Raw genomic sequence first — 112826 nt, 5'->3', positions numbered from 1 at the left:
GCCGACTTGAACGTGAGCATCATCGGCCGTTCGAAAGGCAAGCGCGACGTGATCGGCCATGACTATGTGGTGGAAAAGCTCGAGGTCGGCGGTCGCACGTTCAGCTACCGCCAGCCTGAAGGCGCGTTCACCCAGCCCAACGGCACGGTGAACCAGAAGATGCTCAACTGGGCGTACGAAGCCCTGGGCGATCGCCCGGATGATTTGCTCGAGTTGTATTGCGGCAACGGCAATTTCACCCTGCCCCTGGCAACCCGCGTGCGCAAAGTGCTGGCCACCGAAATCAGCAAGACCTCGGTGAATGCCGCGCTGAGCAACCTTGATGAAAACGCGGTGGATAACGTCACGCTGGTGCGCCTGTCTGCCGAGGAACTCACCGAGGCGCTCAACGAAGTGCGCCCGTTCCGTCGCCTGCACGGCATCGACCTGAAGAGCTACGAATTCGGCAGCGTGTTCGTCGACCCGCCCCGTGCCGGCATGGACCCGGACACCTGCGAACTGACCCGGCGTTTCGACAACATCCTGTACATCTCCTGCAACCCGGAGACCCTGGCGGCGAACATCGCGCAACTGCATGACACCCACCGCATCACCAAGTGCGCCCTGTTTGACCAGTTCCCGTGGACGCACCATATGGAATCCGGGGTGCTGCTGACCCGCCGATAAGGTGGCAGGACAGCGTAGATCGCCTGTGGGGGGTTGGTTTGCCTATGGGGGGGTGTCAGTTGATAGATGTGTTGACTGAGCCACCGCCTTCGCTGCCTCGCTCTGGCTCGAGAGCTCCCACATCCGAGCAACAGGTTCGAGCTGCATGCAATCGCACAGCGCACACATATCCCCTGTGGGAGCTGGCTTGCCTGCGAAGGCGGGGTGTCAGTCGGTATATGTGTTGACTGACACAACGCCTTCGCGAGCAAGCCCGCTCCCACAGGGGGCTTGCATTTCAAGGCAAAGGTGGGGGCTGGCTTGCCTGCGAAGGCGCAGGGTCAGTTGGTATATGGGTTGGCTGAACCACCGCCATCGCTGCCTCGCTCTGGCTCGAGAGCTCCCACATCCGAGCAGCAGGTTCGAGCTGTATGCAATCGCACAGCGCACACATATCCCCTGTGGGAGCTGGCTTGCCTGCGATGGCGGGGTGTCAGTTGGTATATGGGTTGGCTGAGCCACCGCCATCGCTGCCTCGCTCTGGCTCGAGAGCTCCCACATCCGAGCAGCAGGTTCGAGCCGCATGCAATCGCACAGCGCACACCTATCCCCTGTGGGAGCTGGCTTGCCTGCGAAGGCGGGGTGTCAGTCGGTATATGGGTTGACTGACACAACGCTTTCGCGAGCAAGCTCGCTCCCACAGGGGGCATGCATTTCAAGGCAAAGGTGGGGGCTGGTTTGCCTGCGATGACGCAGGTTCAGTTGGTACATGGGTTGGCTGAACCACCGCCATCGCTGCCTCGCTCTGGCTCGAGAGTTCCCACATCCGAGCAGCAGGTTCGAGCTGCATGCAATCGCACAGCGCACACCTATCCCCTGTGGGAGCTGGCTTGCCTGCGAAGGCGGAGGGTCAGTCGGTATATGTGTTGACTGACACAACGCCTTCGCGAGCAAGCCCGCTCCCACAGGGGCTTGCATTTCAAGGCAAAGGTGGGGGCTGGCTTGATTGCGATGACTCAGGGTCAGTTGGTATATGGGTTGGCTGAGCCACCGCCATCGCTGCCTCGCTCTGGCTCGAGAGTTCCCACATCCGAGCAGCAGGTTCGAGCTGCATGCAATCGCACAGCGCACACATATCCCCTGTGGGAGCTGGCTTGCCTGCGAAGGCGCAGGGTCAGTCGGTATATGTGTTGACTGACACAACGCCTTCGCGAGCAAGCCCGCTCCCACAGGGGGCATGCATTTCAAGGCAAAGGTGGCGGCTGGAAATACCCTGCCAACGCCTGCAAGTCCTGCTCGTTGAGCAATCCTGCGTAATACTTCAATTGAATCCGTGCCAGCAGATACGCATGCCGCGCGTTCGCCAGGTCGCGGCGGGCGGTGTAAAGCTGTTGTTCGGCGTCGAGCACGTCGAGGTTGACGCGCTCGCCGCCGCTGACGCTTTTTTGGGTCGCGGTGACCAAGGCGGTGGCGGAGCTGACGGCCATTTCGTAGGCACGCACTTTCGCCGCGCCGCTGGTGTTGAGGTTGAATTGCTTGCGCAGCTCCACCAGGGTCGCCGAGGTTTGCGCATCCAGTTCGTATTGGGCCTGGGACAGTTGGTGCGCCGCCTGGCGGGTGGACGCCGACACGCCGCCACCGGCGAACAGCGGCAGGCTGACCTGAATGCCGACACTGTTGGTGTCGTACTTCTGGTTGTAGCTGCTTTCGGAGTCGGAGCTGGTCTGGCGGCTGCTGGCGTAGAGGCTGACCTTGGGCATGTGGCCGGCGCGTTTACGCTCTACTTCATATTCGGCAACGTCCAACGCGTGGTGCTGGGACTTCAGCTCCGGGTTGTTGGCCATCGCCAGTTCGCGCCAGGTGTCGAACCGGGTGGGTTCCAGCGGCGGAATCGCGAACTGGCGAGCCAGCGGTGCCAGTTCTTCGATCTGCAACGGTTGGCCGACGATGGCTTCCAGCTCGCGCAGGGCACTGTCCTGGGTGTCCAGCGCCTCGATTTCCTCGGCCTGGGCCAGGCTCAGGCGGGCCTGGGTTTCCAGCACGTCGGTGCGCGTGCCTTCCCCGCCCTTGAGCAGGCGATCATTGAGTTGCAGGCGTTCGGCAAACGCGCGTTTCTGTGCGCGGCTCAGCTCGATACGCTCCTGGGCCAGCAACGCCTGGCTGTAGGCACTGAGTACGCGCACCGCGAGTTCCTGGCTCTTGCCGCGAAACCGTTCATCGGCCATCAGCGCCTGGGCAGTGCCCTGGCGAAAGCGCGCATAGGCTTCGTAATCCAGCAGCGGTTGCTGCAAGGTCAGGGTCGACGCATAGCTGCGGTAATCGCGGTCGCTGGTGACATTGCCCACGGCGGTGCTCTGGGTCACTTCGGATTCATTGCGCGAATTGTTATAGCTCCAGGACAGGTTCGGCAGCAGCCCGGCGCGGCTGATCGCACGATTCTCCTCGCCGGCCTCGCGCTCCTGGATCGCGGCCTGGAAGGTCGGGTCATTGCGCAGGGCCAGGTCGTACGCATCCAACAAACCCAGGGCCTGCGCCGCCGGTGCGCAACTGAAACACAGGGTGAACAACAACGCCTTCATTCTTCCACCAGGGCCATGTGGGTGCGATCCAGCAACGGTTTGAACAGGTAGTTGAGCATCGAGCGCTCACCGGTCTTGACGAAGGTTTCCACCGGCATGCCGGGGCGGATCTGCACGCCGTCCAGTTGCTGCATGCCGGCCGCGCTGACCTGCGCGCGCAGCGTGTAGTAAGGCTCGTCGGTGCGCTCATCGACCTGGCGATCCGCCGACACCAGCGTGACCTCGCCGGCCACCCGTGGCGTGGTGGATTGGTTGAAGGCCGAGAACATCAATTCCACCGGCAAGCCGGGGTGCACCTTGTCGACCATCTGCACCGGCACTCGCGCCTCCACCAGCAACGGCTCGCCCTGGGGCACGATGTCCATCAATGCCTGGCCAGGCTTGATTACCCCGCCTTCGGTGAACACATCCAGGCCGACCACCACACCGCTCGCGGGCGCACGTACCAGGCTGTTGGCCAGCTCAAACTCGGCCGAGGCCAGGCGATTGCGCAGGTCATCACTGCGAGTACGGGTATCGGCCAATTGGCCGCGCAGGTCTTTCTGGAAGTCTTCGCCGAGCTGGCGGATGCGCAGGCGCAGCTCCAGGACCTGGCGCTGCAATTGGCCAATACGGCCGTAGTCCTCGGCGATGGTGCCGTCGATCTGGGCATACAGGCGCTCGCTGTCGAGCAGGCGATTGCGCGGGATGTAACCGTCGCGCGCCAACTCGCGCAGGCCCTGCAGTTGCTCGCTCAGCGCTGCACGTTGCTGGACCTTGCTGGCCTGCGAGTCGCGCGTGCCACGTAGCTGCGCCTCGATCCCGGCGATGGTTTCGCGCAGGCCTTGCTGCTCGGTCGCCAGCGCCTGGGCGCGACTGCTGAACAGCTGGCGTTGCAGGTCCAGGGTGTTGGCAGCCTCGGGATCGTCAAGCAGCTCGGGGCCAAAGGTGACCGCCGCCAACCCTTCGCTTTCCGCACTCAAGCGCGCTTCGCTGGCCAGGGACGCAAGGTACTGGCTGCGCAGGGACTGCATCTGCCCACGCAACGGGGTTTCCTTCAAACGCAGCAGCACCTGGCCGGCGTTGACCACATCACCGTCGCGCACTTCGATGCGTTCGACGATACCGCCCGCCGGATGCTGCACCGTCTTGCGATGACCCGAGACCATGACCTTGCCCGGCACCGCCACGCCCTTGTCCAACGGCGCCAATGCCGCCCAACCGAGGAAGCCGGCGAAGCCACCCAGCACCAGCCACCACCCCAGGCGCGAGTATTTTTTGTCATCCAGCGCCAGCACATTGTTCGGCTGATCACTGACCAACACCGGTTTACTGCTGCTCATGCCTGTTTTCCTTCACCGAGGCGGTAACTCATGCTCATGGTCGACACCGGCTTGGGCGCCGCAGGTTTCTGCCGCGCTTCCAGCACCCGCGCCGTCGGGCCAAAGGCTTGCAACTGGCCGTCCTTGAGGATCAGCAGCTGATCGGTCAGCGTCAGCACGTTGGGCTTGTGGGTAATCAGGATCAGCGTGCGGCGCTGCTGCTTGAGCTGGGTGATCGCCTGCAGCAGGGCCTGCTCGCCCACCTCGTCGAGATTGGCGTTGGGCTCATCCAGCACGATCAGGGCGGGCAAGCCGTACAGCGCGCGGGCCAGGGCCACTCGCTGTTTCTGGCCACCGGACAGGCCGGCACCGCCCTCCCCCAGTGGGGTGTCGTAGCCCTGGGGCAGTTGCAGGATCAAGTCATGCACGCCCGCCATTTGTGCGGCGGCGAGGACTTTGTCGGCGTCCACCGCCTCAAAACGCGCGATGTTTTGCGCGATGCTGCCAGCGAACAGCTGGATGTCCTGGGGCAGGTAACCGATGTGCGGCCCCAGTTGCTGCTTGTCCCAGTGACTCAGGTCGGCGCCGTCCAGCCGCACCTTGCCGGCCAGCGGCGCCCAGGCCCCCACCAGCACCCGCGCCAGGGTGGACTTGCCGCACCCCGACGGGCCGATCACGCCGAGCACTTCGCCTGCCGGCAGGTTGAAGCCGAGGTTGGCCAGCGCCGGGCGCCGACTGCCTGGAGCGCAGGCGCTGATCTGCTCGACACTCAGTTGCCCCTTGGGCACCGGCAAGCTCATGCGCTCGGGGCGCGCCGGGTTGGCCTCAAGCATCTGCGACAGGCGCTCGTAGGCCAGGCGCGCCGAGCCCCATTGCTTCCAGACGCCGATCAGTTGGTCGATGGGGCTCAGCACGCGGCCCATCAGGATCGACCCGGCAATCATCATCCCTGGCGTGATCTCGCCCTGCACCGCCAGCAACGCGCCGAGGCCCAGCACCAGCGACTGCAACGCCAGGCGCACGCCCTTGGACCAGGCCGTGACGGCCGCGGTCTTTTCACTGGCCAGGTTCTGCTGCGCAAGAAACGCCTGGTGCTGGCGGAACCAACGCCCGCGCAAGGTGGCGAGCATGCCCATGGCCTCGATGGTGTCGGCATTGCGCAGGTTCGCCGTGGCCTGCTGGCTGGCGCTGATCGACAGTTGGCTGGCCAGGGCCATCGGCGCCTGGCTGACGCGGTGGTTGAGCCATGCCAGCGCGATCAGCATCACCGCGCCGCCCAGGGCCAGCAGGCCGAGCCAGGGGTGGAACAGGAAAATCACCAGCAGGTACACCGGAAACCACGGCGCATCGAAAAACGCGAACAGCGCCTGGCCAGTGGCGAACTGGCGCAGGGTGGTAAGGTCATGCAGCGCCTGCCCCGCCGCCTGGGTGCCGCCCTTGAGTTGCGCTTCGAACGCGGCGTCGTACACCCGCTGGTTCAGGCGCATGTCCATCTGCGTGCCGAGGCGGATCACCACCTGGCTACGCACCCACTCCAATGCGCCCATCAGGCCGAACAGGCCGAGGATCATCAGCGTCAGCATGAGCAGGGTCATCTGATTGCCCGAGGCCAGCACCCGGTCGTACACCTGCAGCATGTACAGCGCCGGGGCCAGCATCAGCAGGTTGATCACCGCCGAGAACAGGCCGATGTTGAAGAAGCCACTTTTATAAGCCGCGAGGGCGGCCAGGGTTTCGTTGCCGGCGTGGCGCATCTGGGGATTCTCAAAGGGTTGAGCGGGCAGCGTCGTTGCGTTGACAGGCCATGCGACGCTGCGCAGAATTCGGCACCGCCGTCGCTTGAAGAGTTAGAAGGCTTGGCGACAGCGGTGTAATGCGGCGAATGGGAGAGCGATCTTCCATTCGCTTTTTTCATGGCATCAGGCTGCCAGGGCGAAGTCCTGAGGCACATCCTGAACGCCCACCAGCGCCACATCGGCAGCGGCGACCGACGCCGAGTCGACATGAGCAACACCGGCAGCCGCCAGTTGATCGAAGGTGGAGTTGACCGACAGGCTTGGGTCGATGTCCTTGAGCAGGGAGTCGATCGCCGAGGCCAGTGCCGTGCTGTCGCCGCTCATCAGGCCGTAGATGATCTGGTGCACCTGGCCGTCACGGCCCTCGGACTGCAGGCTCGACAGGCCCAGGTTGGTGAAGCTGACTTCCTGCTCGGTGAGGGTGTAGCCACCGCTGCTGGCGCCGCCCGACAGGATAGTGCCCAGGTTCAGGGAGTCGATCGAACCCCACAGGGTGTGCGACGGCGGGTTGAACAAGGTGTAGTGCAGGTCACCGTTGGCGACCACCGCCGCGTTGCTGACCGTGCTCGACACACCATATTGGGTGCCGTCGAACGGGCCAGGATTGAAACCACCGGTGTTCGAACCTTCTTTGACCGAACCTTCGCGGTGGTTCAGGTCACCAAAGTAAGCGGACCAGTCGCTCAGGTACTCGGCAACCGTGTTGGCGGCATAGGTCGTGCTGTATGAAATAGAAATGCTCATGCAAAACTCCAAGTCATGGGGTGGTATCTCCACAGCAAGCCAGTGCCTGCTGTGGTTTTGCCCGTCACTGGGCAAAATCGGTCAGAACTGGTATTCAACGGTGCCCTGCAACGTGCGCCCACGCCCGAGGGTAAAGGCCAACACGTCGCCCAGCGGCACCAGATAGGCGCGGTCGGTGACGTTTTCCATGGCCAGTCGCAGGGTCAGTTGGTCGGTGGCGCGGTAGCTGCTGTAAAGGTCGTAGACGGTGTAGGGCTTCCAGTCGGCCGGATAAACGCCGGTTTGCGACGTGGTCACGCCGACGCCGCCTTTTACGTAGTAACCGCCGCTGTAGCGGGCGCGAACGCCCACATCCAATTTGCGCTCGAAGAAGCGTGCACCCAGCGTCGCGGTGCCGCGGTCCATCGGCATGTGTTCGGAGGAGCCCAGGATTGCGCTGCAGCTCTGCCCCGCATTGGCCACGTCGTCCGGCACCATCGCGTCTACAGGCGCACGGCTACCCGGGCCTTTCTGGATCTTGGTGACACCGCCCAGCCATGCGGTCTTGCTGCAGAACTTGTTGCTGCCGAGCATGCGTGTGTAGTTGAACTGGCCATAGGCAAACCCGGCGTCGTAATCCAACTGGTATTCGAGACCGCGAAAACGCGTGGTCTCCAGGTTGTTCACATACGCCGCATTGCCGATATTGGCGATGCCATAACCGGGCGGCTGCACGCCCAGGGCCATGTAGGAGAAGTCGTCGACGCGGGTGTTGAAGTAGGACACCTTCATGCCCACGCGGTCATCGGCGAACACCAGGTCTTCCTTCAGCACGTTGAAGCCGACTTCCCAGGCGGTGGACGTCTCCGGTTTCAAGAAGGGGTTGGGGAAAATCGACTCCGAGCCCCCGCCATGGGGCCGGCCGCTGACCAGGCTTTCGGTGACTGCCGGCGGGCGCCAGCCCTTGCCGTACGTGGCGAAGAGTTGCAACCAATCCACGCCAGGCTTGATCGACAGGCCGAAGGTCGGCGAGAAATGCCCCTCTTCCCGGTCCACGTCATAGGTCATGGGCAAGCCGACCTGCCGGGTGGTGCCAATAATGAAGGTACGCGTGTTCAAGCCGGTTTCGCCGCGCAGCCGATAGCGGTCGTAACGCAAGCCGGCATTGAGGCTCAGCCAGTTGTCATAGTCGTAATCCAGGCGCGCGAACAGGCTGCCGAGTGCCCGGTCCCCCTCGGGGGTGATGCTTTCCGCTGCAGAAGCGGTCACCGCCGAGCCTGCCTCCACCATTTGGTTGGAGTCCGGGCGGACTTTGTCGTAGAAGAACTCCAGCCCATAGTTGGCCTTGAGCACGGACAGCTCGCCCAAGGCAAAGGTCGAGATGTTCTGGGCCTGCAAACCGTAGGTGTTGGTCTGGTAGGTGACCTCGTACCCCTTGCTGCTGCCACGGGTCAGGGTGCTCTGGTCATTGCGGGTATCGACGTAGTAGAGCTTGGCCTTGAAATCGATCAGCGGGTTGTCCGGCGTGTAGCTGTAGTCCAGCGCGAAGTTCTGCGCCGTGACATTGCTGCTGCCGAGCTTTTCCCATAACTGGGCTTTTTCGGCGGTCATCATGTTCACGTCGTCGTAGCCAACCTCGGTGGTCAGGTAGCTCAGTTGCAAGCGCTGGTCCACCGGCAGATTGATACCGAGCTTGAGCAGGCGCGAACGCATCACCGAGCCCGAATAAGCGACGGGGGTGTTCTTGATCCGTTCCTGACTGTTCGGCAGGAAGGAGCTGCCGGTGCGCAGATCGCCGATGCTGCCTTGGGTGCCAGGCTTGTAATCACCGAGGTGGCGCTCACTGGCGGCCACCAGCATGTCCCACACGTCGGTCCCCACGGCAAACGCCGAGCTGCCGATAAAGTGCGTGCCGTTGCTGCGCCCGCCCAGCCCCGTGGTGAGACGAATGCGCCCGCCGATTTCCTTGCCGTCCTTGAGCAGATCAGCCGCCTCCACGGTACGGAAATTGGCAACCCCGCCAATCACGCCCGCACCGCCCATGGTGGAGGTAGCGCCCTTTTCGATGACGACTTCGGACAACAACTCCGGGTCGACATACAGGGTGCCATTGCGTTGCTGGTGACCACTTTGCTGATAGTTCTGGCGCATGCCGTCGACCGACATGTTGACGCGGCCGTAGTCCTGGATCCCGCGAATATTCACCGACAGGCCAGGGTCCTGCTGACTGACCGCCGAGTAGACGCCTGGCGCCTCCTCGAGCATTTCGGCGGCATGGCGCGGCGGGTTGCGATCCAGCTGTTCACGCCCGACCACACTGACCGAGCGTGGCGAGGAGTACACCCAATCCTGGGCGTGCTGGCCGGTGATGGTGGTGGTTGCCAGCGACAATGCCGGGGTGCTCGGCTGCTCGACGCGGGTCAGGGTGACCTGGCGCTCGCCGGTAAAGCGGTAGTCCACCGGGGCGGCGCCGAGCAGGCGGCCAAGGCCTTCCTGTACCCCGAAGCTGCCCTGCAGCGCGGTGCTGTTCAAGCCTTGCAGGCGCTGGCTGTCGAACAACACCTGCAGGCCGGCCTGATCGGCGAAGGCCAATACCGCACTGCCAAGCGATTGCGCGGGAATATTGAACGTCAGCACTGCAGGCTGGGCCGCTGCCACTTGCGGCTGTGCGGCGAACACCGGCGCCGCGGCCGCGAACAGGCCCAGGTGAATGGCCAGGGCTAACCGGCTACCGGTGACACGCCCCTTGTTGAGTGCTGACATTTGTGTTTTTCCCTGCGTAAGCGTTTTTGTTTATGCGAATGCTTCTCACCTAGCAAGACGTGCGACGCGCAGGAAGTCAGTAAGATTTTCTTCAAAGTTTTTTAAATGAGGGGGATTGGTAGGCAAATACACGCGCAGGAGCCGGCTTGCCGGCGATGGCGTGGGAAAGATCTCGCGGGCGCCACCACCAGCAGGGGTGTTAATAGATCAGGCTGAGGCCTGCCAGGTCCAGGCGTTGCACTTGCAATTCCTGGGTCAGGGTACCGAGGGCGGTGTCGAGCATGTCGAGGCGGAAGACCCCGCTGACTTCGCGATCGCCCAGGTCCGCACTGGTCAACACCACGCGCCCCGGGCGGTAACGGTTGAGTTGTTCGATGACTTTGGCCAAGGGCTGGCGATCAAAGATCAACACGCCGCGACGCCAACTGGTGGCGCGCTCTACATCGAACTGATCCAGGGGCACGATGCCTTCCTGGGGGCTGTAGCGCGCGGCCTGGCCTTCCTGGAGCACACGGTCGCTGGGGCCTTTTTTCGGCGAGGCTTGCAAGGACACCGCAACGCTGTGCTGCAACACGCCCACCCAGGCCTGGCTGCTTTCCTCGCGGTCCACCACAAACCGCGTACCCAACGCGCGGGTCTGCCCGCCGGCGCTTTGCACCACGAATGGCCGGGTCTCCTTGCCGACCATCGGCGCCACATCGAAGATCGCCGAGCCCTGGAGCAGGCTGATGCGCCGTTGCACGCCGTCGTAATCCAGGCGAATGGCACTGGCGGAATCCAGCTCCACCGTGCTGCCATCGGCCAGGTGCACGGTGCGCACCTCGCCTTTCTGGGTGACATAGTCGGCCTGCAGGCGTAGCCAGGCTTCCGGCCCGCGCACCCAGCCGACACCCGCCGCCACCACGACCAGCGCGACGGCCGCCGCCCGCTGCCACGGCCTTCGCCGCGACGACCGGCGCACCGGCAGCACCGCCGCAGAGGGGCGCCGGCGGTGTACCGCCTCATCCTTATGCACCTCGCCCAACGCCGCCCAGGTCTGCTCGGCAAAGCGCAGCGCCGCTTCGTGGCGACTGTCACAGGCGATCCAATGGCGCAGCTCGGCCTGCTCCTGGTCGGTCAGGGCACCGGCGTGCAGGCGCACCGCCCACTCGGCGGCCACCTCGGTAATGCTGTGCTGTTGCGGACCCTGGCTATTCACGTGTGAATCTCGAATTTTTCGTTATATAACGCTGTGACGACTGACCTGGCGTTTTTCGGTAATTCATTCGTCGGGTGGCGCCACCTCGCCGTCCTGCAGGCGCTGCATCACGTAGGCCAAGGCCTTGGCCAGATGCTTTTGCACGGAGCTGTCGGAGATGTCCAGGTGCCGGGCAACCTGGGCGTGGGTCATGCCCTCGATGCGGTTCAGGCGGAAAATCTGCTGGGTGCGCTCCGGCAACTCCGCCAGTGCCTGCTTCAATGCCTGTCGCTGTTGCTGCGCCATTGCCTGAGCCTCCAACCCGGCCACTTCATCTTCAATCTCGGCCAGCGCCTCGTGGGGCACGGAGTCTGTCTTGCGCCGCGCTTCCTGGCGAATATGGTCGATCAGCAGATTGCTCGCCGTTCGATAGAGATAGCCCTGGGAGTTGTCGATGCGCTCGCCGGCCGGCTTTTCCGCCAGGCGCAGGAAGCTCTCCTGCACCAGGTCCGCGGCCAACTGCGGGTCCCGTACCTTGCGCGCCAGATACCCGCGCAGGGTATCGGCGTGCTTGAGAAACAGGCCTTTGAGATCCACGTCCGACAAACCGACTCCCTGGAATGTTAAGGAAACAGGCGGGCATCTTAAGCGTTGTCGAGAATGATTTTCAATTGATATCTAATCTGATCCGTCGCGCCTCAAGGTCTGATTAACGGTTCGGTAATCGAACACATCCGCTGCCATCAATTGACCAAATTAACCATCCAGTACATTTTATCCGCACAACTAACAATAAGTGTGGAGACACCCCTTATGCCGCCTATCGTGCTGGTGCTCAACGGCCCCAACCTCAACCTGCTCGGCACCCGCGAGCCGACCACCTACGGCCATGAAACCCTTGCCGATGTCGCCGCCCTGTGCGGCCGCAGCGCTGAGCAACTGGGGCTGAAAATCGAATTTCGCCAGACCAACCACGAAGGCGAGCTGCTGGACTGGATCCACGGCGCCCGCGCCCGCTGCGCCGGGATCGTGATCAACCCGGCAGCCTGGACCCACACGTCAGTGGCGATTCGCGACGCGCTGGTGGCCAGTGAAGTACCAGTAATCGAAGTGCATTTATCCAACGTGCATGCGCGCGAGGCGTTTCGGCACCACTCGTTTGTGTCGCCCATCGCCAAGGCCGTGCTTGCCGGGTTCGGCAGCCATGGCTACCACTTGGCCCTGGAGCATTTCAGCCAGTTGCTGAAGGGATCGACGCAATGAAATCGCGCATCCTCGCCGGCCTGATCGGCGCCGGCATCCAGGCTTCCCGTACGCCGGCCCTGCATGAGCAGGAAGGTGACGCCCAAGGCTTGCGTTACCTGTATCGGCTGATCGACCTGGAACCGCTGAAGCTGGACCTCAACGCCCTGCCCGACTTGCTCGATGCCGCCGAGCTGATGCATTTCACCGGCCTGAACATTACCTACCCGTGCAAGCAGGCGATCCTGCCCTTGCTCGATGAATTATCCGACGAGGCCCGCGGCATTGGAGCGGTCAATACGGTGGTGTTCAAGGACGGCAAACGCATCGGCCACAACACCGACTGCCTGGGCTTTGCCGAAGGGTTTCGGCGAAACCTGAGTGATGTTGCCCGCCAGCGCGTAGTGCAAATGGGCGCCGGCGGCGCGGGTGCGGCAGTGGCCCACGCGCTGCTGGCCGAAGGCGTGGAACAATTAAGTGTGTTCGATGTGGACACCCGCCGCGCCCGCGACCTTGTGGATAACCTCACGCAGCGCTTCGGCGCCGGTCGCGCCCAAGTCGGTCATGACCTGGAAAACGCCATGGCCGAAGCAGATGGCCTGGTCAACACCACGCCCATGGGCATGGCCAAGCTACCGGGCACACCGGTGCCCGCTGCGCTGTTGCGAGCGCAACTGTGGGTGGCAGAAATTGTGTATTTCCCCCTGGAAACCGAGCTGCTGCGCGACGCCCGCGCCTTGGGTTGCCGCACCCTGGATGGCGGCAACATGGCAGTGTTTCAAGCGGTCAAGGCGTTTGAATTGTTCAGCGGCAAGGTGCCGGATGCGCAGCGCATGCTGGCGCACTTTCAGCGCATGAATAGCTGACTGTCGAAACACGATCAACTGTAGGAGCCGGCTTGCCGGGGATAGCGGTTTGCCAGCCGATAGCTGTCTACCCGACACACCGCCATCGCGGGCAAGCCCGGCTCCCACAGTTTTGATCGCTGTTCGGGCTTGGGATTCGGGGGGCTGCACCGGCATCTGAGCGGGAGGCACACACCCGGTTCCAACCTTGAAATACACCCCAAATGTGGGAGCGGGCTTGCTCGCGAATGCGCCAGATCAGTCACCCCCTGCAGCCACTGACCCACCGCTTTCGCGAGCAAGCCCGCTCCCACAGTTTTGATCGCAGTTCGGGCTTGGGATTCGGGGGGCTGCACCGGCATCTGAGCGGGCGGTACAACTCGGTTCCAACCTTGAAATACATCCCACAGTTTTGATCGCTGTTCGGGCTTGGGATTCGGGGTGCTGCACCAGCATCTGAGCGGGAGGCACAACTCGATTCCAGCCTTGAAATACACTTCAAATGTGGGAGCGGGCTTGCTCGCGAAGGCGCCAGATCAGTCACCCCCTGCAGCCACTGACCCACCGCTTTCGCGAGCAAGCCCGCTCCCACAGTTTTGATCGCTGTTCGGGCTTGGGATTCGGGGTGCTGCACCGGCATCTGAGCGGGCGGTACACACCCGGTTCCAATCTTGAAATACACCCCAAATGTGGGAGCGGGCTTGCTCGCGAATGCGCTAGACCAGCCACCCTCTTCAGCGACTGACCCACCGCTTTCGCGAGCAAGCCCGCTCCCACAGTTTTGATCGCTGTTCGGGCTTGGGATTCGGGGTGCTGCATCGGCATTTGAGCAGGCGGCACAACTCGGCTTTAACCTTGAAATACATTCCAAATGTGGGAGCGGGCTTGCTCGCGAAGGCGCCAGATCAGCCACCCCCTGCAGCGACTGACCCACCGCTTTCGCAAGCAAGTCCCACAGGGACTGCATTCCTTCCCGAATATCGCGCGTACTCAGGCCTGCAAGTACCGCATCACCGAATCGCAAATCATCTCGCGATGCCGCTGCTTGATCGCCTCATCCGACAGTTCGATCTGAAAAATCTCACTGAATGTATGGCGGTTGGACACGCGGTAAAAGCTGAATGAGTTGATCAGCAAATGCACGTCCAGCGGGTTCAGCCCTTGGCGGAACACGCCCAACTCAGCCCCGCGCTGCAAGGTGGCGCCCAGCCCTTCGAGGATGTTGCTGTTCATCGCCTTGATCGAATCGGAGCGCTTCACGTATTCGGCGTTGTTGATGTTTTCGATGCTGACGATGCGCACGAAATCCACGTTCTGGTCGTGGTGATCAAAGGTGAACTCCACCAGCCGGCGGATTGCTTCGCGCGGTTCCAGCGCGGTGAGGTTCATCCGCGTTTCGGTGTTGCGGATATCGCCGTAGAGCTTCTCCAGCACCTCGACGTACAACTGCTCCTTGCTGCCGAAGTAGTAATAGATCATGCGTTTGGAGGTGTGGATGCGCTCGGCGATCGCATCCACGCGAGCGCCGGACAGGCCCTGCTGGACAAACTCGACGATGGCTTCCTGGAGAATGTTTTCGCGGGTCTTTTCCGGATTGTTCTTGCGACTCTTGCGCGGTGCGTCTGACACCGCGGGGAGTTCGGGACTCGAGGTCATGGTGCGCTCACGGCCATTGTTATGCAGGCAGTGATTATGGGCCGCGGCGCTCCCCGAAGGAAGCACCTGGCCCACCGTCATAAACGTGCCTGACGCACTGCACCGCTGCGCGATTTGGCCATCGCCGCCAGGCGCACCGCCACGTTGGCCGCGCCATAGCCGGCATAGCCGTTCTTGCGCTGGATGATCTCGAAGAAAAACCGTCCCTCGAACGGTTCGGTGTACACGTGAAACAACTCACCGCCCTGCGCGTCGCGGTCGTACAGCACGTTGTAGTACGCCAGTTCGCTGAGGAACTCGTCGTCAAAATCGAAACGCGCGGCGAGGTCGTCGTAATAGTTCAGCGGAATATCCAGCAGCGGCACCCCGGCCTCTTTCGCGCGGCGTACCTCGGCGAAAATGTCCGCACAGTCGAAGGCAATGTGGTGCACGCCCGAGCCGCGATAGCTCGACAGAGCGTGGGAAATCGCGGTGTTGCGGTTCTCGGAGATATTCAGCGGCAGGCGAATCGAGCTGCAGCGGCTGCGCAGTGCGCGACTTTTCACCAGGCCATACGGGTCGGGCAGCACCACTTCGTCATCGGCTTCGAAATCCAGCAGGCTCTTGTAGAACAGCACCCAACTGTCGAGGCTGTCGGCCGGCAGCGCCATGGCCATATGGTCGATGCGCAGCAAGCCACCGCTGGCGGCAGTGGCCGGTTGCAGGTTGAAGTCGGTGTCGTAGAGACCGCCCTCGCTCGGGTCCACCAGGTAAATCAGGCTGCCCTCCGGCGCTCGCACAGCGGCCAGTTCCAGCTCGTTCGGGCCCACGAGGCCGCGATAGGGCTGGCCCTTGTAGGCCACTGCCCGCTGCAGGGCCTTGGCGCTGTCCTTGACCCGAATCGCCGTGGCACACAACGACGGTCCATGGGCTTCGAAAAAGTTATGCGCGAAGGAATACGGCTCGCAGTTGAGGATCAGGTTGATATCGCCCTGGCGCAACAGGCTGACACTCTTGGACCGGTGCTGGCCGGCCTTGACGAACCCCAGGCGCTCCAGCCAGTGAGTCAGCTTGGCGCCAAGGTTTTCATCCACCGCAAACTCGAGGAACTCGATGCCGTCGTATTCGCTGGCCGCCGGGGTTTCGAAAAGGATCTCCACCGGCAACGCAGGTTGCTCCTGCGCCAGGCGCTGGCGGGTCTTCTCCTCCAGGTACAGCAGCGACCGCAAGCCGTCTGCCGCATTCGCACGAGTGGGCGCGGCGCGGAAGCCGTCGTTGAAAATCTCCAGGGACAACGGCCCGGTGTAGCCGCTTTTTATGATCGGTGCGAGAAACCCCGCCAGGTCGAATTCGCCTTGGCCGGGGAAGCAGCGGAAATGCCGGCTCCACTCCAGCACGTCCATGGCCAGGATCGGCGCGTCGGCCATCTGCACAAAGAAAATCTTGTCGCCGGGAATCTCGGCGATGCCACTCGGGTCGCCCTTCAGCGACAAGGTGTGAAAGCTGTCGAGCAATACGCCGAGGCTGGGGTGATCAATCTGGCGGACCAGGTTCCACACCTGCTGCCAGGTGTTCACGTGCTTGCCCCAGGCCAGCGCTTCATAGCCGATGCGCAAGCCACGCCGGCCAGCGTGTTCGGCCAGCAGGCTCAAGTCATCCAGCAGGATGCGTTCATCGCCGACGCAATCGGCCGAGGCGTTGCTGCACACCAGCACCAGGTCGGTGCCCAGTTCCTGCATCAAGTCGAATTTGCGCTCGGCGCGCTCCAGGTTGCGCGCCAGGCGGTCGCGGCGGCAGCCTTCAAAGTCGCGAAAGGGCTGGAACAGGGTGATGGCAATGCCCAGGTCGGCACACATTTGCCTAACTTCCCGAGGACTGCCGTCGTAATACAGCAGATCGTTTTCGAAGATTTCTACGCCATCAAACCCGGCAGCCGCGATGGCTTCGAGTTTTTCCGGCAGGGTTCCGCTCAAGGAAACGGTGGCAATAGAGCGTTGCATGGGGCGACTCCCGGCATTTGAGGCTCGTCTTATTTACGGCAAATTATTCGCCGCTAAACTGTTCACAGCAATTGAAATGTACGAACCGGTTAGTTTTCAGTGCGATTATCGAACACAATGGCTGTTGACGAATTGACGATTTTTTAACCGCTGCGCACCATCGATTCCGTATCAAGACCCAGAACACACCATAAAAATTTCAAAAAACGGGTACGACCTCATGCCTTCGCAAAACTCCGTCCTGGCCGCGCGCCCGGGCAACCCGCACGCCGGCATCGGCGACAAGATTCGCGGCGCCCTGGCCGTGGGTAAAACTCGCTGGGGCATGCTGGCCCTGGTGTTCTTCGCCACCACCCTCAACTACATTGACCGCGCCGCCCTGGGCGTGATGCAGCCAATCCTCGCCAAGGAGATGAGCTGGACGGCGATGGACTACGCCAATATCAACTTCTGGTTCCAGGTCGGCTACGCCATCGGCTTTGTGCTGCAAGGGCGCTTGATCGACCGCGTCGGCGTGAAGCGCGTGTTCTTCTGCGCGGTGCTGCTGTGGAGCCTGGCCACCGGCGCCCACGGCCTGGCGACCTCGGCCGTTGGCTTTATGGTCTGCCGCTTTATCCTCGGGCTGACCGAAGCCGCCAACTACCCGGCCTGCGTCAAGACCACCCGCCTGTGGTTCCCGGCCGGCGAGCGCGCGGTGGCCACCGGCATCTTCAACGCCGGCACCAACGTCGGCGCGATGATGACGCCGATGTTGCTGCCGTTGATCCTGCACGTGTGGGGCTGGCAGGCGGCGTTCCTGTGCATGTCGGCGCTCGGCGGGATCTGGCTGCTGTTCTGGGGCTTGAAGTACTACAACCCGGAAGACCATCCGACGGTTAAACAGTCCGAACTGGACTACGTGCAACAGGAAGTCGAACCGGAACAACCGCGCGTGCCGTTCAGCCGCATCCTGCGCATGCGCGGCACCTGGGCCTTCGCCCTCGCCTACTCGATGACCGCGCCGGTGTTCTGGTTCTACCTGTATTGGCTGCCGCCGTTCCTGAACCAGCAATACAACCTGGGCATCAACGTGACACAGATGGGCATCCCGCTGATCATCATCTATTTGACCGCCGACTTCGGCAGTGTGGGTGGGGGGATTCTCTCGTCGTTCCTGATCGGCCGTGGGATGAACTCGATCAAGGCGCGGTTGCTGTCGATGCTGCTGTTTGCCTGCTGCATCGTCGGCGTGATCATGGCGGCCGGCTCCAGCCAGCTGTGGGTCGCGGTGTTTGCCATCTCCCTGGCCATCGGCGCGCATCAGGCCTGGACCGCGAATATCTGGAGCCTGGTGATGGACTACACGCCCAAGCACATGATGAGCACGGTGTTCGGCTTTGGCGGGATGTGCGCGGCCATCGGCGGCATGTTCATGACCCAGATCGTCGGGCATATCCTCACGGTGACCAACAACAACTACACGGTGTTGTTCACCCTGATCCCGGCGATGTACTTCATTGCGCTGACCTGGATGTACTTCATGGCGCCGCGCAAGATTCCCACCGTAGACGTCTGATCACCTGCGCCGCTGCTGCCAGGCAGCGGCCAAGCCGCTCATGCAGATCACCCCGATGCCGACCACCGTGGTCACATCGGGGGTATGGCTGAACACCAGCCAGCCCAACAACCCCGCAAAGACGATCTGGCAATAGCCGAACGGCGCCAGCAAGGCCGGCGCCGCAAAGCGGAACGCCTGGGTCAGCATCAAGTGGGCGGTCATCCCGCAGGTGCCCAGCGCCAGCATCAACGCACCATGCCACAGCGTCGGAACCTGCCAGAAGAACGGCACCAGCGCACTCATCACCAGGGTATTGCACAGCCCGGCAAAGAAGTTGCTGGTGGTGGGCGTGTCGTATTGGCTGAGGATGCGCGTGAGCAATTGGTAAAAGCAGAAGAACAGCGCCGAACACAGCGGCAGCAGCACCGCCGGGGTGAACAGCTCGCCACCGGGATGGATGATGATCAGTACCCCGACAAACCCGCAGATCACCGCCAGCCACTGGCCTCGGGTCACGTGCTCGCCGAGCAGCGGCACCGAGAGTGCGGTCACCAGGATCGGCGCGAGGAAGTTCACCGCCGTGGCTTCCGCCAGCGGGATGTAATGCAGCGCCGCAGTGAAAAACAAACTCGTGCCCAACAGGCACAACGCCCGCACCACCTGCATCCCCGGCCGCTTGCTGCGCAGCACGCGCAAGCCGGATTGCGGCAGGAAAATCCCGGCCATCAACACGGTATGCACCAGGTAACGCGCCCACACCACCATCACGATCGGGTAGAACCCGGCCAGGTATTTGGACAACGCGTCGTGGCTGGAAAACAGGAACGTCGCCAGCACAATCAGCAGGATGCCTTTGAAAGGATGGTTGACGCCGGAAAGGGGGGTGCTGACAGTCATTGAATTCTCTTGCGTGGCGAGCTGAACGCGGTGGCACTCAACCCGGTAATCTAGCAGCCGGGCATGCGTCTGCCCCCAGAGCATAACCAAACACCGTGCGAACAGCGCACTAAATCACGGGATTCGAGTCCAACGCTGCACCTTAGCCCCCGCGTTGCACACTTTTTAACCAAGGCCTTGCTGCTATGAAAAAAACCCTCTTTATTCTTTCTGCCCTCGCCCTGCTGACCGCCTGCAACCAGGAGTCCAAGGAGGCACCCAAGCCTGCGCCACCGTCTGTGCAAGCCACGCTGGTGCCCGAAACCCCGCCCACCGATAAGTGGGTCGGCAAGTGGATCGGCGTCGAAGGCCTGAACCTGACCATCGCCAAGGACGACAGCGTCGGCCGTGGTCACTACATCCTCACCATGCAATACGGCCTCGACGCCGACGACTCCGGCACCTTCAAAGGTGAAGCCGCCGAAGACGGCATCGCCTTCACCCGCCCCGACGGGCCGCAACTGCTGCGCGCTGGCAACGGCGAGGCCACCGGGCTGAAATGGCTGGCGGAGAAAAAGGACTGCCTGGTGGTTGATAGCGGTGAAGGCTACTGCCGCGATTGAGCCGTCCAACCTGACACAACTTTCATCTGGCGCCCCTGCCAGCACGGGCTGAGAGCAGCGATACTACGCAGCTCTCGAACCTGTCGGACAGCCGGGCTGGCGCCATTCCCACGCACCAACAACACTGTTTCAGAGTTCATCGAGAGGATTGCCCCATGCTATGGAAAAAAGGCCGACGCAGCGACAACGTGGTGGATGCCCGCGATGACAGTGGTGGCGGCGGTGGCGGCATGCGGTTTGGTGGCGGCAAGGGCCTGAGCCTGACGGCAATTGTGCTGATCGTCGGCATCGGTTGGTTGACCGGCCAGGACCCGCTGCAGATCCTCGGCCAGTTGACCGGCCAGATGGAACAGGCGCCCTCGGTGAGCACGCAGCCACGCCAGGCACCGCCGGCCAACGACGAGCAAGCGGACTTTGTGCGCGCGGTGCTGGGTGATACCGAAGACACCTGGGCCCAGGTCTTTCAGGAAAATGGCCTGGCCTACAAGAATCCGAAACTGATTCTGTTCCGCGGTCGGGTCAATTCGGCCTGCGGTGGCGCCACTTCGGCCAGCGGCCCGTTCTATTGCCCGGCCGACCAACAGGTGTACCTGGACCTGGATTTCTTCCGGGAAATGTCGCAACGCTTCAAGGCCGCCGGTGATTTCGCCCAGGCCTACGTGATCGCCCACGAAGTCGGGCATCACGTGCAGACGCTGCTCGGCATCTCGGCCAAGATCCAGGCCGCGCGTCAGCAGGGCCGGCAGCTGCAAGGCGATGGCGGCCTGCTGGTGCGCCAGGAACTGCAAGCCGACTGTTTCGCCGGGGTCTGGGCCAACCGCGCGCAAAAGCGCCTGAACTGGCTGGAGCCTGGCGATATTGAAGAAGCACTGAATGCGGCCAACGCCATCGGCGATGACCGTTTGCAGCAACAGGGTCAAGGGCGCGTCGTGCCGGACTCGTTTACCCACGGGACCTCGGCGCAGCGGGTTCGCTGGTTCAAGACCGGCTTTGCCCAGGGCCAGATCACTCAATGCGACACTTTTACCGCCAAGAGTCTTTAGATGAATAAACGATTGGGATTGCTGCTGGGCTTGTTGATTACCTGTTCCTCATCCACCTGGGCCGCCGAGAAAGAACATGGGGTCAAGGTGGTCAGTCCCGATCGTTTTCACCTGGATGCCGGCGACCTCAGCCTGGGGTTGAGCCAGGACTGGCGCCAGCCGCTGCCCCAGGTCACCCGCGCGCTGATCATCGTGCACGGCCGCCTGCGCAATGCGCAGACCTACCTGCAAAGCGGTGAAGACGCCGCCGAGCACGCGGGCCAGGCGACCAATACGCTGGTGATTGCGCCGCAGTTTCTGAATGAGTCCGACATCAAGCGCAACCACCTGGACAACCAGGTGCTGCGCTGGAACGGCAACGACTGGATGGCCGGCGAGTCCTCCGTCGGCCCAGGCCAGGTCAGTTCCTACGGCGCCCTGGACCAGATCATCAAGCACCTGGGCAATCGCAAGCTGTTCCCGGCGCTGAAAGAGATCGTCGTCGCCGGCCATTCCGGCGGTGGTCAAGTGGTCCAGCGGTTTGCCCTGACCGGCCACGACCACCCGATGCTGCAGACCGAAGGCATCAGCCTGCGTTACGTGGTCGCCAACCCATCGTCCTACGCGTACTTCACGCCACAGCGTCCGGTGAAGTTCGACACCGCCAGCTGCCCAGGCTTCAACGACTGGAAATACGGCATGCAAAACTTGCCGGATTACGCCAAGGGCCAGAGCGCCGAGCAGCTTGAGCAGGCCTACGTGTCACGCAACATCACCTACCTGCTGGGCCAGCAGGACACCGACCCGAACCACCCGGCGCTGGATAAAAGCTGCGCCGCCGAGACCCAAGGCGCGTATCGCCTGATTCGCGGGCACAACTATTTTGACTACCTCAAGCAGCGGCACCCGCAGTTGAGCCAGAAACTGGTGGAAGTGCCGGGCGTTGGGCATAACGGCGACGGCATGTTTACCTCGCCTGAAGGCCAGAAAGTACTCTTCCAATAACCCCACATCCCTGCAGGAACCGGCTTGCCGGCGATGGTGGTGGGTCAGCCAACCCCTCTATCGCCCATGCGGCCGCCTTCGCAGCCTCGCTAAGGCTCGACAACTCCCACAGGGGATCGCGGGGCGGGCTGTGAGATCTGTGGCGAGCGATTTTCTACCTGACAACTACGGTCAAAATGTGGGAGCTGGCTTGCCTGCGAAAGCGGTGGGCCAGCCAACCCCTCTATCGCCCATGCGGCCGCCTTCGCAGCCTCGCTAAGGCTCGACAACTCCCACAGGGGATCGCGGGGCGGGCTGTGAGATCTGTGGCGAGCGATTTTCTACCTGACAACCACGGGCAAAATGTGGGAGCTGGCTTGCCGGCGATGGTGGTGGGTCAGCCAACCCCTCTATCGCCCATGCGGCCGCCTTCGCAGCCTCGCTAGGGCTCGACAACTCCCACAGGGGATCGCGGGGCTGCTTGTAAGATCTGTGGCGAGCGATTTTCTACCTGACAACCACGGTCAAAATGTGGGAGCTGGCTTGCCGGCGATGGTGGTGGGTCAGCCAACCCTTCTATCGCCCATGCGGCCGCCTTCGCAGCCTCGCTGGGGCTCGACAACTCCCACAGGGGATCGCGGGGTGGGCTGTGAGATCTGTGGCGAGCGATTTTCTACCTGACAACCACGGTCAAAATGTGGGAGCTGGCTTGCCTGCGAAAGCGGTGGGTCAGCCAACGCCTCTATCGCCCATGCGGCCGCTTTCGCAGCCTCGCTGGGGCTCGACAACTCCCACAGGGGATCGCGGGGCGGGCTGTGAGATCTGTGGCGAGCGATTTTCTACCTGACAACCACGGTCAAAATGTGGGAGCTGGCTTGTCTGCGAAAGCGGTGGGTCAGCCAACGCCTCTATCGCCCATGCGGCCGCCTTCGCAGCCTCGCTAAGGCTCGACAACTCCCACAGGGGATCGCGGGGTGGGCTGTGAGATCTGTGGCGAGCGATTTTCTACCTGACAACCACGGTCAAAATGTGGGAGCTGGCTTGCCTGCGAAAGCGGTGGGCCAGTTGAAAACAGATCGACTGACACGCCGCCATCGCCAGTTCAAGCTGGCTCCAACAGGGCTCAGGGCTGGATCATCTGGCGCAGCACTGCACAGTCTGTGGCATGCCAATCTGCCAATTCCGGCCACGGGTTCTGCGGCAAGTTGACCAACACCGTGCGCGTGCCCGCTGCGCGGCCGCAGTCGAGGTCGAAGCGGTAATCGCCGACCATCACCATCTCGCTCGGTACCACATCCCAGGCTGCGGCCAGTTTCAGCAGGCCGCCTGGATCGGGCTTGGGCGGTGCATCATCGCGGCCCAGCACGTCGTCGACGGCAAAGCAGTCGGCCAGGCCAATCGCTTGCAGGGTGATATGCGCCAGCTCCCGCGCATTGCGGGTAAGGATACCGAGGCGATAACCGCGTCCCGCCAGTTCCCGCACCAGCTCCACCGCACCCTCTGCTGCGACGGAACCCAGCGCCAGCTCGCGCTCATGCTCCAGCAACCAGGCATGCTTGGCCGCTGCCACGTCGGCAGGCAATGCAGCCAGGTGAGTGAGGATGTCGTCCTCGGGCGGAATCTCCAGGGCCACGCGAATGGCCGCAAAGTCATGCACGGCCACCGTGAGGGTGCCGTCCATGTCGAATACCCAATGCTTAACGTCCGTCAGGCTCATGCCCAATCCTTGCGATGGCGAATCAACCCTTCCTGGGTCACGGAAGCCACCAATTGCCCGGCGCGGTTGTACACGCTGCCGCGCGAGAAACCCCGGGAGTTGCCGGCCCACGGGCTGTCCATGGCATAGAGCAACCAGTCATCGGCGCGCAGGTCGGCGTGGAACCACAGCGCGTGGTCAAGACTGGCGACTTGCATGTCTTTCTGCCAAACGGTCTTGCCGTGGGGCAGCAGCGAAGTGGTCAACAGGCCGAAGTCCGAGGCGTAGGCCAGCAAGTATTTGTGCAGCGCCGGTGCGTCGGCCAGGGCACCGTCGGCGCGAAACCACACGTACTTGACCGGGTCGGACGGCTGCGGGTTGAACGGGTCTTTCTCGGTCACCGGGCGCACTTCGATCGGCTTGGGGCACAGCAGCTTGTCGCGCATGTGCTCGGGGATCAGGTGCGCACGCTGCTGGGTCAGCTCCAGCTCCGACGGCAGGTTTTCCGGACCGACCACCACGGGCATGGTGGTCTGGTGTTCGAAGCCTTGTTCGTCGTACTGGAACGAGGTGGTGCAGGTGAAGATCGGGTGGCCCTTCTGGATCGCCGTCACGCGGCGCGTGCTGAAACTGCCGCCATCACGCACGCGGTCCACCGAATACACCACTGGCAATTTCGCATCGCCGGGGCGCAGAAAGTAGCCATGCAGTGAATGCACGTGCCGCGCTTCTTCGACCGTCTGGCTGGCGGCCGACAAGGACTGGCCAAGCACCTGGCCGCCGAACAGTTGGCGAAAACCCAGGTCCTGGCTGCGGCCACGAAAGAGGTTTTCCTCGATCGGCTCCAGGGTCAGCAAGTCCACCAGATCTTCCAATACTTGGCTCATTCACACTCTCCTCAGAGCAATTCTTTTCTACTTGTAGGAGCCAGCTCCTACCCGTGCAGCGTGTCCAACCATTGGGCGCGGGTGATGCGGTACAAAACATGCGGGCGCAGCGGGTCATCGGCTGCGACCTTGGGGTGTTCGAAATCTGCCAGCGGATCGTAATGCATACCGATGGCCTGCATGACTTTTTGTGATGGCAGATTGGCCTCCGTGGTGAAGGCGACAATTTCATCCAGCTGCAAGCGGTCGAACCCACAGCGCAATGCCGTCCACGCCGCCTCGCTGGCATAGCCCAGCCCCCAGTGCTCGCGCGCCAGGCGCCAGCCGATTTCCACCGCCGGGGTGAAAGCCGCCTCGAAGCTGACATTCTGCAACCCGGTCAGGCCAATGAATTCGCCAGTGTCCTTGCGCTGCAAGGCCCACAGGCCAAAGCCGTATTCGGCGAAATGGCCACGAATCCGCCCGATCAGCGCGGCGCTTTCCAGGTGGCTCAATTTGGCCGGGAAATAGCGCATCACCTGCGAGTCGGCGCACATGCGTGCAAAGTCCGGCAGGTCGCTGTCACGCCATGGGCGCATCAGCAGGCGTGCACTTTCCAGTTCGAGTATCGGCTCCATGGGTCCCCTCCCTTGCCATGTGCGTGAGTGTACAGCGCTGTTAAGATCCTTCGCAGATTCCTGTCAGAAAATCCCATGCCTTTGCCATTGATCTACCACGATGACTACAGCCCCGAGTTCCCGGCGGACCACCGGTTCCCGATGGACAAGTTCCGTCTGTTGCGTGACCACCTGGTGGCCAGCGGCCTGACCGAGGACAGCCAACTGCTGCGCCCGCAGCTGTGTCCGGCAGATATTCTCGCCCTGGCTCATGAACCGGGTTATATCGAACGCTACATGAGTGGCGAGTTGTCCCCCGAAGACCAGCGGCGCCTCGGTCTGCCCTGGAGCGAAGCCCTGGCTCGACGCACCGTGCGCGCGGTGGGCGGCTCGATCCTCGCGGCCGAGCAGGCACTCGAACATGGCCTTGCCTGCCACTTGGCGGGCGGCACCCATCACGCCCATTACGATTACCCGGCGGGCTTCTGCATCTTCAACGACCTGGCGGTGATCAGCCATTACCTGCTGGCCAGCGGCCGGGTCAACCGCGTACTGATCTTCGACTGCGACGTGCATCAGGGCGACGGTACCGCCCGCATCCTCCACGACACCCCGGATGCCATCACCGTGTCGCTGCACTGCGAAAAGAACTTCCCGGCGCGCAAGGCCCAGAGCGATTGGGACATCCCACTGCCCATGGGCATGGGCGATGCCGAGTACCTCAAGGTGGTCGATGACGCCCTCAACTACCTGCTGCCGCTGTACCAACCCGACCTGGTGCTGTACGACGCCGGCGTCGATGTGCATAAGGACGACGCCCTCGGTTACCTCAAGCTGACAGATACCGGCGTCGCCGCCCGCGATGAAGCCGTGATGCGCCACTGCCTGGGCCGCGACATCCCGGTGATGGGCGTGATCGGCGGCGGCTACAGCAAGGACCGCCCTGCCCTGGCGCGTCGTCATGGCATCCTGCATCACAGCGCGCAACGGGTATGGACGTCATCAGGCTGTCATTGAAGTGTGAGCGTTACCCACAATGCCTGTGGAACGGCCTGTGGATAAGTTGAGCGTAAGCGTCTGAAAGCTAACCCACGCATGGCGTGTAGGAAACTGTACGTTTTCTGATCAGACACGCAGGCTTCCTTGTGGTGAGCGGGCTTGCCCCGCGTTGGGTTGCGTAGCAGCCCCTTTTGAGGGCGTCGCGTTCTGCCAGTTAGAACGGGGGTTGAGGGTTTGGGGCTGCTTCGCAGCCCAACGCGGGGCAAGCCCGCTCGCCACAGGAAGGGTGTTCACCACAGGAAGCGCGGTCACTATGGGAGGGGTGCTCGCCATGGAAAGCGTGCGCGCCGATCACAACGATCCTTCCCCCCCACAATTGCGCGCCATTGCTTACAATGGGCGCCCTTTTGTTTTCACCAGGCCTGCTGATGTCCGCTACTGCTCCCTCCCACGTTGCCATTATCGGCGGCGGCCCCGCCGGGCTGATGGCCGCCGAAGTATTGAGCCAGGCAGGCGTGCGGGTCGACCTGTATGACGGCATGCCCTCCGTGGGGCGCAAGTTCCTGCTGGCGGGCGTGGGCGGCATGAACATCACCCATTCGGAGGCGTACCCGGCGTTCCTGTCGCGTTATGCCGAGCGCGCGCCGCAGATGGCGCCGTTACTGCGCGCGTTTGGCGCCGAGGCGTTGTGCGAGTGGATTCACGGCCTGGGCATCCAGACCTTTGTCGGCACCTCCGGTCGCGTGTTTCCGACCGACATGAAAGCCGCACCGCTGCTGCGTGCGTGGCTCAAGCGCCTGCGTGACCAGGGCGTGGTTATCCACACCCGCCATCGCTGGCTCGGCTGGAATGCCGAGGGCGACTTACTTATCCACAGCCCTGACGGCGAAAAAACTATCCACAGCGATGCCGTGCTATTGGCCCTGGGCGGCGGCAGTTGGTCGCGCCTGGGCTCCGATGGTGCATGGCTCAAGTTGCTGGAAGACCGTGGCGTGCCCTACGCCACGCTGCAACCGAGCAACTGCGGCTTCGAGGTGTCGGCCTGGAGCGATTTGATGGTGAGCAAATTCGCCGGCGCGCCGCTGAAAAACGTCGCTATCGGCGTGGCGGATGACAAGCCTCGACTGGGCGAGTGCGTGATCACCGCGACGGGCATCGAGGGCAGCCTGATCTACGCACTGTCGGCGCCGATTCGTGAAGCCATCAACCGTGACGGCGCGGCCACCGTGCATATCGATCTGCTGCCGAGCAAGCCGCTGGACAAGGTCCAGGCCGCCCTGGCCAAGCCACGTGGCTCGCGGTCGATGAGCAAGCATTTACACAGTCAGTTGGGGTTGGATGGGGTCAAAGCGGCGCTGCTGCGCGAGCTGACCCCGGCCGAGCACTTTCATGATCCGGCGCAGTTGGCGGTTGATATCAAGGCGCTGCCACTGACCCTGGTGAAAACCCGGCCGATGGATGAGGCGATCAGCACCGCCGGTGGCGTGCCGTTCGAGGCGTTGGATGAGCGGCTGATGCTCAAGCAATTGCCGGGGGTGTTTTGCGCAGGAGAGATGCTCGACTGGGAAGCTCCAACCGGCGGGTATTTGCTGACGGGGTGTTTTGCCAGCGGGCGAGCAGCCGGGCGCGGGATGTTGGAGTGGCTGGTGGCGAGCGGGCTTGCCCCGCGTTAGGCTGCGAAGCAGCCCCAATAAACCCGCAGGGTTTTAACAGATAAACCGCGCTTGCAGGTTTTAGGGCCGCTTCGCGGCCCAACGCGGGTGCAAGCCCGCTCACCACAAAGGTCAGTTACTTCTTCTTACGCGGCCCGGTATTAAAAACCGGGACCTTGCGCACCGGCTTGATCGACGGCTCCGCCGGCGCCACCTCACCACTGTCCACCCACTTGCCGAGGTTGCGCTTGCCGCCACCACCGGAGGTCTTGGGCTTCTTCGGTTTTTTCGGTTTCTTTACTACCTGCCCGCTGGCATCGGTGTCCGGCACGCGGTGTTCCGGTTCGAAATCCGGCTCCATCTTGCGGGTCAAGGTCTGACGGGTCAGCATCTCGATGGCCGACAGCATGTTCACTTCATCGGCGCACACCAGCGAAATCGCCTCGCCGGTGTTACCCGCACGGCCGGTACGGCCAATGCGGTGGATGTAATCCTCGGCCACGATCGGCAGGTCGAAGTTGACCACCAGCGGCAGGTCTTCGATGTCCAGGCCACGGGCCGCCACGTCGGTGGCCACCAGGATCTGCACTTCGCTGGATTTGAAACGGTCCAGCGCGCGTTGGCGGGTCGCTTGGGGTTTATCACCATGAATGCCGTCGGCATTGATGCCCAGGCCCTGCAACTTATCCACCAGCGCATCCACGCCATTGCGGGTCTTGGCGAACACCAGCACCTGCTTCCAGCGGCCTTTGCGCATCAGGTGGACAAACAGCTCGGGCTTGCGCTTCTTGTCGACCGGCACCACCCATTGCTTCACGGTATTGGCGGCGACGTTGCGCGGGCTGACCTCGATGCTCAGCGGGTCGTTGAGCATCTGCCCGGCCAGCACGCGGATGTCATCGGAGAAGGTCGCCGAGAACAGCAGCGTCTGGCGCTTCTTCGGCAGCATGCGGTAGATGTTCGCCAGTTCTTCGGAGAAGCCCAGGTCAAGCATGCGATCGGCTTCATCCAGCACCAGGGTCTGCAGCTGGTTGAGTTTCAGCGCGTTCTGGCGGAACAGGTCGATCAGCCGGCCCGGCGTGGCGACCAGGATGTCGACGCCCTTGCGCAGCTTCATCATCTGCGGGTTGATGCTCACGCCGCCGTACACCGCGTAGGTGGTCAGCGGCAGGTGTTGGGCGTACTCGGCAACGCTGGCGTGAACCTGCTCGGCCAGTTCACGGGTCGGGCACAGGATCAGTGCGCGGGCCGAGTTGGCAGCGACTTTGGGCCCTTCCATTGTCAGCAATTGCAGGAGCGGCACGGCGAAACCGGCGGTCTTGCCGGTGCCGGTCTGGGCCGCAGCCATCAGGTCGCGACCGGCCAGCACCGCCGGAATGGCTTGCGCCTGCACCGGCGTCGGGGTCTGGTAGCCAAGCGTCTCAAGGGCGCGCAGCAAGGGTTCGATCAGGCCAAGTGTGGCGAAAGTCATGTGTTTACCGTAGGAAAAATTCAGCGCAAGGGCGTAATGCGCGGCAGTTTACCTTATTTCCGGCTTGGGCTTGCGCCACTGGGGCAGGCTGATCAACAGCACCGCGCTGATAATTACCAGCATCGCCAGGGCTTCTTCCAGGCCGATGGTCTCGCCGATGAACACGATCCCCAGCAACACCGCCACCGCCGGGTTAACGTAGGCATAGCTGGTCGCCGCCGCCGGACGCACATGCTTGAGCAGGTACATATAGGCGTTGAAGGCGATGATCGAGCCGAACACGGCCAGGTACGCCAGGGCCAGCCAGCCTTCCAGCGGCGGCATGGCTTGCAGGTGTTCACCGGTGAACGCGCTGGCGATCAACAGCGTCACGCCGGCCACCAGCATTTCCGCCGCACTGGCCATTGCCCCCGGCGGCAACGGCAGGCGCCGGCTCCACACCGAACCGAACGCCCACGACGCCGCTGCAAACAATAATAAAGCGGCGCCCATGGGGCTCGACTGCAATGTGCTGCCCATGTTGAGCATGGCGATACCGATCATCCCCAGGATCACGCCCGCCCATTCCAGGCGGGTATTACGCGCGCCCCAGAAATAACCGCACAGCAAGGTGAACAGCGGCACGGTCGCCACCGCCAGCGCCGCCACACCGGACGAGACGCCGGTGTGCTCGGCCACACTCACCGCGCCATTGCCGAAGGTCAGCAGCAAAATACCGATCTTGGCAGCGGCCTTCCATTGCTCCCAGGTCGGCGCTGGCGCCCCACGCCAACGCAAGAAGCCATACATCACCGCCCCCGCCACCAGGAAGCGAATCCCACCCAGCATCAGCGGCGGCCAGAATTCCACGCCGATGCGGATCACCAGGTAGGTGGAGCCCCAAATCACATACAACGCAAAAAAAGCGGCGATCAACGGTAAGGGAAAGCGACGTGGGCCTGGCATTGGGCAGCTCTATGGCAGAAATGAGAGAGGCTTATTCTAAAAAGGCAGGCTCCTAAACATAAGTTACAAAACCTGTTTAATCCGCCAGTACACTTTTCAAAACATGGTTATCAGGGCTATAACCCCTACTTTCGAAAGCCAAGCGCTCCTGGAGCCTTATCATGGACAAATACGACCGCATGCTCCTCAGCGCCCTGCTCGAAGACGGCCGCGCTTCCTACGCGCAACTGGCGCGCACGGTAAATCTCTCCGCCCCCGCCGTCGCCGAACGCGTGGCCAAGCTGGAGGCCAGCGGCGTGATCACCGGGTATCAGGCCAAGGTGGACTTATCCAAAGTCGGCCTGCCGATTCAGTGCGTGATGGAACTGAGACTGACCAACCACGGCAGCCAGAAGGTCTACGATGCCCTGGCCGAAATCCCCGAACTGACCGAATGCCACCGGGTCACGGGCGATCCGTGCGTGATCATGCAGGCAGCGGTGGGCTCGATGCCGGAGTTGGAGAATTTGATCAACCGGGTAGCGAAGTTCGGGTTCAGCAAGACCTCGATCATCTTGTCGAGCGCGATAGAGCGGCGGGTGCCGTTGGGGCAGTTGGAGGGCAAAAATGGTGGATAAGCCCAGCAAGGTCTTCAGCCTCAGTCACCCGATCTCCCCGCGTATTCCGCTGTGGCCGGGGGACCCGCCGGTGGCGTTTGAAGACGTCGCGTCACGGGACAAGGACGGCTATTTCCTTCGTCGGTTCAGCATGGGTGAACATAGCGCCACGCATATGAATGCGCCGAACAGTTTTTATGCTGGTGGAATGGGGATTGATGGTTATCGACCCGAAGACTTGGTGCGGCCCGCCGTAGTGATCGATGTGCACGGTAAAACCCAGAGCAATCCAGATTACGAAATCTGCCCACTGGATATTGAAGCGTGGGAACGTCAGCACGGGCTTATCGAACCTGGCTCGGTCGTGCTGATGTACACCGGCTGGCAACACCTCTGGAACGACCCGATAGCGTTTTTTGGTCAGGACGCGCAAGGCTCACACTTCCCTGGGATTGGTGAAGCGGCGATTCGGTTTTTGCTCGAACAGCGCCAGATTGCCGGGGTTGGCATTGATACCCACGGGGTTGATCCAGGGCAAAGCACCGCCTTCGCGACAAACCATGCCGTGTTGGCGGGAAACGGGATTGTGCTGGAGTGCCTGACCCACCTCGACCGGCTTCCGGCCAAGGGCGCCACGTTAGTGATAGGTGTACTAGGACTGGAAGGCGGTTCGGGATCACCAGCATCAGTGATGGCGTTTATTCCCTGACTTGCAGGTAGGCCCTACCGACGCCATCGCAGGCAAGCCAGCTCCCACACTAGACCGCATACAGTCCGGGCAACTCGGTCAACTGTGGGAGCTGGGCTTGCCCGCGATGACGTCAGTTGCTTCAACACAGCTGTGAGCGTTGAACAATCAAATCGACCACCTGCTCGATGGTGGTGATGTGATCCCAATCTTTCTGCGTCGCTTGCAAGTTGAATTGCCACTTGATCTGCATGACAAAGCAGGTCAAATCATCATCAATAATCTTGAAGTCATGGATGAAGTCCGTTTGCTCGGTGACCTGACTTCGGTCGATGAAACCGATGATATCGACGAATAGCTGAATCACCTTTTCGCTGATCTCGGCTCTAGTCGGGCTAGCTGCCATTTCTTGCCTCATAGGCGCACTTACCAATACTGATTAGATCAAAGACAGCCAACCCCGCAGCAACGAAAGGAATGCCCCGTCCAATAATGCCAAATACCCGGACGGTGCCAAACGTTGCTTTCGCCATTCTGGCCACCGTGGGTTGCCTGATCAATGTACGAGGGAAAAAGCGCATTCCGATGAGACTCGCCAGGTTCGTCGTTTTGCTAGAACCAACATGAACCCAAGTGCCCACGGCAATTTTGTTTATAGGTATGCCGGCGGCGCCAGTCAGAACCGTTGCCGCCGTCAAGCCATAGTGTTGCTGGGTACATTTCCAGAGTTCGTCAAACGTGGTGCTCGGCACCGAGGAGTCCGCATGAACGGGCTTGAGTAACTGGTAACTGGCGCCATGGGTCCAGCCTGGCGAATGAGGTAAAACCATGACTGCCGGGCAACTTGTCATCGTGTTTCCCAAATGAAACGCCATGCTTGAAGTTGAGCCGAAATCGATGCCGGTGCCTTGGAGCTCAAACTGGCTTCGCCTGATTGCTGTGTGAAGATCGCTTTCCTGCATGACGTAGTCCCTGTACGTAAATGACAGCCGGGATCTTAGGTCGCAGCGAAGGGGTATAGACGGGAGAAGGGAAAATCCAGAATGGTCCGACAGGACAGCAAGGCCAAGCCTACTGACTATTCAGAAAGCAGATAAGCGCCCCCAAAAAGAGCGGTTGCTTCAATGGCCAGCAAGACCACTCCCTTTCATTTGCGCGGCGGATGTGCTGCATTACGCGGTGGGCTCTGCGCACTCGTCGGGCAAAGCGATGGATGTGCAGCAGCGGGCGATGATGCATTTGTTGGAGATGGCGAAGGGGGTGTTGGATCGGGCGCTGGAGTGTGTGCAGCCTCGATGAACACCGCCCCTCCCACATTTGAACGGCGTTGTTCTATCAGAACCCGCGATGTTTCTTCAGATGCTCATTGATCTTCGCCGCCGGGACTTTCTGCAAGGTGCACAGCAGGTCGTGGGACAGTTCGCGCAATCCGTGGGTGCGGCGCAGTTCCTGGGCCAGGTGCGCCGTGAGGTTGGCAGCCATTTCCGCATCCGCCAGCGCCCGGTGAGCCTGGCCGGTGTGGGGCAGCTTGGCGAAGGCATTCAAGGTGCCGAGTTTGTGGTTCGGCGCCGACGGCATCAGGCGGCGCGCCAGCAGCAGGGAGCAGGCGAATTTCTGCAGGCGGGTGCGGCGGATCAGGCCCAGTTCGTAATCCCAGAATTTCTGGTCGAACGCAGCGTTGTGCGCCATCAGCGGCGTGGTGCCGACGAATTCATTCACTTCGTTCATCACCCGCTCAGCCGGCGGCGCGCTGCGCAGCATGGCGTTGCTGATGCCGGTGAGCTGTTCGATAAAGCCGGGCACGCGCACGCCAGCGTTCATCAGGCTCTGGTAACGGTCCACGATCTGGCCACGTTCGAGGATGACCACGGCGATTTCCGTGGCCCGGCAGTGGCTGCTCGGGGTGATGCCGGTGGTTTCAAAGTCGATGACCGCTATACGTTCCAAACCTGTTCCAACTCCGTCTAACTATTTATTGCGCCGTAGCGCTTATTTGAGCAGCAACGCGCCTTCGATCGGCACGTAGCGGCTGGCAGCGCGTATCAACGAGTTGGCCGTCAGCCCCGGCACGCCATACGCCACGGCTTCGACGCCGTGCTTGTGGATGATGCGGTCGAGCAGCATGTCGAAGTCACCGTCGCCGGAGGCCAGCACGATTTCGTCGACGTGGTCGGCGGCGTCCATGATGTCGATGGTGATGCCCACGTCCCAGTCGCCCTTGGCCGAGCCGTCGCTGCGCTGGATATACGGCTTGAGTTTCACCGTGAAGCCCAGGTTGCGCAGGATCTGCTGGAACTGCTGCTGCTTGCTGTCGCCTCGGTCGATGGCATACGCATAGGCCTCGACGATCTGCCCGCGCGCGCTGATATCAGCCCACAGGGCGGCGTAGTTGAAATGGCAACCATAGGCCTGGCGGACGGTGTAATAGAGGTTTTGTACATCGGCGAACACTGCAATTTTCTTCACCGCACTTCCTCATGACAGCCAGGCGCCAGCGCCCGGAAAGGGTGCCAGTATGCCAGTCGCGAGAACGTTTCCGGGAAAAATCAGACCGGGGCGACACAGCGCCCCGGTTGAGCGCAGGTCAGACGAAGGAATCGTCGTCGCCAAAGGAAGAAGAGTCGTCGGAATAGTCGCTGTCGGCAAAACTGTCCGCGTTGTTGCTGCCCCAGCTGTCGCTGTCATTGCCGGCAAAGCGCTGGTCATCGTTGCCCCAGCCGCCCTGGTCGCTGGCCGGCGCCGGTTGCTCGATGATTTCTTCCACCACCTGCGGCTGCTGGTTGTGGTGGAACAGGCTGCTGATGCCCTCGGCCAGCATTACACCACCGGCCACGCCTGCAGCGGTTTTCAGTGCGCCGCCGAGGAAGCCGCTGCCGATCGGGGCCGCAGGCGCCTGCTGCGGTTGCTGGTAGTTCTGCTGGGGCGCGCCATAGTTCTGCTGCGGCGCAGGCTGGCCAAACGCAGGCCTGCCCGGTTCACGCCAGCCACCCGACGAAGCCGGGGCGCTCTGGCTTGGCTGCGGGTCGCGGGAACCGCCGCCAAAGATGCTCGACAGGAAGCCGCCACCGCTTGCAGGGGCTGCCTGCGACGACTTGGCGCGCTCTAGCTCCTCCTGCAATTGCTGGATCTGCTGCGCCTGCTGCTTGTTCTGCGCGTCGAGGCTCTTGAGCGCGTGTTCCTGCACCAGGATCGACTGGGTCATGTAATACCCGGCGGCCGGTTGGCGAGTCATGTGCTCCTTGATCCGCGCTTCTGCTTGCGCATCGCGGGGGGCTGAGTCCGTTTCGGCTTGCTGCAACCGTGAAAACAGTCCATCGATCAGGGTTTGCTCTTCGCTGTTCATGGCGACCTCGTTAGATTGCCGGTAGAAATCGTGGTCCTGCCTGTGATCAGGCCAGGTGCACTCTAGTTATGGGGCTGTTACCAGTTGTTTCAATGGTCTTTACTCAAGGTTTACGTTTGCGTCCCTGCAACCCTGATCGGTTAAAGTGTCGCCCTTGTTTCCAGGCCTGCGATGAACCTGATGAATCCGTTAGACGTATTGCGCGACTCTTTCCGTTTTACCCGGAACAACCTGGGTGCCATCGTTCAGCTATGCCTGCCGCTGGTCATCCTGGAGGCCCTGCTGCAACAGGTGCTCGACCACACGCTGGGCCCGGATGCCTTCCCCGGCTACAGCGTGGTGGTGGGATTGCTGGTGTACCCGCTGTACACCGGCGCCTTGATCCTGTTTCTCGACGCCCGCACCCGGGGCGAATCGCCGCGCACCAAGGATGTGTGGGCGATGGCGCTGACCCTGTGGCCGCGCTTCGCCCTGCTGACGGCCATGAGCACCTTGCTGATTCTGCTTGGCCTGTCGCTGTATTTCCTGCCGGGCCTGTGGCTGATGGTGGTACTGGCGTTTGCCGAGTACCTGCTGGTACTGCGCAGCATGCCGGCGCTGGAAGCAATGAAAGAAAGCTTCCGCCTGACCCGTGGGCATTTCTGGCGGATCCTGGTGTGCCTGTTGTGCGTGATGACACCGCTGTGGCTGCTCAAGGGCGCCAGTGTGGCGGCCTATCCCGAGCCTGCGCCGTTGCTCGGCGTGCTGATCGACAGCGCGCACAGCTTCCTGCAGCTGTTTACCAGTGTGGTGCTGTTTCGTTTATTCATGCTGATCGGTGGCGATGCCGACGCGCGGTGATATGCTCCGTGCCACTCCCGAAACGCTATAAGCCGAGCCGATGACCCGTTTATTGCGCATAACCTTGCTGGGCCTGTTGATCATTGCAGGCCTGCTGACGGCCCTGATCTACAGCCTGACCTGGCGCCCCGAGCCCAAGGAAATCCTGCCCGTGAGCTGTGTTGCGCCGCGTGCGCCGACCCTGTTGCCAGGGCAGGCGCTCAAGGTCATGACCTGGAACGTGCAATACCTGGCCGGCAAGAACTACGTGTTCTGGTACGACACCACCGACGGCAGCGGCCCCGACGACCGCCCCACCGTGGAAGACATGGCCGCCAGCCTCGACGAAGTGGCGCGGGTGATCCGCGACGAACAACCCGACATCCTGCTGCTGCAGGAACTCGACGAAAACGCCAAGCCCTCCCACTACCAGGACCAACTGGCCCTGCTCCAGGAACGCTTGGTCGACCTCTACCCCTGCAGCGCCCAGACCTTCGACTGGAAAGCCGACTTCGTCCCCGACCGGCATATCTTCGGCAGCGTCGGCCGCAAGCTGGCGACCCTGAGCCGCTACCAGATCGAACACGCCGAACGCCTGCAATTGCCGGCGCCGGACGCCAACTTCATCAGCCGTCAGTTCCAGCCCAAGCCGGCCCTGCTGCTGACCTACTTGCCACTGAGTGATGGTGGCCAGCTGGCAGTGCTCAACACCCGCCTGGACGGCGACGCCCCGGGCCGCAGCGCGGTGCAGGCGCAGGTGCAAACCACGGTCAAGTTGCTGGATAAATTCGAAGGTCGCGGCACGCCCTGGTTGATCGGCGGCGATTTCAACCTGCTGCCCCTGGGGCAATTCCTGCGTCTGGACGCCGGCAAGCGCGGACGGTACTCACCGGACAGCGAGCTGCATCTGCTGTGGGACAAGTACCCGATGATCCCGAGTAACAGCGAATCGAGCGGGATTGATCGTGAGAAATGGCTGACGCACTTTCCGAATGATCCCAGCATCGAAGGCCCGGATCGCACGCTCGATTACCTGTTCTACAGCCCACGGATCAAACGGGTGCAGGCCAAGGTGCGGCAGGAGGATACCTTGCGTATTTCCAACCATCTGCCGGTGATCGCACGGTTCCTGCTGCCTGCCGCGCAATAACCAACACCTGTAGGAGCCCGGCTTGCCGGCGACGCAGACGACGCGGTGTGTCGGCTGCACCGCAGTCGCAGGCAAGCCGGCTCCCACATTTGATCCCGGTGGTCGCTACTTTCTCGGCTTGATCCTGGCGGTCGCCTCCGCCACCAGCGGGTCATCCGGCCAATAGTGCTTGGGGTAACGGCCCTTCAGATCCTTCTTCACTTCGGCGTAGGTACTGCGCCAGAAGTTCGCCAGATCCTGGGTCACCTGCACCGGCCGCCGTGCCGGGGACAGCAGGTGCAGCTTCACCACTTGGCGCCCACCGGCAATGCGCGGGGTGTCGGCCAGGCCGAACAATTCCTGCAGGCGCACCGCCAGAATCGGCGGCTGTTCGCTGTAGTCCAAACGCACTGACGAGCCCGATGGCACCTTCACATGTTGCGGCGCCAGTTCGTCGAGCCGCTGGGGCAGCGGCCACGGCAACAGGTTATGCAGGAAGCTGGAAATATCCAGCTGGGCGAAATGGCTCAGGCGCGAGACTTTGCCCAGGTAGGGCATCAACCAGTGTTCGAGGCTGGCGAGCAAGGCGGTGTCGCTGATATCCGGCCATTCGCTGGTTTTGCCGGCGTCCAGCTGGCGCAGCAGCATGACGCGGGACTGCCATTGGCGCAGTTCAGGCGTCCAGGGCAGCAACTCCAGGCCTTTGCGGCGTACCAGGTTGACCAGCGCCTGGCTGCGGGCGGACTCGTCCAGGCCGGTCAGCGGTTCACGGCTGAGCACCAGTTCGCCGACTTTGCGCTGGCGTTCGGCACGCAATACGCCTTCGCGCTCGTCCCAATCCAGCTGGTCGACAGTGCGCACTTGCTCGGCCAGCACCGTGTCGAACAGTGCCGGATCAAAATCGGCCGCCAGGTAGATACGTTCTTCACGCTGACCCTGGCGACTGCCGAGGTCGGCGATCACCAGCCAGGGCTGTTTCATCAGGCTGTCGGCCTCGGCGAACAAGGCCGCGCGGCCATTGGCCAGGCGATATTCGGCGCCACCGGGGCGACGTTGCTGGGCGACACGGTCCGGGTAGGCCAGCGCCAGCAGGGCACCGAGCCAGCGTGGGTGGTCGGGATCGGCCACCGGCTGGGTGGCCTTGCCTCTTAGATAGCCACGGTATTGCCGCGCCAGTTGCTTGGCCCGCTGCACGCCGCCTTGGGTGCCGCGCGCGCGTTCTTCACCGGACAGCAACGCCAGGCGACTGTGCAAATCCGCGCCAGCGCCGCGCAAAATATCGCGCTCCCCCAAGAGCGCGGCGACCTCACACGCGGTCGCCGCGAGGCCCAGATCCTGGCCGCGCAACAGCAGATGGGCGATACGCGGATGGGCCGGCAGCTCGGCCATTTTCTGGCCATGCGCGGTCAGCGTATCGTCATTCAACGCCCCCAGGCGCTGCAGCAAATCCTGGGCCTGGGCATAGGCGGCGGTCGGCGGCACATCGAGCCACACCAGTTGCGTGGGTGTGACACCCCAACGCGCCAGTTGCAGCGCCAGGCCGGCGAGATCGGCGGCGAGGATTTCCGCACTGCCATACGCGGCCAGGCCTTCATGCTGGTCCTCGGACCACAAGCGATAACACACCCCCGGCTCCAGGCGCCCTGCCCGGCCGGCGCGCTGGGTGGCACTGGCGCGGGAGATGCGTTGGGTATCGAGGCGGGTCATGCCGCTGCCAGGGTCGAAACGCGGCACGCGCGCCAAGCCGGCGTCGATCACCACACGTACGCCATTGATGGTCAGGCTGGTCTCGGCGATGTTGGTGGCGAGTACCACTTTGCGTTTGCCGGGCGGGGCCGGGTCGATGGCGGCGCGCTGGGCGTTGAGGTCCAGCTCGCCATGCAGCGGGCACAGCAGCACATCGCTGCGGTCGCCCAGGGCGTCGGCCAGTTGTTGATGGACCCGGCGAATCTCCGCCTGCCCCGGCAAAAACACCAGCACACTGCCGGACTCGTCGTGCAGGGCCTCGAGGAGGGTGTTCACCACACGTGGCTCGATGAATTCACCCGGCTGGTACGGCCGGCCCCAGCGCGTCTGCACCGGGAACATGCGTCCCTCGCTGCGCAGGATCGGCGCGTCGTCCAGCAGGCTGGCCAGGCGCTCGCCTTCGAGGGTCGCGGACATCAACAGGATTTTCAGCGGCTGCTCATCGCGAAACAGCTCGCGCCCGTTCAGGCTCAGGGCCAGCGCCAGGTCGGCGTCGAGGCTGCGTTCGTGGAATTCGTCGAAGATCAGCAGTCCCACGCCGTCGAGTGCCGGGTCATCCTGCAGGCGACGGGTGAGGATGCCTTCGGTGACCACTTCAATCCGTGTATTGGGGCCGACTTTGCTGTCGAGACGGATGCGATAGCCGACGGTGTCGCCAACCTTTTCGCCCAGCTCACTGGCCAGCCGTTCCGCGGCAGCACGCGCCGCCAGGCGCCTCGGTTCGAGCATCAGGATGGTCTGCCCGGCCAGCCAGGGCTCGTTCAACAAGGCCAAGGGCACACGGGTGGTTTTACCGGCGCCGGGCGGTGCTTCCAGCACGGCTTCATGGCGATTCGCCAAGGCGTCACGCAGGGCGGGTAAAACATCATCGATCGGCAACGAATTCATACTGGCTCCAAAGCAGAGCGGCGAGTATAACGGCGAACTGCCGGATGCCGGTGCTGGTCTCACAAGCACCCCGCTCTTTCGCGGTGGATGCGCTCAAAGGTGGGCGCTGGCTTATAGTTTCGTATCAACCGTGTTCAGGAGAGTCTTCATGCGTATCGCTTCCCGTGTCATTGGCGGTGTCCTCGCCGTCACCCTGCTGAGCCAGTTGACGGCCTGCGGCTCGATTTTCTACCCCGACCGCCGCGGCCAGATCGACGGCAAGATCGACCCGGCGATTGCCGTGCTCGACGCCGTGGGCCTGCTGTTCTATGTGATCCCTGGCCTGATCGCGTTCGGCGTGGACTTCGCCACCGGCGCGATCTACTTCGAACCGGGCAAGACTGCCCAGGTCGCCCCGGAAAAACTCCACGAGGCCATCGGCGCCGACGGCAAGGTCGACAACGCCAAGCTGCAAAGCATCATCCAGAAGGAAACCGGCCGCACCCTGCCGCTGGATGACCCGCGCATGATCCAGTTCAAGGGCAGCGTGCAACAGCTCGCGTCCCTGGGACTGCAACCCGCTGCCTAAGGACTGCCCATGACCACCAGCCCCGAACACGCGCGGCTCCTGCGCCTGGCCACCCGCGCCTCGGTGGGCGTGGCCTGTGCGCTGATTATCACCAAGGCCATCGCCTGGTGGCTCAGTGGCTCGGTGAGCATGCTCGCCGGGTTGACCGACTCACTGCTCGACGGCGTGACCTCGCTGCTGAACCTGCTGGCCGTGCATTACGCCCTGCGCCCGGCCGATGACGATCACCGTTATGGTCATGGCAAGGCGGAATCGCTGTCGGGCATGGCCCAGGCGCTGTTTATCGGCGGCAGTGCGGTGCTGATCGCGTTCCAGGCCTACGAGCGCCTGCAACACCCGGAACCAGTGGGCGCGCCGTGGCTGAGCATTGGTGTGATTGTGTTTTCCCTGGTGCTGACCGTGGCCTTGCTGATGCTGCAACACCGGGTGGTGCGCGAAACCGGCTCCAACGCGGTACGCGCGGATTCTCTGCATTACCGTTCGGACCTGATGCTCAACGGCAGCATCCTGGTGGCACTGGTGTTGGCGGGCATGGGCTTTCATCAGGTCGACGCCTGGTTCGGCCTGGGCATTGCCGCCTACATCTTGTGGAGTGCGATCCAGATCGCCCGGGAAAGCTTCGCGGTATTGATGGACGAGGAGCTGCCGCCGGAGGTCAGCCAGCATATGCTGGAACTGGCGCGCGGCGTGCCCGGCGTGCTGGGTGCGCATGATTTGCGCACGCGGATTTCCGGCAGCCACTGGTTCGTGCAACTGCACCTGGAACTGCCGGGGGATTTGACCCTGTCAGTCGCCCACGGCATCAGCGACCAAGCCGCCGATGCAATTCACCAAGCCTACCCCCGTGCCGAAGTACTGGTACACGCGGACCCCGCAGATCAACCCCAAGAAGCCAGCTATAAGCTGTAAGCCTCAAGCCTCAAGCCTCAAGCCTCAAGCCTCAAGCCTCAAGCGTGCGGCTTGAAGCTTGAAGCTTGAAGCTTGCAGCTTATCAATACTGCACTTGATACCCGCGACTGCTCAGGCAGTTGCCCTGTGCCTGGCGGTAGGTTTGCACCACCGCCGGGTCGGGCGCGTAGGTGACGGCCTGCGGGTCGAAGCCGCTTTGCTGCACCGCCCAGCGATAACAGTCATAACCGTCCTGCTGCACTTGGGCCGGTGACTGGCCGTTGGCGGGGTATGCCACCACGTCATACCCGTTGCCTTGCGGCGCCGGCTGCGGCCCAGGCACTGCGGTCGGCGGTTGCACCACCACGTATTCCTGGGAGGTGCTTTCGTAGGTGTAGTAGGCACCGGCCGCGAGGAAAAACAACGCGCTGCCCACCCACACTTCGCGCGCGTAGTCCGGCAGGTAGCGCACGCGAATCCCATACGGCGGCGTTACCACCACGTAGCGCGGGCCTTGCGGGCGATACCAGTAGCCGCCGGAGAAGAAGTAATCCTGGCCACGGTACGGCACGCGGTAATTGCGGTCGGGAAAACGGTCGACGGTATAACCGGGACGATATTGCGGGCCCGGGCCCCAACCATTGCCATGTCCGTCGGGACGACCCGGCCAGCGGTTGTCATTCGGGTGACCGTTGTTGAAGCCACCGCCCGGACGTGGGCCGGGACTATTGCCGGCCTGCCAGTGCTGATTGCCATCATTGCGACGTGGGATGTCTTGGTAGTTGCCCTGGCGCGGTTCCTGGGTTTGGCGCACGGTATCCGGACGCCCCTGGATCGGCAGGTTATTCGCCGGCTGCGGCGCTGGCCGAGGCTGTTCTGCCCCTTGCGGGCGACCCTGCCATTGCCCGCCACCGTGCGGCTGCTGCTCGGCGCGATCAAAATGCGGATTCTGGGGACGCGGCTGGTTGTTCTCGAAGTGCTGGTTCTGCGGACGCGGCTGCGTGTTTTCCGGCCGTGGTTGATTGTTCTGCGGGCGAGGCTGGTTGTTTTGCGGACGCGGCTGTTCGTTACCTTGCCGACCGCCTTCCGGCCCTCGTTCATGCTGACCGCCGCCTTCAGGGCGTGGGTCGTCTGCCATCACTTGCGTGCCGACGGTCACCATCAGCAAACCTACACCTGCCATACGCCAGATGCGCTTCATGCTATTCCTCACTGCGGATAAGGGCCTAGAACGTCCGGCCTCATAGATAAGACTGGAAAAGCCGCGCCCGGTTCTGAGACAGGTTATCAGTCACGAGAACAATTTTCTCAAGGCAAAAGAAAAGGGGTGACCCGTCGGCCACCCCTTGAGAACTTCGTCCTGGCTCAACGCTTTTGACGTTGGCTCACCTCACGCCGTCTTGTGGACAGTGTGCAGCCTGGAGGCCAACTCAACCCTGCTGGGGTGGCGGCCGCAGCGGGCCTGATTGGGCGAGCTGCTGTGGACTGTTGTCCAGGCGGTGATTCTGTTGATAACGATACCCGCCAACGTCCGACAGATGATTGCGAAGATTGCGTCAATAAACAGTGCTTGCGCAATTTTTAACCCTTCATGGATAATTCACCGCAATAGTTACGACAAAGGCCAACCCAATGAGCAAGCTTGACCGATACGACCTGAGTATTTTGGCGGAATTGCAGCGCGACGCGAGGATCTCCAACCAGGAGTTGGCCGAGCGTATCGGCCTGTCGCCTTCGCCCTGCTCACGCCGGGTCAAGCAATTGGAGGACGACGGCTACATCGCACGCCAGGTCGCCCTGCTCGACCGCAAGATGCTCGGCCTGAGCCTGACCGCCTATGTGCTGATCGGCATGGACCGCCACACCCCGGAGCGTTTCGAGAATTTCGAAGCGGCCATCCGCACCCTGCCCCAGGTGCTGGAATGCAGCCTGGTGACCGGGATGGACGCCGACTATCAACTGAAAGTGGTGGTGCCGGACATGGATCACTACCAGAAGCTACTGCTGGGTCACCTGACCCGCATCGAAGGCGTGACCAGCGTGCGCTCCAGCTTCGTGCTGAACCAGGTGCTCAACAGCACCGAATTGCCGCTGACTCATTTGCGTACCTGATTTCAACAACACTGAAAATCCCCTGTGGGAGCGGGCTTGCTCGCGAAAGCGCTGATTCCGTCAATACATGCGTTGACTGACACTGCGCTTTCGCGAGCAAACCGGCTCCCACATTTGGACCGTACCTCGATCCAAATCAATGTTGTGTTGAAGACGCTGCCTTATACTTGCCGCCTGCCCCGTCGGAAGAGCCCATGAACAACATCGATCCCGCCCTGTTTGAAGAATGGATGATGGCTGGCCTGGTCACCATCCTGATCATTTTCATGGGCTTTATCGTCTGGGACCTGGCAAAGAAGTCCAAGGCCGGGCGCTTTGGCTCGTTCATCCTGTTCTTCGTGCTCGGCCTGGGCGTGGCTGCATTCATCATCAAGAGCGTGGTGATCGGCCTGATCGAGTCCGGCGCCTTATAAGCGCGCCGGCACTTCTTTCCACTGGCCTTGATCCAGGCCATCGATCGACCAATCGCCAATTCGCACGCGCACCAGGCGCAAGGTCGGCAACCCGACTGCGGCGGTCATGCGCCGAACCTGACGGTTACGCCCTTCTCGAATCACCAGCTCCAGCCAGTAAGTCGGTATGTTTTTGCGAAAGCGTACCGGCGGGTTGCGCGGCCATAACGCAGGCTCATCCAGCCGCCGGGCTTCGGCGGGCAGGGTCATGCCGTCGTTGAGTTCCACGCCATTGCGCAGGCGTTGCAGGTGCTCCTCGGTCGGCTCGCCTTCGACTTGCACCCAATAGGTCTTCGCCAGCTTGTGCTTGGGATCGGCGATGCGTGCCTGCAACTGGCCGTCGTTGGTGAGCAGCAACAGGCCTTCGCTGTCACGGTCCAGGCGGCCGGCGGGGTAGATGCCGGGGATGTCGATAAAATCCTTGAGGGTCGCCCGCCCGCCTTCGTCGCTGAACTGGGTCAGCACATCGAAAGGCTTGTTGAACAGGATCAACTTCGGCTCCGCCGGTGGCGCCTTGGCGACTCGACGCGCAGCGGAATACGGGGGTTTCACGCCGGGGCGGCGCGAATCGGGACGAGCAGGACGGGACATGGCAAAAGGAACATCTAACGGTCAGGACCGACAATGCTAGTGGCCTGACCGCTAAATGACCATCCCAACCGCTTAGCGGAACGGCGGCTCGTCGAAGCTGCGCAGTTTGCGCGAGTGCAGCGAGTTGAGTTCGGTGCGCAACAGGTCGACCGCCTCGATGCCGATCTTCAAGTGCTGGCTGACCGCACGTTCATAGAACGCGTTGGCCGAACCCGGCAGCTTGATTTCGCTGTGCAGCGGTTTGTCCGACACACACAACAAGGTGCCGTACGGTACGCGCAAGCGATAACCCTGGGCGGCGATGGTGCCGCTTTCCATGTCCACGGCCACTGCGCGGGACAGGTTGATCAACGGGCGCTCCTGGGCCCAACGCAGTTCCCAGTTGCGGTCGTCGTAGGTCAGCACGGTGCCGGTGCGCAGGCGTTTTTTCAGCTCTTCGCCTTTTTCGCCGGTGACATTGGCCGCCGCTTGCTGCAAGGCCAGCTGCACTTCGGCCAGGGCCGGGATCGGGATATTCGGCGGTACCACGCGGTCGAGAATCCCGTCGCGGCGCATATAGGCGTGGGCCAATACATAGTCACCGATGGTCTGCGATTGGCGCAGGCCGCCGCAGTGACCGATCATCAGCCAGCAATGCGGGCGCAGCACGGCCAGGTGGTCGGTGATGTTCTTGGCGTTGGACGGGCCGACGCCGATATTCACCAGGGTCACGCCGTGGCCATCAGTGGCCTGCAGGTGATAGGCCGGCATCTGGTAGCGATGCCACACCACGCCGGCGGCAATCGCCGATGCTTCACCGTGGTCCATGCTCTTGTCGATCACCACGTTGCCTGGCAGCACCATGCGGATGAAACGCGGGTCGCTGCGCAGTTGTTCCAGGCCATGCAAGATGAACTGGTCGACATAGCGATGGTAGTTGGTCAGCAGGATCCACGGCTGCACATGGCGCCAGTCACTGCCGGTGTAGTGCACCAGGCGGCGCAGGGAAAAGTCCACGCGCGCCGCGTCGAACAACGCCAGGGGCAGCGGGTCGGTGTTTTCCCAGTCGTACAGGCCATCGGCGATGCCATCGGTGGCGGCCGACAGGTCGGTGCTGGGGAACACACGGGCGAGGGTCGCGGCCGTTACGCCGGAGCCGGCCAGTTCGTCGCCCTGCTCCACCACATACGGGTACGGGATGTTCTGTTGGCTGACGCCGACTTCCACCGTCACGGTAAAGTCATGCATCAGCGGCACCAGTTGTTCCAGCAGGTACTTACGGAACGCCGCCGGATGGGTGACGGTAACGCTGTAGGTACCCGGCAACTGGACTTTGGCATACGCCCGGGTGGTCTGTGGGACTTCGCCGTGGCAGTGGTAGGTCAAGCGCAGTTCCGGATAGCGAAACAGCGCACGTTGTTCGGCGTCGGGTTCGACGCGGTCTTTGAGGTATTGCTTGAGGGCTTGGTTGAGGGCGCCGGTAGCACGCTCATGCAGAGCCGCCAGCCGATCCACGGCTTCTTCAGCGGTTTGAACGACAACAAAAGCTTCGGTCACGGTAAGCATCCTGTGTTCTGACGTGCAGGCCTTTATCTTGCCTGTATCCCGGCCACACCGAAACACCGATTTGGAAACACATTACCTTGCAGGAGCCGGCTTGCCGGCGATAAGGCCCTTGAATTCAATACATGTCTCAAGGCCGCTATCGCCGGCGAGCCGGCGCCTACACGGGAGGGTGATCAGGTTTGCGGGGTTGAGCGCGCGACGATGGCCTCCACATCGACACCCCGCGGCAAGGTGCCATACACGCGGCCGGACGACTCACCCAGACGGCTGGCAATGAAGCCATCGCTGACCGCCGCATTCCCGGCCTCCAGCAGCAGCTTGGCCTGCAGCGCCACGGCAATGTCCTCGGTCAGTTGCCGCGCGCGGTACTGGATGTCCTGGGTGTCCATGAACGCCGACTTCAGTTGCTCGATATGCCGCGCCAGTTGCCTGTCGCCGTGCCCGTCGCCCAATTCGACGAACAGCGCCTCGAGCACGCCCGGCTCTTTGGACAGGGCGCGCAGCACGTCCAGGCATTGCACGTTGCCGGAACCTTCCCACGTGGAATTCACCGGCGCCTCACGGTACAGGCGCGGCAGGATGCTGTCCTCCACATAGCCGGCACCGCCCATGCACTCGGCGGCTTCGTTGATCATCGCCGGCGCACGCTTGCAGATCCAATACTTGCCCACCGCCGTCACCAGCCGGGCGAACTTGGCTTCCTGCTCATTATCCAGATGATCCAGCGCCCGGCCCATGCGCATGCTCAAGGCCAGCGAGGCTTCGCTTTCCAAGGCCAGGTCGGCCAGCACGTTTTGCATCAGCGGTTGCTCGCTGAGCACACGCCCGCCCACGGAACGATGGGCACAATGATGGCTGGCCTGGGTCAACGCCTGGCGCATCAGGGCACTGGAGCCGACCATGCAGTCGAAGCGGGTCATGGCGACCATCTCGATGATGGTCGGTACGCCACGGCCCTCTTCGCCGATCATCCAGGCCAGGGCGCCGCGAAACTCGACTTCGCTGGAGGCGTTGGAGCAATTCCCGAGTTTGTTTTTCAGGCGCTGGATATAGAACTCGTTGCGCGTGTCATCCGGGCGGTGCCGAGGCAGGAGGAAACAGGTCAGGCCCTTGTCAGTCTGCGCCAGGGTCAGGAACGCATCGCACATCGGCGCCGAGCAGAACCACTTGTGCCCCACCAGCTCGTAGGCCTGCCCCGGGCCACCGGCGCCTACCGGATAGGCGCGGGTGGTGTTGGCGCGCACGTCGGTGCCGCCTTGTTTCTCGGTCATGGCCATGCCGATGGTGGCACCGCCCTTGTGGGCAATGCCGACGTTGCGCGGGTCGTATTCGGTGCTGAGGACTTTCGGCAACCAGGTCTGCGCAAGATCCGGCTGCAGGTGCAGGGCCGGCACGCAGGCAAACGTCATGGTCAACGGACAGCCGGTGCCGGCTTCGGCCTGGCTGTGCAGGTAGGTCATGGCCGCGCGGGCGACATGCGCGCCGGACTGCGGATGGGCCCACGGCAACGACGGCAGGCCGTGTTCCACGGCGATGCGCATCAGTTCGTGGTAGGCCGGATGAAACTCCACCAGGTCGATGCGATGCCCATAACGGTCATGGCTGTTGAACACCGGTTTGTTCTGGTTCGCCAGGAACCCGGCCGCCATCATCGGCCCACCGGCCAGCTCCCCGTAGGCATCGATGCGCGTCTCGGCCCAGCCGGCGCCGAAGCGGCGCGACCACTCTTGCAGGGGCAGGTCGATGCGGTAGAGGTTGGTGCCATCCAGGGATGGCGGCTGGTTGGTGACGTCGTGGGTTTCGGCGAACGAGTGCAGGTTCATGACGGGCCTCCTGGAAAAAAGGCCACGTCGATTTGAGGCCTGAATTTCAGTTAAGCACCGACACCGGGCTTAAAAAAGTGGCATACCCGCCGAATGTCCGGCGCTTTCGCCCTCTACTCGCCCCAACAATCGACGCTCCAACACCGCCTGCAAAGCGTCGAAACGCACGGGCTTGGCCAGGCGCTCGGAGACGCCGATGCCATGGCAATGTTCGCGCTCGGACACATTCAGCGACGTACTCAAGGCAATCACCGGCAACTCAGCGCAGCCAGGCAGGGCACGAATCTGACAGCACAACGAGAAACCGCCTTCAGGTATATCCAACAATACTGCGTCGAATGTCTCGGCCTGCAGGCTCGCCAATGCGGACGGCCCGTTGTCCACGGTTTTTACCCGATAACCGAGCTTGAGCAACATGCCGCGCACAGCCAACTGGCCCACGCTGTTGTCATCCACCAGCAGCACCGCGCAATCCTGAGGGCCACGCTGCCGATCGGGTGTCCGCTTTGGCTCCGGGGCGACCAGGCTGACCTGCATCTCCAACTGGAAGCGACTGCCCTTGCCCGGCTCGGAGTGATGGGTGAGGCGCCCGCCCAGCAGTTCGATCAACTGCCGGCAAATCGCCAGGCCAATCCCCAGGCCACCGTATTCGCGGGTGGTCGAGCCATCGAGCTGGAAGAAACGCTGGTACAGCGTGGCCTCGTCGAGGAAAGCGAAGCCGATACCGGTGTCGGTGACGATAAAACTCAAGCGCACGCCACCGTCACTCTGCGGCACGCCCACCACCCGCAGGCGCACCGAGCCCTCATGGGTAAACTTGAAAGCGTTGTCCAGCAGGCAATCCAGGCACTGCAGGAGTTTGTCGGCATCGCCCATCACGCGGTCCGGCAACTCGTCCGCCACGTCGATGGAAAACGCCAGGCCTTTGCTCTGGGCGCTGGCATTGAATTGCTGGCGCAAACCGTCGAGCGCGCCGCGCAGGCTGAAGACCTTGGGCTGGGGAGTCAGGCGTCCGGCTTGCAATTCGGTCAGCGTCAGAATGCCGTTGACCATGCGCATCATGTCCCGCGCCGAACCGGCGGCGGTTTGCTGGTATTGCGCCAGGTCGTCGCCCAGCGGCACGGTTTGCATCAGTTCGAGGGAGCCGATCACGCCGTTCATCGGCGTGCGCAATTCATGGGTCAGGGTCGCAAGGAATTCATCCTTGAGCCGGTTGCTGCGCGCCAACTGCTGGTTGAGCACTTCAAGCTTCTGGCTGGCATCGAACAGGATCTGCGCCTGCTGCTCGCGCATGGAATTGATGCGGTCGGCCAACGCCAGGGACAACAGCGCCACTTCGATCGCCGAACCGATCTGGCTGGCGTACATGGTGAGAAACATGTTCGGTAGGTAGCCCAGCACCATCAGGGTATTGATCACCCCACCGAGCAGGAACGCCGACCAGGCGATGATGAAATAGCGCGCCATGCGCTGGCCGCAATACCAGGCCTTGATGGCAGCCACGAAGATGGTCACGGTAAACACCAGCGCCAGGCCGGTGGCCAGGCGCAAGGCCACCGCATAGCTGGTCAGCAGCGCCAGCGCCATGACGACCGCGCCGCACGCCGCCAGCCCCAGCAGGATGCGGTTGAGCCAGCGGCTGTGCTGCGCGGTGTGCAGGAAACTGCGGGCGAACAGGCTGCCGAACAGCGCCGCCGAGCCGATCAGGAACGGCACCGCCGCGTTCGCCCACCACGGGTTGTTCGGCCAGAAGTACTCCACCGCCACGCCATTGACCGACAACTGGTAGAGGCCGAACGAGGCGATATAAAGGATGTAATAGAGGTAGCTGGTGTCGCGCACGCTCAGGTAGATGAACAGGTTGTAGACCAGCATCCCCAGCAGCACGCCGTAGATCACCCCGAGCACAGACAGGCGCAGGGGTTGTTGTTCCAGATAAGCGGTGCCGGCCCACAGCGTCAAGGGCGCCTGGATCGAGCCTTCGCTTTGCAGGCGCAGGTAGACCGTCTGCTGTTGATCGGGCACAAAGTTGAGCTTGAACAGGTAGTTGCTCTGGCGGACTTCACGGCTGGAAAACGGCAATGCGCTGCCCGTGCGGGAGGTCAGCCGGTAGGTCCCGGTGCCGTCGTTCTGGTACAGGTCCAGGTGATTCAGGGGTGGGTAGGCCAACTCCAAAAACCAGGTGCGCGGCGCGCGCGGGTCCTTGGCGAGGTAATGCAGGTCGACCTTGAGCCAGAACACCGAACGCGAATAGCCGGCGTTGAGGGTGGCTTTGTCATGGGGCTTGAATTGGGCGGCGTAGGCGGGTGAACTGACGTCAGCGATGGTCAGCGCATCGGTGGGGTCTTCGAGCACTTGCATGACTCGGCCCAGCGGCAGGCTTCGCGTGTCCTGGTTGAACTCGATGGCGCTGGCGAGCATTGGCAGCCCGCACAACAATAAAATCAGCAAATAGCGCATAGAGCCCCAGTGTGGCGTGTCCGGTTATGTCAAAAGCCCCCCATTCCTTTTGAGAAGACGTACACCGGCGGTACATTAAGTTGTTTGGATCCACTTTAGCATAGCCGCTAAAGGCCATTGGACACCATTGAAATAATTTTTTGAAAGGCTCTAGGACGCGGGTTTCAGCGGGTTTTCTCGACTGAAAAAGCGCCAAAAAAGCGTCACAACTCCGGCAACATTCAACCCTCACCCGACAGCCACGCAAAAAGCGTTTGGTGGTAAGCTCGCGCACCATGAATATCTACAGCTCTCGCCCCGTTGTCCTCTGTCTCTCCGGCCATGATCCCAGTGGTGGCGCCGGCTTGCAGGCAGATATCGAAGCCCTGCTCGCCCAGGGCTGCCATGCGGCTCCGGCCGTCACCGCCCTGACCGTGCAGAACACCGTCAACGTCAGCGATTTCCGCGTGCTCGACCGCGAGTGGGTGCTGGCCCAGGCCAATGCCGTGCTCGGCGACTCCGAAGTGGCAGCGGTCAAGCTGGGCATGCTCGGTTCCACCGCGATGGTCGACACCGTGGTCGAACTGCTGCAGGCGCACCCGCACCTGCCGGTCGTCTGCGACCCGGTGCTGCGCGCCGGCGGCGGTGGCAGCCTGGGCAAGGATGAAGTCGGCTATGCCATGCGCGAGCGGCTGTTGCCGCTGTCGCTGATCGCCACGCCGAACCTGCCCGAAGCGCGCATCCTCGCCGAACTGCCCGAGGGCACGGCGGACGAATGCGCCGAAAAACTGCTGCCGTACATCAAGCACCTGCTGATCACCGGCGGGCATGGCGACGAGCATGAAGTGCACAACCGCCTCTACAGCCGTGACGGCACGCGCCAGACCTTCACCTGCCAGCGCTTGCCCGGCAGCTATCACGGTTCGGGCTGCACGCTCGCCAGTGCCCTGGCCGGCCGGATCGCCCAGGGCGAAGGGTTGGTCAGCGCGGTGCAATCGGCCCTCAACTACACTTGGCGCACCCTGCGTGACGCCGAACAACTCGGTCAGGGCCAGTTCGTACCGCGTCGGTTGCCGCTGGATTTCTGCTCGTAACTTTTTCTGCTCGAAGGGGCCTGCCCGATGAAACTACGTGGCCTGTATGCCATTACCGACAGCCAACTGTTGGCTGGCAAGTTCCTCGCCTACGTCGAAGCGGCGCTGGACGGTGGCGTGACCCTGCTGCAGTACCGCGACAAAAGCAGCGACGAAGCCCGGCGCCTGCGTGAGGCCGAGAAGCTGCGCGAACTGTGCTCGCGCTACAAGACCCAACTGATCATCAACGACGACGCCGAGCTGGCCGCGCGCCTGGGCGTCGGCGTGCACCTGGGCCAGACCGACGGCCCGCTGACCCCGGCCCGCGCGTTGCTGGGCTCCAAGGCGATCATCGGCGCGACCTGCCACAGCCAGATCGAGCTGGCCGAGCAGGCCGCCAAGGAAGGCGCCAGCTATGTCGCCTTCGGCCGCTTCTTCACGTCCAACACCAAGCCGGGCGCTTCTGCCGCCACCGTCCCGATGCTGGCCCAGGCCCGTGCGCGCCTGCAGCTGCCGATCTGCGTGATCGGCGGCATCACCCTGGAGAACGCCGAACCGCTGGTGGCGCATGGCGCTGACCTGCTGGCCGTGGTGCACGGCCTGTTCGGTGCGGACAGCACCCAGGAAGTGACGCGTCGCGCCCGCGCCTTTAACGATCTTCTTAAATATTCAGTTTAGAGAGCCCGATCATGTCCCGTTCCGAAACCCTGTTTGCCAATGCCCAGAAACACATCCCCGGCGGTGTGAACTCCCCGGTGCGTGCGTTCAAGAGCGTGGGCGGCACGCCGCTGTTCTTCAAGCATGCCGAAGGCGCGTACGTCACAGACGAAGATGACAAGCGCTACGTCGACTACGTCGGCTCCTGGGGCCCGATGATCCTCGGCCACAGCCACCCGGACGTACTCGACGCAGTGCGCAAGCAGCTGGAACACGGCCTCTCCTACGGCGCGCCGACCGCCATGGAAACCGAGATGGCTGACCTGGTGTGCTCAATCGTGCCGTCGATGGAGATGGTGCGGATGGTCAGCTCCGGCACCGAAGCCACCATGAGCGCGATTCGCCTGGCCCGTGGTTTCACCGGCCGCGACAGCATCATCAAGTTTGAAGGCTGCTACCACGGCCACTCCGACAGCCTGCTGGTCAAAGCCGGTTCGGGCGCGCTGACCCAGGGCGTGCCAAGCTCGGCCGGCGTGCCTGCGGCGTTCGCCAAACACACCCTGACCCTGCCGTTCAACGACATCGCGGCCGTCGAGCAGATGCTCGATGAAGTCGGGCAAGACGTGGCGTGCATCATCGTCGAGCCGGTGGCCGGCAACATGAACTGCGTACCACCGGCGCCGGGCTTTCTCGAAGGCCTGCGCGAGCAGTGCGACAAGCACGGCGTGGTGCTGATTTTCGACGAGGTGATGACGGGTTTTCGCGTTGCACTCGGCGGCGCACAGGCGCACTACGGCGTTACGCCGGACCTGAGCACCTTCGGCAAGATCATCGGCGGCGGCATGCCGGTCGGCTGCTTCGGCGGCAAGCGCGAAATCATGCAGCACATCGCGCCGCTGGGCCCGGTGTACCAGGCAGGCACCTTGTCGGGTAACCCGCTGGCAATGGCTGCCGGCCTGACCACCCTGCGCCTGATCAGCCGTCCGGGCTTCCACGCCGAGCTGACCGACTACACCACCCGCCTGCTCGACGGCCTGCAACAGCGCGCCGATGCCGCCGGCATCCCGTTTGTGACGACCCAGGCGGGCGGCATGTTTGGCCTGTACTTCAGCGGCGCCGATGACATCGTCACCTTTGATGACGTGATGGGCAGCGATGCCGATCTGTTCAAGCGCTTCTTCCACCTGATGCTCGAAGGCGGCGTGTACCTGGCACCGAGCGCCTTCGAAGCCGGCTTCACCTCGATCGCCCATGGCGACGCCGAGCTGAAACTGACCCTCGATGCCGCCGAGCGCGCCTTCGCGGCCTTGAAATAAACGACGGAAAAAATCGGGCGCCGCCCCAGCGGTGTCTGATTTGCTACTTTGTTTACAGAGATTTCCGAGTTTTTTCGAGAAACCACCTGCAATCCGGCAGATAACTTGCCCAACCAGCAGAAAAACGAGTAAAGACTTTGTAAGCAGAGGCCTGCTTATTTCATAATGCGCGCTTATTGGATCCCCCGAGGATCCGCGCGCCCCGTCAGAGGTAAGTCGATTCCCATGAAACGCACCGGCCGCACCCTGGTTCTGGGCTGCCTGTTGCTCCTTCAGCCGCTGCTGGCACATGCACAAGCAGGCGGCAACTCGTTGTTAATCCCAGCGATGGGTCGTTGCACCCTCAATACCCAGCCAGACAGCCAGGCCGAAGCCCTGAGCGCGTGCCAGAAACAGGCCGACGGTGGGGATGCGCAGGCGCAATACGAGTTGGGCGAGTACTACCACGACAGCAAGAACCCCGCCCGCGACCTCAACAAAGCCTTGAGTTACTTCGAGAAAGCCTCGTTGCAGGGCCACGCGCAGGCGCAATTCCAGCTCGGCACCATGTTCTTCAAAGGTGAAGGCGTGCCGGCCAATAACGTTCAGGCGTATATCGTGCTGAAGATGGCGGCGGTCAACGGCGCCGAAGACGCGCTGGACACTGCCGACGAAGTCGCCGAACACATGCAGCGCAATGAACTGGAAACCGCGACCCAGGTGCTGGGCCAGATTTTCCGCAACTACCTGCAGGAACTGCAGAGCGCAGATGGCAGATCGCCATTCTCGCCGCTGCCCTGAGTTCTGTAGCGCCTTTACTGCCGCCTTCGCGAGCAAGCCCGCCCCCACACTCGACTGCATTCCAAAGGTGGAACTCGGTCGGATGTGGGAGCGGGCTTGCTCGCGAAGGGGTCGGCGCGGTCTTAAGCCTTACTTCTCAGGCATCGGCACCGGAAACGGCATGACATTGCTCACGCCCCGGGCTTCGCTGATTTTCGGCGTGCCCAGGCGCTCGACTTCATCGATGCGCACAATCGAATGCATCGGCACAAAACTGCGCACCACGCCTTCGAACTGCGCCTTGAGTTTTTCCTCGCCCGGGTCGACGACCAACTGGGTGCGCTCGCCAAAGACGAACTCTTCCACTTCCAGGAAGCCCCACAGATCACTTTGATAGATCTGCTTGGCGTACATTTCGAACACCTGGCCCTGGTTAAGGAAAATCACCTTATAGATTGGAGCTTCACGTTTGGTCATGGTGGGCGAATAACACATCGGGGATATAAAAGAGGGCGCGAACTATAGCATGGCACCCGATGCACAACGCTAGGAACCAATGGGCATGCCCCCTATAATGCGCGGTTCTTTACCACCAGTTGACGATCCCCATGGCCAAGAAGCTCTATATCGAAACCCACGGTTGCCAGATGAACGAGTACGACAGCTCGCGCATGGTCGATCTGCTGGGTGAACACCAGGCCCTGGAAGTCACCGCCCGCGCCGAAGATGCCGACGTGATCCTGCTCAATACCTGCTCGATCCGCGAGCGGGCCCAGGACCGGGTGTACTCGCAGCTGGGCCGCTGGCGCGAATTGAAACTGGCCAACCCGGACATGGTGATCGCCGTCGGCGGTTGCGTGGCGAGCCAGGAAGGTGCGGCGATCCGCGACCGCGCCCCCTACGTGGACGTGGTGTTCGGCCCGCAAACCTTGCACCGCCTGCCGGAAATGATCGACGCCGCACGCTTCACCAAGCTGCCGCAGGTCGATGTCTCGTTCCCGGAAATCGAAAAATTCGACCACTTGCCCGAGCCGCGCATCGACGGGCCGAGTGCCTACGTGTCGGTGATGGAAGGCTGCAGCAAGTACTGCACCTTCTGCGTGGTGCCCTACACCCGGGGTGAAGAAGTCAGCCGGCCGTTTGACGACGTGATGTCGGAAATCATCCACCTCGCCGAAAACGGCGTGCGCGAAGTGACCTTGCTGGGCCAGAACGTCAACGGCTATCGAGGCTTGACCCACGACGGGCGCCTGGCCGACCTGGCGGAGCTGATCCGGGTGGTCGCCGCTGTCGACGGCATCGAGCGTATTCGCTACACCACCTCGCACCCGCTGGAGTTCTCCGACAGCCTGATCCAGGCTCACGCCGAAGTGCCGGAGCTGGTCAAACACCTGCATTTGCCGGTGCAATCAGGCTCGGACCGCATCCTCTCGGCGATGAAGCGCAACCACACCGCGCTGGAATACAAATCCAAACTGCGCAAGCTGCGCGCGGCGGTGCCGGGTATCTGCATCAGCTCGGACTTTATCGTCGGCTTCCCCGGCGAAACCGAAAAAGACTTCCAGCAGACCATGAAGCTGATCGAAGACGTCGGTTTCGACTTCTCCTACTCGTTCGTCTACAGCCAGCGCCCGGGCACACCGGCGGCGGACCTGCTGGACGAAACCCCGGAAGAGCTGAAAAAAGAACGCCTGAATGCCCTGCAACATCGCTTGAACCAGCAGGGTTTCGAGATCAGCCGACAGATGGTCGGCTCAACCCAGCGCATCCTGGTCACCGACTATTCGAAAAAAGACCCGGGCGAATTGCAGGGCCGTACCGAGAACAACCGAATCGTCAACTTCCGCTGCGATAATCCCACGCTGATCGGCCAGTTTGCCGATGTGCACATCGATGCGGCGCAACCGCACTCGTTGCGCGGCTCGTTGATCAACTGAGTTCAGGACACACGAAGCTCAACTGTGGGCGCTGGCTTGCCGGCGATAGCGGTGAAACAGGCGGCATCTCTTTTGGATGTGCCGCCCCTTCGCCGGCAAGCCAGCCCTCACAGGGATCGCCTTGGTTCCTGAGAGTGGACCCCGCCTACATAAGTGCTTTCGCACACCGGCGGCTGGCGTTATCCTCTATTTCACCTAAACAGCCAAAGGGCGGCTAAAAGCAACCTTGAACGCACCCATAGCAGAACCCCATCGTTTTCTCCTCGAGCCGTTTGAGGCTCGCCGTTTCGCCAATCTGTGCGGACAGTTCGACGAGCACCTGCGCCTGATCGAACAACGCCTGAGCATCGAGATCCGCAACCGCGGCAATCAGTTCGAGCTCATTGGTGAACCCCAGCACACCACGTCCGCAGAAAACCTGCTGCGCCGTCTCTACCGTGAAACCAAGGGCAGTGAGCTGTCGCCGGAAACGGTGCACCTGTACCTGCAGGAATCGGCCGTGGAAGACCTGGCCAACAACCCTGTGGCCGAAGCCAGCGTGGCCCTGCGCACCAAAAAAGGCATGATTCGCCCGCGCGGCTTGAATCAGCAGCGCTACGTCAAGGAAATCCTCGGCAACGACATCAACTTCGGCATCGGCCCGGCCGGTACCGGCAAGACCTACCTGGCGGTAGCCTGCGCCGTTGACGCCCTGGAGCGTGAACAAGTGCGCCGCATCCTGCTGGTGCGACCGGCGGTCGAGGCCGGCGAAAAGCTTGGCTTCCTGCCCGGCGACCTGGCCCAGAAGATCGACCCGTACCTGCGCCCGCTCTACGACGCGCTGTACGAGATGCTCGGCTTTGAATACGTGGCCAAGCTGATCGAACGCCAAGTGATCGAGATCGCCCCGCTCGCCTACATGCGTGGTCGTACGCTGAACAACAGCTTCATCATCCTCGACGAAAGCCAGAACACCACGGTCGAGCAGATGAAGATGTTCCTCACCCGCATCGGTTTCGGCTCCACCGCCGTGATCACCGGCGACGTCACCCAGGTCGACCTGCCCAAGGGCACCAAGTCCGGCCTGGCCCAGGTGATCGAGGTGCTCAAGGACGTGCCGGGTATCAGCTTCACGCACTTCATGCCCAAGGACGTGGTCCGCCACCCGCTGGTGCAGCGTATCGTCGAAGCCTACGAGCGCTTCGATCATCGCGATGACGCACCCGCCAAGGACAGCCGCCGCGATGCTTGAGCTTGACCTGCAACTGGCCACCGAAGCGCCCGCCCCCAGCGAAGAACAGTTCCGTCAATGGTGCGCCCTGGCCCTGCGCCAGCGCACCGCCGATTCGGAGCTGACCATCCGCCTGGTGGACGAGCCCGAAGGCCGCGAACTGAACCACACCTGGCGCCAGAAGGATTACGCGACCAACGTGCTGTCCTTCCCCGCCGACGTCCCCGACGAATTGCTGGATATCCCGCTGCTGGGCGACCTGGTGATCTGCGTCGAAGTGGTCGAGCGCGAGGCAAAGGAGCAAGGCAAGGAACTTGAAGCCCATTGGGCCCATCTAGTCATCCACGGCTGCTTGCATCTCTTGGGTTACGACCATATAGACGATGACGAAGCCGAAGAAATGGAAGCACTGGAACGAACGTTGCTTGCAGAATTGGGTCACCGCGATCCGTATGCAGACGACGAAAACTGATCAACACTCAACTGAAACATCAAAGGATTTAGAGTAATCGCTATGAGCGAAGACCGATCGAGCAACGGGCAGAAGTCATGGCTGGGTAAACTGACCCAGGCTTTTGCCCACGAGCCGAAAAACCGCCAGGAGCTGCTGGAGCTGCTGCGCGAGGCCCATCAGAACAAGTTGCTGGACAGCGAAGCGCTGGCCATCGTCGAAGGCGCCATCCAGGTGGCTGACCTGCAGGTTCGGGACATCATGGTCCCGCGCTCGCAGATGATCAGCATCAAGGCGACCCAGACCCCGCGGGAATTCCTCCCGGCCGTGATCGACTCGGCGCACTCGCGCTACCCGGTGATCGGTGAAAGCCATGACGACGTCATGGGTGTCCTGCTGGCCAAGGACCTGTTGCCGCTGATCCTCAAGGAGAACGGCGACAACTTCAACATCAAGGACCTGCTGCGTCCTGCCACCTTCGTGCCCGAATCCAAGCGCCTGAATGTGCTGTTGCGCGAGTTCCGCGCCAACCACAATCACATGGCCATTGTGATCGACGAATACGGCGGTGTAGCGGGCCTGGTGACCATCGAAGACGTGCTGGAACAAATCGTCGGCGACATCGAAGACGAGCACGACGTCGAAGAAGACAGCTACATCAAGCCGCTGCCCAGCGGTGATTTCCTGGTCAAGGCGCTGACGCCGATCGAGAACTTCAACGAGTTCTTCGACAGCGAATTCTCCGACGATGAGTTCGACACCGTCGGCGGCCTGGTGATGAGTGCGTTTGGCCACTTGCCCAAGCGTAACGAGACCACCGAGATCGGCGCCTACCGCTTCCGCATCCTGAATGCCGACAGCCGCCGGATTCACTTGATTCGCCTGACACCTATTGCCCGTTAAGGACTGACATGCGCCGTATGATCGCACCCGGCTGGCCCGGTAACCTGCTGGCCGTGGCGGCCGGTGCCATCACCACCCTGGCGCTGGCGCCGTTCGATCTGTGGCCGTTTGCGCTACTGGCAGTCGGACTGTTCTATATCGGTCTGCGGGAGCTGACACCACGCCAGGCCTTGGGCCGTGGCTGGTGTTTCGGTTTCGGCCTGTTTGGCGCCGGCACCAGCTGGATCTACTACAGCATCCACCACTTCGGCGGTGCCTCGGTGTTGCTGGCAGGCTTCCTGATGCTGCTGTTCACTGCCGCCATCGCCTGGTTCTTCGCCTTGCCCGCCTGGTTGTGGGCGCGCTGGCTGCGTCGCAATGAAGCGCCACTGGCCGATGCCCTGACGTTTGCCGCACTGTGGGTCGGCCAGGAAGCCTTTCGCGGCTGGTTCCTCACCGGCTTCCCGTGGCTGTATTCCGGGTATAGCCAACTCGACGGCCCGCTGACGGGCCTCGCCCCTGTCGGCGGGATCTGGCTGATTTCCTTTGCCCTGGCGCTGACGGCGGCCCTGTTGTGCAACCTGCCTCGCCTGCTGGCGAGCAAGCGCAATGCCTTTATCGGCGCGGGCCTGGTCTTGCTGGTCGCCCCTTGGGCTATCGGCCTGGCCCTCAAGCATCACGCCTGGACTGCGCCTTCCGGCGCACCACTGAGCGTGGCCGCCATCCAGGGCAACGTCGAACAAAGCATGAAGTGGGACCCCGAGCAGCTCAATGCGCAGCTCGCGCTGTACCGCGACATGAGCTTCAGCTCCAAGCCCGTGGACTTGCTGGTGTGGCCGGAAACCGCCGTGCCGGTACTCAAGGAGTCCGTCGAGGGCTATCTGGGGATGATGGGCAAATTCGCCGCCGACCGGCACACCGCACTGATCACTGGCGTTCCGATCCGCCAGGAAGTGCACCACCAGAAGCGCTATTTCAATGGCGTCACCGTGGTGGGTGAAGGCGACGGCACCTACCTGAAGCAGAAGCTGGTGCCCTTCGGCGAGTATGTACCGCTGCAGGACATGCTGCGCGGGCTGATCGCCTTCTTCGACCTGCCGATGTCGGACTTCGCCCGCGGCCCCGCCGACCAGGCGATGCTGCAAGCCAAGGGCTATCAGATAGCGCCGTTCGTGTGCTACGAAGTGGTATACCCGGAATTTGCCGCCGGCCTGTCGGCCCAGAGCGACTTGCTGCTGACCATCAGCAATGACACCTGGTTTGGCCGCTCCATCGGCCCACTGCAGCATCTGCAGATGGCGCAGATGCGCGCGCTGGAGGCGGGGCGCTGGATGATCCGCGCCACCAACAACGGCGTGACCGGACTGATCAACCCGTTCGGGCAGATCACCGCACAGATCCCGCAATTCGAGCGCGGCATTCTCTACGGCGAAGTGGTGCCGATGCACAACCTCACACCGTACCTGCAATGGCGCTCGTGGCCGTTGATCATCCTATGCCTGGGGCTGTTTGGCTGGGCGCTGCTGGCGAGCCGGATGGCCAAGACGGTCTGACAGGCACCACAAAACAATGTGGGAGCGGGCTTGCTCGCGAAGGCGTTAGTTCAGCCAACAGCTACGTTGACTGACACACCGCCTTCGCGAACAAGCCCGCTCCCACGTTTGCAGGGCGGCGCTAGCGGTAGAACAACCGATAACCCACCTGCCCTACCGCCTCGTTGATCAACTGTCCGCTCTGCCACACCGACTTGAATTCCGGCATCCAGCCGCCCAGCGGCCGGGCATTGTCCACGCCCAGGAAGCCTACCGGCGCCGGGACCACGGTAAAGCCAGCCTTTTCAAAGCTCCACACCGAGCGCGGCATGTGCCAGGCCTGGGTCACCACCACCACGCGCTTGATGCCTTCGGGCAGCAATATCTCGGCACTCATTTGCGCGTTTTCCCAGGTGGTACGGCTGCGTTCTTCCTTCCAGCGCACCGTTACGCCGAAGTCGTCGTGCATCGACACCGCCATCAACTCGGCCTCGCTGGGCGGCGTGCCGTAATGCAGGCCGCCGGAGGTCAGCACCGGCAACCCGGATGCCTTGGCCAGGCGCGCGGCATAGCGCTGGCGCTCCAGGCCGATACCGGTCGGCTGATCGGCGCCCCATGCCGGGTCACCGCGTTCGCGGCCCGAGCCCAGCACCACAATGGCATCGGCGCGCAGGGCCAGGGTCGACCAGTCTTCCCGCGCCAGCGGCGGTTCGGTCTCCAGCGCACGGGCGCCCCACTCCACCATCACCGGCAGGCTGATCAACCACATGCCGCCCAACCCGAGGGCAAAACAGACACCGGCCAAGCGTGGGCGGCTGCGACGAAACCACCAGGCAAGCGCCAGCAACAGCAAGAGGATGCCGGGCGGCAAGAGCAGTTGTTTAATGAAATAGCGAATAGGCATCGGGCATCTCCATAGATGCCCGAAGCCTAAGGTGTAACGGGGTTTAGCGACAATCTTTACGCTGACATGACGCGATAACGCAGCTCAGGGGGGAATGAACTACTTGTAGCGGACGGACCGGAGCTTTTCCGGGCCGCGACCGGCCGACAAGTCCTTGAGCCACACCACCTTGGCTGAGTGCGTGGGTTCCTTGGCTGGCGGGGGTGCTACCCAAGGAGGCGCACTGCGCCCGTTTCGTTCCAGATAAGCCTTGATCAGTTCCAGCTCCGCGCGGCTCAGACCGCGCAGTTCCAACTCGACAGGCCGTTCATCACGCAATCGGCCCGCTGTTCTCGCTGCATCCAATGCACGACCCAATCGGTCGATCAGTCCTTCGTAGATTTCCGGTTTCGTTGCGATTCGCTGCGATTCAACCATCCCCTCACCTCATTGAAGATATGACTCATTCCCCAATAAACAGCGTAGTCCTAGTGGCTGCACCTGCCTGGCGCCGCGACAGACGGCCCTGCCTGCGCAATCAGGGTTTCCCTCGATAGAGTGGGGTCATGTATGCTACGGCGCTTCCTGTAACTCCACTTCCCGCAGGGTTTGGGCACGGACGCGCCGCTTTTTGGTGTCGAACAACCCGGACAGTGCACCGAAGAGGATTAGGCCACCCCTATTCAGTTCAAAAGTAGCCATGCACGAACAATATCAGCCCCGTGAAATAGAAAATGCCGCCCAAACCTTCTGGGACGAGCAAAAGTCCTTTGAAGTCAGTGAACAGCCAGGCAAGGAGACTTACTACTGCCTATCGATGTTCCCTTACCCCAGCGGCAAGCTACACATGGGGCACGTGCGTAACTACACCATCGGCGACGTCATCTCGCGCTACCAGCGCATGCAAGGCAAGAACGTCCTGCAGCCCATGGGTTGGGACGCCTTCGGCATGCCGGCAGAAAACGCCGCGATGAAAAACAACGTGGCGCCCGCCAAGTGGACCTACGAAAACATCGCCTACATGAAGACCCAGCTGCGCAGCCTGGGCCTGGCGGTGGACTGGTCTCGCGAAGTGACCACCTGCAAGCCGGATTACTACCGCTGGGAACAATGGCTGTTCACGCGCCTGTTCGAAAAAGGTGTGATCTACAAGAAGAGCGGCACCGTGAACTGGGACCCGCTCGACCAGACCGTACTGGCCAACGAGCAGGTGATCGACGGTCGCGGCTGGCGCTCCGGCGCGCTGATCGAAAAGCGCGAAATCCCGATGTACTACTTCAAGATCACCGCCTACGCGGATGAACTGCTGTCGAGCCTCGACGACTTGCCGGGCTGGCCTGAACAGGTCAAGACCATGCAGCGCAACTGGATCGGCAAGTCCAAGGGCATGGAAGTGCAGTTCCCGTACAACGTCGACTCGATCGGCGAAGCGGGCGCACTCAAAGTCTTCACCACCCGTCCGGACACCCTGATGGGCGCGACCTACGTCGCCGTGGCCGCTGAGCACCCGCTGGCCACCCAGGCCGCACAGAACAACCCTGAGCTGCAGGCGTTCATCGCCGAATGCAAAGGCGGCAGCGTGGCCGAAGCCGACGTCGCCACCCAAGAGAAAAAAGGCCTGCCGACCGGGCTGTTCGTCGAGCACCCACTGACCGGTGAAAAACTGCCGGTGTGGGTCGCCAACTACGTGCTGATGCATTACGGCGATGGCGCAGTAATGGCAGTACCGGCCCACGACGAACGCGATTTCGAGTTCGCCACCAAATACAGCCTTCCGATCAAATCCGTGGTTCGCACCAGCTCGGGCGACACCAACCCGGCCCCGTGGCAAGACGCCTACGGCGAGCACGGCACACTGATCAACTCCGGTGAATTTGACGGCCTGGACTTCCAGGGCGCTTTCGACGCGATCGAAGTTGCACTGGTGAAGAAAAACCTCGGTGCCTCGCGCACCCAGTTCCGCCTGCGCGACTGGGGCATCAGCCGCCAGCGCTACTGGGGCTGCCCGATCCCGATCATCCACTGCGACAGCTGCGGTGACGTCCCCGTGCCGGAAGACCAACTGCCGGTCGTCCTGCCGGAAGACGTGGTGCCGGATGGCGCTGGCTCGCCCCTGGCGCGCATGCCCGAGTTCTACGAGTGCAGCTGCCCGAAATGCGGCCAGCCTGCCAAGCGTGAAACCGACACCATGGACACCTTCGTCGAGTCCTCGTGGTACTACGCACGCTACGCTTCGCCGCACTATGAAGGCGGCCTGGTGGAAAAATCCGCGGCCGACCACTGGCTGCCGGTAGACCAGTACATCGGCGGTATCGAACACGCCATTCTTCACCTGCTGTACGCGCGCTTCTTCCACAAGCTGATGCGCGACGAAGGCCTGGTGAGCTCCGATGAACCGTTCAAGAACCTGCTGACCCAGGGCATGGTGGTCGCCGAGACCTACTATCGCCGCGAAGCCAACGGCGCCTACACCTGGTTCAATCCGGCCGACGTCGAGCTCGAGCGCGACAGCAAAGCCAAGGTCATCAGCGCCAAGCTGATCGCCGACGGCCTGCCGGTGGAAATCGGTGGCACCGAGAAGATGGCCAAGTCGAAGAACAACGGCGTCGACCCCCAGTCGATGATCGACCAGTTCGGCGCCGACACCTGCCGCCTGTTCATGATGTTCGCCTCGCCGCCCGACATGAGCGCCGAATGGTCCGACTCCGGCGTCGAAGGTTCGCACCGTTTCCTCAAGCGCGTCTGGCGCCTGGCGCATGCCCATATCAGCCAGGGCCTGCCGGGCAAGCTGGATGTCGCAGCACTGAGCGACGAGCAGAAAGCCATTCGCCGCAGCACCCACCTGGCAATCAAGCAAGCCAGCCAGGACGTGGGCCAGAACCACAAGTTCAACACCGCCATTGCCCAGGTGATGACGCTGATGAACGTGCTGGAAAAAGCCCCACAGGCCACCGAACAGGACCGCGCGCTGGTACAGGAAGGCCTGGAAACAGTCACCCTGCTGCTCGCGCCGATCACGCCGCACATCAGCCACGACCTGTGGAGCCGCCTGGGCCACAGCGACGCGGTGATCGATGCGCGCTGGCCGGTGCAGGACGACAGCGCCCTGGTACAGGACACGCTGCAGCTGGTGATCCAGGTCAACGGCAAGCTGCGTGGCCAGATCGACATGCCAGCCACCGCTACTCGCGAGGAAGTCGAAGCAGTCGCACGCGTCAACGAGAACGTGCTGCGCTTTACCGAAGGCCTGACGATCCGCAAAGTGATCGTGGTGCCTGGCAAACTGGTCAACATCGTCGCTAGCTAATCGGATCGGGCGCAGGGCTTGAGCCCTGCGCCGAACAAAGCCTTCAGGGCCTCGATAAGGCCCACATGGTTTCAAGGGGAGCAACAAAATGATCAAACGCAACCTGCTGGTTATGGGCCTCGCCGTGCTGCTGAGCGCTTGCGGCTTCCAGCTGCGCGGTACCGGCACCAACGAACTGGCGATCAAGGAACTGGACGTCAGTGCCCGCGACGCCTACAGCGAAACCGTCACCCAGCTGCGTCAGGTCCTGGAAAACAGCGGCGTTCACGTCTACACCGGCGCGACCTACAAGCTGTTCCTGGCCAATGAAAAAGACACCCAGCGCAACCTGAGCTACGCCAGCGCCGGCCGTGCCTCTGACATCGAACTAAGCACCGTGCTCAGCTTTGAAGTCCAGGGTCGCGATCACCTGCCCTTGATGAATGACGATATCCAGGTGCAGAAAATCGTCAGCCACGACGGCAACAACCTCGTGGGCTCGGACTCCGAAATCATCCAGGTGCGCAAGGAAATGCGTCGTGAGCTGGTACAGCGCATGGTCCTGCGCCTGTCGATGATCACCCCGGAACAACTCGCGACCTTGCAACAACGCGCTGACGACAAGGCCAAGGCCGATGCCGACGCGCTGAAAGCGGCGCAAGAGTACGAAGACAACACGCCGAAACAGTCGCCTGTTGAAGTCCCAGTCGAGTAAGCCCGACGGGGCGCCCCAGGCGCCCCGTTCGCCCTGCCTATGAAACTCGCCCCCGCCCAACTCGCCAAACACCTGCAAGGTGGCCTCGCGCCTGTCTACATTGTCAGCGGTGATGACCCGCTGCTGTGCCAGGAAGCCGCCGACGCGATTCGCACCGCCGCACGCCAGCAAGGCTTCGATGAACGCCAGGTCTTCAGCGCCGACGCCAGTTTCGACTGGGGCACGTTGCTGCAAGCCGGCGCGAGCATGTCGCTGTTTGCCGAAAAGCGCCTGCTGGAACTGCGCCTGCCTTCGGGCAAGCCCGGCGACAAAGGCGCGGCCGCCCTGATGGAATACTGCTCGCGCCCCGCCGAGGACACGGTGCTGTTGATCAGCCTGCCCAAGCTTGACGGCAGCGCGCAGAAAACCAAGTGGGGCAAGGCCCTGGTGGAAGGGGCGCAAACCCAGTTCATCCAGATCTGGCCGGTGGACAGCAACCAGTTGCCGCAATGGATTCGCCAGCGCCTGTCCCAATCCGGCCTGTCGGCGACCCAGGACGCCGTGGAGCTGATCGCCGCCCGCGTGGAAGGCAACCTGCTTGCCGCCGCCCAGGAGATCGAGAAGCTCAAGCTGATGGCCGAAGACGGGCAGATTACCGTCGAGACCGTCCAGGGCGCCGTGGCCGACAGTGCGCGTTTTGACGTGTTCGGGCTGGTGGACGCGATCCTCAACGGTGAACCTGCCCACGCCCTGCGCATGCTCGAAGGCCTGCGCGGCGAAGGCGTCGAGCCACCGGTGATTCTCTGGGCGCTGGCTCGCGAACTGCGGGTACTGGCCAATATCTCCCTGCAATACAGCCAGGGCACGCCGCTGGACAAATGCTTCAGCCAGGCCCGGCCGCCGGTATGGGACAAGCGCAAACCCCTGATGAGCAAAGCCCTGCAACGGCACTCGGCGCAACGCTGGGCGCAACTGCTGCTGGAAGCGCAGCGCATCGATGCGCAGATCAAGGGCCAAGCGGCCGGTTCGCCATGGATGAGCCTGAGTCGCCTGTCGCTGTTGATGGCCGGCCAGCGGCTGACATTGCCCGCCGAATAACCCAGCGCCCTGCAGGCGCCGGCTGGCCGGCGATGAGTCCCTAGGCCAAGAACGCTATCGCCGGCAAGCAGGCTCCTACAAGTTATGGCGTACGGTCTGACATATCAGCGGGCTTTACAGCGGCGCAACTTCGGCAGATTATTTGCGCCGTTGCCCCACCCCACGAGAGTACCGACCATGAGCAAAAAGCCATCCAAGCATGGCCCCAACAAGGCCAAATCCATCATCGCCCAGCCACTGTTCCGCAGCCGTCAGGAACGCGCCGGCAAGGGCAAAGGCAGCTACCGCCGCGAAGCCTTCCAGTCTAATAGCTGGGAGGCTTCTTACTTTCTGGCTGCCTGAAGGCAAGCGCCCCTCTGGCATGATAAGGTCTGCACCTGATTTGTAATCCCTGGACCTGTGCATGCCCTCTAGTCTTTCCCGTCGTTGGCACCTTCGCCAATTGATCGCTGCCTCCAGCCTCATTCTGCTTGTCGCCTGCGCGGAAAAACCCACCGCTGCTGACGCCCAGCCCCTGCCGACGCTCCAGACCGCCCCTGTCGCAGCGCCCGCCGTCGTCGCCCCGCTGGCCGTGGACAACCTCGATATCCAACCGACCCAGACCTTTGCCGAATGGCAGGCTGGCTTCCGTGTGCAAGCCCTGCAGGCCGGCATCACTGCCGCCGTGTTCGACAATGCCTTCGCCAATGTCACCCCCGACATGGCCGTGATTCGTGCCGACCGCAGCCAGCCGGAATTTTCCCGTCCAGTGTGGGAATACCTCGACGGCGCGCTGTCGCCGGTGCGTGTGCGCAATGGCCAGGCGCTGCTGATCAAGTACGCCGACACCCTGCAAAGCATCGAACAACGCTACGGCGTCGACCGTCAGGCACTGGTATCGGTGTGGGGCATGGAGAGTAACTTCGGCCAGTTCCAGGGCAACAACTCCGTGATCCGCTCCCTGGCGACCCTCGCCTATGAAGGCCGTCGCCCGGCCTTTGCCCAGGCGCAATTGCTCGCGGCGCTGCAGATCATCCAGCACGGCGATATCCAGGCCGACCAGATGAAAGGCTCCTGGGCCGGCGCCATGGGCCAGACCCAGTTCATCCCGACGACCTACAACACCCACGCCGTGGACTTCGACGGCGACGGTCGCCGCGACATCTGGAACAGCCCGGCCGATGCCCTCGCCTCCACCGCGCATTACCTGCAAAGCTCCGGCTGGCAGAAAGGCCAGCCGTGGGGCTTTGAAGTCAAGCAATTGCCGGCGAACTTCGACTATGCACTGGCTGATGGCGGCATCCGCAAAAGCGTGGCCGACTGGCTGAAGTTGGGGATTCAGTTGCCACCTGGCGCGAGCCTGCCACCGAACGTCGACTCGTTATCTGCCGCCCTGCTGCTGCCGGCCGGCTACCGTGGGCCGGCGTTCCTGGTGCTGGATAACTTCCGCGCGATCCTCAAGTACAACAACTCGTCGTCCTATGCATTGGCGGTGGGGCTGCTGTCAGAGCGCTTCGCCGGCGGCGGCGTGATTCGTGGCGATTGGCCCAAGGATGAGCTGCCGCTGAGTCGCTCCCAGCGCATAGACCTGCAGACGGCGCTGAGCGCCAAAGGCTATGAAGCCGGCAACCCGGACGGCATCATCGGCGCCAACACGCGCAAGGCGATTCGTGCAGCGCAGCAGGCGCTGGGCTGGCCGGCGGATGGCTATCCGACGGTAAAACTGCTGGAGTCGCTGCAGAACCGGTAGGGCGTCGTAAGGCAAATACCGCTATCGCAGGCAAGCCAGCTCCCACGGGGGAATGCATTCCAAATGTGGGAGCTGGCTGGCCGGCAGATGGCTATCCGACGGTAAAACTGCTGGAGTCGCTGCAGAACCGGTAGAGCGTCGTAAGGCAACTACCGCTATCGCAGGCAAGCCAGCTCCCACGGGGGAATGCATTCCAAATGTGGAGCTGGCTATCCGACAGTGAAACTGCTGGAGTCAATGCAGACCCGATAGAGCGTCGTAAGGCAACTACCGCCATCGCAGGCAAGCCAGCTCCCACAGGGGAGTGCATTCCAAATGTGTGGCTTGCCTGCGAAGACGGCGTGACAGGCAACATCAAACTCAGCCTTTGAGCACGACATCCTGCTCCAGCACCAACCGCTTCTCCCCCGCATCCAACCGCACCAGCGCGCCCATCGGCAGCGTCAGGTTCGGGTCGCAATGCCCGCTGCGCCAGCCAGACAACACCGGAATGCCCAATGGGGCGAAGGTCTGTTTAAGCAGGCGCTCCAGCGCCACAGCGTCCACACCCGCCACATCCCCCACCAGCACACCGGCCACTTGTGCAAGCTTGCCCGCCAGGCGCAGGTGCGTCAGCAGGCGGTCGATGCGGTAGATGGGCTCGTTGACGTCCTCGATCAGCAGGATGATGCCCTGCGCGTCGATTTCAAACGGGGTGCCCATGACCGCGGCGATCATCGACAGGTTGCCACCCAGCAAGCGCCCACACGCAATGCCAGGCTCAATCGTGGTCAACGGGTACGCCACCGGGTGCGCCAACAGGCTGCCGCTGCCCAGCTGGCCGCGCAGCAGGCTGAACAAGGAAGACTCGGTGGGTTGTTGCTTGTCGCCGAGCAGGTCGGCATTGAGCATCGGCCCGTGGAAGGTCACGAAACCGGCGTAGCGGCTGATCGCCAGGTGCACCGCGGTGATGTCGCTGTAACCCACGAACGGCTTAGGATTGGCGCGCAGCAGGTCGAAATCCAGGCGATCGAGCAAGCGCGGCGTGCCATAGCCTCCGCGCAGGCAGAAGATCGCATCGATTTCAGGGTCGGCGAAGGCGGTATGGAGGTCATGCAGGCGCACGTCATCGCTGCCGGCCAGGTAGCCGTCGCGCTCATACACACCGGGAAAGATTCGCAGGTCGTAGCCACGGGCACGCATCCATTGCCCGGCTTTTTCAACGTCCAGCGCGGCAGGGCCGGCGGGGGCGATCAGGGCGATGGTGCCTTCACTGCGTAAAGCAGGTACGGCGGCCGCGAGTTGAGTGGTCATCCATGCTCTCCGTATCGGTGACGCAGAAACAACTGTAGGAGCTGGCTTGCCGGCGATGCGGACACTTCGATGCAACAGATGCACCGAGGTGAGGCTATCGCAGGCAAGCCAGCTCCCACACAAACCGGCTTCTACAATTGGATCGGGGCCGGCTTACGAAACCAGGCTGGCCTTGACCAGCTTGGCCTGTTCGTCAGCGTGGTACGAGGAACGTACCAGCGGACCCGAGGCGACGTTCTTGAAGCCCATCTTGTAGCCTTCCTCGGCGAACCAGGCGAAGGTGTCCGGGTGCACGAAGCGCTGGACCGGCAAGTGGCTGCGGGACGGCTGCAGGTACTGGCCGAGGGTCAGCATGTCGATGTCGTGTTCGCGCATGCGCTTCATGACTTCGATCACTTCGTCGTCAGTCTCGCCCAAGCCCAGCATCAGGCCGGATTTGGTCGGGATGTGCGGCATCATCTGCTTGAATTTCTGCAGCAGGGTCAGCGACCACTGGTAGTCCGAACCCGGGCGCGCGGCCTTGTACAGGCGTGGCACGGTTTCCAGGTTGTGGTTGAACACATCCGGCGGCTCGGCAGCGGTGATTTCCAGCGCTACGTCCATGCGGCCACGGTAGTCGGGCACCAGGGTTTCGAGCATCACGTTCGGCGACAGTTTGCGGATTTCGCGGATGCAGTCGGCAAAGTGCTGGGCACCGCCGTCACGCAGGTCGTCGCGGTCTACCGAGGTGATCACCACGTACTTGAGTTTCAGGTCGGCGATGGCGATGGCCAGGCTTTCCGGTTCGTTGACGTCCAGTGGCTTCGGCCGGCCGTGGCCGACGTCGCAGAACGGGCAACGACGGGTGCAGATATCACCCATGATCATGAACGTGGCGGTGCCGCCGGAGAAGCACTCACCCAGGTTCGGGCAGGAGGCTTCTTCGCACACGCTGTGCAGCTTGTGTTTGCGCAGCAGGGCCTTGATACGGTCGACTTCCGGCGAAACCGGGATGCGCACGCGAATCCAGTCAGGCTTCTTCGGCAGTTCGGTGGTCGGGATGATCTTGACCGGGATGCGTGCAACCTTCTCGGCGCCGCGCAGCTTGACGCCGGCTTCCACCTTGGCACGCGGGGCCGGGGCCGGACGCTCGGTGATGTCCAGCGTCGGGATCATGGTTTGCACTGCATCAGTAGTCATAATCAGTCGATTCCGCCCGTGAGGGTCGTCTGCTCAGCATAGTCGAGGTGTTTGACGAGCTGCGCACGCAGCCGGGCACTTACCTCGGCAAATTTAATCGGTGTGGCGTGGTCGCTCAGTTGGGTCATCGCCAGCCCGGCGTAACCGCACGGGTTGATCCGCCGAAACGGCGCCAGGTCCATGTCCACGTTCAAGGCCAGGCCATGAAAGGAACAACCGTGGCGGATGCGCAAACCGAGGGAGGCGATTTTCGCGCCGTCCACATACACACCGGGTGCATCGGGCTTGGCCGCGGCAGTCACGCCGTAACTGGCCAACAGCTCGATCAGGCAAGCCTCCATGCGGCTCACCAGGTCGCGTACGCCAAACCCAAGCTTGCGTACGTCCAGCAGCAGGTACGCCACCAGTTGACCCGGCCCATGGTAAGTCACTTGGCCACCTCGGTCGACCTGCACCACCGGAATATCACCCGGCAACAACAGATGTTCGGCCTTGCCGGCCTGGCCCTGGGTAAATACCGGCGGGTGTTCCACCAGCCAGATCTCATCGGGGGCCGAGCTGCCGCGCTCATTGGTGAAGCGCTGCATGGCGTGCCAGACGGGCTCATAGTCCATCTGGCCGAGCTCGCGAAAGCCCAGGGTATGCGACATCACAGCACCATGTGCACGAAGCCGGTGGCCCGCAGTTCACTGTTGATGTTGTAGAGCTGGTCCTGATCCGTGGCAACGATGTGCAACTGGATCGTGGTGTATTTGCCGGTGGAGCTCTGACGCTCGTCCACACGGTTGTCGTTGATCGTCGCGTGTTTTCTGACGATCTCGAGAATCTTGTCCTTGCGGCCCACGCCGGTATCGCTGATCACCTTGACGGGATAATCCGTCACTGGGAATTCGATCTTGGGCGCCTTTACTTCTACTTCTTTATCGGTCATGGCGAAACGGCCTCGTAAGCGTAAGCCGTGGCGACGGGCAAAGCCCCGTGTCGGATCAACACGGGGCTTTGCAGGTGCACACTAATCAGTTGAACAAGCTGTAGAAGAATAGACGGATGCTATCCCACACGCGGCGGAAGATACCACCTTCGTCGACGGCGTCCAGCGCGATCAGGTCGGCGCTGTGCACCACCTTGTCGTCCAGCTTCACTTCGACCTTACCGATCACGTCACCCTTGGCGATTGGCGCGACCAATTGCGGGTTCATGGTCATGCTGGCCGCGAGCTTTTTCAGCTGGCCTTTAGGCATGGTCAGGGTCAGGTCTTCAGCCAGGCCGGCCTTGACCTGCGAGGTTGCGCCTTTCCAGACCGGAGCGGTCGCCAGCTCAGCACCCTTCTGATAGAAGGTCTGGGTTTCGAAGAAGCGGAAACCGTAGGTCAGCAGTTTTTGCGTCTCGGCCGCACGGGCCTGCTCGCTGTTGGTGCCGAATACGACGGCGATCAGGCGCTGGCCATCACGTACGGCGGACGACACCATGCAGTAACCGGCTTCTTCGGTGTGGCCGGTTTTCAGACCGTCGACGGTCTTGTCGCGCCACAGCAGCAGGTTGCGGTTAGGCTGCTTGATGTTGTTCCAGAAGAATTCCTTCTGGGAGTAGATCGCGTAGTGCACCGGGTCGACGCGGATAATCGCGCGCGCCAGGATCGCCATGTCGTGAGCCGACGAGTAGTGCTCTGGGTTTGGCAGGCCGGTCGGGTTCATGAAGTGGCTGTTGGTCATGCCCAGGTCAGCCACGGTTTTGTTCATCATGTCGGCGAACGCGTCTTCGCTGCCGGCGATGTGCTCGGACAGGGCCACGCTGGCGTCGTTACCGGACTGAATGATGATGCCGTGCAGCAGGTCGCTCACGGTCACTTGCGAGCCGACCTTGATGAACATCCGCGAACCGCCGGTGCGCCAGGCGTTTTCGCTGACGGTGACCGGGTCGTTCTCGCCGATCTGGCCGCGACGGATTTCCAGGGTCGCGATGTAGGCGGTCATCAGCTTGGTCAGGCTGGCTGGGGGCAGGCGCTGGTCACCGTTGTTCTCGACCAGCACGTTGCCGCTGGCGGCATCCATGAGGACCCAGGCCTTGGCAGCCAGTTGCGGGGAAGCCGGCACCATTTCAACCGCCCAGGCGGCCGGGGTGATGATCAGCGAAAGAAGCAGGCACGTGCGTTTGGCTAAGGTGGTGATGTTCATCCGTCTCTCGAAATTGCTTATGGAAACTTGCCCTCGCGGGCAAAACTTATTCAGACAGCCCGCTACCAGACTGTCACGTGTTCGGTTGCCCGCTCACCCCTTGCCCCTGGGTTTTTATTGTTCAACGAGCCAACAACCAGGGTTCAAGCCCGCGCACGGGCCAGAACCATCAATCTTTATTATTCGGCGGTGACCACGCTGGGTTGCCCCAGGTTGGCCAGGCGCACGCTGTTCTGCACTTGCGCGACCTCGCTCGGCGAGCCGATCGGGCCCATGCGCACACGGTGCAGGGTCTGCTGGTTACGCACGATGGAGCTGATGAAGACCGGCGCGCTGACCATGCTGCTCAGCTTGGACCTTAACAGTTCTGCCGCATCCGGGTTGGCGAAAGCGCCCACCTGCAGGTACTGCCCGCCCGCCATCGAACTGCCCGGCGCGGCCTGAGGCACGGCCACGGTGTCCGGCGCGTGCTGCGCCGGCGGCGGTGTCCACTGCTCGACCTTGCCGGCCGACGCGGTAATCTGTGGTTGCGGCGTTTGCGGTTCGTTGAGCATCAACGGCGCCGGCTTGCCACGCTGGGCCCAGTACTGCGCCGGGTCGATACCTTCGACCTTGACCCGCGCGGTGCCGGTTTCGGCGTAGCCGAGTTTCTTCGCGGCGGCATAGGACAAGTCGATGATCCGGTCCGAATAGAACGGCCCGCGGTCGTTGACGCGCAGGATCACCGTGCGATTGTTGTCCAGGTTGGTCACGCGCACATAGCTGGGCAGCGGCAGGGTCTTGTGCGCTGCGCTCATGCCATACAGGTCATACACTTCGCCGTTGGCGGTGTTCTGGCCATGGAACTTGGTGCCGTACCAGGACGCCGTGCCCGATTGCACGTAGGTCTTGGATTCCTGCAGCGGGAAATAGGTCTTGCCCAGCACGGTATACGGGTTGGCCTTGTAGGCGCCGGTGTGCAGGGTTGGCGTGGCATCCGGGATCTTCGATACGTCGACATCCCACCACGGCGCGCCGTCTTTGTGCGCGCGGTTGATGTCCAGGCCAGGCTGGGAACGGATGGCGGTGCCGCCGGACTTCTGCGCCGGACCGCGACTGGTGGAACAACTGACAACCAGCAAGGACAACGCGGCGAACGCCACCAGCTTGAGCGGTTTATTGAACGGCGATGCCCGCATTACTTGTTGCCCCGTGCTTGGACCAGCATGTCTGACAGCTGATGCACGGCCATGGCGTACATCACACTGCGGTTATAACGCGTGATTGCGTAGAAATTCTTCAGGCCCATCCAGTATTCAGGGCCATTTTCGCCTTCGAGGCGGAACGCCGTCACCGGCATATCATCGCGTGGCGCATTCTGACTCGACCAGCCCAGCGCCCGCAACTCCCCGACCGTCTTGGCCGGCTCGATACCCTGGGTCAGGCCTTCATCGGCGCGATCGCCGGTCACATCGGCACGGATCACCACCGGTTCGCCGGCGACCCAGCCGTGGCGTTTGAAGTAGCTGGCCACACTGCCGATGGCGTCGTCGGGATTGCTCCAGATATTGATGTGCCCGTCGCCGTCAAAATCCACGGCATAAGCGCGGAAGCTGCTCGGCATGAACTGCGGCAGGCCCATGGCACCGGCGTAGGAACCCTTGAGGGTCAGCGGGTCGACCTGCTCTTCGCGGGCCAACAGCAGGAACTCACGCAGCTCCTTGCGGAAGAAGTCGGCGCGCGGCGGGTAGTCGAAACCCAGGGTCGACAGGGCGTCGATCACCCGGTAGCTGCCGGTGTTGCGGCCGTAGAAGGTTTCGATGCCGATAATCGCGACGATCACCTGGGCCGGCACGCCGTACTCCTGCTCGGCGCGGGCCAGGACTGCCTCGTGCTGGCGCCAGAAGTCCACGCCACGGGCCACGCGGGCGTCGGTCAGGAACATCGGGCGATATTCCTTCCACTGCTTCACGCGCTCGGCGGGACGGGAGATGGCGTCGAGAATCGCCTGCTTGCGCTGGGCTTCGCGGAACACGCCCATCAGTTGTTCACCGGCGAAACCGTAGTCGCGGGTCATCTCACCGACAAATTCGGCGACCTGGGGTGAGCCATCGTAGTCACCGGCCTGCACCTCCTGCGTTGCCCCCAGCAGCCCGATCAGGCCCATCCAGGACGCATGCCGAGTCGCCCAGCCGCGCATTACTTGCATTGACATCTTCACCTTATTCAAACCTGTGCGATCCATTTGCGATGCGTATGAATCGACATCAAAACCCCAAACGCTGACAGCAATGTCACCAGCGAAGTTCCGCCGTAGCTAATGAACGGCAACGGCACCCCAACCACCGGCAACAGGCCACTGACCATACCGATGTTGACGAAAACGTAAACAAAAAAAGTCATGGTCAGGCTGCCGGCGAGCAATTTGCCGAACAGCGTCTGCGCCTGCGCGGTGATCACCAGGCCGCGACCAATCAACAGCAAATAAATCAGCAACAGCGCGCAAATGCCCACCAGGCCGAACTCTTCGCCCATCACCGCAATAATGAAGTCGGTGTGGCTCTCGGGCAGGAAGTCCAGGTGCGACTGGGTGCCCAGTAACCAACCCTTACCAAATACACCGCCGGAACCGATGGCGGCCTTCGACTGGATAATGTTCCAGCCGGTGCCCAGCGGGTCGCTTTCCGGGTCGAGGAAAGTCAGGATCCGTTGCTTCTGGTAGTCGTGCATGAAGAAGAACCACATGGCCACGGCCACCGGCACGGCGGCGGCCAGCACGCTGAGGATCCAGCGCCAGCGCAGCCCGCCCATGAACAGCACGAACGCACCGCCCGCCAGGATCAGCAGCGAGGTGCCGAGGTCTGGCTGGCGCACGATCAGGATAAACGGCACGCCGATCAGGAACAGGCTGATGGCCACATGCTTGAGCTGCGGCGGCAAGGTGCGTTTGGACAGATACCAGGCAATGGTCGCCGGCATCAGGATCTTCATGAATTCCGACGGTTGGAAGCGAATCACCCCGGGAATGTTGATCCAGCGCGTCGCCCCCATGGCGTTGTGGCCCATCACGTCCACCACCACCAATAGCAATACGCCGGCAACGTAGCCCAAGGGCACCCACCGCGCCATGAAACGCGGTTCGAGCTGGGCAATCACCAGCATCGACAACAGGCCAAGGCCGAACGACGAGGCCTGCTTGATCAGCAGGTCCCAGTTCTTGCCGCTGGCCGAATACAGCACGAACAGGCTGCCGGCCGCCAGGGTCAGGAGCAGGATCAGCAACGGGCCATCGATGTGCATGCGCTGCAGCAACGTCGCGCGGCGACGCATCACATCCTCGCTGGAGAGGATGCGGTCAAAATTACTCTTCACTGGCCGTAACCTCGGTGCTTGAAGGGGGGCCGCCATATTCGGGCTTGAGCCTGCCGTCGTCGGCCAACAGCCAGGCATCCATCACTTGGCGCACCACGGGCGCAGCAACGCCGGAGCCGGACTCGCCGTTCTCGACCATCACCGCCACCACGATTTTCGGGTCGTCCGCCGGGGCAAAGCCGACAAACAAGGCGTGGTCACGGTGGCGCTCCTGAACCTTGGAGCGGTCATATTTCTCGCCCTGCTTGATCGCGACCACCTGGGCGGTCCCGCTCTTGCCGGCAATGCGGTACTGCGCGCCGACCGCCGCCTTGCGCGCGGTGCCACGGGCGCCGTGCATCACTTGCTGCATGCCGTGGTTGACCTTGGTCCAGTCCGACGGGTCGCGCAGCACGATGTCCGGGATCGGGTTTTCATCCAGCGGCTTTTCGCCCTCGATGGTCCTGGCCAGGTGCGGCCGATTCCAGACGCCTTTGTTCGCCACCAGCGCCGTGGCCTGGGCCAGTTGCAGCGGCGTGGCCTGCATGTAGCCCTGGCCGATCCCGAGGATCAGGGTTTCGCCCGGGAACCAGGCCTGGCGACGGGTCGCGCGCTTCCACTCGCGCGATGGCATCAGGCCAGGGGATTCCTCGAACATATCCAGGGAGACTTTCTGGCCCAGGCCGAACTTGCCCATGTAGGCAGACAAACGGTCGATGCCAAGCTTGTGGGCCAGGTCGTAAAAATAGGTGTCGTTGGAGCGCATGATCGCGGTGTCCAGGTCGACATATCCGTCACCGGTGCGGTTCCAGTTACGGTATTTGTGATCGTAGTTGGGCAGCATGTAGTAGCCCGGGTCGAACACGCGGCTGGAGGCGGTGACCACGCCCGCATCCAGGCCGGCAATCGCCACCGCTGGCTTGATCGTCGAACCCGGCGGGTACAGGCCACGCAACACGCGGTTGAACAGCGGTCGGTCGATGGAATCACGCAACTCGGCGTAGGCCTTGAAGCTGATCCCGGTAACGAACAGGTTAGGGTCGAAGCTCGGCTGGCTGACCATCGCCAGCACTTCGCCGGTATTCGGGTCCAGCGCCACGACCGCGCCACGACGCCCACCCAGGGCCATCTCCGCCGCTTCCTGCAGCTTGATGTCCAGGCTCAGCACAATGTCCTTGCCCGGCACCGGGTCGGTCCGCTTGAGCACCCGCAGCACGCGGCCGCGCGCGTTGGTCTCGACTTCCTCGTAACCCACCTGGCCGTGCAGCTCCGGCTCGTAGAAACGCTCGATGCCGGTCTTGCCGATATGGTGGGTGCCGCTGTAGTTGACCGGGTCGAGGCTTTTCAGCTCTTTCTCGTTGATCCGCCCCATGTAGCCGACCGAGTGCGCAAAGTGCGGCCCCTGCGGGTAGTGACGCACCAACTGTGCGACCACTTCCACGCCCGGCAGGCGGAACTGGTTCACCGCGATCCGCGCGATCTGCTCTTCGGTCAGCTCAAACAGGATCGGCACCGGCTCGAAAGGCCGGCGCCCCTGCTTCATGCGCTTCTCGAAAATCACCCGGTCTTCCGGAGTCAGCTGCAGCACCTCGACAATGACATCGAGGATCTGCTGCCAGTCGCCGGAACGCTCGCGGGTCATGCTCAGGCTGAAGCTGGGACGGTTATCCGCGACCACCACGCCATTGCGGTCGAAAATCAGGCCACGGGTCGGCGGAATCGGCTGCACGTGCACCCGGTTGTTTTCCGACAAGGTGGAGTGATAGTCGTACTGGATCACCTGCAGGAAATACAGGCGGGCAATCAGCACCCCCAACAGCACCACGACCATGATCGCGCCAAACACCACGCGCGCGCGTACCAGACGTGCGTCTTTCTCGTGGTCCTTGATGCGGATCGGCTGGGTCATCGGGAGGGGCGCAGATTATTTGTGGTAAGGGTGCCCGGACAGAACTGTCCAGGCGCGATACAGCTGTTCACCGATCAGGATCCTTACCAACGGGTGCGGCAGCGTCAGCGCCGACAGCGACCAGCGCTGATCCGCCCGTGCGCAGACTTCCGGCGCCAGCCCTTCCGGGCCGCCGACCATGAAGTTGACCGTGCGCGAGTCCAGGCGCCAGCGATCCAGCTCAACCGCCAGTTGCTCGGTGCTCCAGGGTTTGCCGTGCACTTCGAGGGTGACGATGCGCTCGTTGGGGCCGACCTTGGCCAGCATGGCCTCGCCTTCCTGACGGATAAAACGTGCCACGTCGGCATTCTTGCCCCGGGTATTGAGCGGTATCTCTACCAGTTCCAGCGACAGCTCAGCGGGCAGACGCTTGGCATACTCGTGCCAGCCTTCTTCCACCCACTTGGGCATGCGTGAACCGACAGCAATCAGACGCAGGCGCACAGCCGTTCCTTATTCCTGGTCTTTGTTGAGCTTGTCGAAGTGCGCGTGGCCCACTTCCGGGCTGTGGTGCTTGCCGTCAGCCGCACGGCTCTGCTCGGCGCCTTTCCACAGACGCTCCAAGTCGTAGAACTGACGGGCGTTGGAAGTCATCATGTGAACGATCACGTCGTCCATGTCCAGCAGCACCCAGTCGCTGTCGCCCTTGCCTTCTTCACCCAGCGGCTTGACGCCCTGGGCCTTGACGGCTTCGCGAACCTTGTCGAGCATCGCGCCGATCTGGCGGTTGGAGGTACCGGTGGCGATGATCATGAAGTCGGTGATGCTCTGCTTGTCGCGTACGTCCAGGACCTGGATGTCCTGGGCCTTCACGTCTTCCAGGGCCGCCACGGCGACTTTTACCAGCTCTTCGCCAGCCAGCTCAGGGCCGGTGTGCGCTTCGACCGGCAGCGGGGCGCTTTTGAACGTGCCTTTGCGCTTAACTTTGCTTACGTCTTTGTTCGTCATAAAAAACTCGTTTTGCTCGTATGTTCGGGCGCTTGCTGCACGGTTGTCCGTGCGTTCAAGCGCGCCTTTTCAGTTCGACGCACGGTAAAGCCCGTGCGCATCGATGTAGGCCAGGACCGCGTCAGGCACCAGGAAACGTACCGACTTCCCGCTGGCCAGCAGTTGACGGATCTGGGTGGCGGACACCGCAAGCGGGGTCTGCCAGACGAATGCAATATTCCCGTTCGGCCCGGTCAGGGCCAAGGGGTCACTTACCGACCGCGCGGCCAGCAGGTTGCGCAAGGCATCCGGCGGTTCGCTGTCGGCATCCGGGCGTTGCAAAACCAGGATGTGGCAATGCTGGAGGAGTTCCTCCCAGCGATGCCAAGAGGGCAGGCCGCAAAATGCGTCCCAGCCCAAAAGCAGAAACAACTGGTCATCCGCGGCCAACTCGGCGCGCATCAGCTCCAGGGTGTCGACAGTGTAGGACGGTTTATCGCGCTTGAGCTCGCGATCGTCCACCACCAGCGGCGGTATGCCTTCCACGGCAAGGCGCACCATTTCCAGGCGCTGCTGCGGCGACACCTGTGGAGTGTCGCGATGCGGCGGCCGGAAATTGGGGATCAGGCGCAGTTCGTCCAACGCCAGGGCATCCGCGACTTCCAGGGCACTGCGCAAATGGCCGATGTGCACGGGGTCGAAGGTGCCACCGAGCAGCCCGATGCGTTTAGCCATCAAGTGCGCACATGACCGTCGCCGAACACCACGTACTTCTCGCTGGTCAGGCCTTCCAGGCCAACCGGGCCGCGTGCGTGGAGCTTGTCGGTGGAGATGCCGATCTCCGCCCCCAGGCCATACTCGAAGCCGTCGGCAAAACGCGTCGAGGCGTTGATCATCACCGAAGCGGAATCCACTTCGTTGAGGAAACGCCGGGCATCGCTGAAATGCTCGGAAACAATGGCATCGGTGTGCTTGGAGCCGTAGGTGTTGATGTGTTCGATGGCCTCGTCGAGGTCGTCGACAATCTTGATCGACAGGATCGGCGCGGTGTATTCGGTGTACCAGTCCAGCTCGGTCGCCTCGATCACCTCCGCGCCGAGCAGCGCACGGGTGCGCTCGCAACCCCGCAGCTCCACGCCCTTGTCACGGTAGATGGCAGCCAGCGGCGGCAGCACGCGCTCGGCAATGCCTGCGTGCACCAGCAGGGTTTCCATGGTGTTGCACGGGGCGTAGCGGTGAGTCTTGGCGTTGTCGGCGATGCGGATCGCCTTGTCGATATCGGCGGCCACGTCGATGAACACGTGGCACACACCGTCTAGGTGCTTGATGACAGGCACCTTGGCATCGCGGCTGACGCGTTCGATCAGGCTCTTGCCACCGCGCGGCACGATGACATCGACGAACTCCGGCATGGTGATCAAGGCGCCCACGGCGGCGCGGTCGGTGGTTTCCACCACTTGCACCACTTCAGCCGGCAACTCGGCCACCGCCAGGCCCTGCTGGATGCACGCGGCAATGGCACGGTTGGAATTGATCGCTTCGGAGCCGCCACGCAGAATGGTGGCATTGCCTGACTTGAGGCACAGGCTCGCGGCGTCGATGGTCACGTTCGGGCGCGACTCATAGATGATGCCGATCACACCCAGCGGCACCCGCATCTTGCCGACCTGGATGCCGGACGGCAGGTAACGCATGTCGCGGATTTCACCGATGGGGTCAGGCAGCTTGGCCACCTGACGCAGGCCTTCGATCATGTCGTCGATACGTGCCGGGGTCAGCGCCAGGCGGTCCAGCAGCGCGGGCTCCAGGCCATTGGCGCGGCCGTTGGCCAGGTCCTGTTCGTTGGCGGCGGTCAGCTCGGAGCGCGAGGCGTCCAGAGCGTCGGCGGCCGCCAGCAGGGCGCGGTTCTTCTGCGCGGTGCTCGCACGGGCGATCAACCGCGAGGCCTGACGGGCAGCGCGACCCAGGCGGGTCATGTAGTCAAGAACGGACTCAGTCATGGTCAGGGAGTCTTGGCAAAGAGGAAAGCGGCAGATTATAGCTGTGACGCCGCCCGACTGACAGCGGTGAGGGGCGGATGGTCGAAATGAACTGTAAAAACCTGGGGTTCAGCGGTAATTAAGGTGGGAGTTGTTATTATTCCGTCACATTTAGCCGTAATAACCCTGAACGCCATGTCCGGTTTGACCCCGCAACTCCCCGCCAGCGCCCTGCCCGACAGCTTCTTCGACCGCGATGCACAATTGCTCGCGCGCGAATTGCTCGGAAAAGTCATACGCCATCGCGTCGGCGATATCTGGCTTTCGGCGCGAATTATTGAAACCGAAGCCTATTACGTGGCCGAAAAAGGCAGCCACGCCTCACTCGGCTACACAGAAAAGCGTAAGGCTTTGTTTCTGGATGGCGGCCATATCTACATGTACTACGCCCGTGGCGGCGATTCGCTGAACTTCAGCGCCCACGGCCCGGGCAATGCGGTACTGATCAAATCGGCCTATCCGTGGGTCGATGAACGCTCCGGCCCCGCCAGCCTGGCGCAGATGCTGTTGAACAATCCGAACGCCGACGGCAGCCCCCGTGCCTCGCAGAAGCTGTGCGCCGGGCAGACGCTGCTGTGCAAAGCGCTGGGCCTGAAGGTGCCGGTTTGGGACGCCAAGCGCTTCGATCAGGACTTGCTCTATGTGGAAGACGTTGGCCAGACACCCACACAGATCATCCAGACCACCCGCCTGGGCATCCCCAGTGGCCGTGACGAACACTTGATGTACCGCTTCGTGGACGCGGGCTATGCGCCGTATTGCACGCGCAACCCGCTGCGTCGGGGCCAGGTCGAAGGCCGCGATTATTTTTTGATGTGATGACACGGCCTGCAGGAGCCCGGCTTGCCGGGCGCGTGCAAGGTGTACGAACTTGGATGGAGTGGATTGTATGGGCCAATGGCTCGATAGCATTACCGGCTGGCTGACCCTCAACCCGCAATGGCTGGCGGTGGCGGTGTTTATCGTCGCGTGCGTGGAATGCCTGGCGATTGCCGGCCTGATCGTGCCTGGCACGGTGTTGCTGTTCGCCATCGCTGCCTTGGCCGGCAGTGGTGCGCTGTCGTTGAGCGAAACCCTGTTGCTGGGGTTCCTCGGTGGGTTGTTGGGCGATGCTGTGTCCTATTATCTGGGGCGTCATTTCCACCAGAACATTCGCCGCCTGCCCGGTCTGCGCCACCACCCCGAGTGGATGAGCGGCGCAGAGTCCTACTTCCACAAGTACGGCATCGCCAGCCTGTTGGTCGGACGTTTCATCGGCCCGCTGCGCCCGATGCTGCCAATGGTGGCCGGCATGTGCGACATGCCGTTTCCGCGCTTTGCCGCCGTCAGCGTTCTAGCGGCCGCCGGCTGGTCGGTGGCCTACCTGTTGCCAGGCTGGGCGACCGGCGCCGCGTTTCGCCTGCCATTGCCACCAGGGTTCTGGCCGGAAGCGGGGATTGTCGCGGCGTGCCTGGCGATACTGCTGGGGCTGAGCTTGAACAGCAGCCTGCGCGGGCATCGTAGCGCGACGCTGTGGATCGGCTGCGCCAGCCTGACGCTGTTGATCGCACTGTTTATCGGCTATCCGCACCTCAACGACTTTGACCAGGGCCTCAGTGCGCTGGTCCAGGAACATCGCAGCGCCTGGTTGGACGAGGTGATGGTGCGGATTACGCAGTTGGGTGAGTTCAAGAAGATGTTCGTCGCCAGCGCCGTGTTCACCGGCCTGCTGCTCCTGGCACGGCAATGGCGGCATGCCGTGTTTGTCGGCGCCACACTGGCCGGGGCGGCGGTGATCAATACCGGGACCAAGCTGTTTTTCGCGCGCGGTCGCCCGGAGATCCTGACCGACCCACTCACCAGCTTCAGCATGCCCAGCGGCCACGCGTCCGGCGCGTTCGCGTTTTTCCTGGCATTGGCGGTATTGGCCGGTCGCGGCCAGCCCACGCGGCTGCGCCTGACCTGGATGCTGCTGGGCTGCATCCCCGCCGCTTTTATCGCATTGTCCCGGGTGTACCTGGGCGCTCATTGGCCCACCGATATCCTGGCGGGCACGCTGCTGGCGATGACCGTGTGTGCGTTCAGCCTGACCGTCAGCCAGTACCGCAGCCCATTGCCGCCGATGTCGCAGAAAGCCTGGTGGCTGTTACTGCCGGCGATAGTGGCGGTGCTGAGTTTTATCGCCTTTACCGGCACACCGCACGCGCTGCTCAGGTATGCCTACTGACTCCGGGCCGGCCCCAACCAGTCGACGGGAGCAACGCGACGCTCAATACAGCGTTCGCGTCGCTCCAACAGCATCTCATCGGCAATCTCTGCGGCGCGCTCGGCGATGTATTCCGCACCGCGCTTGGCGTCCGACTGCAGCAATTGCCCGGCAATGCTGACAAAAAAAGCGTCCCAGACCGCCTGCTCCGATTGCGCTAGCCGAATCATGTCCATCCCCCGATCATCGTTATGTGATCGGCGACTATTTCAGGCAACGCACAGCGGGCCGCGAAGAAACGTCCGAAAGCAGCGCCGGAGTTTTCCGAAACTCAGGTGAACAGCTCGCCTTGCAGTTCATCGAGCAACATCTGGATCGCGTCCAGCCGTTGCTGCGGGTCGTCGAGCTGCAGCAGGTCGATCTTGTCGGCCTCGGTGAACGGCAACAGATACGCCAGTTGGTTGCCCAGGGCTTGCTGGCCGTCGGCGTGGGCGCCCATGTCCAGCGAGGCGACCATCGGGTGTTCGGCCAGGGCCTGCAGCAAGGCCAGGAGGTCGGCGTCCTCTTCTTCCAGCGCCTGGTCCGGTTGTTCTTCCAGCCACTGCACCTCGGCCACCAGCAACTGGTCTTTCTGCACGCCGGCGTCACGCACGCGGAAGCGACGGCCACCTTCGACGCGAATCCCAAGCAGGCCGTTGTCCTGTTGCTTGAAGTCGCGAATCAGCGCTTCGCAGCCGATCAGCGCGTAGCCGTCCGGGGCGATGCCCACTTCCTTGCCGTCGAGGATGCACACCACGCCGAAGCTTTCGCCCTTTTTCAGGCAGCGGCTGATCATGTCCAGGTAGCGCGCCTCGAACAGTTGCAGGTCGAGGGTGCAGCCAGGGAACAGCACGGTATTGAGCGGGAACAGCGCCAGACTCATAAAGGTTTCCTTAAACCCGGTTTAAACAATCACCGACACAGCCAGCGGCAGGAACACCGCCGTGGCCACGCCCATCAGACTCATGGCCAGCGCTGCAAAGGCGCCACACTCTTCGCTTTCCTGCAGGGCCACCGAGGTGCCGACGGCGTGGGCGGTCATGCCCAGCGCCATGCCGCGCGCCTCGGGGCTGCGCACCCCCAGGCGCGACAGGTAAGCAGGCCCGATCATCGCGCCGATCACCCCGGTGATCAGTACAAACACCGCCGCCAGCGCGGCCACGCCACCGATCTGCTCGGCCACCAGCATGGCGATCGGCGAGGTCACCGACTTGGGCGCCATCGTCATCAGCATCCTATGCTCGGCGCCAAACCACCACCCCAGCAACACACACAGGCCAGTGGCCAACACGCCACCTATCACCAGCGTAGTAAAAATCGGCCAGAACAATTGGCGAATCCGCCGCAGGTTCAAGTACAGCGGCACCGCCAGGGCCACGGTCGCGGGGCCGAGCAGGATGCTCATGATCTCGGTGCTCTTGCGGTACTCGGCGTAGCTCAGCCCGCAGGTGAGCAACACGCCAATCACCAGCAGCATGGAAACCAGCACCGGCTGCAGGAAAATCCAGCGGGTTTTCTCAAAGCCCGCGAGTACCAATTGATACGCGCCGAGGGTGATACCGATGCCAAACAGAGGGTGGTGAATCACGGCTGTCCACGCGCCTTGCCAGTCGAAGATCATTGATCCTTCTCCTTGCGCTTGACCATGTGCTCCATCAACAGGCCGACAAAGCCCATGGCGATCACCAGCGACACCACCAGCGCGCCGACGATTGCCCAGAAGTCGGCGGCAATGTCCCGCGCATACACCATCACCCCCACCGCCGGCGGCACCAGCAGCAACGGCAAATAGCGCAACAGGCTGCTGGCCGCCAGGCTCAGGGGCTCGCCGACTTCGCCGCGCCACACCAGGTAGCCGAGCATCAACAGCAGGCCAATGATCGGGCCCGGCAGCACCGGTAACAGCAAATGATTGATCGCCGTGCCGATCAATTGAAACAACACCAGCCATGTCAGACCGCGTAACAGCATCCGTTTTCTCCCCCCTCAAGACCCGCCCGCATTATAAGCATGCCCGCCCTATGCATCGGCATTCGCCAAAAGCATGGTGGGTTGACCGGGCTGATTGGCCATGATGATCTACATTGGTTCTCTGTAACCCATAAAAACAGCACCGATGAACCAAGGAGAGACGCAATGCCCTATGTACCCGTAGCGCAGCTCAAAGATTATGTCGGCAAGGAACTGGGACGTTCCGAATGGCTCACCATCGACCAGGCCCGTATCAACCTGTTCGCCGAGGCCACCGGCGATCACCAGTTCATCCATGTCGACCCGGTCAAGGCCGCGCAGACGCCGTTCGGCACCACCATCGCCCATGGGTTCCTGTCCTTGTCGCTGATGCCCAAGCTGATGGAAGACCTGCTGATCGTGCCCGAAGGCTTGAAGATGGCCGTCAACTATGGCCTGGACAGTGTGCGGTTTATCCAGCCGGTGAAGGTCAATTCCAAGGTGCGCCTGAACGTGACCCTCAATGACGTCACCGAGAAAAAGCCCGGTCAATGGCTGCTCAAGGCCACCGCGACCCTGGAAATCGAAGGCCAGGAAAAACCCGCTTACGTAGCCGAGTCGTTGTCGCTCTACTTCGTGTAACCACCCGCCCCCGTGTAGGAGCTGGCTTGCCAGCGAAAAACGCACAGCCGCCGCATTCCCCTTGAATGCCCGCCGGCAAGCCGGCTCCTACGGATCTGTGGAAAGGCAAAATCCTTACCACAACAGATGTAAATTTATGTATGAAACCCGCAGCTGCGGCATACTCGGCGCTCAATTATCCGGATCCCGCTATGCGCCCACTCGCTCCCCTTGCCCTTGCCCTGTTGCTCACCGCTTGCGGAGACGGCGAATCGCTGTTGCCGCCCGATGCGCGCCTGCCCGATGGCGGCCGTTACCGGGGCGATGTGGTCGATGGCTTGCTGCAAGGCAAGGGTCGCGTGGACTACCCGAACGGCAGCTGGTACGCCGGGCAGTTCGACAAAGGCCAGTGGCACGGCCAGGGCGAGTGGCATGGCAGCAACGGCGAAGTCTATAAAGGCCAGTTCCAGCAAGGCCTGTTCGACGGCCAGGGCAGCCTGACCACGGCCGGCAGCCAGTATGTCGGCGGCTTCAAGAACGGTCGGCGCAACGGCGAAGGCACCCTCAAAGAGGGGCAGATGACCTATCGCGGCGAATTCAAGGACGACCAGTATTCCGGCCTCGGCCGCCTGGAGCTGGCCGATGGCAGCCAATACCAGGGCCAGTTCGCCCATGGCAAGCCGAACGGCGAAGGCCAGCGCAACGATGACAGCGGCAACCAGTTCAACGGCCACTTCGTGGATGGCCAACTGGAAGGCAACGGCACGTTCAACAGCGCCGACGGCGACATCTATGTCGGCCAGTTCAAGCAGAACCAGCTCAACGGCAAGGGCCGCTACGAAAACGCCGACGGCGATGTCTGGATCGGCCAGTTCAAGGAAGGCGCCCTCAGCGGCAAGGGCGAGTTGATCGGCGTGGACGGCAGCCATTATGTCGGCCAGTTCGTCGACTGGCGCTTTACCGGCGAAGGCCGCTTGAACCTCACCGACGGCAGCTTCTATATCGGCGGCTTCGACAGCGACAGCTATCAAGGCAAAGGCACCCTGGTGCTGACCGATGGCACGGTGCAGGCCGGTACCTGGGTCAACGGCATGCGCGTGCGTGATGCCGACGGCAAGCTGCTGCCCGATCCACTGGAGACCGGGATCCTGGCCCAGGGCCACCTGCTCGACGCCGCCCTCGCCGCGGTGCCCGCCTCTACCTCGGCGGTGGAGCTGTACACCCTGGTACTGGCCGGCGACGGCAAACAAAGCGTGTTCCTGCGCGAAGCCGATTACGTCAGCAATATGCTCGCCACGCGCTTCGGTGCCCGCGGGCAGATTCGCCTGGTCAACCACCGCGACCATATCGCCGACCGTCCGATGGCCACGCGCGAAAGCCTGCGGCGCGCCGTCCAGACCCTCGCCGAGCGCAGCGGGCCGGAAGACCTGGTGTTCATCTACCTGACCAGCCACGGCACCCACGAACACGAGCTGGTGCTCGACCAGCCGCGCATGGAGCTGGCCGACCTGCCCGCCGATGAACTGGCGGCGGTGCTCACGCCGCTGAAGAATCGCGACAAGATCATCGTGATTTCCGCCTGCTACTCCGGCGGGTTTATCCCGGCGCTGAAAGATGAACACACGCTGATCATGACCGCCTCGCGCGCCGACCGCGTGTCCTTCGGCTGCTCCGAGGAAGCTGACTTCACCTACTTTGGCGACGCCCTCTTCGCCCAAGCCTTCAACCAGACCGATGACCTGCAGCAGGCGTTCAAGCTCGCGCAGCTGCATGTGACCGAACGCGAACAGGCGGACAACTTCGAAGCCTCTGAGCCGCAGATCTGGGCCCCCAAGGGCGTCATCGCCCACTGGCAATTATTACGCAAGCAGCAGGCACGAAAGGCGCTCGAAAGCGTCTCAATGAATAGCAAGGAAGCCAAAGGCAACTAAGCTGTAATGTGTAACAAGGGGGAAACACCATGTACCTGACACCGCAGCATATCTTGCTCGCCGGCGCCTCCGGGCTCACCGGCGAACACCTGCTCGACCGCCTGCTCAACGAGCCCACCGTGACCCGCGTGCTGGCACCGAGCCGCAAGCCGCTGGCCGAGCACCCACACCTGGAAAACCCGGTCGGCGACCCGGCGGTCTTCCTGCCGCAACTGAGCGGCCGGGTGGATATCGCATTCTGCTGCCTGGGCACCACCATCAAGCAGGCCGGCTCTGAAGAGGCCTTCCGCGCCGTGGACCTGGACATGGTCGTGGCCTTCGCCAAACGTGCGCGGGAAATGGGCGCACGGCACTTGATCGTGATCAGCGCGATCGGCGCCGACCCGAAATCCTCGATTTTCTATAATCGCGTCAAAGGCGAAATGGAACAGGCGCTGAAGGCGCAGGACTGGCCGCAACTGACCATCGTGCGGCCGTCGCTGCTGCTGGGCGAACGCCTGGAGCCGCGCCTGGCCGAGCAATTGGCCGGGCCATTGTCGCGGTTGATTCCGGGCAAGTACCACGGCATTGAAGTCTGCGAACTGGCCCGGGCCATGTGGCGCCTGGCGCTGGAAGAGCAGGATGGGGTGCGGGTGGTGGAGTCGGATGAGCTGCGCAAGCTCGGCAAATAACCTGATCTAAACCCCTGGCGCAGTTTCAAATGTGGGAGCGGGCTTGCTCGCGAAGGCGGTGGATCAGTCAGCTTATTAGTTGACTGGCATACCGAATTCGCGAGCAAGCCCGCTCCCACATTGGCTTTGTGGTGTCTTTAACATCCAGCTTAGAGACCGCCTGTGGCGTTAAACCCAACCCCAAGCACCGTCAACACCGACAGTGGCAACAACAAGGTATCGAGCAGCGCACTGGCCGGCAGGTCGACGTGCGGATAGCTCGGCGCTTCGGCACCGAAGCGGTCCTTGGCGCAGCAGCCGCCGTTGATCGCATACAAATCCAGGCGCGTGCCGGCATACACCACCGGCGCGCCGGGCTGCGCGGCGTCCAGCGTGCGTGCGGTGGCGCAGCCCGCCAATTGCAACGCCACTATCACCCACAGTGCCTTATTCATCGCTGCTCAAATGGTGCTCGCCCCAGCGCGGCAACATGTCCTGAGGGATGTTCAGCAGGTTGAGAATCCGCGCGACTACAAAGTCCACCAGGTCATCGATGGTCTGTGGCTGGTGATAAAAGCCCGGCGACGCCGGCAGGATGGTCACGCCCATGTTCGACAGCTTTAGCATGTGCTCCAGGTGAATGCTCGAATACGGCGCTTCACGCGGCACCAGGATCAATTGGCGACGCTCCTTCAGGGTCACGTCCGCCGCGCGCTCGATCAGGTTGTTGCAGGCGCCCGTGGCAATCGCCGACAAGGTCCCGGTGGAACACGGCACTACCACCATCGCCGCCGGCGCGCCGGAGCCCGAGGCCACCGGCGACATCCAGTCTTCCTTGCCGTAAACCTTGATCTGCCCCGCCGCCGCACCGGTGTACTCGGTGAGGAAGGCCTGCATCATCTGCACCTTGGCGGGCAACGCGACATCGGTCTCGGTGGCCAACACCAATTGCGCGGCCTTGGAGATCAGGAAGTGCACCTCACGGTCCTCGCGCACCAGGCAGTCCAGCAGGCGCAGGCCATAGGGCGCGCCGGATGCACCGGTCATCGCCAGGGTGACGCGTTCCGGGCCACTCATTTCAGCGCCTCGGCAAGCTTGCCATGCAGGCCGCCGAAACCGCCGTTGCTCATGACCACCACGTGGGTGCCCGGTTTGGCCTGATGCTTGACGTGTTCGATGATGCCGTCGATGGAATCACAGACGGTGGACGGCACCGTGCACAGCGCGGCAATCGCCGGCAGGTCCCAGCCGAGGTTGACGGGGGCGTACCAGACCACCTCGTCGGCATCGTTGACGCTTTCCGGCAAGCCGTCGCGGTGTGCGCCGAGCTTCATGGAGTTGGAACGCGGCTCCACAATCGCAATGATCGGAGCATCGCCGACGCGCTTGCGCAGGCCGTCCAGCGTGGTCGCAATGGCCGTTGGATGGTGGGCAAAGTCGTCGTAGATGGTAATCCCATTCACTTCGGCGACCTTCTCCATGCGGCGCTTCACGCTTTTGAAGGCGCTCAACGCGGCAATGCCCATGGACGGCACGACGCCGACATGCCGCGCAGCCGCCAGGGTCACCAGGGCGTTGGCGACGTTGTGCTGGCCCGTCATGTCCCACTCAACGATGCCCTGGGCCTCGCCTTCAAACAGCACTTCAAAGCGCGAACCGTCTTCGCTGAGCAATTTGACTTGCCACTGCCCACCCGCACCAGTGGTTTGCACCGGGGTCCAGCAGCCCATGTCGATCACACGCTGCAGCGCCGGCTCGGTGGTCGGGTGGATCACCAGGCCTTCGCTCGGAATGGTGCGCACCAAATGGTGGAACTGGCGCTCGATAGCCGGCAGGTCGGGGAAGATGTCCGCGTGATCGAACTCAAGGTTATTGAGGATCGCCGTACGCGGGCGGTAGTGGACGAACTTGGAGCGCTTGTCGAAGAAGGCACTGTCGTATTCGTCAGCCTCGATCACGAAGAACGGGGTATCCCCCAGGCGCGCCGATACCGAGAAATTCTGCGGCACACCGCCGATCAGGAAGCCCGGGCTCATGCCTGCGTGCTCCAGGACCCAGGCGAGCATGCTGCTGGTGGTGGTCTTGCCGTGGGTGCCGGCGACGGCCAACACCCAGCGCCCCTGCAGCACGTGATCAGCCAGCCACTGCGGGCCGGAGACGTAAGGCAGGCCTTTGTTCAACACGTACTCGACCGCCGGGTTACCGCGCACCATGGCGTTGCCGATCACCACCAAATCCGGTACCGGGTCGAATTGCGCCGGGTCGTAGCCTTGGGTCAGCGCAATGCCCTGGGCCTCGAGTTGCGTGCTCATGGGCGGGTAGACATTGGCGTCGGAGCCCGTCACGTGATGGCCCAGCTCTTTGGCCAATACCGCCATTGACCCCATGAACGTACCGCAGATACCCAGAATATGAATGTGCATAGTCGACCTCGTAAAACATCGAGGCAGGTTAGCGCAGGGAGGGCGAAATCGCACCTTTTATACGGCCAAAGGCCGAGCGAAGAGCACCTGGGTACTACACTCGGCCCGGGCTGTGTTCAGGCGCTGGCTTCGGCTTTATTTTGACTGTCTTTCATTGCGGCCAGGAACCGCAACTTTTCATAAGCCTCGGTCATGCACGCAAACTTCTTTTCCATCAGGTCGAGGCGATCTTTCGGTTCAGTGGGGGTGGGCAACCCGGGCTTGTAGGGTTTGAACACCAGACCGTTCTGCCGCGAGGCTTTTTTCAGGTGTTGTTCCGATACACCGAGCAACTTCTCGAGATTACCCAGGCGCCCGACATTATCAGTCGGCCAGGTGTCATCCTTGGTAAATACACTGCTTGTATCCCCGAGCGTGAACATGACCGTCGTGGCCATGCCCAGCAATTTCATTTCAACCTCATCCAACTGTGCACTGACCGGATCTGCCGATGACGGGGTCGATTGCACGGGCGCAGATCCGCCCGTGGCCTTCGGCGGGCTAGCGGCCCCCGGCAAAAACGGTGGCGGCAGCACCCCGGGCGCATAGCTTGACTTGATGGACTCCCCCGAAGCGACAGAGCCTGCATAGGCCGCGACGTTGATCGGCGCACTGACCAAGCCGGTGATCCCCGCACTGATGAACGCGTCACGGGCAACGCGGCTGGCATTGGGGCCTGTGGATATAACGCCGGCCTTGACCAGGCTATTGGCGTCGATCACTCGCTTGGCGGCCTCGGCAACAGTGATCGGCGCCTGCTTGCGCAACTGAGTCATGAGCAACTCGTCACTCACCTTGATTTTGTTGGCATGCACGATGGCCTGCCCGGCCTCCTTGAACTTGTCCACCGACAGCGGCTGGCCCGGTTTCACGGAGGGGCCGGGCTTGGGCAAAGGCTTGGGCGCGGGTGTCGGCGGCCGGGGGATAGGCGCAGGCGCAATGCTGCCAGGCGACGGCAGGGAGGGTGGCGCTGAAGGCCTTCGTCCGAACCAGGAAAAGCCCTTTATCGCCCTCTTGTTGCGCATCAAGGGCTGATCGGCAGCGTCGGCGTGTTGCTCCACGGTTCGCGCGGGCGGCTCTTCTATCGATACGGGCTGTGGAGGAATGAAAGAAACAGCAGGCGGTGCAATTTTCATTAGGGATACCCATTAAGTTTTTATTGTTTGAAAGTTCACTTGGCGTTACCCAAGTTGAGTAACCCCGTGGCACTTAACAGTTCCTGTCAGAGCAGCCCAATACAACTTGAACGGGTTATTCCAACTTAACAATAAAAGCACTTAATGACTGATAACTGCAGAACATCCTCCCTACAAGAACCGTCGAAAAACACCGAACTTATACCCCAGCCAACCGCGTGATCCGATGTTTGCGCAACTTGCGATACAGAGTATTGCGGCTTACCCCCAAGTGCTCGGCAGTTTGGGTCATGTGCCAGTGCTGACGCTCCAGCGCCGCCAGCAAGGTCTGGCGCTCGGCATCATCGAGTGGCAACTCGGTGACCTTGTGCGCAGGCGCCTGGCGCAGCAACGCGGGTAAGTCCTCCAGCCCCACACGCCCGTCATCACAAAGGGCGACCAGCGTGCGCAATACCGTGCGCATTTGCCGAACGTTGCCCGGCCAGGCGAACGCCAGCAGTGCCTGGCGTGCGGCGGGTTCGAGGCTGACCGACTGGCCCGCTGATTCCTCAGCCAGCAGGAAGTCGAGCAACTGAGGCCGGTCACTGCGCTCGCGCAACGGCGGCAACGCGACTTCCAGGCCATTGAGCCGGTAGTACAAGTCTTCGCGAAAACTGCCGTCCTGCACGCGCCCGAGCAAGTCACGGTGAGTTGCGCTGATAATCCTGACGTTCACCGCCTGAGGCTCACCGCCGAGGGGCACCACCATGCGGTCCTCCAGCACCCTTAATAGACGGGTCTGCAATGCCAGCGGCATGTCACCGATTTCATCGAGGAACAGCGTACCGCCGTCAGCCTGTTGCAGCTTGCCCTGCATACCCTCCTTGCGCGCGCCGGTGAAGCTGCCGCCGCGATAGCCGAACAGCTCGCTTTCGATCAGGCTTTCCGGGATGGCGGCACAGTTGAGGGCCACGAAAGCCTCGTCGGCGCGCTGGCTGGCCTGATGCACCGCCTTGGCGAACGCCTCTTTGCCGGAACCGGTTTCGCCGTTGATCAGCAAGGGCACGTCGCGCTCGAATACCCGCAGTGCCTTGCGAAAATCATTCTGCAGCGCCGGGTCGCCCAGGTAGATACCGGGCAGGCGCGGCCGCGCAGGTTCAGGCTTGAGCAATGGCGCGGGCTGGCTGCGCGCTTGCCCACGCAGGGCGGCGAACAGGTGCCGGCCATCCCGCGTGCGCAAGGGCCAACTGGCGGTGGCATTGGCGCTGGCGCGACCGAGCAGTTGATCCAGTGAACACTCGAAAAACGCCTCCACTGGCTGCCCCAGCAGACCACCGCGCCCCTGCCCCAGCAGGTTCAGCGCACTCTGGTTGACCGCACAGATGCGCCCTTCGCCGTCGAACGCCAGCAACCCTTCACTGAACAGGCCCACGGATTCGGCCTGCAGGTGAAAGCGCAGCAACCAGTGGTGCTCAAAGTGACGCAGGAAGTAGCAACTCTCGATCATCTTCGCCGACAGGTTGACCAGCGCCATGGTGTGGAACTGGCTCTGGCGCGAGACGGCTTCGCGGGCCGAGGACACATCCAGCACGGCCAATAGCTCACCGTGGGGATCGAACACCGGGCTCGCCGAACAGGTCAACCCGGTATGCCGGCCACGAAAATGCTCATCACGGTGAATCGTCAGGGATTGGCGCTCCACCAGGCAGGTGCCGATGCCATTGGTGCCCTCGCAGGCCTCACTCCAGTCGGCGCCCAGCCACAGCCCGGCGCGCTCGAAGATCCTGCGCTCGGACGGCGCGGTGACACAGTTGAGGATCACGCCCCGCGCATCCGTCAGCAGCACGGCATGGCCGGCACCCGAGAGCTGCTGGTGCAGGCTGTTCATCTCGCTGCCCGCGATCTGCAATACCTGTTGCAAGCGTTCGCGGCTTTCCAGCAGGCGGCCATGCTCGAGCACGGTGGGGGCAATGGTTTGCGCAGGATCGAGGTGGTAGTCCTCCAGGCACCGCAGCCAGGAGCGGGCGATGGACGGGTCGCTGGACGGATCGCGGCCATGGGCCACGGTGAGGACTTGCTGGGCATGGCGACTGAAATGATCGTTGTGCATTTCTTATTATTCTCCCTGCGTGAGAACAACCAGCATCCCCCAGGCATCCGGCCAATGCAATCCCGGGGCGACCCGTCGGTCACCGGCTGTACCGTCCATGGCACAAACTGTCACCCAGGCTGTACCGAGAGTGTCACAGCAACGCCTTGCAACAAACCCCAAGCCCTTGATTTACCTGGCCCACAAAGCACTGGCCCAACCTTTGCTCTACGCTTAATCAAGCGCTTTTGCGCGCTGTACTCCAATAAACATAAAAGCCAGGAGAATCCACCATGCGTTACGCACACCCCGGTACCGAAGGCGCGATCGTTTCGTTCAAGGCCAAGTACGGCAACTACATTGGTGGCGAATTCGTTGCGCCGGTCGATGGCAACTATTTCACCAACACCTCGCCGGTCAACGGCAAGCCCATCGCCGAATTCCCGCGCTCCACTGCCAAAGACATCGACAAGGCACTCGACGCCGCCCACGCCGCCGCCGACGCCTGGGGCAAGACCTCGGCCCAGGACCGCTCGCTGGTGCTGCTGAAAATCGCCGACCGCATCGAACAGAACCTCGAACTGCTGGCCATCACCGAAACCTGGGACAACGGCAAGGCCGTGCGTGAAACCCTCAACGCCGACATCCCGCTGGCCGCCGACCACTTCCGCTACTTCGCCGGCTGCATCCGCGCCCAGGAAGGCACCAGCGCCGAAATCAACGAACACACCGCGTCCTACCACTTCCACGAGCCACTCGGCGTGGTCGGCCAGATCATCCCGTGGAACTTCCCGCTGCTGATGGCCGCGTGGAAACTCGCCCCGGCCCTGGCCGCCGGTAACTGCGTAGTGCTCAAGCCTGCCGAGCAAACCCCGCTGGGCATCAACGTGTTGCTCGAAGTCATCGGCGACCTGCTGCCGCCGGGCGTGCTGAACGTGGTGCACGGCTTCGGCAAGGAAGCTGGCGAGGCCCTGGCCACCAGCAAGCGCATCGCCAAGATCGCCTTCACCGGCTCCACCCCCGTGGGTTCGCACATCATGCATGCGGCGGCGGAGAACATCATTCCGTCCACCGTGGAGCTGGGCGGCAAGTCACCGAACATCTTCTTTGCGGACATCATGAAAGCCGAGCCGACTTTTATCGAAAAAGCCGCTGAAGGCCTGGTGCTGGCGTTCTTCAACCAAGGCGAAGTGTGCACCTGCCCCTCGCGCGCCCTGGTGGAAGAGTCGATCTACGACGACTTCATGAAAGTGGTGATGAAAAAGATCGAGCAGATCAAGCGTGGCGATCCGCTGGACACCGACACCATGGTCGGCGCCCAGGCGTCCGAGCAGCAGTTCGACAAGATCCTTTCCTACCTGGAAATCGCCAAGGGCGAAGGCGCGCAACTGCTGACCGGCGGCAAGGTCGAGCAGCTCACCGGCGACATGGCCGGCGGGTATTACATCCAGCCGACCCTGCTCAAGGGCACCAACGAAATGCGTGTGTTCCAGGAAGAAATCTTCGGCCCGGTGGTGAGCATCACCACCTTCAAGGACGAAGCCGAAGCCCTGGCCATCGCCAACGACACCGAGTTCGGCCTGGGCGCCGGCGTATGGACCCGCGACATCAACCGCGCCTACCGCATGGGCCGTGCGATCAAGGCCGGCCGCGTGTGGACCAACTGCTATCACCTGTACCCGGCGCATGCCGCGTTCGGTGGTTACAAGAAGTCCGGTGTGGGCCGTGAGACCCACAAGATGATGCTCGACCACTATCAGCAGACCAAAAACCTGCTGGTGAGCTACGACATCAATCCGCTGGGCTTCTTCTAACCGACAACCCGCTCCCACATTTGAAATGCAATAAAAATGTGGGAGCGGGCTTGCTCGCGAATGCGGTGGGTCAGCCAAAGACTCAGTGACTGACACACCGCATTCGCGAGCAAGCCCGCTCCCACACTTGATCTTCACAAGACCTTGCTACTCATTCGGCTTACTTAAGTAAGCCGGGAAAAAACAATAAGAAAGGGATTCCATCATGCCTAGCGAACCGAATAGCGCTCCGGCGTCCGGGTCTTCCGTCGACTTCGAAAAAGTCGACTCCCAATACTTCCAACAACGCGAACTTAAAAAAGGCGCTGCCGGCTGGGTCCTGCTGGTCGGCCTTGGCGTGGCCTATGTAATCTCCGGCGATTACGCCGGCTGGAACTTCGGCCTGGCCCAGGGTGGCTGGGGCGGCATGTTTCTCGCCACATTGCTGATGGCCACCATGTACTTGTGCATGTGTTTTTCCCTGGCCGAATTGTCATCCATGATTCCTACCGCCGGCGGCGGCTACGGCTTTGCGCGCAGCGCTTTCGGCCCCTGGGGCGGGTTCCTCACCGGCACCGCTATCCTCATTGAATACGCGATTGCCCCCGCTGCCATCGCGGTGTTTATCGGCGCTTATTGCGAGTCGCTGTTCGGCATCGGCGGCTGGATGATTTACCTGGCGTTCTACATCATCTTTATCGGCATCCACATTTTTGGTGTCGGCGAAGCCTTGAAGCTGATGTTTGTGATTACCGCCATCGCCGCGATCGCCCTCGGCGTGTTCCTGGTGTCGATGGTGCCGCACTTCAATGTCGCCAACCTGCTGGACATCCCGGTCACCGAGGCCAAGGGTGCCAGCACCTTCCTGCCGTTCGGCTATGTCGGCGTGTGGGCCGCGATCCCCTATGCCATCTGGTTTTTCCTCGCGGTGGAAGGCGTGCCATTGGCCGCCGAAGAAACCAAGAACCCCAAGCGCGACCTGCCACGCGGCCTGATCGGCGCCATTGTGGTGCTGACCAGTTTTGCCTTGTTGATCCTGGTGATTGCCCCGGGCGGCGCCGGCACCTATGCGCTGGTCAAATCCGGCAACCCGCTGGTCGAGGCGCTGGCGCTGTCGTACGGCGGTTCGACCTGGATGGGCAGCTTCGTCAACCTGGTCGGCCTGGCTGGGCTGATCGCCAGCTTTTTCTCGATTATCTACGCCTATTCACGGCAGATCTTCGCCTTGTCTCGCGCCGGCTACCTGCCGCGCAAGCTGTCACAGACCAACAAGAGCAAGGCCCCCGTGCTGGCGCTGGTGATCCCCGGCATCATCGGTTTCGGCCTGTCGCTGACCGGCCAGGGCGACTTGCTGATCCTGGTGGCGGTGTTCGGCGCGACCATTTCCTACGTGCTGATGATGGCCGCGCACATCACCTTGCGCATCCGTCGCCCCAAAATGGACCGTCCGTACCGCACTCCCGGCGGCATCTTCACCTCCGGCATTGCCCTGGTGCTCGCCTGTGTGGCCGTAGTGGCGGGCTTTCTGGTGGATCCGCGGGTGGTGATTGGCGCGGCGATCATCTATGGAGTATTAATTGCTTACTTTGCTTTCTACAGCCGGCATCACTTGGTAGCAGGCACGCCCGAAGAGGAATTCGCGGCGATCCAGGCCGCAGAGGCCGCCTTGCACTGATAGCCGTAAACCTCGACGCGGGTTCGATTCTCACATCGGGCCCGCGTCATCCAGGAGACACTGTATGGCAAGCTTTTCCCACGCGGTGGGTGCACAGACCTACCGCTTCGACAGCCTCAAGGACGTGATGGCCAAGGCCAGCCCCGCACGTTCCGGGGACTTTCTCGCCGGCGTCGCCGCGCAGAACGACGGCGAACGTGTCGCGGCGCAAATGGCGCTGGCGAATATCCCGCTGAAGCACTTCCTCGAAGAGGTGCTGATCCCCTATGAAAGCGACGAAGTCACCCGGCTGATCATCGACACCCACGATAAACCGGCGTTTGCCGCGGTCAGCCACCTGACCGTCGGCGGCCTGCGCGACTGGCTGCTCAGCGACGCCGCCGATGAACAAAGCCTACGCGCCCTGGCGCCGGGGCTGACCCCGGAAATGGCCGCTGCCGTCTCCAAAATCATGCGCGTGCAGGACCTGGTGCTGGTGGCGCAGAAGATCCGCGTGGTCACCCAGTTTCGCGGCACCATGGGTCTGCGCGGACGCCTGTCGACGCGGCTGCAGCCCAACCATCCCACGGATGAACCGGCCGGCATTGCCGCGAGCATCCTCGACGGCCTGCTCTATGGCAACGGCGACGCCATGATCGGCATCAACCCGGCCACCGACAGCATCGCCTCGATCTGCGCCATGCTCGAAATGCTCGACGCGATCATCCAGCGCTACGAAATCCCGACCCAGGCTTGCGTGCTGACTCACGTCACCACTTCCATCGAAGCCATCAACCGGGGCGTACCGCTGGACCTGGTGTTCCAATCGATTGCCGGCACCGAAGCGGCCAACGCCAGTTTCGGCATCAGCCTGAGCGTGCTGCAGGAAGGTTACGACGCCGGCTTGAGCCTGAATCGCGGCACCCTCGGGCAGAACCTGATGTATTTCGAAACCGGCCAGGGCAGCGCCTTGTCGGCCAACGCGCATTTTGGCGTCGACCAGCAAACCTGCGAGACGCGAGCCTACGCCGTGGCCCGGCATTTCAAGCCATTTTTGGTGAATACGGTCGTAGGATTTATCGGCCCGGAGTACCTGTACAACGGCAAGCAGATCATCCGCGCCGGCCTCGAAGATCACTTCTGCGGCAAGCTGCTCGGCGTGCCGATGGGCTGCGACATCTGCTACACCAACCATGCCGAAGCCGACCAGGATGACATGGATACCCTGCTGACCCTGCTGGGCGTGGCCGGGATCAACTTCATCATGGGCATCCCCGGCTCCGACGACATCATGCTCAACTACCAGACCACCTCCTTCCACGACGCCCTCTATGCCCGGCAAACATTGGGTTTAAAGCCGGCGCCGGAGTTTGAACAGTGGCTGGCGAAAATGGGCATCTTCACGCAAGCCGACGGCAAGGTGCATTTCGGCAACAGCCTGCCACCGGCGTTTCGCCACGCCCTGGCGCAACTGGGATGAAGGAGCCGCCCGTGCAACTCGACCTGCCTGACAACCCCTGGCTCGAACTGCGCCGCCTGACGCCGGCGCGCATTGCCCTCGGCCGCACTGGCACGAGCATTCCCACCGGCGCACAACTGGACTTCCAGTTTGCCCACGCCCAGGCGCGGGACGCGGTGCACCTGCCCTTCGACCATGGCGGCCTCAGCAGCCAACTGGCCGAGCGCGGGCGTCACAGCCTGTTACTGCACAGCGCCGCCGTTGACCGCCATACGTACCTGCAACGCCCGGACCTGGGTCGGCGCTTGAGTGACGAGTCGGCCCAATTACTGCGCGATCATGCATCGTCCAACCCCGGCGGCGTCGACTTGGCAATCGTGGTAGCCGACGGCCTGTCGGCACTGGCGGTGCATAAACATACCCTGCCGTTTCTTACACGTATGGAGGAACAGACCCACGCCGAAGGGTGGTCACTGTCACCGGTGATTCTGGTGGAACAGGGCCGCGTGGCGGTGGCGGATGAGATCGGGCAACTGCTCGGTGCGAAGATGGTGGTGATCCTGATCGGCGAGCGGCCTGGGCTCAGTTCGCCGGACAGCCTGGGCCTGTACTTCACCTACAACCCCAAGGTCGGTCTCACCGATGCCTATCGCAACTGCATCTCCAATGTGCGCCTGGAAGGGTTGAGTTATGGCATGGCGGCCCATCGCCTGCTGTACTTGATGCGAGAAGCGTGTCGCCGGCAGCTGTCGGGGGTCAATCTGAAGGATGAGGCGCAGGTTCAGACCATTGAATCCGATGACCCTGACCTGATGAAAGGCAATTTCCTACTCAGCCCGCCCACGGACTGATACCGGCACGATTGCGCTTTTTCACGCCTTTAGGCAGCATCGAGTTACGGCCGCGTGTGTGGTCATACCCCATTTGGAAGTTGAGGCCTGGCATGCGGATCACTCAAGCGACCCTGGAACACCTGGACCTGTTGACCCCGTTGTTCGTCAAATACCGCGAGTTTTATGGGGCCCTGCCCTTCCCGGATTCCTCGCGCGCCTTCCTCGAAAAACGCCTGCGCCGCAAAGAGTCAGTGATTTACCTGGCCCTCGCCGATGATGACGACAAGAAGTTGCTTGGGTTTTGCCAGCTGTATCCAAGCTTTTCGTCACTGTCGCTCAAGCGCGTATGGATCCTGAATGACATCTACGTCGCCGAGGACGCTCGTCGCCAACTGGTGGCGGACAACTTGATGCGCACCGCGAAGAAAATGGCCAAGGAAACGCAGGCCGTGCGGTTGCGGGTGTCGACCAGCAGTGACAACGAAGTGGCGCAGAAGACCTACGAGTCGATCGGGTTTCGCGAGGACACCGAGTTCAAGAACTACACATTGCCGATCAGCGAAGATTGACCCCAAACCCCACAAATCCCCTGTAGGAGCCGGCTTGCCGGCGATGGCATCACCTCGGTCTCACTGAACACCGAGGTGTCTGCATCGCAGGCAAGCCAGCTCCCAAAAAGGCCAGCGGCGACAATCGGACATTCGATAACATTCAGACCGTAACCCAGCCTCTGTGCGACATCCCCCGCTACAAAACCAACAGGCTTTTCACCGCTCAATCCGTATAATGCGGACCTTTCAGGGTTGTAAGAAATGCGGCATACACTTGTAGCCTTACTTACCCGAGCTTCCGCACAGGCCTGCTGAGTCGGGCCATTCACACAGGTGCCATCCATGGATTTCAACCCGCTTGACCTTATCCTGCATCTCGACGTCTACCTCGACCTGCTGGTAACCAATTACGGTCCGTGGATCTACGCCATTCTGTTTCTGGTGATTTTTTGCGAAACCGGCCTGGTGGTCATGCCATTTCTGCCGGGTGATTCGTTGCTGTTTATCGCGGGTGCCGTGGCGGCAGGCGGCGGCATGGACCCGGTATTGCTGGGCGGCCTGCTGATGCTCGCAGCGATTCTCGGCGACAGCACCAATTACGTGATTGGGCGAACGGTCGGCGAACGCTTGTTCAACAACCCGAACTCGAAAATCTTCCGCCGCGACTACCTGCAGAAAACCCACGACTTCTATGATCGCCATGGCGGCAAGACCGTGACGCTGGCGCGCTTCCTGCCGATCCTGCGCACCTTCGCACCGTTCGTCGCCGGCATCGCGAAGATGCCTTACGCACGTTTCTTCGGTTTCAGCGTACTGGGCACCATCCTCTGGGTCGGCGGCCTGGTGACCCTGGGCTACTTCTTCGGCAACGTGCCGTTCATCAAGAAAAACCTGTCGCTGCTGGTGGTGTTCATCATTCTGCTGTCGCTGGTGCCGATGATCATTGGTGTATTCCGCAGCCGTTTTGGCCGCGCGTCCTCCGAAGCCAAGCCGCACTGACCGGCAATGTGGTCCCTCAGCGCCTGGCGCCGCCGGCGCCTGCTGGCCAAGCACCCGATTGCCGATGACACCTGGCAGCGGGTGCGCCACCACCTGACCTTCCTCGACGGCCTCAGCGCCGAGCAGGACCAATGGCTGCGCGAAGCCTGCGTGGTGTTCCTCGCCGAAAAACACCTGACCGCCCTGCCCGGCGTCGAACTGCACCAGGAACAACGCCTGCTGCTCGCCGCCCAGGCGCAACTGCCGCTGATGAACCTCGGCGATCTCGACTGGTATCAGGGCTTCCATGAGATCGTGCTGTACCCCGACGACTTCGTCAGCCCCCAGCGCCATCGCGACAGCAGTGGCATCGAACACGAGTGGGACGGCGAACACAGCGGCGAAGCCTGGCAACAAGGCCCGGTCATCCTCGCCTGGCCCGGCGTGCTGGCCAGCGGTCAGTGGGAAGGCTACAACCTGGTGATCCACGAGCTGGCGCACAAGCTCGACATGCTCAACGGCGATGCCAACGGCCTGCCGCCGCTGCATCACGACATGCGCGTGCAGGAATGGGCCAGCGTGATGCAGAGCGCCTTTGATGACCTCAATCGTCAACTGGACGCCAACCCGGACGTCGAGACCGAGATCGACCCCTATGCCGCCGAGAACCCGGCGGAATTCTTTGCCGTCACCAGCGAATATTTCTTCAGCGCCCCGGATTTACTGGTCAACAGTTATCCACAGGTGTACGCCCAACTCAGCCGCTTTTACCGCCAGGATCCGCTGGCCCGCCTCGTCCAACTGCAAGCCAGCGACCCACGCTATCAGCCGCAGGACGAATAACCGTACGACGTCTGGCGCATGGCATCGGCGGCGGAATATGCCTATAATCGCCGCCACTTTTAGGCCAATCCGGCCAAGTTTCTTGGCCAATTAACGGGGGCAACGCCCAATGAGCTACAGCAAGATTCCGGCTGGCAAAGACCTGCCGAACGACATCTACGTCGCCATCGAGATTCCGGCCAACCACGCGCCGATCAAATACGAAATCGACAAAGACAGCGACTGCCTGTTCGTTGACCGTTTCATGGCCACCCCGATGTTCTACCCGGCCAACTACGGTTTTATCCCTAACACCCTGGCCGACGACGGTGACCCCCTCGACGTGCTGGTGGTCACCCCCTACCCAGTGACCCCAGGTTCGGTTATCCGCGCCCGTCCAGTCGGTATCCTGAACATGACCGACGATGGCGGCGGCGATGCCAAAGTTATCGCAGTACCCCACGACAAGCTGTCCCAGCTGTATGTGGACGTGAAGGAATACACCGACCTGCCGCCGCTGTTGCTGGAGCAGATCAAACACTTCTTCGAGAACTACAAAGACCTCGAAAAAGGCAAATGGGTGAAGATCGACGGTTGGGGCAACGCAGACGCCGCCCGCGCCGAGATCCTGAAGTCGGTCGCTGCCTACAAAGGCTGATACCGACTCCTCATTGCCTAGGCAATTGAAAAAGCCCCGATTATCCGGGGCTTTTTTTGTGGGAAAAATTAAACCCTAAGTTGAACACTTTATAAACGCTGTTTAAGTTAATTAACCATCGGAAGTATCAGACTACAACTAAGTAAAAACCTACGTCCGCCAGTCAACGCATAGTTTATTTGATCTGTTTTTCCGACCAGTAAACTTGCGTTTATGAATACATCAGGTGACCGCTTAAAAGCGCTACTGCGGGAAGTTCATCTTTCCGCCTCCGACTTCGCCAAGAACCGTGGTGTCACGCCTCAACACGTGAACAACTGGTTCAAACGCGGTGTACCCATGGGCCGACTCAACGAGATCGCAGAACTGCTGTGCATCTCCAGCCGTTGGCTACGCACCGGCGAAGGCCCCAAACACCCACCGGCCAACTTCCTGCTGGAAGGCCCGGACACCAGGAAAGGACTCCCTGCCCGCGAAGAAACCGGAAAATACCTCACAGGCCCCGCCTGCCGCCCGGAAAAAATCGACGTGGAGATCGCCCTCCACACTTCATTCACCTCCACCGAATGCATCCGTATCTCACTGCAGACCCTGCAAGCCCTCAACGTCAACGCCGACCGCGCGCTGGGCGCCTACATGGTCGACAACAGCATGATCGACATCATCCAACAGGGCGCCACCCTCGCCATCGACAAAGGCCGCACCCAAATCATCGATGGCGAAATCTACGCGGTCGAACATGACGGCATGCTGCGTATCAAATACCTCTACAACCGACCCGGGGGTGGCTTGCGCATGCGCAGCCACAACGCCAGCGAACACCCGGACGAATACCTCACACACGAACAGCGGTTCGAGCAGAACTTCACCATCGTGGGCTGGGTGTTCTGGTGGTCCACCCTGAACAACCGCCGACCGGTGCCGCTGGACGAACACCTGCTGGGCTGGGAAGGCTCTAAATCGGATCCGGAGGTGGGCATTTGAAGTGAATGTGGGTATCATGCGCCGCACATTTGGCAGGGGGTGGCTTTGCGCTATCCACCTTGCCTGGCGAAGCGGAGGAGTTCCCGCGGATGCCCCTACTATTCAGCCAGACTCGATGTTGGCTGAGCGATTTGAAGGCTGGTGAGGTTTGTCAAAAACAAGCTGAGGCAGTCCCCGAGAAGCCGGCCACAAGCCGGCTTTTTAATGCCTGCACTCCCGCTGGCGCAATGCGGTTGGGATTCTCTCGGAAACGTCCTGCAAATAAAAGCGATCAGCCCTGCTGGCTCTTCAAGCTCCAGCCTCAATCCAATATCAAATGCGGCAAGAACCGACTCGAATCCTTGGTGATCAAACTGTTGTCTTCCCGCACGCCGATGCCGGCGGCTTGATCCCCAATCACCCAAGACCCAATCAGTGTATAGCTGTCCCCAAACCGTGGCAGCGGTGCGAACTCCTGAAGGATAAACGGCGCATCCGTGTAGGGGCCGTCCTCTTTCACAATCAGCCCATCAGCCGTCTGCAACTCGATGTTCGCTCCTTCCCGCGAGAAGAACGGCTTGCGCACCCAGCCCTTCGGCACAGCTTTACCTGGCTCTGTATCCAGATGGGCCGCGAGCAAATTCGGGTGGCCTTTGTTGAACTCCCACAACAGCGGCAGGATGCCTTTGTTGGAAATAATCGATTTCCAGGCCGGCTCAAAAAACTGCGTGTCGCTCTGGGCAATCGCCGAACCAAAGGGTTCGTGGAAGATGAACTCCCAGGCGTGCAGTTTGAACAGGTGGGGAATCCAGCGATCTTCGAGGTCGACGAAGCGGCCATCGCTGGTCAGGCCGATGTCTTCGATGTCGATGTGGCGTGATTCGATGCCGACTTTTTCCGCGACCAGGCGCAGATAGTCGGTGGTGCCTTTGTCTTCGACCGAGTCCTTCATCGAGGCGAAGTAGAACGGCTGGTTGACCTGCAGTTGGGCGAAGGCCTGGTGCAGTTTGGTGTCGATGCTGTTGAACTGGTCGGCGTGTTTGGGCAGCAGGCCGCGTTCAATGCATTGTTCCAGCCAGCCCCATTGGAACGCCGCGGCTTCGTAGAGGCTGGTCGGGGTGTCGTAGTTGAGCTCGAGCAACTTGGCGGGGCCGCTGCCGTTGTAGGAGAAGTCCATGCGCCCGTACAGGTGCGGGTGGCCTTCCAGCCATGAGGTGCGGATCATGTCGTAGAAGGGCGCGGGAATGCTCAGGCGTTCGAGCAGTTCTTCGCTGTGGACCACGCGGGCGACGAGGTCCATGCACATGTCATGAATCTCGGTGGTCGGGTCTTCGAGGTCGCGCTCGATTTGCTGGAGCGTGAACTGGTAGTACGCGCTCTCGTCCCAGTAGGGTTCGTCGTCGATGGTATGGAACAGAAAGCCGAGGCTGTCGGCGGTCTGTTTCCAGTCATGGCGCTCTGCGCAAGGGATCTTCTTCATGGCCCGTCTTCCTTAACTGCTCGACCCGCCGCCCCAGCCGCTGCGCGCGCTGGCCTTGCTGCCGAAGCCGCCACGGGAGGTGGCCGAGGCCACGGAGCTCGACTTGCTGGAGGAGCGCAGCGTGTTGGTGTAATTGCTGCTGCCGTAGCGGGCCTGGTTCGAGCGGCCAAACGTGGCACCCTTCGAGACGCGCTGATTGAGCGTCGAGGAGGCGTAGTCGCCGCGATCATCGCGATAGCGGTACACCGGCTCGGAGCGGTAGCTGTTGCGATTGTTGCTCAGCATGTTGCCGATCAGCAGCCCGGTCAGCAGGCTGCTGGTGGAGAAACCCGAGCCGCCACTGTTCGCCTGGGAACCGGCCACTTGGGCATTGGCTGCGTCGACCTGGGATTGCGTCACCTGCCCTTCGGCGGTCAGCTCGAAACCGCCGAGCCTGGGGATGAATTTGCCGGTGGAGTCCTGCTGGCACCAGTCGGCGACAAAATCGGCATCGCAATCGGCCTGGTTGTCGTACACCGGCGCAATGCGGCGATGCTCGGCCATGGCCGTCATGTAGGCGTCGGAGCAGACGTCCACCGGAAGTTTTTCATCGGCGCACTGCTGAACGGACTGGAAGTTGTACTTTTTCTGCAAATCGTAGGTTTTTTCCGTCGGGCCGCAGCCGGATATCGCCATGGCGACCGACGCTGCCAGCGACAGCTGGACGTACTTGCTTCGTTTCATCGGGAGCTCCGTGCGCGATCAGTTCTGGGTAGGCGTCATGCACGCGGCATTCAACATGCCGACGCTGATGGCCACGGCGGCCACATAGATGCCGGCCGCGAGTTCGCCGTTCTTGATGCGCTCGGACGTGCCTTTGAGCACCAGGCTGGTCAGCAGGAACGCCAACAACTGGACGACGGCTGCGATCACCGCCCAGACAACGAAGTCGAGGATGCTGATCGAGTAGGCAATCACGTTGCTGGCCGGAATGGCGAAACCGACGATGGCGCCGCCCAGGGCGACCGCCGCGGACACGTTACCCGCACGGATCAGCTCGAACTCCTTGTGCGGGGTCACACGGGTGTAGATGAACTGGAACAGCATGAACAGGACGGCCGCACCGAGGATGTAGGTGACAAACCCGAGCACGGCGGCTTTGTTCAGGGAAATGGAGAGAGCTTCTAGCATGGACTGCTTCCTTTTTTAGAGCGCATTCAAGTCGGTTGTGTACAGCGAAATGCCCAGCGACGTGCTCAGGCTGATGGTGCCTTCCGCGTCTTCTTCGACGGAAAACAGCAGGAACTCGCGTCGATCGGTCAGGCCTGTGTCACGGGCGTATAGCATTGAGCGGTGTTCGACGCTGTAGGAATTCTCGGGGTTTATCACTTGCTCGCTCATTGCCACCAGCTCGGTCTGGCCCTCCTCGCTGCCCCATACGCGCGTGTATTCGACGCCGTTGTGGGTGTAGGTCGGCAACCCGATCAGGCTCTGGGGCCCCGCCAGCCGGCGCAGTTCGGCTTCGCTGCTGATGGTGACGTAACTGAGGTAGTTGAACAGGATGACGGACTCGACCTGCCCGGCGATGTCGCCTGTGGTGTGCACCTGCAGCCAGTAATCTTCGTCGTTCATGTAATAGCGCGACAGCCAGGTCGACTGCCCGAGGTCGACGGTGCCGTTACTCCAGATTTCCTGGGTGCCAGGGATCACCACCGAGGTATGCCCGTCGAGCAACAACTTCAGGGTGGCGTCGAACATCACCCCTTTGCCTGGAGCCAGGCCCAGCGGACCGGTGGTCGGCAGGGCTTCGGCGGCGGGCCGGTTCGACTGTGGGTTCGCGTTCGGGGCCTCAAGCCCCATCAACTGTTTAAACCATCCCATTGGAGATTTCCTTGAGGCGGGTGGAGGCAATGTAGAAGAGTTCGCCGCCTTCAACGCGCGTGGCGCTCGGCGGGTTGATCGACGGTTGCTGGGCGCCTTGGGCGCGATAGCCGATGAGGGTGGCGTTGTGGTGTTCTTTCATCCGCGTGTACAGGTCGCCGAAGGTGGCTTCGAAGGTCGAAGGCAATTTCATCAGGTATTGGGTGGCGCCCTGCCCCACGCACAGCAGCTCATTAATGACCACCGACGAGCCCGGATCCTGGGAAGCGCGCACCAGCATCTCGATGGCCATGCTGGAGGTGCACTCCAGGCTGGGTGCGTAGGAGCTGGCCAGTGCAGCAATCTCACTTTCATTGAAGTGCGCGACCACATGCCCGACAGGGTTCAATTGATTCACCGCCAGCACGGTGGCCAGCGTCAGGTCGTCGGACGGGGTTCGCACCAGCACACGCTCGGCACCGGGCACTCCGGCACGCCGCAACAGCGCGGTGGAGGACAGGCTGTCACCACGGATGAACGCCGCTTTGCCCGGCATCGGGTTTTCGTCGAGGGTGCAGTCGCAGATGACGATCAGGTTGTCGTTCGAGGTTTCGTCTTGCAGCAGCAACTCAATGACCCGTTCACTGGACGCGCCTTCCCAGCCAATAAGCACGGTATGGCCGACCTTGCCGGTGAAATCGCCTTTGCCCTTCATGCCTTTTCTCCATGCATCGATGACACTGCTGGTGGTTTTGCCGATGGCTGCTGTCAGCAGCGCAATACCGCCGAGCATGACCCAGGTCGCCACGAACACGCGCCCCGCCGAAGTCTGCGGCGCAAGATCGCCATAGCCGACGGTCAGCGTGGTGGTGAGATAGAAGTAAACAAATGTGGCGGGCGCGGTGAGGTGTTGTTCGCCCAGATACACCAGGCCCAGGTAAGCCGTGCTCAGGTGGACGCCCAGGGCAATCACCAGGCCTGCCCAACCGAAGCGGTGAAAGAGGGACGAGGCGTACAGGCGCAACAGAAGAAAAATCGACATTTCAGTCCCTGACTCCCTGGGTACTTGATTCCTGATGACGTCATCGCCTCGACATCTGGATGCTCAAGTGCGCTCAGCCGGCATTAAACCTGCTGCGTGGTTTGGAGAGAAGTACCTTGGCTGCAATAAATCCGGCGAATGCACCAAACAGATGCCCCTCGAAGGAGATGCCCTGTCGAGGCAGGAAGCCCAGGACCAGCCCGCCATACAGCACCGCCACGACACCAGCCGTTAACAGGTTGCTCCAGCTTCGGTGAAACCAGGCGCGAGACAACAGGTAGGCCCACAACCCGAATACCCAACCGCTGGCGCCCACATGCACGCCCGCAAAACCGAACAGCCAGACCAGCGAGCCGCCCAGCAGGATGATGATCGCGCTGACGCTGACGAACCGATGGAGCCCTTCGATAATCACCAACGTACCCAGGATCAAAAAGGCAATCACGTTCGCGCTGAGGTGGGCGAAAGACCCGTGCAAAAACGGTGAGGCGAGGATGCCGAACAACCCCTGCAGTGTTCTCGGGACCAGCCCGAACGCCATGAGGCTGTAACCGGTCGCCACATTGAGCAGTTGCAGCGCGACCATGAACAGCGCCAGCCCGGCGATTGTCTTGAAACCCTTCAGGGCGTCCATCCAGACCTCAACGTAAAAAAGGGCAGAGCCTATAAAGCCAGTCCGTTAAGAAAGAGCCCTGCAGCCGTGGCGAGTGAGCTTGCTCCCCCGCCACAGCTACAGTGTTCGCCCTTCGCTTACTCGGCCGACTTCTGCTTCAGACGCTCCAGGATCGCATTGGCGCTGCCTTCGTCCGGCGTGATCCCGGCTTCGCGCAGCTTGCGCTCCAGGTCGGTACCGGTCGACGCTTCGGCCAGTTCATCCTGGGCTTGCAGTTCAGCAGCGCGTTGCTGCTGCTTGGCCTGCAGACGATTCAGCGTACCGACGGCAGTCTCCAGCTTGCCGTTGGCACCACCGCTGGCGATGGACGCGCTGACCTGGGCCTTCTGCACGCTTTCGCGAGCCTTGGCCATGTCCACCTGCTGGCGCAGGCTCTTGATCCGGCTTTCGGCCTTGGTGATGTCCTTGCGCATGCTGTCCGCGTAGCCGCCGAACTCGGTGGCCTGCTTGTGCTCTACTTCCCGCTCGTTGGTCAGGGTCGAAATCGCTTCGGCCACTTCCAGGGCGAGGTCTTCACGATTGGCCTGCAGGGCCGCAACCGCCTTGGCTTCCAGGTCCTTGATCTTGGCGTCGTACTCGCTGACGCGATCGGTCGCCAATTTGTGCTTGGCCATGATGCTGACCAACTCACGCTTGGCGTTGGCCAGCGCGGTGTCGGCATCGCGAATTTCCTGATCGAGGATGCGCAGGGTCTGTTGGTCGACGATTGATTCGCCGACTTCGCTGGCACCGCCACGCAGCGCGGTGAACAGTTTGCTCCAGATGGACTGAGTCATTGGATACTCCCGAATACTTAATTGAAGAAACGTTCGAAGGCTTCGCTGGCGCGTTGCACGTTGTCGACGAGGGTTTTCACCTCGGTCACGATATTGGTCAGGCTGGAGTCGGAGCTCAACGCGCCGAACATGTTGTAGACCACCTGCCCGTTCGGCATGGACTCGATACCGATCGAGGACAGCGGGAACATTTCCCGGCTGCGCAACACCGCGTCATTGAACTTCGCGACGTCATTGATGGACTCGACATCGACCAGCACGGTATCCACGATGATCTGCTCGCCCACCACCGCGATGTAAATCGGCAAGCCACCGAAGTCGTTCATTTCCAGCTTGATGCTGGACTCGGAGCCTTGAACGAGAGAAAGCGTAATGTCGTTGGAGACCACTTCATCCAAGGCCTGGAAGGCCGTGAAGAGGCGATCGATATTCCAGTTGGTACCTGCGCTCATGAAATTCTCCGACATGAATGAGCCAGCCAGAATCGGCTGGCGAAGCTGTTTCTCCATCTGCTTGAGCAGGCTTCGGTTTTCGGGAAGCACCCAAGTTTCGTGTTTCACGTAGCCGGCGGCCGCCAGGCCTGCGCGCATCTGCTTCATGTAAAAGCTCGATGGTTTTTTCGCAGACGGCTTCAAGCGCTCTCCCTGAAGGCTTGCTGGATCGGAATCGAGCCCGGCGGGCGGGTTCGATGGAGAGCTGCTTTTCATGGTACTGACCTCGGTGTGAAAAACTCACGCGTGAGAAAATCTACAGGCTATTTTTGCCGTACTCAATAGCTCACGCGTGAGATTTTTCTCCTTACATTTTCATGTCACTAAAAAGACCTATCCTCTTGCCCACCCGACAATTGTCTCTTCTGAGTTGACGGTATTACCTGTCCCAGCCGATTTATCCCCCGCAGCCCACCCATTAATCTGTGCCCATGTTGAACGCAACGCCCAACCAACCTAAACAAAAAAGGATTCAACCATGAGCACTGCAACCTACAACCGCTTGAACAAAGACGACGCCATCGTACTGCTGGTCGACCACCAGACCGGCCTGATCTCCCTGGTCCAGGACTTCTCGCCCAACGAGTTCAAGAACAACGTGCTGGCCCTGGCCGACCTGGCGAAGTTCTTCAACCTGCCGACGATCCTCACCACCAGCTTCGAGCAAGGCCCCAATGGCCCGCTGGTGCCGGAGTTGAAAGCGATGTTCCCGGACGCGCCGTACATCGCCCGACCTGGTCAGATCAACGCGTGGGACAACGAAGACTTCGTCAAGGCAATCAAGGCCACCGGCCGCAAGCAGATCATCATCGCCGGCGTGGTCACGGATGTGTGCGTAGCGTTCCCGACCTTGTCGGCGCTGGCGGAAGGGTTCGAGGTGTTCGTGGTGACGGATGCGTCCGGCACCTTCAACACCACGGTGCAGCAGGCCGCATGGAGCCGTATGACACAGGCCGGTGCACAGTTGATGAATTGGTTCTCGGTAGCGTGTGAGTTGCAGGGCGACTGGCGCAACGACATTGAAGGCCTGGGGAATCTGTTGTCGCAGCGTATTCCGAACTATCGCAACTTGATGAATGGGTATGCGGCGCTGACGGCTCATCAGCAGTAAGTCAGCCGAGATTCGCGACAAGCCTGCCCTGAAAAGCAGGCTTTCGTTGTTTCAGGCACGCCTTGAGTCTCACCTATACGCGCTGCGCCCTCACGACACTTGCCATCGCCCGCGATAAGCGAGAGCTGTCCACGCCAATTGCCGCGTTGCAAAGAATGCAGACGCAGCCGTTGGAATTTGAAACCCCGCTAAAAAGAAGCAGCGGGCACTGTTCGTCAATGAGCAAGGTCGCCATTGGAGGTAGCAATCGGCTGTGAGTTAGCGCTGACTTTTACGCTTCAGTAGTAAGCCCTTTCTGATTTTCCCCGCCGTTCATCCAGCCGCTTTTTACTGCGGCAGACTCCGACGCCTTGCCCTCTGCCGAGACGTCACGGATGACCAACGCTTCCCACATTGCCTCTATCGAACATGAGCTGGATGGCTTTCATCAGAGCCTGGTGACTTATCGCCAGCAGATGGGCGCCTGGTATTCGCAGGCGCTGGATTCGATGAGCCATGCGGCGGATATGCCGTCGTTGCTGGGAATGGATCGGGTGGTGCGCGTCGGTGACTCGCAGACAACCGTGAGCATGAGCGACCCGAACTTTATCGGCAGTGTTGCCGTGTGCCCGTTGGGCGGCGAGCTGAAGATAGAGAGCAAATTCGACTCGGTGTATGACGTGCCGATTGGCGACATTCCGGTCGAGGTGATCGGGCTGGATGACGGCAGTTCCACGCGGGTCATGCTGGATGAGCATGGCAAGGGCTCACACCACTGCGCCGCGGGCGGGCGCTATCAGGTGCGGGTACAGGGCGCAGTTTCCGAGGAGCAGGTGGATGCGCTCTTCGCCTCCTACTCCGGACTGATGGCGGACCTGGAGCGGTGGCTTCGCGAACAGTGGCAAGGCTTCAAGCCGCATTGGCAGCAGTCCACAGCCAGTGCGATTGGCAGCGGCGTGCTGGCGGGCAGTTGGGCCGCCATCCGGGACGTGTGGGACAGCATTCAGCTGGTGCGGGCGATGCTTGCAGACCCGTTGAAGTACGTCGAACAGCTGGGGGCTGAAGCGGCCAAGCTCGCACAAATCGCCACCGATGCTCCCAAGGTCATGGAACAGGCGATGTTGCTCGCCAGTGATGAGGCGGCGCTGTTCCTGCTGGTGCGCACGGCGATGATCTGGTTGGACGCATTGCCGCCCAGTGAGATTGCGCAAGTGGCCGCTGGGTTTGTGGTGTCGCTGCTGATTGACCTGGTGATTGGCGCGGTGCTGACCATCGCATTGCCGGCGGCGGCTGTGGCGTATTTGAGCCTGCGGCTGGCCAGGTATGGCGCACAGATTGTTAAGGCGGCTGTAGGTTTTGTTCAGAGCGTGCTGGAGATTCTGACGAAGTTCATGCAGGCGGTGGATCGCTACAAGGCGGTAGCGGTTCGCGGCGTGGTCGGCGGGGTGAAGCAAGGCACGCTGCAGATGCGCTGGCGGGCGCGGCAGAACGCGGTGCTGAAGCAAAAAGAGCGTGTGGATGATGTGCCTGCTGTATCGACGAATCCGAAGGGCGATGCGGCGGCATCTTCGGATAAGACGGTCACCAACGGCTGCCCCGTGTCGATGGTTACCGGGGAGGAATTGCTCACTCTCACCGATGGCACGTTGGATGGAGTCTTGCCGTTTGAGTGGAGCCGCTTGTACCGCACCAGCGCGGTGGAAATGGATGACGGGTTGGGGTTTGGCTGGAGTCATTCGTTGGCGCATCGGCTTGCGGTGTCGGGCAATTGCGTCGTGTGGACGGACCATGAGAATCGCATTACTTCGTTTCCGATGCCGACTGTTGCTCGCCCCGCAATCACCAATAGCCTGGCCGAAGCGGCGATCTATTTAGGCGCTTCGCCGGATGAACTGGTGTTGGCGCAGGCGTCGCGCTTCTACCACTTTCGCGACGGCATACTGACCGCGATCAGCGATGCGTATGACAACCGTCTGCGCATTGCCCGGGATCTTTTGGGGCGCATTGAGCGGCTGGATAACGGTGTCGGGCGTTCGCTGTTCCTGCGTTATGAGTTGGGTCGCATCGTGGCGGTGGACTACCAGATCCAGCGCGCCAAGGGCCATGGCCCTTTCGAGTGGATGACTGAGCACAACGTTGTTTCCTACGCCTACGACGACACTGGCCGACTGGTCTCGGCGACCAATGCCGTCGGCGAAAGCGAGGTTTATCGGTACGACGATCAGCACGTCATTCTTGAGCGGCAGTTGGCCGGTGGCGCGAGTTTTTTCTGGGCGTGGGAACGCGCTGGCAAGGCCGCCCGGTGTGTCCGCCACTGGGCGAGCTTTTCGCAGATGGATACGCGTTATGCCTGGGATGACCACGGGCAGGTCACGGTGTTTAACGCTGATGGCAGCCAGGAAGTCTACGTGCACGACCAGCGTGCGCGACTGGTGCAGCGCATTGACCCGGATGGTGCCGAGCATTTCAGATCCTACGATGACAAAGGCCGGTTGACGGTCGAGCAGGATCCGCTGGGCGCGGTGACGGCGTATCAGTACGACGAAGCCGGACGTTTGGTGGCGGTGTTTCCGGGGGACGATGAGCCGACGTCCTACGAGCATGACAATGGGTTCGTACGGGTGGTAAGGCGTGGTGAGGCTGCCTGGAAATATGAGCGTAATG

At 62.1% G+C, this 112826-nt stretch carries 106 protein-coding genes (1 of these 106 running past the window's edge); 47 read left to right on the top strand and 59 right to left on the bottom strand.

From position 1 onward, the window contains the following. Positions 1–666, top strand: partial view of a tRNA (uridine(54)-C5)-methyltransferase TrmA gene (trmA, locus tag BBG20_RS30780; RefSeq protein WP_065910173.1) — the 3' portion only. It extends 414 nt beyond the left edge of the window; the window shows 666 of its 1080 coding nt (coding positions 415–1080); its start codon lies beyond the left edge, outside the window; the stop codon is at positions 664–666. Positions 667–1889: 1223 nt separating this feature from the next. On the opposite strand, the gene BBG20_RS30775 is transcribed toward trmA, so the two are convergent. From BBG20_RS30775 to BBG20_RS30745, 7 genes are all read right to left on the bottom strand, one after another. Next, positions 1890–3224 carry a TolC family outer membrane protein gene (locus BBG20_RS30775; protein WP_065910171.1) on the bottom strand — a complete coding sequence of 445 codons (1335 nt, stop codon included), beginning with the start codon at positions 3222–3224 and terminating at the stop codon, positions 1890–1892. Next, positions 3221–4546 (bottom strand): HlyD family type I secretion periplasmic adaptor subunit, encoded by a 1326-nt coding sequence (locus tag BBG20_RS30770; protein WP_065910166.1) that lies wholly within the window; start codon positions 4544–4546, stop codon positions 3221–3223. The genes BBG20_RS30775 and BBG20_RS30770 overlap by 4 nt, the downstream gene beginning before the upstream one ends. Then, the gene (locus BBG20_RS30765; RefSeq protein WP_065910165.1) at positions 4543–6279 is read right to left on the bottom strand and encodes a type I secretion system permease/ATPase; all 1737 of its coding nucleotides are present in this window, start codon (positions 6277–6279) and stop codon (positions 4543–4545) included. Before BBG20_RS30765 ends, BBG20_RS30770 begins: the two co-directional genes overlap by 4 nt. 165 nt (positions 6280–6444) lie before the next feature. Next, positions 6445–7065, bottom strand: a complete 621-nt coding sequence (locus BBG20_RS30760) for a heme acquisition protein HasA (RefSeq protein WP_065910164.1) — start codon at positions 7063–7065, stop codon at positions 6445–6447. A gap of 81 nt (positions 7066–7146) precedes the next feature. Continuing rightward, complete coding sequence (locus BBG20_RS30755; protein ID WP_065910163.1) at positions 7147–9807, bottom strand: TonB-dependent receptor; 2661 nt, start codon at positions 9805–9807, stop codon at positions 7147–7149. Between the two features lie 199 nt (positions 9808–10006). Continuing rightward, entirely contained in the window at positions 10007–11005 is a 999-nt protein-coding gene (locus tag BBG20_RS30750; RefSeq protein WP_065910161.1) for a FecR family protein, read from the bottom strand. Between the two features lie 63 nt (positions 11006–11068). Then, entirely contained in the window at positions 11069–11590 is a 522-nt protein-coding gene (locus BBG20_RS30745; RefSeq protein ID WP_065910159.1) for an RNA polymerase sigma factor, read from the bottom strand. Positions 11591–11797: 207 nt separating this feature from the next. Between BBG20_RS30745 and aroQ the strand changes: the two genes are divergently transcribed. Both aroQ and BBG20_RS30735 read left to right on the top strand, forming a co-directional pair. Further along, positions 11798–12247, top strand: a complete 450-nt coding sequence (aroQ, locus tag BBG20_RS30740; protein ID WP_065910157.1) for a type II 3-dehydroquinate dehydratase — start codon at positions 11798–11800, stop codon at positions 12245–12247. Next, positions 12244–13092, top strand: coding sequence for a shikimate dehydrogenase (locus BBG20_RS30735; protein ID WP_065910155.1), 849 nt, complete (start codon positions 12244–12246; stop codon positions 13090–13092). Before aroQ ends, BBG20_RS30735 begins: the two co-directional genes overlap by 4 nt. Before the next feature lie 969 nt (positions 13093–14061). On the opposite strand, the gene BBG20_RS30730 is transcribed toward BBG20_RS30735, so the two are convergent. Further along, positions 14062–14727, bottom strand: a complete 666-nt coding sequence (locus BBG20_RS30730; RefSeq protein ID WP_065910346.1) for a TetR/AcrR family transcriptional regulator — start codon at positions 14725–14727, stop codon at positions 14062–14064. Between the two features lie 77 nt (positions 14728–14804). Further along, the gene (gene quiC / locus BBG20_RS30725; RefSeq protein WP_065910153.1) at positions 14805–16706 is read right to left on the bottom strand and encodes a 3-dehydroshikimate dehydratase QuiC; all 1902 of its coding nucleotides are present in this window, start codon (positions 16704–16706) and stop codon (positions 14805–14807) included. Positions 16707–16926: 220 nt separating this feature from the next. On the opposite strand from quiC, the gene BBG20_RS30720 reads away from it, so the two are divergent. Beyond that, positions 16927–18261 carry an MFS transporter gene (locus BBG20_RS30720; protein ID WP_065910151.1) on the top strand — a complete coding sequence of 445 codons (1335 nt, stop codon included), beginning with the start codon at positions 16927–16929 and terminating at the stop codon, positions 18259–18261. Here the strand turns inward: BBG20_RS30720 and BBG20_RS30715 are convergent, their stop codons facing one another. Then, positions 18262–19140, bottom strand: a complete 879-nt coding sequence (locus BBG20_RS30715; protein WP_065910150.1) for a DMT family transporter — start codon at positions 19138–19140, stop codon at positions 18262–18264. A 185-nt stretch (positions 19141–19325) separates the two neighbouring features. Between BBG20_RS30715 and BBG20_RS30710 the strand changes: the two genes are divergently transcribed. The 3 genes from BBG20_RS30710 (at position 19326) to BBG20_RS30700 (ending at position 21769) form a co-directional block, all read left to right on the top strand. Then, positions 19326–19742: a membrane lipoprotein lipid attachment site-containing protein gene (locus BBG20_RS30710; RefSeq protein ID WP_065910149.1), complete on the top strand. Its 417-nt coding sequence runs from the start codon at positions 19326–19328 to the stop codon at positions 19740–19742. Positions 19743–19897: 155 nt separating this feature from the next. Continuing rightward, entirely contained in the window at positions 19898–20785 is an 888-nt protein-coding gene (gene ypfJ, locus BBG20_RS30705; RefSeq protein ID WP_065910147.1) for a KPN_02809 family neutral zinc metallopeptidase, read from the top strand. Beyond that, complete coding sequence (locus BBG20_RS30700) at positions 20786–21769, top strand: alpha/beta hydrolase (RefSeq protein WP_065910145.1); 984 nt, start codon at positions 20786–20788, stop codon at positions 21767–21769. A 1102-nt stretch (positions 21770–22871) separates the two neighbouring features. Here BBG20_RS30700 and BBG20_RS30695 read toward each other — a convergent pair. The 3 genes from BBG20_RS30695 to BBG20_RS30685 are packed head-to-tail and all read right to left on the bottom strand — an operon-like array spanning position 22872 to position 24948. Then, a complete protein-coding gene (locus BBG20_RS30695; RefSeq protein ID WP_065910143.1) occupies positions 22872–23465 on the bottom strand; it encodes an HAD family hydrolase in 594 nt (197 codons plus the stop codon). Then, positions 23462–24331 carry an acyl-CoA thioesterase II gene (gene tesB / locus BBG20_RS30690; protein ID WP_065910141.1) on the bottom strand — a complete coding sequence of 290 codons (870 nt, stop codon included), beginning with the start codon at positions 24329–24331 and terminating at the stop codon, positions 23462–23464. The genes BBG20_RS30695 and tesB overlap by 4 nt, the downstream gene beginning before the upstream one ends. Before the next feature lie 47 nt (positions 24332–24378). Next, positions 24379–24948: a GNAT family N-acetyltransferase gene (locus tag BBG20_RS30685; RefSeq protein ID WP_065910139.1), complete on the bottom strand. Its 570-nt coding sequence runs from the start codon at positions 24946–24948 to the stop codon at positions 24379–24381. 75 nt (positions 24949–25023) lie between these two features. Here BBG20_RS30685 and BBG20_RS30680 point away from each other — a divergent pair, with 75 nt between their 5' ends. Then, complete coding sequence (locus BBG20_RS30680) at positions 25024–25944, top strand: histone deacetylase family protein (RefSeq protein WP_065910137.1); 921 nt, start codon at positions 25024–25026, stop codon at positions 25942–25944. A 410-nt stretch (positions 25945–26354) separates the two neighbouring features. Continuing rightward, positions 26355–27599, top strand: coding sequence for a TIGR03862 family flavoprotein (locus tag BBG20_RS30675; RefSeq protein WP_065910344.1), 1245 nt, complete (start codon positions 26355–26357; stop codon positions 27597–27599). A gap of 115 nt (positions 27600–27714) precedes the next feature. Here BBG20_RS30675 and BBG20_RS30670 read toward each other — a convergent pair whose 3' ends face one another. Together BBG20_RS30670 and yedA are read right to left on the bottom strand one after the other, a co-directional pair. Beyond that, positions 27715–29049, bottom strand: coding sequence for a DEAD/DEAH box helicase (locus BBG20_RS30670; RefSeq protein ID WP_065910135.1), 1335 nt, complete (start codon positions 29047–29049; stop codon positions 27715–27717). A gap of 48 nt (positions 29050–29097) precedes the next feature. Then, positions 29098–29994 (bottom strand): drug/metabolite exporter YedA, encoded by an 897-nt coding sequence (gene yedA / locus BBG20_RS30665; RefSeq protein WP_065910133.1) that lies wholly within the window; start codon positions 29992–29994, stop codon positions 29098–29100. A gap of 161 nt (positions 29995–30155) precedes the next feature. Here yedA and BBG20_RS30660 point away from each other — a divergent pair, with 161 nt between their 5' ends. Further along, positions 30156–30611 (top strand): Lrp/AsnC family transcriptional regulator, encoded by a 456-nt coding sequence (locus tag BBG20_RS30660; protein ID WP_065910132.1) that lies wholly within the window; start codon positions 30156–30158, stop codon positions 30609–30611. Continuing rightward, positions 30601–31299: a cyclase family protein gene (locus tag BBG20_RS30655; RefSeq protein WP_065910130.1), complete on the top strand. Its 699-nt coding sequence runs from the start codon at positions 30601–30603 to the stop codon at positions 31297–31299. The genes BBG20_RS30660 and BBG20_RS30655 overlap by 11 nt, the downstream gene beginning before the upstream one ends. A gap of 121 nt (positions 31300–31420) precedes the next feature. Here BBG20_RS30655 and BBG20_RS30650 read toward each other — a convergent pair whose 3' ends face one another. The 5 genes from BBG20_RS30650 to BBG20_RS30630 all read right to left on the bottom strand — a co-directional run bounded on the left by BBG20_RS30650 (position 31421) and on the right by BBG20_RS30630 (position 34621). Further along, a complete protein-coding gene (locus tag BBG20_RS30650; RefSeq protein WP_065910128.1) occupies positions 31421–31684 on the bottom strand; it encodes an acyl carrier protein in 264 nt (87 codons plus the stop codon). Then, positions 31674–32240 (bottom strand): hypothetical protein, encoded by a 567-nt coding sequence (locus BBG20_RS30645; RefSeq protein ID WP_065910126.1) that lies wholly within the window; start codon positions 32238–32240, stop codon positions 31674–31676. Before BBG20_RS30645 ends, BBG20_RS30650 begins: the two co-directional genes overlap by 11 nt. Before the next feature lie 373 nt (positions 32241–32613). Continuing rightward, complete coding sequence (locus tag BBG20_RS30640) at positions 32614–33225, bottom strand: 3'-5' exonuclease (protein ID WP_065910125.1); 612 nt, start codon at positions 33223–33225, stop codon at positions 32614–32616. A gap of 42 nt (positions 33226–33267) precedes the next feature. Continuing rightward, positions 33268–33744 (bottom strand): LabA-like NYN domain-containing protein, encoded by a 477-nt coding sequence (locus BBG20_RS30635; protein ID WP_034117765.1) that lies wholly within the window; start codon positions 33742–33744, stop codon positions 33268–33270. Between the two features lie 118 nt (positions 33745–33862). Beyond that, a complete protein-coding gene (locus BBG20_RS30630) occupies positions 33863–34621 on the bottom strand; it encodes a DUF2076 domain-containing protein (RefSeq protein ID WP_065910123.1) in 759 nt (252 codons plus the stop codon). Between the two features lie 180 nt (positions 34622–34801). Here BBG20_RS30630 and BBG20_RS30625 point away from each other — a divergent pair, with 180 nt between their 5' ends. Next, on the top strand, positions 34802–35461 hold the full coding sequence (locus BBG20_RS30625) for a YciC family protein (RefSeq protein ID WP_065910342.1): 660 nt from the start codon (positions 34802–34804) through the stop codon (positions 35459–35461). 40 nt (positions 35462–35501) lie between these two features. After that, positions 35502–36590, top strand: a complete 1089-nt coding sequence (locus BBG20_RS30620) for an endonuclease/exonuclease/phosphatase family protein (RefSeq protein ID WP_065910121.1) — start codon at positions 35502–35504, stop codon at positions 36588–36590. Between the two features lie 105 nt (positions 36591–36695). Here the strand turns inward: BBG20_RS30620 and hrpB are convergent, their stop codons facing one another. Continuing rightward, positions 36696–39203 carry an ATP-dependent helicase HrpB gene (gene hrpB, locus BBG20_RS30615; protein WP_065910118.1) on the bottom strand — a complete coding sequence of 836 codons (2508 nt, stop codon included), beginning with the start codon at positions 39201–39203 and terminating at the stop codon, positions 36696–36698. A 148-nt stretch (positions 39204–39351) separates the two neighbouring features. Between hrpB and BBG20_RS30610 the strand changes: the two genes are divergently transcribed. Together BBG20_RS30610 and BBG20_RS30605 are read left to right on the top strand one after the other, a co-directional pair. Next, complete coding sequence (locus BBG20_RS30610) at positions 39352–39771, top strand: hypothetical protein (protein ID WP_058413854.1); 420 nt, start codon at positions 39352–39354, stop codon at positions 39769–39771. Between the two features lie 9 nt (positions 39772–39780). Then, on the top strand, positions 39781–40680 hold the full coding sequence (locus BBG20_RS30605; RefSeq protein ID WP_065910114.1) for a cation diffusion facilitator family transporter: 900 nt from the start codon (positions 39781–39783) through the stop codon (positions 40678–40680). An 82-nt stretch (positions 40681–40762) separates the two neighbouring features. On the opposite strand, the gene BBG20_RS30600 is transcribed toward BBG20_RS30605, so the two are convergent. Further along, positions 40763–41860, bottom strand: coding sequence for a DUF6515 family protein (locus BBG20_RS30600; protein ID WP_065910112.1), 1098 nt, complete (start codon positions 41858–41860; stop codon positions 40763–40765). Between the two features lie 431 nt (positions 41861–42291). On the opposite strand from BBG20_RS30600, the gene BBG20_RS30595 reads away from it, so the two are divergent. Continuing rightward, positions 42292–42771 (top strand): Lrp/AsnC family transcriptional regulator, encoded by a 480-nt coding sequence (locus BBG20_RS30595; RefSeq protein WP_003194418.1) that lies wholly within the window; start codon positions 42292–42294, stop codon positions 42769–42771. 203 nt (positions 42772–42974) lie between these two features. Continuing rightward, on the top strand, positions 42975–43184 hold the full coding sequence (locus tag BBG20_RS30590; protein ID WP_065910341.1) for a DUF2788 domain-containing protein: 210 nt from the start codon (positions 42975–42977) through the stop codon (positions 43182–43184). Here the strand turns inward: BBG20_RS30590 and BBG20_RS30585 are convergent. From BBG20_RS30585 to BBG20_RS30570, 4 genes are all read right to left on the bottom strand, one after another. After that, a complete protein-coding gene (locus BBG20_RS30585; RefSeq protein ID WP_065910110.1) occupies positions 43179–43814 on the bottom strand; it encodes a pseudouridine synthase in 636 nt (211 codons plus the stop codon). The genes BBG20_RS30590 and BBG20_RS30585 overlap by 6 nt on opposite strands. A gap of 72 nt (positions 43815–43886) precedes the next feature. Beyond that, positions 43887–45359 (bottom strand): AMP nucleosidase, encoded by a 1473-nt coding sequence (gene amn, locus BBG20_RS30580; protein ID WP_161630243.1) that lies wholly within the window; start codon positions 45357–45359, stop codon positions 43887–43889. Positions 45360–45532: 173 nt separating this feature from the next. Continuing rightward, on the bottom strand, positions 45533–47182 hold the full coding sequence (locus BBG20_RS30575) for an acyl-CoA dehydrogenase family protein (protein WP_065910109.1): 1650 nt from the start codon (positions 47180–47182) through the stop codon (positions 45533–45535). Between the two features lie 69 nt (positions 47183–47251). Next, entirely contained in the window at positions 47252–49642 is a 2391-nt protein-coding gene (locus BBG20_RS30570) for a hybrid sensor histidine kinase/response regulator (RefSeq protein ID WP_065910107.1), read from the bottom strand. 275 nt (positions 49643–49917) lie between these two features. On the opposite strand from BBG20_RS30570, the gene BBG20_RS30565 reads away from it, so the two are divergent. The 4 genes from BBG20_RS30565 (at position 49918) to BBG20_RS30550 (ending at position 53447) form a co-directional block, all read left to right on the top strand. Then, complete coding sequence (locus BBG20_RS30565; RefSeq protein WP_049711392.1) at positions 49918–50715, top strand: hydroxymethylpyrimidine/phosphomethylpyrimidine kinase; 798 nt, start codon at positions 49918–49920, stop codon at positions 50713–50715. Positions 50716–50742: 27 nt separating this feature from the next. Continuing rightward, a complete protein-coding gene (gene thiE, locus BBG20_RS30560; RefSeq protein ID WP_065910105.1) occupies positions 50743–51372 on the top strand; it encodes a thiamine phosphate synthase in 630 nt (209 codons plus the stop codon). A gap of 11 nt (positions 51373–51383) precedes the next feature. Further along, entirely contained in the window at positions 51384–52667 is a 1284-nt protein-coding gene (gene hemL / locus BBG20_RS30555) for a glutamate-1-semialdehyde 2,1-aminomutase (RefSeq protein ID WP_065910103.1), read from the top strand. Between the two features lie 225 nt (positions 52668–52892). Further along, positions 52893–53447 carry a tetratricopeptide repeat protein gene (locus BBG20_RS30550; protein ID WP_065910101.1) on the top strand — a complete coding sequence of 185 codons (555 nt, stop codon included), beginning with the start codon at positions 52893–52895 and terminating at the stop codon, positions 53445–53447. A gap of 129 nt (positions 53448–53576) precedes the next feature. On the opposite strand, the gene BBG20_RS30545 is transcribed toward BBG20_RS30550, so the two are convergent. After that, entirely contained in the window at positions 53577–53903 is a 327-nt protein-coding gene (locus BBG20_RS30545) for a DUF1820 family protein (protein WP_065910336.1), read from the bottom strand. A gap of 131 nt (positions 53904–54034) precedes the next feature. On the opposite strand from BBG20_RS30545, the gene miaB reads away from it, so the two are divergent. From miaB to lnt, 5 genes are all read left to right on the top strand, one after another. Continuing rightward, the gene (gene miaB / locus BBG20_RS30540; RefSeq protein ID WP_065910099.1) at positions 54035–55363 is read left to right on the top strand and encodes a tRNA (N6-isopentenyl adenosine(37)-C2)-methylthiotransferase MiaB; all 1329 of its coding nucleotides are present in this window, start codon (positions 54035–54037) and stop codon (positions 55361–55363) included. Positions 55364–55589: 226 nt separating this feature from the next. Then, positions 55590–56594 (top strand): PhoH family protein, encoded by a 1005-nt coding sequence (locus tag BBG20_RS30535; protein ID WP_065910097.1) that lies wholly within the window; start codon positions 55590–55592, stop codon positions 56592–56594. Further along, positions 56587–57045 carry an rRNA maturation RNase YbeY gene (gene ybeY, locus BBG20_RS30530; protein ID WP_065910095.1) on the top strand — a complete coding sequence of 153 codons (459 nt, stop codon included), beginning with the start codon at positions 56587–56589 and terminating at the stop codon, positions 57043–57045. The genes BBG20_RS30535 and ybeY overlap by 8 nt, the downstream gene beginning before the upstream one ends. 42 nt (positions 57046–57087) lie before the next feature. Beyond that, a complete protein-coding gene (locus BBG20_RS30525) occupies positions 57088–57927 on the top strand; it encodes an HlyC/CorC family transporter (protein WP_015373027.1) in 840 nt (279 codons plus the stop codon). 8 nt (positions 57928–57935) lie between these two features. Next, positions 57936–59459: an apolipoprotein N-acyltransferase gene (lnt, locus tag BBG20_RS30520; protein WP_065910093.1), complete on the top strand. Its 1524-nt coding sequence runs from the start codon at positions 57936–57938 to the stop codon at positions 59457–59459. Positions 59460–59580: 121 nt separating this feature from the next. Here the strand turns inward: lnt and BBG20_RS30515 are convergent, their stop codons facing one another. After that, the gene (locus BBG20_RS30515; protein ID WP_065910091.1) at positions 59581–60342 is read right to left on the bottom strand and encodes a YdcF family protein; all 762 of its coding nucleotides are present in this window, start codon (positions 60340–60342) and stop codon (positions 59581–59583) included. Between the two features lie 99 nt (positions 60343–60441). Next, positions 60442–60759, bottom strand: a complete 318-nt coding sequence (locus BBG20_RS30510; RefSeq protein ID WP_065910089.1) for a hypothetical protein — start codon at positions 60757–60759, stop codon at positions 60442–60444. A 262-nt stretch (positions 60760–61021) separates the two neighbouring features. On the opposite strand from BBG20_RS30510, the gene leuS reads away from it, so the two are divergent. The 5 genes from leuS (at position 61022) to BBG20_RS30485 (ending at position 67128) form a co-directional block, all read left to right on the top strand. Further along, positions 61022–63628 carry a leucine--tRNA ligase gene (gene leuS / locus BBG20_RS30505; protein ID WP_065910088.1) on the top strand — a complete coding sequence of 869 codons (2607 nt, stop codon included), beginning with the start codon at positions 61022–61024 and terminating at the stop codon, positions 63626–63628. Between the two features lie 88 nt (positions 63629–63716). Beyond that, complete coding sequence (locus BBG20_RS30500) at positions 63717–64322, top strand: LPS-assembly lipoprotein LptE (RefSeq protein ID WP_065910087.1); 606 nt, start codon at positions 63717–63719, stop codon at positions 64320–64322. Between the two features lie 39 nt (positions 64323–64361). After that, positions 64362–65399 (top strand): DNA polymerase III subunit delta, encoded by a 1038-nt coding sequence (gene holA / locus BBG20_RS30495; RefSeq protein ID WP_065910085.1) that lies wholly within the window; start codon positions 64362–64364, stop codon positions 65397–65399. 177 nt (positions 65400–65576) lie between these two features. Further along, a complete protein-coding gene (gene arfA / locus BBG20_RS30490) occupies positions 65577–65741 on the top strand; it encodes an alternative ribosome rescue factor ArfA (protein ID WP_003176285.1) in 165 nt (54 codons plus the stop codon). A 61-nt stretch (positions 65742–65802) separates the two neighbouring features. Further along, positions 65803–67128 (top strand): lytic murein transglycosylase, encoded by a 1326-nt coding sequence (locus tag BBG20_RS30485; protein WP_065910083.1) that lies wholly within the window; start codon positions 65803–65805, stop codon positions 67126–67128. A gap of 360 nt (positions 67129–67488) precedes the next feature. On the opposite strand, the gene BBG20_RS30480 is transcribed toward BBG20_RS30485, so the two are convergent. From BBG20_RS30480 to BBG20_RS30420, 13 genes are all read right to left on the bottom strand, one after another. Then, positions 67489–68421 carry a S66 peptidase family protein gene (locus BBG20_RS30480; protein WP_065910081.1) on the bottom strand — a complete coding sequence of 311 codons (933 nt, stop codon included), beginning with the start codon at positions 68419–68421 and terminating at the stop codon, positions 67489–67491. 153 nt (positions 68422–68574) lie between these two features. Beyond that, positions 68575–69576, bottom strand: a complete 1002-nt coding sequence (gene lipA / locus BBG20_RS30475) for a lipoyl synthase (protein WP_162473202.1) — start codon at positions 69574–69576, stop codon at positions 68575–68577. A 26-nt stretch (positions 69577–69602) separates the two neighbouring features. Then, positions 69603–70250, bottom strand: coding sequence for a lipoyl(octanoyl) transferase LipB (lipB, locus tag BBG20_RS30470; RefSeq protein ID WP_065910077.1), 648 nt, complete (start codon positions 70248–70250; stop codon positions 69603–69605). Next, positions 70250–70531: a DUF493 domain-containing protein gene (locus BBG20_RS30465; protein ID WP_043047980.1), complete on the bottom strand. Its 282-nt coding sequence runs from the start codon at positions 70529–70531 to the stop codon at positions 70250–70252. The genes lipB and BBG20_RS30465 overlap by 1 nt, the downstream gene beginning before the upstream one ends. A gap of 85 nt (positions 70532–70616) precedes the next feature. Further along, positions 70617–71774, bottom strand: a complete 1158-nt coding sequence (locus BBG20_RS30460) for a D-alanyl-D-alanine carboxypeptidase family protein (protein ID WP_065910075.1) — start codon at positions 71772–71774, stop codon at positions 70617–70619. A 179-nt stretch (positions 71775–71953) separates the two neighbouring features. After that, complete coding sequence (locus BBG20_RS30455) at positions 71954–72952, bottom strand: septal ring lytic transglycosylase RlpA family protein (RefSeq protein WP_065910074.1); 999 nt, start codon at positions 72950–72952, stop codon at positions 71954–71956. Beyond that, complete coding sequence (gene mltB, locus BBG20_RS30450; RefSeq protein ID WP_065910072.1) at positions 72952–73962, bottom strand: lytic murein transglycosylase B; 1011 nt, start codon at positions 73960–73962, stop codon at positions 72952–72954. The genes BBG20_RS30455 and mltB overlap by 1 nt, the downstream gene beginning before the upstream one ends. Positions 73963–73979: 17 nt before the next feature. Then, the gene (gene rodA, locus BBG20_RS30445) at positions 73980–75083 is read right to left on the bottom strand and encodes a rod shape-determining protein RodA (protein ID WP_065910334.1); all 1104 of its coding nucleotides are present in this window, start codon (positions 75081–75083) and stop codon (positions 73980–73982) included. 31 nt (positions 75084–75114) lie between these two features. Then, positions 75115–77013: a penicillin-binding protein 2 gene (mrdA, locus tag BBG20_RS30440; RefSeq protein ID WP_065910070.1), complete on the bottom strand. Its 1899-nt coding sequence runs from the start codon at positions 77011–77013 to the stop codon at positions 75115–75117. A gap of 15 nt (positions 77014–77028) precedes the next feature. Then, positions 77029–77496, bottom strand: coding sequence for a 23S rRNA (pseudouridine(1915)-N(3))-methyltransferase RlmH (gene rlmH / locus BBG20_RS30435; RefSeq protein WP_003176297.1), 468 nt, complete (start codon positions 77494–77496; stop codon positions 77029–77031). 9 nt (positions 77497–77505) lie between these two features. Beyond that, positions 77506–78000, bottom strand: a complete 495-nt coding sequence (gene rsfS, locus BBG20_RS30430) for a ribosome silencing factor (RefSeq protein WP_003215432.1) — start codon at positions 77998–78000, stop codon at positions 77506–77508. Between the two features lie 69 nt (positions 78001–78069). Beyond that, complete coding sequence (nadD, locus tag BBG20_RS30425) at positions 78070–78714, bottom strand: nicotinate-nucleotide adenylyltransferase (RefSeq protein WP_065910068.1); 645 nt, start codon at positions 78712–78714, stop codon at positions 78070–78072. After that, entirely contained in the window at positions 78714–79979 is a 1266-nt protein-coding gene (locus BBG20_RS30420; RefSeq protein ID WP_065910063.1) for a glutamate-5-semialdehyde dehydrogenase, read from the bottom strand. The genes nadD and BBG20_RS30420 overlap by 1 nt, the downstream gene beginning before the upstream one ends. A gap of 174 nt (positions 79980–80153) precedes the next feature. Between BBG20_RS30420 and BBG20_RS30415 the strand changes: the two genes are divergently transcribed. Then, positions 80154–80837 (top strand): DNA-3-methyladenine glycosylase, encoded by a 684-nt coding sequence (locus tag BBG20_RS30415; RefSeq protein ID WP_065910061.1) that lies wholly within the window; start codon positions 80154–80156, stop codon positions 80835–80837. 70 nt (positions 80838–80907) lie between these two features. Then, the gene (locus BBG20_RS30410) at positions 80908–82224 is read left to right on the top strand and encodes a bifunctional DedA family/phosphatase PAP2 family protein (protein ID WP_065910059.1); all 1317 of its coding nucleotides are present in this window, start codon (positions 80908–80910) and stop codon (positions 82222–82224) included. Here the strand turns inward: BBG20_RS30410 and BBG20_RS30405 are convergent. The 4 genes from BBG20_RS30405 to BBG20_RS30390 all read right to left on the bottom strand — a co-directional run bounded on the left by BBG20_RS30405 (position 82218) and on the right by BBG20_RS30390 (position 84213). Continuing rightward, a complete protein-coding gene (locus BBG20_RS30405; RefSeq protein ID WP_065910332.1) occupies positions 82218–82433 on the bottom strand; it encodes a hypothetical protein in 216 nt (71 codons plus the stop codon). The two genes, BBG20_RS30410 and BBG20_RS30405, sit on opposite strands and share 7 nt — an antisense overlap. Positions 82434–82534: 101 nt before the next feature. Continuing rightward, positions 82535–83125, bottom strand: coding sequence for an LON peptidase substrate-binding domain-containing protein (locus tag BBG20_RS30400; protein ID WP_065910057.1), 591 nt, complete (start codon positions 83123–83125; stop codon positions 82535–82537). A gap of 21 nt (positions 83126–83146) precedes the next feature. After that, positions 83147–83863: an LrgB family protein gene (locus tag BBG20_RS30395; protein WP_065910055.1), complete on the bottom strand. Its 717-nt coding sequence runs from the start codon at positions 83861–83863 to the stop codon at positions 83147–83149. Further along, positions 83860–84213 (bottom strand): CidA/LrgA family protein, encoded by a 354-nt coding sequence (locus BBG20_RS30390; RefSeq protein ID WP_065910053.1) that lies wholly within the window; start codon positions 84211–84213, stop codon positions 83860–83862. Before BBG20_RS30390 ends, BBG20_RS30395 begins: the two co-directional genes overlap by 4 nt. Before the next feature lie 165 nt (positions 84214–84378). Here BBG20_RS30390 and BBG20_RS30385 point away from each other — a divergent pair, with 165 nt between their 5' ends. From BBG20_RS30385 to BBG20_RS30375, 3 genes are all read left to right on the top strand, one after another. Then, positions 84379–84834: a MaoC family dehydratase gene (locus BBG20_RS30385; protein ID WP_065910051.1), complete on the top strand. Its 456-nt coding sequence runs from the start codon at positions 84379–84381 to the stop codon at positions 84832–84834. 191 nt (positions 84835–85025) lie between these two features. Beyond that, on the top strand, positions 85026–86744 hold the full coding sequence (locus BBG20_RS30380; RefSeq protein WP_065910049.1) for a C13 family peptidase: 1719 nt from the start codon (positions 85026–85028) through the stop codon (positions 86742–86744). Positions 86745–86773: 29 nt separating this feature from the next. After that, on the top strand, positions 86774–87415 hold the full coding sequence (locus BBG20_RS30375) for an oxidoreductase (protein ID WP_065910047.1): 642 nt from the start codon (positions 86774–86776) through the stop codon (positions 87413–87415). Between the two features lie 149 nt (positions 87416–87564). Here the strand turns inward: BBG20_RS30375 and BBG20_RS30370 are convergent, their stop codons facing one another. The 5 genes from BBG20_RS30370 to BBG20_RS30350 form a co-directional block, all read right to left on the bottom strand. Then, positions 87565–87849: a YceK/YidQ family lipoprotein gene (locus BBG20_RS30370; RefSeq protein ID WP_065910045.1), complete on the bottom strand. Its 285-nt coding sequence runs from the start codon at positions 87847–87849 to the stop codon at positions 87565–87567. Further along, the gene (gene ubiX, locus BBG20_RS30365; RefSeq protein WP_065910043.1) at positions 87842–88471 is read right to left on the bottom strand and encodes a flavin prenyltransferase UbiX; all 630 of its coding nucleotides are present in this window, start codon (positions 88469–88471) and stop codon (positions 87842–87844) included. Before ubiX ends, BBG20_RS30370 begins: the two co-directional genes overlap by 8 nt. Continuing rightward, the gene (gene mpl, locus BBG20_RS30360; protein WP_065910041.1) at positions 88468–89817 is read right to left on the bottom strand and encodes a UDP-N-acetylmuramate:L-alanyl-gamma-D-glutamyl-meso-diaminopimelate ligase; all 1350 of its coding nucleotides are present in this window, start codon (positions 89815–89817) and stop codon (positions 88468–88470) included. The genes ubiX and mpl overlap by 4 nt, the downstream gene beginning before the upstream one ends. A gap of 116 nt (positions 89818–89933) precedes the next feature. Continuing rightward, positions 89934–90992: a hypothetical protein gene (locus BBG20_RS30355; RefSeq protein WP_226939974.1), complete on the bottom strand. Its 1059-nt coding sequence runs from the start codon at positions 90990–90992 to the stop codon at positions 89934–89936. A gap of 199 nt (positions 90993–91191) precedes the next feature. Further along, positions 91192–93081: a sigma-54-dependent Fis family transcriptional regulator gene (locus BBG20_RS30350; RefSeq protein ID WP_065910038.1), complete on the bottom strand. Its 1890-nt coding sequence runs from the start codon at positions 93079–93081 to the stop codon at positions 91192–91194. A gap of 272 nt (positions 93082–93353) precedes the next feature. Here BBG20_RS30350 and exaC point away from each other — a divergent pair, with 272 nt between their 5' ends. From exaC to BBG20_RS30305, 9 genes are all read left to right on the top strand, one after another. Continuing rightward, complete coding sequence (gene exaC / locus BBG20_RS30345; RefSeq protein ID WP_065910036.1) at positions 93354–94874, top strand: acetaldehyde dehydrogenase ExaC; 1521 nt, start codon at positions 93354–93356, stop codon at positions 94872–94874. Positions 94875–95079: 205 nt separating this feature from the next. Next, positions 95080–96528 carry an ethanolamine permease gene (gene eat / locus BBG20_RS30340; protein ID WP_065910034.1) on the top strand — a complete coding sequence of 483 codons (1449 nt, stop codon included), beginning with the start codon at positions 95080–95082 and terminating at the stop codon, positions 96526–96528. Positions 96529–96592: 64 nt separating this feature from the next. Then, entirely contained in the window at positions 96593–97987 is a 1395-nt protein-coding gene (locus BBG20_RS30335) for an ethanolamine ammonia-lyase subunit EutB (protein WP_065910032.1), read from the top strand. Then, positions 97984–98817, top strand: a complete 834-nt coding sequence (eutC, locus tag BBG20_RS30330; protein ID WP_065910030.1) for an ethanolamine ammonia-lyase subunit EutC — start codon at positions 97984–97986, stop codon at positions 98815–98817. Before BBG20_RS30335 ends, eutC begins: the two co-directional genes overlap by 4 nt. Before the next feature lie 92 nt (positions 98818–98909). After that, a complete protein-coding gene (locus tag BBG20_RS30325; RefSeq protein ID WP_065910028.1) occupies positions 98910–99368 on the top strand; it encodes a GNAT family N-acetyltransferase in 459 nt (152 codons plus the stop codon). 324 nt (positions 99369–99692) lie between these two features. Further along, positions 99693–100349, top strand: coding sequence for a DedA family protein (locus tag BBG20_RS30320; protein WP_065910026.1), 657 nt, complete (start codon positions 99693–99695; stop codon positions 100347–100349). Between the two features lie 6 nt (positions 100350–100355). After that, the gene (locus tag BBG20_RS30315; protein WP_065910024.1) at positions 100356–101171 is read left to right on the top strand and encodes a M90 family metallopeptidase; all 816 of its coding nucleotides are present in this window, start codon (positions 100356–100358) and stop codon (positions 101169–101171) included. Positions 101172–101280: 109 nt separating this feature from the next. Next, positions 101281–101808: an inorganic diphosphatase gene (ppa, locus tag BBG20_RS30310; protein WP_003219382.1), complete on the top strand. Its 528-nt coding sequence runs from the start codon at positions 101281–101283 to the stop codon at positions 101806–101808. 213 nt (positions 101809–102021) lie between these two features. After that, positions 102022–102792, top strand: coding sequence for a LexA family transcriptional regulator (locus BBG20_RS30305; RefSeq protein WP_065910022.1), 771 nt, complete (start codon positions 102022–102024; stop codon positions 102790–102792). Between the two features lie 301 nt (positions 102793–103093). On the opposite strand, the gene BBG20_RS30300 is transcribed toward BBG20_RS30305, so the two are convergent. The 8 genes from BBG20_RS30300 to BBG20_RS30265 form a co-directional block, all read right to left on the bottom strand. Further along, positions 103094–104251 (bottom strand): glutathionylspermidine synthase family protein, encoded by a 1158-nt coding sequence (locus BBG20_RS30300; protein WP_065910020.1) that lies wholly within the window; start codon positions 104249–104251, stop codon positions 103094–103096. Between the two features lie 12 nt (positions 104252–104263). After that, positions 104264–104974, bottom strand: a complete 711-nt coding sequence (locus BBG20_RS30295) for a DUF1190 domain-containing protein (RefSeq protein WP_065910018.1) — start codon at positions 104972–104974, stop codon at positions 104264–104266. Positions 104975–104992: 18 nt separating this feature from the next. Continuing rightward, on the bottom strand, positions 104993–105421 hold the full coding sequence (locus tag BBG20_RS30290) for a DUF350 domain-containing protein (RefSeq protein WP_065910015.1): 429 nt from the start codon (positions 105419–105421) through the stop codon (positions 104993–104995). 15 nt (positions 105422–105436) lie between these two features. Then, positions 105437–106111 (bottom strand): DUF2491 family protein, encoded by a 675-nt coding sequence (locus tag BBG20_RS30285; protein ID WP_065910011.1) that lies wholly within the window; start codon positions 106109–106111, stop codon positions 105437–105439. Continuing rightward, on the bottom strand, positions 106098–107132 hold the full coding sequence (locus BBG20_RS30280; RefSeq protein WP_065910009.1) for an ion channel: 1035 nt from the start codon (positions 107130–107132) through the stop codon (positions 106098–106100). The genes BBG20_RS30285 and BBG20_RS30280 overlap by 14 nt, the downstream gene beginning before the upstream one ends. A gap of 73 nt (positions 107133–107205) precedes the next feature. Continuing rightward, positions 107206–107766, bottom strand: coding sequence for a rhomboid family intramembrane serine protease (locus BBG20_RS30275; RefSeq protein ID WP_065910007.1), 561 nt, complete (start codon positions 107764–107766; stop codon positions 107206–107208). Between the two features lie 116 nt (positions 107767–107882). Continuing rightward, complete coding sequence (locus BBG20_RS30270) at positions 107883–108581, bottom strand: PspA/IM30 family protein (RefSeq protein ID WP_065910002.1); 699 nt, start codon at positions 108579–108581, stop codon at positions 107883–107885. Between the two features lie 17 nt (positions 108582–108598). Next, positions 108599–109180 (bottom strand): YjfI family protein, encoded by a 582-nt coding sequence (locus BBG20_RS30265; protein WP_106802519.1) that lies wholly within the window; start codon positions 109178–109180, stop codon positions 108599–108601. A gap of 370 nt (positions 109181–109550) precedes the next feature. Here BBG20_RS30265 and ycaC point away from each other — a divergent pair, with 370 nt between their 5' ends. Both ycaC and BBG20_RS30255 read left to right on the top strand, forming a co-directional pair. Then, positions 109551–110183: an isochorismate family cysteine hydrolase YcaC gene (ycaC, locus tag BBG20_RS30260; protein ID WP_065909998.1), complete on the top strand. Its 633-nt coding sequence runs from the start codon at positions 109551–109553 to the stop codon at positions 110181–110183. Between the two features lie 374 nt (positions 110184–110557). Further along, on the top strand, positions 110558–112826 hold a 2269-nt coding region (locus BBG20_RS30255), incomplete at its 3' end, for an RHS repeat domain-containing protein (protein ID WP_141697330.1).

This window comes from Pseudomonas aylmerensis, from assembly GCF_001702265.1.
GTDB classification, from domain to species: Bacteria; Pseudomonadota; Gammaproteobacteria; order Pseudomonadales; family Pseudomonadaceae; genus Aquipseudomonas; species Aquipseudomonas aylmerensis.
Note: the sequence above shows the minus strand (reverse complement) of the source record. Positions and strands in the feature narration are given on the sequence as shown.

Excerpts from the sequence above, each read along its gene's own strand:
- BBG20_RS30775 (WP_065910171.1), bottom strand. The coding sequence starts at position 3,224 with ATGAAGGCGTTGTTGTTCACCCTGTGTTTCAGTTGCGCACCGGCGGCG.
- BBG20_RS30770 (WP_065910166.1), bottom strand. The coding sequence starts at position 4,546 with ATGAGCAGCAGTAAACCGGTGTTGGTCAGTGATCAGCCGAACAATGTG.
- BBG20_RS30765 (WP_065910165.1), bottom strand. The coding sequence starts at position 6,279 with ATGCGCCACGCCGGCAACGAAACCCTGGCCGCCCTCGCGGCTTATAAA.
- BBG20_RS30760 (WP_065910164.1), bottom strand. The coding sequence starts at position 7,065 with ATGAGCATTTCTATTTCATACAGCACGACCTATGCCGCCAACACGGTT.
- BBG20_RS30755 (WP_065910163.1), bottom strand. The coding sequence starts at position 9,807 with ATGTCAGCACTCAACAAGGGGCGTGTCACCGGTAGCCGGTTAGCCCTG.
- aroQ (WP_065910157.1), top strand. The coding sequence starts at position 11,798 with ATGCCGCCTATCGTGCTGGTGCTCAACGGCCCCAACCTCAACCTGCTC.
- BBG20_RS30735 (WP_065910155.1), top strand. The coding sequence starts at position 12,244 with ATGAAATCGCGCATCCTCGCCGGCCTGATCGGCGCCGGCATCCAGGCT.
- BBG20_RS30730 (WP_065910346.1), bottom strand. The coding sequence starts at position 14,727 with ATGACCTCGAGTCCCGAACTCCCCGCGGTGTCAGACGCACCGCGCAAG.
- quiC (WP_065910153.1), bottom strand. The coding sequence starts at position 16,706 with ATGCAACGCTCTATTGCCACCGTTTCCTTGAGCGGAACCCTGCCGGAA.
- BBG20_RS30720 (WP_065910151.1), top strand. The coding sequence starts at position 16,927 with ATGCCTTCGCAAAACTCCGTCCTGGCCGCGCGCCCGGGCAACCCGCAC.
- BBG20_RS30715 (WP_065910150.1), bottom strand. The coding sequence starts at position 19,140 with ATGACTGTCAGCACCCCCCTTTCCGGCGTCAACCATCCTTTCAAAGGC.
- BBG20_RS30710 (WP_065910149.1), top strand. The coding sequence starts at position 19,326 with ATGAAAAAAACCCTCTTTATTCTTTCTGCCCTCGCCCTGCTGACCGCC.
- ypfJ (WP_065910147.1), top strand. The coding sequence starts at position 19,898 with ATGCTATGGAAAAAAGGCCGACGCAGCGACAACGTGGTGGATGCCCGC.
- BBG20_RS30700 (WP_065910145.1), top strand. The coding sequence starts at position 20,786 with ATGAATAAACGATTGGGATTGCTGCTGGGCTTGTTGATTACCTGTTCC.
- BBG20_RS30695 (WP_065910143.1), bottom strand. The coding sequence starts at position 23,465 with ATGAGCCTGACGGACGTTAAGCATTGGGTATTCGACATGGACGGCACC.
- tesB (WP_065910141.1), bottom strand. The coding sequence starts at position 24,331 with ATGAGCCAAGTATTGGAAGATCTGGTGGACTTGCTGACCCTGGAGCCG.
- BBG20_RS30685 (WP_065910139.1), bottom strand. The coding sequence starts at position 24,948 with ATGGAGCCGATACTCGAACTGGAAAGTGCACGCCTGCTGATGCGCCCA.
- BBG20_RS30680 (WP_065910137.1), top strand. The coding sequence starts at position 25,024 with ATGCCTTTGCCATTGATCTACCACGATGACTACAGCCCCGAGTTCCCG.
- BBG20_RS30675 (WP_065910344.1), top strand. The coding sequence starts at position 26,355 with ATGTCCGCTACTGCTCCCTCCCACGTTGCCATTATCGGCGGCGGCCCC.
- BBG20_RS30670 (WP_065910135.1), bottom strand. The coding sequence starts at position 29,049 with ATGACTTTCGCCACACTTGGCCTGATCGAACCCTTGCTGCGCGCCCTT.
- yedA (WP_065910133.1), bottom strand. The coding sequence starts at position 29,994 with ATGCCAGGCCCACGTCGCTTTCCCTTACCGTTGATCGCCGCTTTTTTT.
- BBG20_RS30660 (WP_065910132.1), top strand. The coding sequence starts at position 30,156 with ATGGACAAATACGACCGCATGCTCCTCAGCGCCCTGCTCGAAGACGGC.
- BBG20_RS30655 (WP_065910130.1), top strand. The coding sequence starts at position 30,601 with ATGGTGGATAAGCCCAGCAAGGTCTTCAGCCTCAGTCACCCGATCTCC.
- BBG20_RS30650 (WP_065910128.1), bottom strand. The coding sequence starts at position 31,684 with ATGGCAGCTAGCCCGACTAGAGCCGAGATCAGCGAAAAGGTGATTCAG.
- BBG20_RS30645 (WP_065910126.1), bottom strand. The coding sequence starts at position 32,240 with ATGCAGGAAAGCGATCTTCACACAGCAATCAGGCGAAGCCAGTTTGAG.
- BBG20_RS30630 (WP_065910123.1), bottom strand. The coding sequence starts at position 34,621 with ATGAACAGCGAAGAGCAAACCCTGATCGATGGACTGTTTTCACGGTTG.
- BBG20_RS30625 (WP_065910342.1), top strand. The coding sequence starts at position 34,802 with ATGAATCCGTTAGACGTATTGCGCGACTCTTTCCGTTTTACCCGGAAC.
- BBG20_RS30620 (WP_065910121.1), top strand. The coding sequence starts at position 35,502 with ATGACCCGTTTATTGCGCATAACCTTGCTGGGCCTGTTGATCATTGCA.
- hrpB (WP_065910118.1), bottom strand. The coding sequence starts at position 39,203 with ATGAATTCGTTGCCGATCGATGATGTTTTACCCGCCCTGCGTGACGCC.
- BBG20_RS30610 (WP_058413854.1), top strand. The coding sequence starts at position 39,352 with ATGCGTATCGCTTCCCGTGTCATTGGCGGTGTCCTCGCCGTCACCCTG.
- BBG20_RS30605 (WP_065910114.1), top strand. The coding sequence starts at position 39,781 with ATGACCACCAGCCCCGAACACGCGCGGCTCCTGCGCCTGGCCACCCGC.
- BBG20_RS30600 (WP_065910112.1), bottom strand. The coding sequence starts at position 41,860 with ATGAAGCGCATCTGGCGTATGGCAGGTGTAGGTTTGCTGATGGTGACC.
- BBG20_RS30595 (WP_003194418.1), top strand. The coding sequence starts at position 42,292 with ATGAGCAAGCTTGACCGATACGACCTGAGTATTTTGGCGGAATTGCAG.
- BBG20_RS30585 (WP_065910110.1), bottom strand. The coding sequence starts at position 43,814 with ATGTCCCGTCCTGCTCGTCCCGATTCGCGCCGCCCCGGCGTGAAACCC.
- amn (WP_161630243.1), bottom strand. The coding sequence starts at position 45,359 with ATGCTTACCGTGACCGAAGCTTTTGTTGTCGTTCAAACCGCTGAAGAA.
- BBG20_RS30575 (WP_065910109.1), bottom strand. The coding sequence starts at position 47,182 with ATGAACCTGCACTCGTTCGCCGAAACCCACGACGTCACCAACCAGCCG.
- BBG20_RS30570 (WP_065910107.1), bottom strand. The coding sequence starts at position 49,642 with ATGCGCTATTTGCTGATTTTATTGTTGTGCGGGCTGCCAATGCTCGCC.
- BBG20_RS30565 (WP_049711392.1), top strand. The coding sequence starts at position 49,918 with ATGAATATCTACAGCTCTCGCCCCGTTGTCCTCTGTCTCTCCGGCCAT.
- thiE (WP_065910105.1), top strand. The coding sequence starts at position 50,743 with ATGAAACTACGTGGCCTGTATGCCATTACCGACAGCCAACTGTTGGCT.
- hemL (WP_065910103.1), top strand. The coding sequence starts at position 51,384 with ATGTCCCGTTCCGAAACCCTGTTTGCCAATGCCCAGAAACACATCCCC.
- BBG20_RS30550 (WP_065910101.1), top strand. The coding sequence starts at position 52,893 with ATGAAACGCACCGGCCGCACCCTGGTTCTGGGCTGCCTGTTGCTCCTT.
- BBG20_RS30545 (WP_065910336.1), bottom strand. The coding sequence starts at position 53,903 with ATGACCAAACGTGAAGCTCCAATCTATAAGGTGATTTTCCTTAACCAG.
- miaB (WP_065910099.1), top strand. The coding sequence starts at position 54,035 with ATGGCCAAGAAGCTCTATATCGAAACCCACGGTTGCCAGATGAACGAG.
- ybeY (WP_065910095.1), top strand. The coding sequence starts at position 56,587 with ATGCTTGAGCTTGACCTGCAACTGGCCACCGAAGCGCCCGCCCCCAGC.
- BBG20_RS30525 (WP_015373027.1), top strand. The coding sequence starts at position 57,088 with ATGAGCGAAGACCGATCGAGCAACGGGCAGAAGTCATGGCTGGGTAAA.
- lnt (WP_065910093.1), top strand. The coding sequence starts at position 57,936 with ATGCGCCGTATGATCGCACCCGGCTGGCCCGGTAACCTGCTGGCCGTG.
- BBG20_RS30515 (WP_065910091.1), bottom strand. The coding sequence starts at position 60,342 with ATGCCTATTCGCTATTTCATTAAACAACTGCTCTTGCCGCCCGGCATC.
- BBG20_RS30510 (WP_065910089.1), bottom strand. The coding sequence starts at position 60,759 with ATGGTTGAATCGCAGCGAATCGCAACGAAACCGGAAATCTACGAAGGA.
- leuS (WP_065910088.1), top strand. The coding sequence starts at position 61,022 with ATGCACGAACAATATCAGCCCCGTGAAATAGAAAATGCCGCCCAAACC.
- BBG20_RS30500 (WP_065910087.1), top strand. The coding sequence starts at position 63,717 with ATGATCAAACGCAACCTGCTGGTTATGGGCCTCGCCGTGCTGCTGAGC.
- holA (WP_065910085.1), top strand. The coding sequence starts at position 64,362 with ATGAAACTCGCCCCCGCCCAACTCGCCAAACACCTGCAAGGTGGCCTC.
- arfA (WP_003176285.1), top strand. The coding sequence starts at position 65,577 with ATGAGCAAAAAGCCATCCAAGCATGGCCCCAACAAGGCCAAATCCATC.
- BBG20_RS30485 (WP_065910083.1), top strand. The coding sequence starts at position 65,803 with ATGCCCTCTAGTCTTTCCCGTCGTTGGCACCTTCGCCAATTGATCGCT.
- BBG20_RS30480 (WP_065910081.1), bottom strand. The coding sequence starts at position 68,421 with ATGACCACTCAACTCGCGGCCGCCGTACCTGCTTTACGCAGTGAAGGC.
- lipA (WP_162473202.1), bottom strand. The coding sequence starts at position 69,576 with ATGATCCCGACGCTGGACATCACCGAGCGTCCGGCCCCGGCCCCGCGT.
- lipB (WP_065910077.1), bottom strand. The coding sequence starts at position 70,250 with ATGTCGCATACCCTGGGCTTTCGCGAGCTCGGCCAGATGGACTATGAG.
- BBG20_RS30465 (WP_043047980.1), bottom strand. The coding sequence starts at position 70,531 with ATGACCGATAAAGAAGTAGAAGTAAAGGCGCCCAAGATCGAATTCCCA.
- BBG20_RS30460 (WP_065910075.1), bottom strand. The coding sequence starts at position 71,774 with ATGAACATCACCACCTTAGCCAAACGCACGTGCCTGCTTCTTTCGCTG.
- BBG20_RS30455 (WP_065910074.1), bottom strand. The coding sequence starts at position 72,952 with ATGCGGGCATCGCCGTTCAATAAACCGCTCAAGCTGGTGGCGTTCGCC.
- mltB (WP_065910072.1), bottom strand. The coding sequence starts at position 73,962 with ATGCAAGTAATGCGCGGCTGGGCGACTCGGCATGCGTCCTGGATGGGC.
- rodA (WP_065910334.1), bottom strand. The coding sequence starts at position 75,083 with ATGCGTCGCCGCGCGACGTTGCTGCAGCGCATGCACATCGATGGCCCG.
- mrdA (WP_065910070.1), bottom strand. The coding sequence starts at position 77,013 with ATGACCCAGCCGATCCGCATCAAGGACCACGAGAAAGACGCACGTCTG.
- rsfS (WP_003215432.1), bottom strand. The coding sequence starts at position 78,000 with ATGACGAACAAAGACGTAAGCAAAGTTAAGCGCAAAGGCACGTTCAAA.
- nadD (WP_065910068.1), bottom strand. The coding sequence starts at position 78,714 with ATGGCTAAACGCATCGGGCTGCTCGGTGGCACCTTCGACCCCGTGCAC.
- BBG20_RS30420 (WP_065910063.1), bottom strand. The coding sequence starts at position 79,979 with ATGACTGAGTCCGTTCTTGACTACATGACCCGCCTGGGTCGCGCTGCC.
- BBG20_RS30415 (WP_065910061.1), top strand. The coding sequence starts at position 80,154 with ATGTCCGGTTTGACCCCGCAACTCCCCGCCAGCGCCCTGCCCGACAGC.
- BBG20_RS30410 (WP_065910059.1), top strand. The coding sequence starts at position 80,908 with ATGGGCCAATGGCTCGATAGCATTACCGGCTGGCTGACCCTCAACCCG.
- BBG20_RS30405 (WP_065910332.1), bottom strand. The coding sequence starts at position 82,433 with ATGATTCGGCTAGCGCAATCGGAGCAGGCGGTCTGGGACGCTTTTTTT.
- BBG20_RS30400 (WP_065910057.1), bottom strand. The coding sequence starts at position 83,125 with ATGAGTCTGGCGCTGTTCCCGCTCAATACCGTGCTGTTCCCTGGCTGC.
- BBG20_RS30395 (WP_065910055.1), bottom strand. The coding sequence starts at position 83,863 with ATGATCTTCGACTGGCAAGGCGCGTGGACAGCCGTGATTCACCACCCT.
- BBG20_RS30390 (WP_065910053.1), bottom strand. The coding sequence starts at position 84,213 with ATGCTGTTACGCGGTCTGACATGGCTGGTGTTGTTTCAATTGATCGGC.
- BBG20_RS30385 (WP_065910051.1), top strand. The coding sequence starts at position 84,379 with ATGCCCTATGTACCCGTAGCGCAGCTCAAAGATTATGTCGGCAAGGAA.
- BBG20_RS30380 (WP_065910049.1), top strand. The coding sequence starts at position 85,026 with ATGCGCCCACTCGCTCCCCTTGCCCTTGCCCTGTTGCTCACCGCTTGC.
- BBG20_RS30375 (WP_065910047.1), top strand. The coding sequence starts at position 86,774 with ATGTACCTGACACCGCAGCATATCTTGCTCGCCGGCGCCTCCGGGCTC.
- BBG20_RS30370 (WP_065910045.1), bottom strand. The coding sequence starts at position 87,849 with ATGAATAAGGCACTGTGGGTGATAGTGGCGTTGCAATTGGCGGGCTGC.
- ubiX (WP_065910043.1), bottom strand. The coding sequence starts at position 88,471 with ATGAGTGGCCCGGAACGCGTCACCCTGGCGATGACCGGTGCATCCGGC.
- mpl (WP_065910041.1), bottom strand. The coding sequence starts at position 89,817 with ATGCACATTCATATTCTGGGTATCTGCGGTACGTTCATGGGGTCAATG.
- BBG20_RS30355 (WP_226939974.1), bottom strand. The coding sequence starts at position 90,992 with ATGAAAATTGCACCGCCTGCTGTTTCTTTCATTCCTCCACAGCCCGTA.
- BBG20_RS30350 (WP_065910038.1), bottom strand. The coding sequence starts at position 93,081 with ATGCACAACGATCATTTCAGTCGCCATGCCCAGCAAGTCCTCACCGTG.
- exaC (WP_065910036.1), top strand. The coding sequence starts at position 93,354 with ATGCGTTACGCACACCCCGGTACCGAAGGCGCGATCGTTTCGTTCAAG.
- eat (WP_065910034.1), top strand. The coding sequence starts at position 95,080 with ATGCCTAGCGAACCGAATAGCGCTCCGGCGTCCGGGTCTTCCGTCGAC.
- BBG20_RS30335 (WP_065910032.1), top strand. The coding sequence starts at position 96,593 with ATGGCAAGCTTTTCCCACGCGGTGGGTGCACAGACCTACCGCTTCGAC.
- eutC (WP_065910030.1), top strand. The coding sequence starts at position 97,984 with ATGAAGGAGCCGCCCGTGCAACTCGACCTGCCTGACAACCCCTGGCTC.
- BBG20_RS30325 (WP_065910028.1), top strand. The coding sequence starts at position 98,910 with ATGCGGATCACTCAAGCGACCCTGGAACACCTGGACCTGTTGACCCCG.
- BBG20_RS30320 (WP_065910026.1), top strand. The coding sequence starts at position 99,693 with ATGGATTTCAACCCGCTTGACCTTATCCTGCATCTCGACGTCTACCTC.
- BBG20_RS30315 (WP_065910024.1), top strand. The coding sequence starts at position 100,356 with ATGTGGTCCCTCAGCGCCTGGCGCCGCCGGCGCCTGCTGGCCAAGCAC.
- ppa (WP_003219382.1), top strand. The coding sequence starts at position 101,281 with ATGAGCTACAGCAAGATTCCGGCTGGCAAAGACCTGCCGAACGACATC.
- BBG20_RS30305 (WP_065910022.1), top strand. The coding sequence starts at position 102,022 with ATGAATACATCAGGTGACCGCTTAAAAGCGCTACTGCGGGAAGTTCAT.
- BBG20_RS30300 (WP_065910020.1), bottom strand. The coding sequence starts at position 104,251 with ATGAAGAAGATCCCTTGCGCAGAGCGCCATGACTGGAAACAGACCGCC.
- BBG20_RS30295 (WP_065910018.1), bottom strand. The coding sequence starts at position 104,974 with ATGAAACGAAGCAAGTACGTCCAGCTGTCGCTGGCAGCGTCGGTCGCC.
- BBG20_RS30290 (WP_065910015.1), bottom strand. The coding sequence starts at position 105,421 with ATGCTAGAAGCTCTCTCCATTTCCCTGAACAAAGCCGCCGTGCTCGGG.
- BBG20_RS30285 (WP_065910011.1), bottom strand. The coding sequence starts at position 106,111 with ATGGGATGGTTTAAACAGTTGATGGGGCTTGAGGCCCCGAACGCGAAC.
- BBG20_RS30280 (WP_065910009.1), bottom strand. The coding sequence starts at position 107,132 with ATGTCGATTTTTCTTCTGTTGCGCCTGTACGCCTCGTCCCTCTTTCAC.
- BBG20_RS30275 (WP_065910007.1), bottom strand. The coding sequence starts at position 107,766 with ATGGACGCCCTGAAGGGTTTCAAGACAATCGCCGGGCTGGCGCTGTTC.
- BBG20_RS30270 (WP_065910002.1), bottom strand. The coding sequence starts at position 108,581 with ATGACTCAGTCCATCTGGAGCAAACTGTTCACCGCGCTGCGTGGCGGT.
- BBG20_RS30265 (WP_106802519.1), bottom strand. The coding sequence starts at position 109,180 with ATGAAGCAGATGCGCGCAGGCCTGGCGGCCGCCGGCTACGTGAAACAC.
- ycaC (WP_065909998.1), top strand. The coding sequence starts at position 109,551 with ATGAGCACTGCAACCTACAACCGCTTGAACAAAGACGACGCCATCGTA.